Source organism: Janthinobacterium lividum (genome assembly GCF_034424625.1).
In the GTDB taxonomy this organism is placed as follows: Bacteria; Pseudomonadota; Gammaproteobacteria; order Burkholderiales; family Burkholderiaceae_D; genus Janthinobacterium; species Janthinobacterium lividum.
In genome coordinates this window covers 230,687-346,029 of record NZ_CP139977.1, presented here as the reverse complement: position 1 = coordinate 346,029, position 115,343 = coordinate 230,687, and the positions used below count along the sequence as shown (strand labels likewise).

Sequence of the window (115,343 nt, the reverse complement as noted above, 5' to 3'; positions counted from 1 at the left end):
CTATGGGCATCAATTCTGTGCAGGACCTCTAGGAAGCCAGCCCGCGCGACATGCGTGCCAAGTTCGGCGTGGTCATGGAACGCACCTGCAACGAGCTGCGTGGCATTTCCTGCCTAGCCCTGGAAGAGGTGACGCCACCACTCAAAGAAATCGTCAGCTCCAAGTCCTTCGGCGCTATGGTGGCCAGCATCGACGAACTGGGCCAGGCCGTAACCTCCTATGTCACGCGCGCCAGTGAGAAACTTCGGTCGCAGGATTCGGTCTGCGGGGCCGTCCACGTCTTTATACAGACCAACCCTTTCCGCAAAACGGACTTGCAGTACAGCAACGGCCTGACCGTGCCCTTGATTGTGCCGACGGACGATAGCCGCGTGCTGGCCGGCGCCGCCCTGCATGGCTTGGAAAGGAAATTCATCGAAGGCTTCCGCTACAAGAAGGCCGGCGTGATGCTGCTGGACCTGTCGCCCAAGAGTATGCTGCAGGGCGTGTTGTTTGATGAAGCGCGCCCGCGCGAGCCCGCTGTCAAGGTGATGGCGGCGCTCGATGCGCTGAACGAGCGGTTCGGGCGGGACTCGGTGACGCTCGCGTCGGCAGACCTAGCACCACGCTGGGCGATGCGCTCCGGCAATAAGACGCCCTGTTATACAACCAGGTGGGACGAATTACCAATAGCAAATGCAAGATGAAGGGTAGTACCGCGTGGCAATGAAGGCAAGTTATTGGCATCTGGATAGCGCCTTGCCGGCGCCGGCAGAGACACCAATCATGAGTGATGCGGACATGATGCCGACCTGATTGGCACTTATACGGCCGCAAAAGTTCGCGGCAAGACGCGCTGACCTTGGATAAGGTAAGTGCTATTTTTTTGATGGACCAGCGGCTTTACCGGATGCTTTGCGCTCGGCCCTGAGTTTTCGCGGTAGTCGCCCATCAACGTGCGCAATTCACGTAGGCTGAGACCTGTTTCCTCGTGCATGCTGATCAACAAAGCAGGAGCAACTGGTACCCGGCGTTTCCGAATCTTACAAATTTTGGGGGCCTGGACGCCGAGGCGGACGGCCAGTTGCCTGTCGTTCTTCACACACAATAATCGCATGACCGTGTTGAGCAGTGACTCGGGGTCGTAGTGCGGGTTATTAACTTCAACAAGTCTTTTGGGTGACGGCCGGTGCCAGTCCCTGGTTGAACTGATGTGGCCGTATCCAGTTATACCGGTGCATCAGGTAATGGCTAATGTCCCGTTGTGCTTCCTGTGCCGTCATGTAACCAGTTGACGGCTGCCATTCCGTTTTGAAGCTGCGGAATAGCCGTTCCATCGGGGAGTTATCCCAACAATTTCCCCGCCGGCTCATGCTCTGTCGTATCCGATAGCGCCACAAGCGCTGACGGAATTTTCGACTGGCGTACTGGCTACCTTGATCCGAATGAAACAGCAGCCCCTGCGGTCGACCTCGCTGCTCGTAAGCCATTTTCAGCGCTTGCACAACAAGCTCAGCGTCGGGTCGTAGCGAGAATGCCCAGCCCACCGCTCGGCGAGCGAACAAATCCAACCCCACTGCCAAGTAATACCATCGGCCTTGCGCCCAGACATAGGTGATGTCCCCGCACCAGATCTGATTTGGCGCCTCCACTGTGAATTCACGATTGAGGTGGTTCGGAATATCGACCCGCTCCACCGTAACCTACTTATAAGCATGGCTGCCAGGTTGTTTGCAGACCAGCCCCAACTCTTCCATCAAACGACTGACTTTGAAGCTGCCAATTGCCGTGCCTTCCTCGCGCATCATGCCCATGATGCTGCGGCTTTCCGCCGAACTGCGACTCTCGACGAACAGCTCGTGCACGCGGCTACGCAATGCCATGCGCTCAACATCAATGTGCCAGACGCGCTCCCGATGCGCATACAGGCATGACCGCGCTACGTCGAACACCGCGCAGATCAACTCGATTGATTCGTCACCACAAATCTGATCGATTACCTCGTATGTTCTATCGCTTCCGACATCAATAGCGCAGTAGCCTTTTTTAAAATGGACTTCTCCCGCTCGAGACGCTCAATGCGTGCTTCGAGTTCCTGTATTCGCTGCTGATCAGGCGTCATTGCCTTACACTGTGGCGTGATGCCTTGCCGCTCCAACTGAAGCTGCTACACCCAGCGGCGCAGCACTGATTCGCCGACGCCGACCGACCGGCTTGCCTCCACGTGGCTGTATCCTTGATCCAGCACCAAACATGCTGCCTGCTGTTTGAATTCAGGGGAAAACGTACGTCTTTGCTTGCTCATCAAACACCTCTCTGTGGCGAGCATTCTCGCCTAAATCAGTGTCCGGGTACATTAAACCACTACAAGGATGTCATCGCTACCCCAGTTACTAGAATGATTGAAAGCGATGTAGGAGTGCGCTACCTCCGTGAATTTAATGCTGGTAGAGCTATTGGTTTCGATAAATTTAATGACGGTCAGGCCACATCGGTAATGACTGTGATGACAGATAGATTCGGTAATCTGGTCACGGCTTTTCCTGGAGTCTTGAAATGATAAATTCACAAAGAGTTAGCATTCGCGACAATCTATTGAAATCGATGGCTGCGTTATTTTCGGGACAGCTGAATTCTGATTTAACGAATACTCTTCTTTTACGCTTCCCGGCGCTATCATTTGCACTGGTAATAAACTGGATTCCTGAGCAAGGAGAGGATATCTACTTTGTGTTGGTTGATGAAAAAAGAATTGTTGTGATTGAGGTGCCCCGTACTGCTGCAGCACAGGATGCCTTTCCCGTAGTCGATAGTCTCAACGTTGCCGACTATCGGAATCGAAAACTGTCCGTTGACGTGAGGCGTAAATTGGACGAGGCTTTAATTCTGATGCGCGAGAAAGCTGGCACTTCATTTGATTAAACTCGGCAAACAGTGGGGTTACGCAGAATCTGATCAAAGGTACTGAGACTGCACTCACCGGTGGCTATGGGCGCCGGATGACGGATGACGGATGACGGAAGCGTACAATAATGGCGAGTTTGGCGCGGCCGGAGGCAACCTACTAGCTGGCATGGCGTACGGTGCAATGAACCTTGCAACCTTGGGCGAGGGGAGGGCGGTAGATAGTGTTTCGCGAGGTTTGTTTGCAAGGCTTGAACTTGGAGAAACTAACGCAGCAGCACAGCGCGTTTGGGCCTTGCATCCAAGGTCGTGTGCAGCGTGTGGGCCCAGTGGGATCGGTCTTGCACGTCATTACGCTTGAGCCACTTGGCTGCCGTAGCACGGCTGATTTGAAGACCTTGGCGGCTTCGCGGGTCATTCTTGTTTTGTTGTAACTGAAAATAGTTCGCGGCTTCTTTAGCCGTTCGTTTTTCCTTGGCACGTACATAAATGGAGGTGGTAGCCGCACTCACATGTTCCAGCATTCCCGGCACCACATCCTACGGAATGCCACTTGCTACCGCGCGCGTGCCAACGTATGGCGGAATACGTGCGGTGTTGTTATGGCTAACTGCGCAATGTCTTCGGACTAGACACATAGGCACGGCGGTGAAATGCTTTCTAGGGCGGCTTGCTGCTGTCAAACCTGGTTTAATTGATGGGGTCAACCTGGGTAACTGTACAGAATCCCGACACATTTCCGCTGGTGTACACCATCACGCGGCGATTGCCGCTTGCAATGGACATTAAGGTGACGGCGATGAGCGTCTTGTTTGCTTCGGGAATGAACATCCATGTGGCGCCGGCACAATTGTCGGGCGATGCTGAGGTGGCGGGATTAAAGCGTATCAGCAAGCCGCCAGCGACGGCGGCGTGATCCCATATCTCGCCCTCTTGCCATGTTGGGCCGGCATGTGCCGACGTCAGCGACAGGGAACTGCAGAGGAAAACGGTGGAAAGCAAGAATTTGCGTAGCATAGTGTCCTTTAAACCAGTGTTGTTTGAAATGATCTGCATGTATAGCTGCGCGATAAGGAGGCGCAGCATGAGCTCGTGTCGGCATCGCGGCCGGTGCGGCGATGTTATTGAATGATGTAGAGCGAGCAAAGCGTCGTGTCTCCCCCGCGCGGACATCGACTTTCAGTTGGATTTTTTGCCGGCCAGCAAAGCTGACAAGGCAGTAGCGTACATTTGCATTAAGCCAGGGTGCGTATTGTCGATCGAAAAACGTTCGTCGCGCAGAGGGCGTCACTATCTATCGATAGGAAAATCCGTGTTTCGCCGCTGGCGGCATCAGCCATATACGGCTGCGGCGCTGTAACGCCGGGCGGTCTGCTGTCCAGTCCGGCAATGACCAACGGCGCTACCATGCACATTGTCGTGAGGATGAAGGGATATTTGATATTCATTGCCGGGAACGTTGCTTCATGGGAGATATATTTTATAACGATTTTTGAATAATGCAATAGCCATTTACAGCACTATAACGAAGTGCTGATCAATTCGCTTTCTTATTGGGGTTGGCGCGCCAAATGGTGGGACCGGTGAGCCGCTCAGGCCCGCTCTTCGTTCGATTCGACGCAATGCTTCGCGTCTTTCTGCAATCAGGACGGGCTCCCGGATTCGGTAATCGTCAAGCACTTACTGGCCAGCACCCGATTGGAAAAGGCGAACAGCGAAAACAGTTACGCGGTATTCTTGGTCAGGCCGCGATAGCGGATTTTAAGATGAGGGAACAGGCTCTTGACGGCATGGAAGGCATGCTCGACTTTCTCCCGGCACAATGCCCTTCAGATGCTCCGTCATCCGCCCCAGTTTTTTTAGGACAGTGCCTTGTGTGTGGAGCGCTTCATGGCCACGTCCGACGTCACCGATTTGCCGATTTTTCGGGCTACCTTTCCACTCCCTGGTAACCAGCATCGCAGAATGCGACAGTCTTATCGCCATGCAACTGCTTATGCGCATGCGCCTGCGTTACGCCGGCGCTACTGGCCGTGCTGACGACCGTGTGCAGCAGTCCCGACGCGCGGCCTCCACGCCAAAATGGGCCTTCATGCAGAAGTGCTAGTCATTGCCCTTTTTTGTCTGGTGCATTTCGGATCGCGCTTGCATTTCTTGATTTTGTCGATGGTGGCGCGATAATCAAGATGGCATCGACGATGGTGCCTTTGCGCATCATCAAGCCTTCTCGGCTAGGTGAGCGTTGATGGTGTCGCAGATCTGGCCCGTGTGCTAATTGGTTTTAAGCAAGTGCCGGAACTTCAACAAGGTCGTCGCGTCTGTCGCCGATTTACGTCCCAGGTCGATGTCGGCAAAGGCATGGATCGCCTAAGTAGTCAGACAAAATTTATTGTGAATGCGGTTCCGAAACCTTTCATCAAGGATTCCACTTCGCTCAGCAACTCGCTTCCTTTCAGCCCGATGAAACGGCGCCAGAAATACTTGGCCTGTTTCCACAGGATCTCGATGCGATTCAGTTCCGGGCTGTAAGGCGGCAAGTAATACAGAAACAGCCCCTGCGCCATCCATTTTCGCCGGCATTTCTCGATTTGCTGCCCCTTGTGAAAGGACGCGTTGTCCAGCACGACAATGCGCGGCACACGATGTTCTTGTGCCGCGAGTTCATCGAAGAAACTGATCACGTCGTCGCGCACTGTCGGCCGACGTTGCGTTCGCCAGTACAGCTTGTGGTCATGGCGCAGCGCTCCCAGGACATTGACGCGCTCTCCATGCGACAGCGGTTCCACGCCACGCGTCTGTCCAATCAGCGACCAGCCCGACTGAATCGGAGGATTCGGGCTGAAACCGGATTCGTCATAAAACAGCAGCTCGCACTGCCCGGCATGTGCCTGTTGATCCAACGCGCCGATTAGCCGTGCGGCCTTGCCGAAAGCTTCCGGCGGATGCTTTTTTTTAAACTGTAGCGGTAGCGCTTGTAGCTGAACCGCATCTCGTGCCGATATCGCCTTGCCGTTTCCTGGCTGATGGCTGGCAAGCCTTCCGTTTGCGCCAGGGTCCGCAGCAGACTGTTGGCACTGCCCCCATCGGCTTGCGCCAATGCGCGCAGTGCCTCTTGCTGTTCGGTCGTCCACTTGCGTTTGCGCCCGCTATGATGGCCTTCATAAAGACCCATCAGGCCTTGCCTGTTCCAGCGTTGCCGCCATGCTTCAATGCTGTTCAGATGGACATGGAACTCATTGGCAGTTTGCTGCAAAGTCAGTCCCTGGCTCAATCGAACGATCGCTTGGGCACGTATCCGGACACGTGGGTGCGGATGAAAAACACCCATGTCGCGCAATGTTTGCTGTTCAGCCTGTTGTAGTATCAACCGTTTCATCACATCAACCTCTGCGTCGTTGCCTATCAGGCTTTGACAGCAAAAATTGACGAATTACTTAGAAGCCAGGTCGATGCGAAGGAAGGGGATCGTGGTTCCATATTTCAGCCTTCGTGGTCACGGTGATTTTCACGATTGTTGCCGGGCTAGCTGCATGGCTCCAGTCGAAATTGCCCCTTTAAACAAGGGGTTTCGATGTTACAAGGAGAAAGAAGACTGCTAAAGCACGAACGAAATGTTTTAGAATGGCTTTCACTTGGCATGCGTGCTCAAGTCACATACAGGTACCCCCAAATTTGTACTACTTTCAAGGAGTTCGTATGGACATCTCATCATTATCACTGGCCGAGTTAAAAAAGCTCGAAGCGCAAGCAATTCAAGAAATCAAGACCCGACAAAAAGGCGAGCTGGAAAAAGCCCGTGCGGAAATGCTCGCGATTGCACAGCGAGTCGGCGTACCTCTGACACAATTGATTGCCGGCGCGCCAAAAAATATAGTAAAGGGGGGGAAGCAAGCAGTTGCTGCTCAGTATCGCAACCCTGAAAACCAAGAACAGCAGTGGAGCGGTCGAGGCCGCCGGCCGCTGTGGGTCAAGTCTTGGCTGGAGAAGCATCAAACCCTTGATGGGATTCGTATTTAATACTGTGACGGTGGCAGCTATGGAGCCTCCTCAGTGGGCCATAAGAATTGACCAGCAGTTGCAGTCCGCCTGGGTGGCGGTATGGCACGACTGGCCAACTCGACACTGGCGCGTGCCCACTGAATCTGGTCATTTTTCCGCAAGTGCTGCAGCATGACGTCATGGATACATGGCAAAACACGGGCTGTTGTCAAGTGTGTAGACGCCGCCAGCAGCTCATACCGCTGCCGCAGCCCAGTTCACGGGGAAGATATTCCCAACGCAGGCCAGTCTTGAGGACAAACAGGATGCCGGTCGAGGCGGCGCGGTCGTCAATGCGAGGACGCCCGCCTTTGGGAGGAAGGACGATGTACTGGCAGCAAAGGTTGAATCAGCGCCCACATGTCGTCAGAAAGAAGTGCTTTGACCGCCTGATTGGCTCCCGAAAACGATGCCGGGTGGGTTTGACTAGCTTTGCGGCCGTTTGTTTCTCTGGACGACGTTATGTGAGGCTGTCTTAATCGGTGTTTTCATATCTACCCTCGTAGTCATACCGCCCATCTTTGATGAAGGAAGGGGGCTGATAGCATCAGCTTATTCAGCGTTCAGCGTTTATCGATCTGTAGTGAATGTGCTTGGCTTTGTTGTCGAATTTGAAAAACAATGTCAAGTGAATTCGATAGAAACTAGGATTATTTTCTTGAATGAACTAGATTTCATTGGGTACTCCCAGTATGGCCATGACTTCTAGTAGAAATGTGTACTGCCCCAAATTTTTATATTATACAATTTGACATTTTTCCGTGTGGATGTAAAAATATTGACGAATAAATTGTGCTCGCGACAATTGTTCTTCAGACGAAGATGTGTGAAATTATCTGTAGTTGGCTAAACCCCTAATTATTATTGTATTAGATTGTCAGATTTTGTGTGCTGAATATTCAGTTAACTGTAAAAATTATTAGTGATTATAACTATCATGATATTTCGCAAAGAAAATTTTTAACCAGAGAATATTAGGTGGGATTACGTCCTGCCCATATTACTGGAAAAACTGTTCAGCTCAGGGGAGCTGACGCCTGCATAGATCAATCAATGTCTGAGACAGTCAAGTATTTTCAACTTGATTAAATCCATACTGAATCCGTGAGCTTTACCCACCGTTTGATTACTGTAGAGTAGAGAGGCACTGATCAATTTGATTTGAGGCAGTAATACTTACGCTCGCTCTCGGGCTCTATGATGCAAAAATGTGTATCCCTCCTCGATACGTAGCTAAGGAGCCGCCGACTCGACTCGACCAAAATCTGGCCGGGATCGACAGCGTGACGTTGAATGAAAAGTCGCATCAGTTCCACCCCGTCATAGGCCAGTTGGTATAGATGAGGTGCACGTATCGCGATGTGGTGACAACACCGCTGCTTTTGGCGGGGATGTCTGCTCCTGAGGCAGGGAAAGATGGGCTGAAAACAGCGGCAAGCCGGTGGTGGAGGACGGGACCGCGAAGTGCGCTAACCACAAGGCGCTGCCGAAGGACCAACTATGGCGTAGGGCGGAACAACTCGAGCATTTGAAAGCGAACGTGCAGACCAAGCTGGATCAGGCTACCGGTTGAGCAGTTGGTGAATGAACTTCGTCAAGAAAGCGAATTGATCGGCAATATTCTAGGTGCCACGTCATTAAATTTTTCAAGATTCAATGTACCCTTTAAAAAAATTACAGCTATTCCCTTTCTCAGTACGCCGGTACTGGCCATGGCTGGCGGTCGGCTTCTTGCTATGCGGCTCGGTGTGGCTGGGCTCATATGAATTGCCGGCGCAGCGCGCTGAGAATGCAATAGTAGCGACCAACATACGCGTGCTGGAAGCCCAGTCTCGTGCGCAAGCGGCTGATCCTGTTACAGCGCAACAAAACCTGGCAGTACACCTGGCCGGATTCGATAGCCTGTCGCTGGTGACGGCGGACTTGCAGTCGCTGGCTACGCAAAACGGCCTGCTGGTGTCGGATGCGAGCTTCAAGCCAGCCGCCGACAGTCAAGCTGCCGCCGGAATCGGGCGCGTCGAGGTCAATGCACGTATCAAGGGTGCCTATTTACCGCTGAAGAAAACCCTGGCCGCGATACTGGCCACGCACGGCGGACTCGCGCTGGACTCGCTATCGCTGCGTCGCGCGCGTGCCAGCGATATCGTCATGGATATCGATGTGCGTTTCACTTACTTTTACCGGAAGCCGAGTTGATGGCAATATCGATGCCGGCCCTGCCGTCCAGCCGGCAAGGCCTTTGGCTGGCAGCGCTACTCACAGCAGTCTTGTGCGGCTGGACCGCGTGGCGCGAGCAGGAAAGCCTTACTTTGTCCACCCAGGAAGCGGTGCCGGGTCGGCAAGCCGGCACGACCGTTCCGACGGCGCTGGTAATCAGCCCTAGCGAGCCAGGCAGCTTACTGGAACGCGACCCCATGGTCGAATCAAAAACAGACCTGTTCCGTTACATCAGTTTCCAGCTACCCGTACCAAAAGCTTTGGCGCCACCGCCGTCATTACCGCCACCAAAACCGAGCGCGCCAACCTTTCCCTATCAGTACTTCGGGCGCATGGTCGACGTCGATGGCCGGACGGTCACTTATTTAACGCGTGGCGACACACTTATTCCCATCCACGCGCGCCAGTTGTTGGATAATACATACCGCATCGATGCAGTGACCGAGACGCAGATTGTCGTGACGTACGTGCCGCTGGAAGAAAAAATAGTGATCGCTGTGCAGACCGGCAATTAACAGGCTACGACAGCAGGGCGTTCATGCATAACAGGGAGTAGGGCATTGCGTTACAAGGGACATTATTTAGGCTGGGCTGGCGCGGTATGCAGCGCCGTCTTGCTGGCGGGATGCGGCACGCAGTATATACGCGACGATGCACAGCGCCAGATCGGCGCTGGCAAGTATGAGGAAGCGCTGCTGGCCTACGACACGGCCTTGCAGAACGATCCGGAAAGTGTGATTTTGCGCACTGGTCAGCTTGCCGCACGCGACACCATTCTGGCACGCTTGCTGACCGCAGCGAGGGCTGCGCGTTCGCGCGGCAATGAGACACAGGCGAAGGAAATTCTGCAGCGTGCACTGGCAATACATCCCAATGAGGACAGAGCCAGGGCCATGTTGCTGGAAATCGAACGAGACGCCCGACAAAAAGCCGCCGTGGCCAACGCCCGCGAGCTGATTGAAAAAGGCATGCGCGAGCGCGCCATGCTGGTGATCGAGGCGGCGCTAAAAGACACGCCAAGGAATGCTGAACTGCTCGGGTTGCAGCGGCAATTGGAGCTGGCCAGCAAACAGTCCGAGCTGAGTGTCGCACGGCTGGCCGAAACACGCCCCATCTCGCTCGACTTCCGCGATGCCAACCTGCGCATGGTGCTTGAAGCCCTGACGCGCAACAGCGGCATCAATTTTGTGCTCGACAAGGACGTGCGCCAAGATTTGCGCACCACTATTTTCTTGCGCCAGACACGTCTTGATGATGCACTTGAGCTGCTGACGTCGACGAGCCAGTTGACCTTCAAGGTGCTCGATGCGTCCACTGTGCTGATTTATCCGAAGACGCCGGAAAAGGCCAAGGAATACCAGGATCTGGTGATCCGCGCCTTCTATCTGTCCAGCGCGGACGTCAAGCAGACCGCCTTGTTGCTGAAGACCATGTTGAAGATACGCGAGCCTTTCATCGATGAAAAGCTGAATCTCATCATGGTGCGCGAAACGCCGGAAACGATACGTCTGGCCGAACGTCTGATCGCGTTGCACGATTTGTCCGAACCGGAAGTGATGATGGAAGTCGAAGTGTTGGAAATCAAGCGCTCCAGCCTGACCGAATTGGGCATTAAATATCCTGATGGTTTCAACCTGACGCCGCTCGCGCCCGTCGGGTCGGACGGTTTCACGCTGGGTAATCTGAAAAGCCTGAATCGTGATTCCATCGGCATCAATTTGCCCGATGTCCGCATCAATCTGCACCGCGACGTGGGCGACGTGAATATCTTGGCCAATCCCAAGATCCGCGCACGCAATCGCGAAAAGGCCAAGATCCTGATTGGCGACAAGCTGCCCGTGGTCACCACCACCGGGAGCTCCAACAATAACAGCTTCATTTCCGAGTCGGTGCAGTACGTCGATGTCGGTCTGAAGCTGGACGTCGAGCCGAATATCTACCTGGACGATGAGGTGGCCATCAAGGTGGGCCTGGAAGTCAGTTCGCTGGTGCGCGAGATCAAGACAGCCGCCGGTTCGCTGGTGTACCAGATCGGTACGCGCACCGCCAGCACGGTGCTGCGGCTGCGTGATGGAGAAACCCAGCTGCTGGCCGGCTTAATCAGCAACGAAGAGCGCATGAGCGCCAACCGCGTGCCCGGCATCGGAGATTTGCCTTTGGTAGGCCGGTTGTTCTCTTCGCAGCGTGACGATGGCCAGCGCACGGAGATCGTACTGTCGATCACGCCGCGTATCGTGCGCAATATCCGCAGACCGGACCTGAACCAGGCGGAGTTCTGGTCAGGAACCGAAAACGATGTGCGCAGCCGGCCCTTGACCCTGCCAGCGGTGGAAAAGCCAGGCGCGGCCAAAGGTACGCCATCGGTTCCCGGCCTGCCAGGCGTGGTGCCGATGCCCATGACCCCGGGTGCGCCGCAGGGCGTAGCGCCGATGATGCTACTGCCGCAGGATCGAGGGGCACCCGTAACGGCTGCGCCGCAGGTGGCCGTATCGCTGGTGGGGCCACATGAGGTCAAGGCTGGCGACACGTTTATTGTACATGTCAATGTGAAGGCAGCCACCGCTTTACGGGGTATGCCGCTGAAGCTGCAGTTTTCGCCGCAGGCCCTGCAAGTGATCGATGCGGATGAAGGCGCCTTTTTCACGCAAGACGGTGCCACGGCCAGTGCGAGCAAGTCGTTAGAGCAAGCCAAGGGCCAGGCATCGATGGCTATCCTGCGTACCGGCGCAGCCGGCGTAAAAGGAGAGGGCACGATGATGAGCTTCAAGTTCAAGGCGCTTGCTGCGGGTCCCGCCGAGATTCGCGTGCTGTCTGCCAAATCGATTTCCTCGACGCCGATCGACGCCGAAGCATTGCCAGCGCCGCTGCGCGTCCTAGTCAAGTGAGTACGGGCCATGCTTAACCCGTGCAAGTCCGGACATGTTCTTCGCGCCGGCTATACCACTGTCGAGCTTTTGGTGGTGATGGCCGTACTGGGTATTTTGGCGACAGCCGCCATGCCTCTGGTCGAGCTGACGGCGACCCGCAACAAGGAGCGCGAGCTGAAGCAGTCCTTGTGGGAAATCCGCCGTGCCATTGATGGCTACAAACAGGCCTATGATACCGGGCGTATTGGCAAGGTGGGGCAGGGTAGCGGGTATCCACCATCGCTGTCAGTATTGGTGCAGGGCGTGCCAGACCTGGCGGCCGGCGGCCAGACGATGTACTTGCTGCGGCGCATCCCGAAGGACCCGTTCGCGCCTGCCGATGTGAAGGCGGAATTATCCTGGGGCTTGCGTAGCTACCTGTCTTCACCCGAGGAGCCGAAAGAGGGCGCGGACGTGTTTGACGTCTATTCCACCTCGGACAAGGTCGGCATGAATGGCATCGCGTACCGGCTATGGTGACTCGCTCCTCAAGTCGCGGCTTTACGCTGATCGAATTGCTGGTAGTGATGGCGCTGATCGGCATGCTGCTGTCGTTATCGGTGCCGCGCTATTTCGGTAATGTCGACAAGGCCAAGGAATCGGTACTGCGCCAGAACCTCGCGCAGACGCGCGATGCGATCGATAAATATTTTGGCGACAATGGCCGTTATCCCGATTCGCTCGACGAAATCGTCGCGCGCCGCTACCTGCGCAAGCTGCCTGTCGACCCGATTACCGACCGCAGCGACAGCTGGGTCATCGTCGCGCCGGAAAAAAAGGACATGGGCGCCGTGTTCGACGTCAGGAGCGGTGCGGCGGGCCGCGCACGCGATGGGAGCGAGTATGCCTCGTGGTAACGCTGTTACGGCCCAGCATGGCTTTACCTATGTCGCCATGCTATTCGCGCTGGCGATGTTCGGTATTGGCCTGGCCGCCGTCGGCGAAGCGTGGAACACCGCGACACAGCGCGAGCGGGAGGAAGAGTTGATCCAGATCGGACAGGCGTATGTGCGCGCCATCGGCACCTACTACGCGCAGGCACCCGGTACGGCAAAAGGGTATCCGCCTGCGCTGCAGGATCTGGTCGAGGACAGACGCTTTGTCGGCGTACGGCGCCACCTGCGCAAGATTTACCTCGATCCAGTGGGCAAGGGGGCAGAATGGGGGCTGGTGAAGGCGGCCGATGGCGGTATCGCCGGCGTGTACAGCCTGAGCGAAAAAGCTACCTTGCGGCGCCAGCCTTTGCTCCTGCCGGGGGCCGCGCCGGTGATAGGTGGGCGCTACGCCGACTGGAAGTTTGTATATATGGCAGCGCCATGAGGCGCGCCCCGCATACGGCAGTCGCTGCCTGTCAGAACGGATTGGATCTTCATGCAATTTAAGATACGCACATTTCATGCCGCCAGCGGCGCCATTGCTGAACGCATGGTGGATGGCGAGGATATTGCCACCGTCACTCGCATGGTGGAGCAGCAGGGATACACGGTATTGTCGGTCGCGGTGCAGGGCCGGCGCACCCGCACGCGCGGCGTGTCCGGCATACGGGGTTTTAACCTTGTACTGTTTTGCGACGAGCTGCGCACCCTGCTGTCATCCGGCATGTCGCTGGTGGAAGCGATTGACACCCTGTGCACCAAGGACAACGATGACGCCAAACGTACCGTGCTGCTGGAAATCAGGCAATTGCTGTTAGAGGGAAAACCGCTGTCATCGGCACTGGAGTTGAACCGCCTGGGATTTCCCCCTCTGCTGATCGCCTCCATCCGCGCCAGCGAGCGCACCAGTCGGCTCGACGAGGCGCTCGAGGAATATGTGGCGTACGAAAAAGTGGGCCAGGAGCTGGGCCGCAAGGTGGTCAGCGCAGCGATCTATCCCAGCCTGGTTGTTGGCTTTGGGATGCTGGTGTGCCTATTCATGATTTCTTATGTCGTACCCCGCTTTGCCAAAGTATATGACGATTTTTCGCAAAAACTGAGTTTTTCCACGGTGATCCTGATGAAGGTGGGGCAGCTTTCCAGCGATTATCTCGGCCTGATACTGGCGAGCTTAGCTGGACTGGTCGCGCTGGCGGTAATCGGCCACCGCAATGGCAAGCTAAAGATATTTCTACTTCGCGCGCTGGGACGTTTTAAGTTTGTCCAGCATTATCTGCGCCTGTACCAGCTGGCGCGCATCTATCAAACCATGTCGATGCTGCTCAAGGGCGGGTATACGCTGAGTGACGCCATACCGCTGGCGCAAAACCTGGCCTTTGAAAAGAAACTCCAGGACCAGATACTGCGCGCGCGTGGCGTGATCCAGGAGGGTAAGCGCCTGTCGACTGCTTTTGCCGAGAATGGCTTGACGGATACGGTGACCGAGCGGCTACTGCAGGTCGGAGAACGATCTGGCAACCTGGCGCGCATCATGGACATCATCGCGCAGACGTACCGCCAGGAATTTACCGTATTTATCGACCGCGCCACCCGAGTCGCTGAACCGATCCTGCTGATGGCCGTTGGCATCATGATTGGTGCAATTATTATTTTGATGTACATGCCGGTATTCGACCTGGCTGGAGGAATTTGATACATGAGCAGCGACTCCGCTTTATCCTGCATGCCGCCATTGAACACCTTGCTGGCGCAAGCGCGGGCGCGCGCGCGCGACAGTGGCCAGGCGCTAGCGGTTGAGCTGGCGGCACTGGCCGGCTGCGAAGTGGCCGACCTCGCTGCGGCAGCGCCTGCCCACCTGGATATGGCATATTACCCGCAGGCCACCATGTTGGCCTGCGCTCCCGAGTTCTCGCTGCTGAGCTTTACTGACTGCGTCAAACGCGTGATCTATCCGTTGCGGCTGCCGGGCGGCGATAGTTTCGTCGTGACCGATCCATGGGACGACCACGCTTTGCAATGGCTGGCCAACAAAGTGGGCGGGTACCCGGCGCTGGCATGGGGCAACAAGGTCGATATCCTGGCAGCGCTGGACCAGGCGCAGCACCGGATCAAAGCATCGAGCAGCCTGTCGGCCGGTGCTCCGGAGCAGCGTAACAGCGTTGGCGATGGCGCAGGAAATGTGATTTCGATCGAAACCATCGAACGCAGCACCAGTCCCATCGTGCGCTTTGTCGATGCGGCCATTTATGATGCCTGGAAAGCTGGTGCCAGCGACATCCATTTTGAATGCGATCGCAATGGCGTGAAGGTCAAGCTGCGCCTCGATGGCGTGCTAGTGCCGGCGTCCGAGCTGCCGGACCGCGTGCGCGCCGAGGAAGTCATCTCGCGCATCAAAGTGCTGGCACAGCTCGATATCGCGGAGCGTCGCGTACCGCAGGATGGTCGCTTCCGCATCGAGCTAGGGGCGCGCGAACTGGACTTCAGGGTTTCTATCATGCCCAGCATTTTTGGCGAAGATGCCGTAGTGCGACTGCTCGACAAGACGCAGTTACGTGGCGATGCTCATGCCATTTCGCTGGCCAGTCTGGGTCTCGATACCGATGCCATCGAGCGCATCCGCCGCTTGGCGAAAAAGCCACATGGCATGCTGCTGGTCACCGGACCGACGGGCAGCGGCAAGACCACGACCTTGTATGCGGCGCTGACGGAGATCCAGACTGGCCAGGAAAAGATCATCACCATAGAAGACCCTGTGGAGTATGAATTGCCGGGTGTATTGCAGATTCCCGTAAACGAGAAAAAGGGATTGACCTTTTCCCAAGGCCTGCGCTCCATTTTGCGCCATGATCCGGACAAGATATTGGTGGGCGAGATCCGCGATGCGGAAACCGCCGAAATCGCCGTACAGGCTGCATTAACGGGCCATCTGGTGTTTACCACCGTGCATGCCAACAGCGTCTTCGACGTAATCAGCCGGTTTGCCCACATGGACATCGATTTATACAGTCTCATGTCGGCATTGAACGGCGTGGTGGCCCAGCGCCTGATCCGCTCGAACTGCCCTATCTGCAGCGTGCCGGAAGCCGCAAGCCAGGAAGTTATCGAACGGTTGAAAGTGACGAATATGGATCTTAGCGAGCTGACGCTAAAAAGGGGCCGCGGCTGCGAGCATTGTCGCAATACAGGTTATAAAGGCCGGCATGCGCTGGCCGAAGTGCTGCCCTTCGACGATACCCTGCGCACCATGATACTGAACCGTGCAAATGTCACCGAGATCAAGCGCTATGCGTTGGAACTCGGCGTACGACCGCTGAATGTGCGTGCGCTGGACTTGGTGGCCAGCGGTGCCACCACGATGGACGAAATTGACCGGGTGGTGGCACATGATTGACGCATACCATGTTTACCTCAACGCCAGCGAGGTAATGCTGCGGCGCCAAACTGGATGGGGACGGTGGCGCCGCGTCGAAGAGATTGCACGCTGGCAGTGGGATGCAGGTACGCCGGCTAGCTTGAATTTTGATGCGCTAAAACTGCGTAAGCGTCGATATGCCACGCTGTACGTGCATGTCGGTTCAGCGCTGGGCAAGTTCATGATGCTTCGACTGCCGTCCGAGCTGCAGGGTGAGCAAGAGGAGCGCGCTGCCGCGGAAGCGCAGATGCAGCATCAACTGGGCTTGAACGCCGGCCAGTGGGAATTCACATTAGACCACTTGCCAACACGAGGAAAGATCGTAGCCTGTGCATTGCGTGCTGATATTGGTGCACGGCTGCGCCAGCTCGCCAACGAGCACAGCTTGCGCCTGCTGTCTGTCCGGCCCTACGTGGCCGGCGTATGGAATGCGATGCAATTACTGCGTGGGCCGGCGACCTTGAATGGCGGCAGGGCAGTGATGATGGTAGAGCGCGATGCTTTCACGATTGTGATTGAAAAGGAAGGCAAGATGGACGCGATGAGCACGATGATACATCGCTGCGAGACCGAAGTGATCAATCGTGAGATTCGGCGCATGGCATATTCCCTCGGTGAGGATGCGCAGCGTCACGTCTACCTGGCGGTGGCAGGCGAGCTCTTGCCGCTGGCGCAGTTGCATGCTGACAAAGTGGTGCGGCATGAGGACTTTCTGCAACCAAACCTCTATGCGGATTTTCGTGACCTGCTATTCCATCCGCCCGTGCAGGGAATGCCATGAAGCTGCAACTCGAATTCATCCGGCACCGTCCCATTCCGTGGCTGGGGCTATTTTGCATGGCCTGTGGGTTGCTCTGGGGAGTAGTGCTACTGGCCGAATCGATCTCCTTACGGGAAGTAGCCAAACGCGATGCGCAACGTGCTGTGCAACTGGAGATGGCGCTAAAGGAACGACATCTTGCAACATTGAAGCTGCAGGCTAGAAGCGACCCGGAAACACAACAGCGCCAAAAAGAACAGGAAAAAGTTATTGCTAGCCTGCGCTATCCGTGGACGAGGGTATTATCCACAATTGAGCAAGCCGCCTCTAACGAGGTCGCCATGTTATCCCTCTCGCATGATCAAGCAACAGGACAGACCCAGATTACGCTCGAGGCGCTGGATAGCCTAGGTCTGATTCGCTTTGTTGATACGCTCAATGAAGGTAGTGAAAGAGGGGCCGAATGGTATCTGACCACTTATCAAACCCAGCCCCAAAGCAACCCGCAAACAGTAAAGGCAATCGTATTGAATAAATAAGGCAAGCTCGCCTCACGACGACTGCTCGAACATACATTGGTTTGACATCTTGGCGGAAGTCAAGGACCCTGTCGAGGCATGGATGACGTACGACAATGAGAGTCGGTATCATATCCTTGAATGACATGATACCGACAATTCTCGCCCAGAAAATGGGCATCCACAGGGCACAAATGAAGCGGCAAGAATACCAAAGACTAACTTTTCCAGCCAAAGAACCCAAGCCGATCAATTTTTTGACGTGAGGATATTGTCTCGCCCAGTATTTGAATGCCGGGTTCTACTTAGTCAGTTATCGATTGTTACTAATGTGACAGAATCCCGCATTAATTTCTTATGATTCAAATCGTTTTTCCAAACGATACATCGATTTTCGTTCGCAAACGACTGATGATGGAATTCAATCCACTAAAAGACTATTTTCATCTATTCAATTTCCACGATATACGCATGGCATTCGGAATTTGGACCATTGCTTAGCGTATAAGCCAGTCGACTCAATCTTTTGCCCGCCAGTTTTGCAGAAATAATCTGCACGTATAGAGCTTTTCTGTTTGTGGGAATATAAATAAGCGAATAGGCACATTGAGCCACTAGCCCCCCTTCAACCCTGAAATAATAAGTATCCCCTTGTACTCCTACTGAAGCTATCGTTTTGTATTCCGCTTCAAACAACAATTCCTCAGAAATTGCCGGAAAACTGATCGTAAAAAATACTAAAAATATTGCTTTCTTTGAAAGTATAAAATTTTTTATTATTTTAATCGCATTGAATTCAAACATAAAATAACCTTTTCATAAAAATATCAAATATTAATCATATTTGCGCCCATCGGCACACGACGCCCATCTTCCCCAGTGATCACTAGTCGAGCAACTATCGTTTGCGAATTACCCATCACACCGGCGGCGATTAGCATATAGGCGACCGAATAGCCGCGACGAGTATCTTGCTCATTCCATGGACCAGCTTATTTTCCTTATGCGCCGGGTTTCGGCATGGAACCTGAGTTCCATAAAATCAGCCACTTCGAACGACAGTTCTTACATCTAGTGTGGAGCGAGAGAAGGCTTCTCTATAAATGAATATGTTCATGCTTTCTCTCGTTTCCATGGTGTACTGTTAAAGATACGCGAGCAAGGTGAAATTTCTACAATCAATGTTCCAAGCGCGACTTTTGAGTGAGAACCTACTTTCTGCGGTGCGTAGCCTGATGACGCACATTTAGCGCGCCAATCATGCCGCCCTCACCACCTCTTTGTCAAATATTTTCGCAAATAAATTTCCAATTTTGATATATTTTCTATAAATTGGTATAAAATAATTTTTCACTTCACGTTGTGTATCGCGTGGCATGCCGCGTTCCCGTTTCTTTCAATAAATATTTACCACATTCATGTGCATCAGGAGAATCTTTTCGTGCTTCTTGTTAAAAAAATAATCACACCCCTGATGCACCTTTGTCTCTCTCTTTTCCTGTTGTTGGCCATGCCCGCCTTGCATGCTGCTCTCCCGGAGTCCAAGGACGGAGCGCAGTTCATTTCGCAGAGCGTACCTATGTCTATGGTCGGCGGACGAAGCTATCCAGTGTCGATCACGATGCGCAATGCGGGAAATACCAAGTGGACGAATCTTTATCAACTGGTTTCTGCAAACCCCGAAGCAAATACAACCTGGGGTACGCAATCGGTGCAGGTCGATTCCGACGTTGCCCGGCAAGGTCAATACACATTCACTTTTAATGTCGTCGCACCGAAAGTTCCAGGAAATTATAATTTTCAATGGCAAATGCAGGGCGATCTGCCCTTTGGTGGGCCATCGACCAATCTGGTGATCAACGTTACGCAAAATCCAAATCCCGCGACGCCGTCCAGTGCAATCCAAGCGGCTTTACTCCAAGCCATCATCGATCTGTTGCTAAGCGATGACACCCCGGTAACTCCGCCGCCCGAGCCACCGCCCTTGCCGCCGAATCCCGACGGCTCGCCCGTCTGGATCGGCTATCCGGCACAACTCAAGAATGCCGATGCCGGTGCCCTGCCGGGGAGCATGGGCGTTGGGAATGGTGCGGCCACTTACAACCTGCCCATCGCGTTGCCGCCCGGCGTGGCAGGAGTGCAACCGAGCTTGAGCCTCAATTACAGCAGCACCGACACCGGTGGCGTGGCGGGCCTGGGCTGGAGCGTGGTGGGCGTCTCGAGCATCGACCGCTGCGGCCGCAATTTTGCGGTCAACAACACCACCGACGTGGCGCGCTTCCTGCCGGCCGATCGTTTATGCCTGGATGGCCAGCAACTGGTCCTCATTAACGGCAATCATGACAACGATAGCGACTATTGGCGCGACGGGGCCGAGTACCGTACCGAGATCGACACGTTCAGCCGCATCCGCACGACGCTCGCGAACGGCCGCCACAGCTTCACGGTGGAGACCAAGACTGGCCAGACATTGACCTATGGTGATCGCGCCGATACCTATTTGCTGGGCCAAGGCCGTACCGACGGGCTAGCGCACCGCTGGTGGCTGTCGGGCAGCACGGACCGCTCGGGCAACACCATTGGCTATTGGTACAACCTCGATGCGGCAAGCGGCGAAAGCCGGTTGGCCCAGATCCGCTGGGGTGGCAACACACGCGCCGGCCAGGCGATGTTCGTCAAGGTCGAACTGCAGTACGAAGCCCGGCCCGATGCGCAGGTGGCCTATGTGTCCGGCAGCCGTTTCGACGCACGTCTGCGCTTAAAAAGCATTGTGACCAGCACCGATACACAAGCTGACGGTAGCGGCGGCACGCCGGCGTTGCGGTATAACCTGGCGTATGAACTGAGTGCTAGCAGCGGGCGCAGCCTGCTCAAGACGGTACGGACATGCGATGCCAGCGGCATATGCTTGCCGGCGACGACGTTTGACTGGGGCAAGAAAAATCCGAATGCGCCGCGCGCTTTTGTCAGCCTGGGCGGCGTGCGCCAGGGACCGAATTTGATGGCGATGGGCAGCGATGCCGCGTGGTTCAGCAATAGCCCGCAGGGCATGCTGGCATTCGGCGATTTTAACGGCGACGGCAAGACTGACATCTTGGAGCGTTACCGTGTCGCCGCCAATAACTACCAGCAGCGCCTGTTCCTTTCGAATGCCGATGGCAACGGCTGGACGGTCTCGACGCCGATGAACAGTATTTCCGGCCATGTGATGGAAACCGGTGATTTCGATGGTGACGGTCAGCTCGATCTACTCGTTGCTGACCAGCCACTCGGCCAGTACCGTATCAGCAACTGGCGCTTGTGTCATTCGCGCCTGAGTACCGGCGGCGGATTTGTCTGCAGTACCACGCTCAGTTTCCCTGTCGATGCCTTCAACATCTTCTTGCCACCGAAACCATCGCGCATGGTGGGCGACTTCAATGGTGACAATCGTGACGACCTGTTGCTCTCGGCCGGTGATGTGTATGGCGACAAAAAATACAAATGCCTCTCGACGGGAAGCGCGTTCGACTGCAGAGCGGTGAACGGCACCAATGAGGATATGCTGTTAGGTGACAGTCTTAACGAGGGACGCGTGGGCGCACACCCGAATGCCGACATGGATGGCGACGGACGAACCGAACAGGTCATGCTAAACGGCTGCGTCTGGGAATTAGAAGATCCCTTGGCTTCAAAAAGAATATGGACATGCCCAAAAGAGGGAGTCTATGTGTACACACGCAGCAAGATTGGGACGTTCGATTACTCGTCCGGCTGGTTCCCGATCACGGCTGTCAGCCCAACCCGCGTGTTGGAGCCGGCAACATCGGGCGTCTTGACCAGCGACTTGAATGCGGACGGGCTGACCGATATGGTGTTTGCTGCGGCACTGCTGAAAAACAATAGCGAATTTACATCGACCAATGGCTACGTTTGCTACTCGAAAGGTGGCAATGCAGGAGGGGATTGCCGCGCTTTACCCGCTTCCGGGACCGGTTATTCGCATGAGGTCGTGACGCTAGGAGACTTCGATGGCGATGGCGTGGTCGATGTCTTGCGTCCCGCCCATGACACCCGGAACACCGCCAATATCTCCGCTTACCAGTTGTGCCATGTGGGCGCCGATGCGAGCACGCATACCTGCGAAGCCTGGACGGGTTCCACCTTTTACACGCCATCCGGCTTCACGAAGGACACCCCGCCACCAGCGAACACGTATCTTATTAAAGTGGAATCGCAATTCCTGGGCGACTTCAACGGCGACGGCAAGCAGGACATCGTCAGCTATCTGGGCGGTAGCAACTGGGAAATTTCCGGCGCCGCCGACCAGGCCATGCCTGGCCAGGCCATCGATAAGCTGATCAGCGTGACCAATGGTTTGAGATTGGTTGAAAAAGTGGAATATGCCGCTGTCAACGATGCCACCGTCTACCAGGACGTGGCCTACGATATCCGCGGCCAACCGATCATGCCGGCGTATCCGATCAAGCGCGCACCGGTGACGCGGCAGCTGGTAAAGACTTTCAGCCGCAGCAACGGGCAGGGCGGCTGGGTGACGTCGCGTTATCGCTATGCTGGCAACGCCAACGACGGTTCCGGCCGTGGCAACCTCGGTTTTGCACGGCAGGATGTGACCAATGCGCAGAGTGGGCATGTCACGACCACCTGGTACCGTCAGGATTTCCCGTTTATTGGCATGGTCGGAGCCAGCCAGACGACTCAGTATGCGCAGGTTGCACCGGTACCTGCTGCCAATGTCCTCAGCGACATGCGCCAGACGCTGAGCCAGTACACCGTTACGCAGGCGAACAACAAGATCACCCGTCACCCGTTCGTGCAAACCTCGAGCGTGTCGCGCCGCGACCTCGATCAGAGCGACATGGGCAACGTCACCACGACCAACGAAGTCGGGGCCTATGGCAACCTGCTCAGCAGCACCGTCATCGCCACGGTACCCGGCGGCGAGACGTTCAAGTCGCAGATCGTGCACACCTACGCTAGCACTGAAGCCACCTGGCGCCTGGCCGACCTGACGAAGACGACCGATACCCGCACTTCGCCGTCCTTGACGGTCACGCGCACGAAGGCCTATACCTATGATGCACAAGGTTTGCTGCTGACGGAAACGCAGCAAGAGAATGACCCCACACTCAAGCTGATGACGTCCTACAACCGCCTGGGCAATTTGTCTGGACTGGTTAACAAGATCACGCAGAGCTGGTTCGATCCGGCCAGCAACACCGCGCAAACGCGCATTGTTTCCGAAGTGGAGTATGACACTCGGCGCCGCTTCCCGATCTCAAAGAAGAACGCGCTGGGGCAGGTGGAATCGTATCCAGCGTACGATGCCGCCAGCGGCATGCTGAAACAGCGCATCGACATCAACGGCCTGGTGTATAACCAGACGGTAGATGGCTTCGGTCGCAAACGCATTGAAACCGCACCAGACGGCAACGAGACGCGCAGCTACGAAAAGGTGTGCGACGCCAGCTGTCCGGCCGGCGCGGTCGCGATCGCGATCACCGACTACATGAAAAATGGCCAGCGCGTCGCCTTGCCCAAGCTGGTGTACAGCGATAGCGCCGGGCATGTGCTGCGCACGCAAAGCTGGGCTTTTGATGGCAAGCTGGTGGTGACTGACAGCCGTTACGATGCGCGTGGCCGCCTGGCTGAAACCTACTGGCCGCGTATCATGAGCGCGGCTCAGGTGTCGGCCAGCCGGCTCGCTTACGACGACCTGGACCGCGTGACGAGTACCGCGACCCGCAACGATGCGGGCCAAGAATTGACGGCGACTACCGAGTATGCGGGGCTGCGCACCGTCCTGACCAACGCCAAGGGACAGCGCAAGAGCGATACACGCAATATGCAGGACAAGCTGGCCAGCAGTGTTGACGCGCTCGGTGGTACCACCACGTACACATACGACGGCTACGGCAATCTGCTGCAGACCCAGGATCCGGCCGGCAATGTGGTCACGGTCAGCTACGATGCCTTGGGACGCCGGATCGCGCTGAACGACCCGGACCTGGGCAAGATTACGTATGGTGTTGACGCGCTGGGCCAGGTCTGGAAACAGGTCAGCCCGCGGCAATCGGCCGCCGGCAGCGCGACGACGCTGCGCTATGACGCGCTGGGGCGCATGCTGCAACGCAGCGAGCCCGATCTGATCGGCTACTGGAACTATGATCTGCTTCCTGGCCAGAGTAATTGCGCGGCGCTGAAAAGCTGCGGCCAGTTAGTGCAAGCGTACACGACGGATCTCACCGGCAAGGTCGATTATCGGCGCGAGCACAGTTTTGATGCACTGGGCCGGCCTGCCATCACCACGACCCGCCTGGACCAGGTACAGTCCGCGACTTATAAAGCCACGACCGGCTATGATGCCTGGGGCCGATTGCTGACCCAGTCCTACCAGCGCGGCAGTGATACGGCGAAGGTGTTTACGCAGCGGTATAACGAACGCGGTTATTTGGAAAGCATCGGGCGCGGCCCGCTGTTACTGTGGCAGGCGACGGCGCAGGATGCCGCGCACCGCGTGACGGCCGCTACGCTGGGCAACGGCTTGAAGATGGCCCGCGAGTACAACCCGAATACCGGCTACCTGTCGTTTAGCACCTTGAACAATGCGCAGAACCAGGGGCAGCTGACTGAATCGTATAACTACGACGCGCTGGGCAACGTGAAGCAGCGCGCGCAATACTGGCCGGGCGCCGGGCTCGTGGGCTTCACGGAAGAGTTCAGTTACGATGGTCTGAACCGTCTGACCAGCGCCACGGTGGCGGGCCAGCCTGTGCAAAGCTTCCGCTACGATGGTATCGGCAATCTGCTGTCGAAGACCGGTGTCGGCACGGGCGACTACGTATATGCGCCGGCGGGTGGCCGTCTGCCACATGCGGTCAAGTCGATTCCTGGCATCGGCACGCTCGATTACGACATCAATGGCAACCTGCTCTCAGGCGCCGGGCGCGCGCTCAGCTGGACCAGCTTTGACATGCCGCGTTCGATCAGCAAGGGCAGTGAGAACAGCATCTTCATGTATGGGCCAGAACACCAGCGTGCGCGCCAGGAGCGCAACGATGGTACGACGACGTACTACGCGGGCGCCATGGAAGTGGACGTCAAGGGCGGCGCGCCAACTGTCAAAACCTACTGGCCGATGGGGCTGGGGGTGGAGATCGACAAGCCAACGGGCAGTACAGAGCTGAACTGGACGCATCTGGATCGCCTGGGCAGCGTGGTGGCGATCAGCAATGCGGCCGGTGTAGTCAAGGAGCAGCTGGCCTATGACAGCTGGGGCAAGCGCCGCAAGGCTACTGGTTACGGGATTCCGGACTGCCTCGATTGCGTGACGGATAACCGCGGCTATACGGGCCATGAAATGCTCGACAAGCTCGACCTGGTGCACATGAACGGGCGCATCTATGATCCCTTGCTGGCGCGCTTCATGAGCGCCGATCCGTTGATCCAGGATCCGATGCATAGCCAGAGTTACAACCGCTATACTTATGTGTGGAACAACCCGACCAATCTGACGGATCCCAGCGGATTTGCGGCAAAAAGTGAGTCGGGAAATCAAACTGAGAACATTGCAGACAGACTAATGCGTGAGAACGCTGAGCGATGTGAGAAGGTCGGCGGAAATTGTAGGTTAGTTGGGGATCGTGGCAACGCCAAACCATCGAATAGTGCGGATAATGCGAGTAACATGGGCGCTGATAAGGTATCGGCAAACAGTAGGGATGACACCGTTCGCGATGCAATGCTATCGAGTCCAAACCCTGCCGTTGCTCAGGGGGCGGCCTGCGTAGGTCACGAAGGAGCTTGCGCTACCGGGCTCGGCTCCTTGCTCGGTGGTGGCTGGCTAGGTAGCACCAAAGTTGGACAGGTAGTCTTGGGACTCTTTGGATTCGGGTCCCAGGTACAAAACATGGCTGACGGTGTTCCTCCTAGTGTTATTCCATCGGTTATTGTTAGTGGATCAAGAGCGGAGGCTGCTGCTTTACGGGCCGCAGATGCTGCGGCGCAGGGTGAACTGAGTTTTGGGCGAAAGTTAGACTTCCTCTTCAATAGAGGGATTGATCAATCCAATGCCTATAATGCAGCGCGTGCAGCTGGTAACGCGGGACGTATTGGAATTGCTGACAATCCACTCAATCGTGCAGAGGTTGGCCGCTTATTCAACAATGCATATCGAGATTCATCTACCATTGTCCCTAGCTCTGTGCCTGGTCGAACTATGCATGAATTCTTTCTTCCTGGAGTAACTAGCACTGGATCAAAAATTCAGTTTGTCGAAGAAGAAGGTCGGGTAATCACGATTATTGCTAAGTAAAAATATATGGCTATTACAACTATTGAATGGACCGGAGTCGAATCCAAAAGTGCTCTTGCTTCAGTTTTGCTAGATGAGGTTCCCATTGGACATGTCGAGACCGCTGACGCGAATACTTGGGGTTTTTTTTGCTTGCCAAATGGAGAGAAACTCACTGTTGGGTATGCTAATTTGGGTTTGGTGCCAATAGGGATTTTTATAAAAGAAAATATTTTCGTAGGGATATGTGAAATCGTTGCATGTTTTAACTCCAATAATTTTGAGAAGAGGTTTTCATATAGAATGCCTTGTGTTTTCCATGAATTTATATTTTTCTCTGAAGAATTAATTCTTCGAGATGAAATTGGATTTATCAATATTTCATTCAATGGTGATGAAAGATGGAAATATCTGACTAATGGGCCAATTGATAAATTTGAAATAAATGAAAATTTCATTAAAGGAACTACTATTGATGGTGAAGGATTTCATTTTTCTATATAAGTAACATAAAATCCTTTTTCTGGAGAATGACAGTACGATGGAAGATGGCGGCCAACTTGGCACGATGCGGGGAGTCCCCGCTCCCCCAACCATGTCTCACACATGACGCACGCTGACACGAGCCCTCAAAATCTCCCATATGCTGTTGAATCTACGGGGTAAATCGTGTCAGACACTTTGCTGTTTGTGAACGGCCGCTGGTATGGCGGCCGTTGTGCTTTGTCAGCAAAATCAAAGTGCTACGCTGTCAGACAATGTCTGCCGGCTATGTTTGATGCGCAACTCGTTGATGAGCTGGGCATAGGTGATGTCACCAGCGATCATGCGGCCGGCGTCCACGGCGTTGTCATCGACCAGTTCAATGCCTTCTAAGGCCCATGACGCTTTAATCTCCAGCCATGCCGGATGCGCGTTAGCCAGATCGATGTAATGCCGGCGCTGGCGTGCTGCATCGAGCGATACGATATCGGTGGTTGCTGGTGGCTGGATATCTGGCATGATGAAATTTCCTGAAATAGTTTGAAAACCAGTGAAATAAGCTGCAAATATCTGCAAACCGTTGAAATTATTTGCGACTCAATGAAATTCTCTGAAATAGCGTGAAATTCTGCTGTAATTGAGCTAGCCAATGCAAAACCCGCTTGATTGAATACGCTCTTTTGCCCTGTTTGCGATGATCCGATACCGCATCTGGGGGCAAAAATGATGGTCAAAAGGCCGTCCTAAACTACTACACACCATACGCACATCACAGATGTTCCCGCAACCCGCATGAATTCAAGGATCGCCTGTAACACAAAGGGCTGCTTCGTGTTTTACAGCCGCAGGCAAGCCCTTGATTCGTCGATGAAAAATCTTCCAAATCTGTGATACAGACCGATTGGTGTTTGTAGAGCTATCTTTAGTTTTAAAAAAAGCCGTCCCCAACCCGCTGCTGATGGTGCGGGTGATGGGTACGGCTTTATTTTTTAGCTGCTAAGGAAGAAGGCTATGCGTTGGCATTTGCCTGGGCCAGCATGGTCTCCAGCATTTCCACGACAAAGCGCTGCTTCTGCTTCGGCAGCTCGTTGATGCGTTCCATGCTGCGCTCTAACTGTGATGCTGGTCCGCGCTTGGCATGGACCTTCACGGCAGTACCCAGCAGCTCATCGATCTGAACCCGAAGCGCACGCGCCAAGGTTGGCAGCAGCGACACTGGAACGCGCCGACGGCCGACTTCGTAGGACGCCACCATCTGCTGAGAAATGTCGAGCGCCTGGGCAAGCTGAACTTGCGTCAGGCCTTGATCCTTACGCAATTGCGCGATGCGGGCACCCAGTACCTTGAAATATTCCTTCTCGTCTTGGGTCATGACTGAAATCCATTGCTGCTGTATCGACTTCATAACGATAACCCCTGTTTTTGATTGGTAGTTGACTCTACGCCAAAATGGCGTAGACTGCAAACCAGTTATTTTCTTTCAAACCCCCTTGACAGGTTTTTTGCAAAAGGTCGATTTTTATGGCGCGTATCCCGGCAGCGGAAATTGAACGGCTCAAAGCTGAGGTATCGCTGGTCCGGCTGATGGAGACCGCCGGCATCGAGCTGAGTAAGAAGGGCAAGGACTACACCTGCCGCTGCCCGTTTCATTAGGAAGCGACGGCCAGCCTGATCGTGACGCCGACCAAGAACCTGTTCCACTGCTTCGGCTGCGGTGCGGCCGGCGGGCCGGTGGACTGGCTGATGAAGTTCGACAAGCTGTCGTTCCGCGCCGCCGTCGAACGGTTGCGCAGCGAGCTGGGACTGGGCACTACGCCGGCACCGACCAAGCCGCTGGCCACCGGCAAGCTGAAGGCGGCACCGCTGCCACTGGGCGACGACGCGGACGGCCAGACCGCGATGCGCCAGGTGCTGGACTACTACCACGAGACCTTGAAGCAAAGCCCGGAAGCGCTGGACTATCTGAAAATCCGTGGCCTGCATCACCCCGAGCTGATCGAGCGCTTTAAACTTGGTTACGCCAATCGGACGCTGGGCTACCGGCTGCCGAACAAGGCGTGGAAGGAAGGCCAGGAAGTGCGCGGCCGGCTGCAAGCCATCGGCCTGTTGCGCGAGTCCGGCCATGAGCATTTCAATGGCTCGCTGGTCGTGCCGGTGATCGACACCAACGGCGTGGTGCACGAAGTCTACGGCCGCAAGATCCTCAACAACCTGCGCACCGGCACCGCCTACCACCTCTATCTGCCTGGCCCACATGCCGGCGTGTGGAACGAGGAAGGCGTGATCGCCAGCGGCGGCGAGGTGATCCTGTGTGAAGCGCTGATCGACGCCATGACGTTCTGGGTGCATGGCTTTAGCAACGTCACCGCCAGCTACGGCGCGGGCGGTTTTACCGATGACCACCTGGCCGCGTTCCAGCGGCACGGCGTCAAGCGCGTGCTGATCGCCTACGACCGCGACGATGCCGGCAACCAGGCCGCCACCGCGTTGGCGGAAAAGCTGACGGCGCTGGGCATAGCCTGCTACCGCATCCTGTTCCCGAAGGGGATGGATGCCAACGAGTACGCGCTCAAGATGGCCCCGCCGGACAAGGCGCTGGCCCTGCTGATCCGCAAGGCCGAATGGATGGCGGAAGGGCACGGCCCCGCGCCCACGTCCGCGCCGGCTGATGCTCTTGCCGCCGTTGCTGATGTTTCCCCCTTAGCTGCCGACGTGGTGCTTGATCCGCCAGCGCCGGTCGAACCTGCCGCGTCGGTCGTCGCCGAGCCGGCGCTGGCCAGCCCGCTGCCGCCCGCGCCGCAAGTCGATACGCCGATGGAGCAGAGCGACGCCGAACTGGTGCTGACCTATGGCGAACGGCGCTACCGCGTGCGCGGGTGGAAAAAGCCGTTGAACCCCGAGGCGCTGAAAGTGAATCTGCTGGTGTCGCGCGACGAGCGCTTCCACGTCGACACCTTCGACCTGTACCAGGCCAAGGCGCGGGCGGCGTTCATCAAGCAGGCCGGCGTCGAACTGGGCGAACCCGAGGACGTGCTGAAACACGACCTTGGCCGCGTGCTGCTCAAGCTCGAAGAGCTGCAAACGGCCAACCTGCAGGCGGCGCTCAAGAAGGAAGACGAGGGACCGAAGCTGTCCGATGCGGAGCAGGCCGCCGCGCTGGAGCTGCTGAAATCGCCCGAACTGCTGGCGCGCATCCTGGCCGACTTCGACGCCTGCGGCATGGTCGGCGAAGAGACCAATAAACTGGTGGGCTATCTGGCGGCCGTGTCGCGCCAGTTAGACAAGCCGCTGGCCGTGTTGATCCAGTCGTCCAGCGCCGCCGGCAAGTCGTCGCTGATGGACGCGGTGCTAGCCCTGATGCCCGACGAGGCGCAGGTGCGCTACTCGGCCATGACGGGCCAGAGTCTGTTCTACATGGGCGAGACCAGCTTGAAGCACAAGATACTGGCCATCGCCGAAGAAGAAGGCGCGGCGCAGGCCAGCTACGCGTTAAAACTGCTGCAATCGGATGGACAGGTCAGCATGGCATCGACCGGCAAGGACGCCACCACGGGCCTGCTGACGACGCACGAATACAAGGTGGAGGGGCCGGTTATGCTGTTCCTGACCACGACGGCGATCGACATCGACGAGGAACTGCTGAACCGCTGCGTGGTGCTGACGGTCAACGAGAGCCGCGAGCAGACCCGCGACATCCACGCCTTGCAGCGCAAGCGCCAAACGCTGGAGGGCTTGCTGGCCGACGAAGAGCGCGACGCCATATTGACCCTGCACCGCAACGCCCAGCGCCTGCTGCAACCGTTGAAGGTGGTGAACCCCTACGCCGACCGGCTGACCTTCCTGGACGACAAAACACGCACTCGGCGCGACCACATGAAATACCTGTCGCTGATCCGCGCCATCACCTTCCTGCACCAGTACCAGCGCACCATTCACACGGTGCAGCACCGCGGCAAGGCGGTGCGCTACATCGAGGTGACGGCCGATGACATCGCCACCGCCAACCGCCTGGCGCACGACGTGCTGGGCCGCACGCTGGACGAGCTGCCGCCGCAGACCCGCAAGCTGCTGACGACCTTGTACGGCTGGGTCAAGACGGAAGCCGAGCGGCTGGCGATGAAGCCGGCCGACCTGCGCTTCAGCCGCCGGCTGGTGCGCGAGCTGACCGGCTGGGGCGACACCCAGCTCAAGATACACCTGGCCAGGCTGACCGAGCTGGAATACATCCTGGCGCACCGCGTGGCCCGTGGCCAGGGACTGGAATACGAGCTGGTCTATGACGGCGAGGGCGATGCCGGTGGCCGCTTCCTGATGGGGCTGACCGACATGGCGCAGCTCGATGGCAAGGCCACCTTGCCCTACGACGCTCAGCGGTCGGGGGTACATGGCGAGCGGTCGGCCCCCGGTCGGGGTGTGGTCGGGGTGCGGTAGGCCACTGGTCGGCAGGATGAAATTGCCTTGATTGCCAGTGCTGATGCGGCTTGCGACGAAGCGAGCAACGATGATGTGCAAAAATCGCGTCAGGCCATCACGGCGCGCAGCCCGTCGTATCGTAGCGCAACCGCCGTGCTGGCCGCCAGCGCGGCCGGCGACGCCTGAGGACAGCGACCATGGCGCGCAAGGGAACGTCCACCGCCAAGGCCGTCATCGGCGACGTGCGCGACCGCGACAGTCTGTACAACCACCTGTTGCGCTTCAACGCCTGGCAGCATGAGAAGAATTATTCGCTGGCCACCATCGAGGCCCGCGACGTCTACATCCGTTACTTCCTGATCTGGTGCGACGAGCGCGGTCTCGGCCGGCCGCAGGACATCACCAAGCCGATCCTGGAACGCTACCAGCGCTATCTGTTCCTGTACAGGAAGGAGGACGGCCAGCCGCTCACCACGCGCAGCCAGCACACGCGCATCACGCCGCTGCGCGCCTACTTCAAATGGCTGGCGCGGAACAATCACATCCTGTACAACCCGGCCAGCGAGCTGGAGCTGCCTCGACTGGAGCGCCGGCTGCCCAAGCACGTGCTGACGATCCGCGAGGCCGAAACGGTGCTGGCCCAGCCCGATCTCGGCACGCCGACCGGCATCCGCGACCGCGCCATGTTGGAGACCTTGTACAGCACCGGCATGCGCCGCATGGAGCTGTTGGCCCTGCACCTGCACGACATGGACGCCGACCGGGGCACGGTGATGATCCGCCAGGGCAAAGGCAAGAAAGACCGCATGATCCCCATCGGCGAGCGCGCCCTGGAGTGGATCGCCAAGTACCGCGACGACGTGCGCCCGGAGCTGGCCAGCGGTGGCGACGACGGCACGCTGTTCCTGTCGAACCTGGGCGAGGCGTTCACCCCGAACCGGCTCACGCAGCTGGTGCGCGATCACGTCAACGCGGCCGGCATCGGCAAGACCGGCGCTTGCCACCTGTTCCGCCACACGATGGCGACCCTGATGCTGGAGAACGGGGCCGACATCCGGTTTATACAGGCCATGCTCGGCCACGCCGACCTGTCCACCACGCAGATTTACACCCAGGTGAGCATCCGTATGCTCAAGGACATCCACACCGCCACCCATCCGGGCCGCGTGATCGCCGCCGGCCAGGCCGGGCAGGGCGATGCCGGTGACGACATCGAGCGCGCCGCCTTGCTGGCCATGCTTGACGCCGAAGCCAACGAGGAGGATTGAGCATGGAACCGCTGGTAAGCATCACTGCCGATCTGTCGCCCGCCCAGGCGCTGGCCCTGGCGCAGTTCCTCAAGCGGGTCGGCCTGGACGACTACCGCAGCCTGGCCGTCGACGCCGACGAGGCGTGGACCATGCTCGATGCCGGCGAGCGTCTGCGCGCCGCCTTGGCCGCCGCCGGCTACGCGCCGCGCTGACTCGCCTCCACTTCCCATAATCCGCTTGTCTGACGGCCGCCATTCTGGCGGCTTTTTGCCGCTTGCCTCATTGATAACGCCTGATATACTGCGTCGGGTCGTCGGCCGCTGATAGGCCAAAAACCCACATTAGGGGGTCTCGCTCTTTTAACTGGATAACGCACCCCACGCATGGCGCGGGAACCCGCATGGATGCTGGGGTTGAGCCTCTGCGGTACGATAGGATGCAGTGGGCTACACTGATTCGGCAAACAAATCAGTAAGTGGGCTGGATTCTAAAGGTCTTCCGAGTGCGCTCTTGGATTTTGGAAAAGCGGGCTGGAACACAGGTGTCAACCTGTTGGAGGGTGGGTTCAATCTGTTGAGCGGTGCGTTGCCAGGCGGGCCTGACTACTATGCATTCGGCAGCGGCGCCAGGTTAGGCTACGACACCCCCGTGTTTGGTGAAGCCCTCGAACTCCTATTGCCGTTGAAGTTGGCAACGATGGGTGGCTCTGCGGCTGGAAAAGGGGCTTCTGTAGAAGCTGGTTGGTCTGTACCAAAATCGGTCACAGGCAAATTCCCAGATTCTTGGGGTGAGGGTGTACCCAATAACAAAGGGGTTGGCCAGCGTTGGCAAGACCCTAACAATAAGGGTAATGGAGTTCGCGTTGATCAGGGTAATCCCCTGAACACACAGCCAGTGCAGCAAGTAGATCACGTAGTTGTCCGTTACGAAGGTAGGGTCATTGGACGTGATGGAATGCCAATTCAAGGATCGATTAAGCAGAGCCCTGAGTCGGCACATATTCCATTAAGTGAGTATTTGAAATGGGAAAAATGGAACGCGCCGAAATGAAATACCCGCACATGCGTGAGGAATTGATTGGATATTTGCACTCCTTGGCCGACAAAGAGTATCAGTTGGCGGTATGGGTTCGGGATGAGCCATATCCCGATGTCGTGCATGATGAATTGGATTATGCAATTCATTTTATCTACGACGATACCTGTCTGGGGAGTGACCCAGGCGAAGCTATCGGGTGGTTTCTTAAAAATGACTTGGAAGCCCAGTCAATTCGCAATTTAGTACGTTGCCTTGACAGCCTATTTGCAACATACGGGATGAATCTAGAGGATGCTCAATATATAGAAAAACCGGAGTGGGTCGATGTTATGGATGCCGCGAGTTCTTGCGAGGCATTACTTCTGAGCTCGCATTGACTCGGCAAACACCAATACTGAGCAAAAATTTGTTGCAACACACCCGGATCATTTCAAAAATTCCGTCATCGGCTACGATGTTCCGCACCATTTGGATTTGCTAGGGGAGTATTTCTCGACGAAGAAAACTGAGACAGGTAATTTTTTATACGGGAATCTGTCACAGTGGTCGTTTGGGTTGGCCGATAATTTAGAAGCTGGGTTAATGATCGCTGGTACTCTTAGAGGGAATACCGGAAAACTCGGAGTGCCTGGTAGGGAATTGCCAATTGAATTGCGCGGTGGTAAGGTCGACGTGCATGTATATGAGGGCGTCTTGAAATCAGAGCCAGTCTACGTGGGTATTACGAACAATCTTGCGAACAGGCAGGCTGCTCATGGGGAACGATTTGTGCTTAATCCGCTGACTTCAACTCCTGTAACGCGCGGAGAAGCGAGAGCAATCGAGCAGGCTCGAATAGTTGAAAAACCGAATTTCCAAAACATTCGAAATAGTGTTAGTCCGAAGCATTCCTATTATCAACAAGCTGTTGATTGGGGTAAGCAATGGCTAAGATCAAATGGATTTTAAGATGAATCTTGTCTCATTAAAAAAAACAAAAACATCACCAAAGAAAGGCGATGTTTTTGTAATGTTACCTCCTGATGGCCTCTTCCTTTATGGCCGTGTCATCGCTATAGATGCAAAAATCGGTCCGATGGCCGATTGTATTTTAATTTATATATATAGCGAAAGATCAAAGCGAAAAGAAGATGTGCCAACACTAATGCGCGGCCAATTGCTGACTGCTCCGATGTTGACCAACAAGCTTCCTTGGAGTAAGGGTTACTTCGAAACGATTGAGCATCGTGAACTTGGCCCCATGGATCGACTTCCAAAGCATTGTTTTATGGATTCGCGTGGATGGTACTTTGATGAATACGATCATCGTCTCTCCATGCCTAAAGAGCCAGTTGGGGAGCGAGGACTACAAAGCTTTAGGACTATAGATGATCAGATTTCATCGGCCCTTGGCATCGCATTAGCGCCGGATTAATAACTCGGAGTAACCACGGTTTCGGCAAACACCAACGGAATTCAAGTTACGAATTTGACTCAGGGCGATATTCTGCAATCATTGGCAGCTGGGGCCGGGAACGCGGTTGCCCATGGATTGATTCAAGCAGGGAATTTCTTTACTGCTATTGGTGACATTAACGGCACTATTGAGCCGATGCCGTTGTGGGATCCCTTTACACCAACGAGCAAATATTTTGGTCAGCAAGGAAAGGATACAGCTGATGGCTTGATGTTGGTCAATGGTGCGCGCGCAGTGGGTGGTGGTCTGGCCGGCTTGGCGGAGGGCGCCGCCTCTCGTTTATCCGCTGCGGACTTCCCTGAGGTCGCTGAGAAAATTAGCCAAAAGCAGCTCCGGCATATTGCAGGTCGACAGGAATATCGGGGCGGTGGAATGCTCGATAGCGTGTCAGATGCGCAAAAGGTGCTTGATGCATACCGTGCCGGTGCAGCTCAGGTTCTCGGAAAATCTCAAGCTGGCTTCCCAGTAGTACGCTTCGAGGGAGTGACGGGTATAAACGTAAATCTCCCTCGTTACCCTAGTCAGCCGACAAATGTGTTTATGATCAAAGGGACATCAGCGCCTAGTGTCGTCCCAATGAATCCAACTTGGACTCCGTGATGAATACTGAAATTGCAAACGATATTTGGTGCATCCAAACGTTACGCTTGGTGCAGGCACTCCTTGGTGCCATTTCTTCTAACTTTCGAACGGTTGGACTTTCGCATGATGGAAGCTCTTGGTTGCTTATTTTTGTGTTGGCCGAAGATAACGCCATTGATCGAGAAGAGATCGAGGACATAGCTTGTGAGTTCGAAGCGTTACAGGAGGCATCAATTACCTATGTTATCGATGTGGTAGTTACTAAAGCCCCCATTGACTGGCCAAGCGAATCAGTTCGAGTTGTGTATCGGCGACGAGAAGATTAGTCTCGGCAAACACGGGAGACGGGATTCTGAAGAGAGCTTCCGACTTCTTCTCTGGTGCTAATCGGGAAACTAGGTGCGACTCACTGGGTTGTATTCACCAGGGTACATTGGAAGCGACACCCGTTAAATCCTATACGGGCGATCCAGTCCAGGACTACATTAATGACCTAAATTCTGAAATTGCTACGACGGTTATGAATGCTGGGATGCGAGTGGCAAGCTGGTGGAAGACCGCGACGCTATTTGGACTTGGTGGGGCCGGCGAAGCCGGTCCGGCCTTGGCTTCAGAGGTTCAATATCTCTATCGAGGAGTTAGCGCGGGTCATCCTGCCTTACAAGCGGCCCTTCGGGGACGTGTGGTACCAGGTAACGTCCTGGGAAATGTAACCGAAGAGGCACACAATCTCGGTGGAGTGGCTGCACAAAGTCAATTTACATCTTGGTCTAGATCGTTGGAAATTGCGCAGAAGCATGCATCAAAAAACGGTGTTGGGGGAGTGATATTGAAGGTGCCTGTTGGTGCGCCGCCGAAAGGTGCCTCATGGTCATGGTCTTGGTCACCTGATGTGTATTATGAAAGCGAAGTCCTAATGCGAGGCGTTAGAGATGGCGCAATGAGGGTAAGGTAATGAATCAAATGAAATTCATTTTGTCGCTCGAACCAGTTCACGGGCTTGAGTCCGACTGGTGGAAAAAGACAAAGGAAATATTAGAATCGCCAGATGCAAGGGCAGTGTATGAAGCCCCTGGCTTGATGCCAGTGAAGGACGTGCTTGCAAGTGCACGTGTGCATTTGATGACTCTAGGGAAAGCGGGTGTTTTCGCTTTGGGCCTTGATGAATTGATTGCTGCAATGGGCTCCATTGAAGGGAGTGAAAATGTTACTTGTTATGGTTTCGCATCGGATGATGGGGGGGTAATTGGAAATTGTTATGTGGATGAAAATTTCAGAGTAGTTGGGTGTTACTGGCTGCCACTTCGAAAGTAGCACGAACGGCACGGGGTCGGTGCTACCAAACGGACACGAGCTCAGCTGTAGAGTGAATTCGAACGACCTGGTCAGCCGCTGCGCGGTACTGCCAGCCGCGCTTGCGGAAGGCAACAGCCACGCTTGATGCAGAAGTGGGCTACCAGGCGCGCGGTGCCGCGCACCGCTTGCCGCCGCGCTTCGCCGTCAGCCAGCTACCTGCCACGCAAAAGCACAGCCCCTCCGGGGTAAATCGGCCGCTGCGCGGCCGCTTTAACATAAGGCGACATTCTGTTGCAAATCGCCCCAGTCGTTGCGCTGCGCTTCACTTGGTGGGGCGACCCCGCGCTACGCCGGGCCCTTCGGGTTGACAGAATAGGCCTTATGTCTTGCGCCCCTGCGGGCCTGCTAAGCCAGTGCGTGCGCTGTACGCATGGTTTCGGTCAGGCGCTGCGCGCGTCCACCACACGGGGTGCTGCCAGTCAGTGCTACAGGGCGCGCTTGTTCCTCGCTTGCCGCCGCGCTTCGCCGTCAGTCAGGCCAAGTGCACGCAACCGCAACTTCAAAATCAACCGCGTCTACAAGCGGTGCAAGGCAAGAACCCGCCTCGCACCGCATGTGTGAGCGTGCTCTTGATCGCGGCCGTCAAGGCCAAGCCCTGCGGGCGCTGCGCGGCCTTGACTGAATTGGCGGCGCCGCTGTGCTTAAAACATTCAATATCATTTATACCGTTTAGCACAGCGCCGGCCGCGCCGGCGCGGGTTCCTGCACCAGTACCAGCGGCCCACGCACACGGTGCAGCACCGGGGCAAGGCGGTGCGCTACATCGAGGTGCTGCCGTCTGACATTGCCATCGCCAACCGACTCGCGCACGACGTGCTGGGCCGCACGCTCGACGAGCTGCCGCCGCAAACGCGCAAGCTGTTGAATGCCTTGCATGGCTGGGTCAAGCTGGAAGCCGAGCGGCTGGGCATGAAGCAGGCCGACTTCCGCTTTAGCCGCCGCCACGTGCGCGAGCTGACCGGCTGGGGCGACACGCAGCTCAAGATCCATCTGGCGCGCTTGGCGAGAAATCACGTCTTTACTCAGCAGTTGAAGGACCGCTTCGGGGAGATAGCGGCAATACCTGAGCTGTGACAGCTGCATGACCCGTTGGCATCGGCTTCGCGAATGGATGCGAGCATGTGTTTTGCAAAGCGTCCGTGAAGCGATCTTGAGTCGGCTCCGTAAGCGCGATCAAATCATGTGCGACCGGCTTAGCGCCGACGTTGCGAACGTGCCAGCACCGGCTGGTTACGGGCACACAACCGGAAACCTGGCTGATTATGGCAAATTCGGCTACAAGCACGATTGGCTTGTGGAGATGCGTGGATTGTCACCAGTCGCCAAGATCACAGGCGCACAAGTGCATCATTATTATTAACTGCTCATCCGGCGTGAGCGACGCGCGGACAACTACGCTTGCGCATCCTATTCGATACCGCGTCGATAAGCGTGTTTGCAGGAGAGGGGGAGGCTGTGCTGACCAGCCAGATATTCCCTGATCCTGCCACACCAACCCGATCCATATCGGCGTATGCCAATCAACAGAGCGGATAGTATGAGCGCACGCTCTAATGCAACGCGACCAAAACAATGCGTTGCAGTACCGATTGACGTTCAAACGTATAGACCGGCGGTGGCGGCGAGCCCCAGAACGCTGACACGGCGAGGTGCTAAGTCAAAGTCGGCGCCCCGCAAAACCTCTGCTACAACGTCGCAAGGCGTTTAGCCATGGGAGAATTCCTACCGGAATCAGCCGGAGCTCAAGCCGCATTTGCTTGAGCGCGGTAGTAGCCGCTGCAGGACAGGGCGATTGGTACGTCAGACCCGATCTCGTCGTTGGATCCGGTAGCGACGAGATCGCAGCCCTAGTGCCTGGCTGGACACCCAGGTCCCTAACAGGATCCATCGGTTTTCCATCTTTCAAAACTATGGATCAGGAGAGTCTAAGCTACGAGTGGCGATTTATCCTAGCAAGAGAATGCTTCGCAAGAAACCAACATCCCACAGCTATCCACACCAGGGCCCAACCAATGGCAAAGTAGGTGATGAGAGCATAGAAAAAGATAGGCCAAATCCATGCAGGGCCACCGCAAATGGAGAGGAGCATCAAAAAGGCAGAAACCAGAGCAACAACGACTATCGGCAGCCCCAGGCCTTGCGCAATATAGCGTAGAACGCATCCTGCCGCTCCATGCGCCCCCACGCGAATTATTTTTATCCGCGCGACAAGAATTCCGCAGGCCAATGGTGACAGGTAAAGACAAAAAAATTAATGCCAGCACCACTATGCTCAAAGTTTCTATCAGGTCTAACTTAAATGAATTTGAAAGGCAGCTTGCGGCTGCGGACTCAATCGGTGGCTGCGACACTCTAATCTAAATATATTGTTGCAGAGCAAAAATAATGTAAAGTGGACTCGAATCGAATGTGCCGCACCCCGCAAAAACTCAACTACAAAATCACAAAGTGCTTGGTCACGGAAAGCTCATACAGAAACCGTCCGAAGCTCAAGCCGTATGTGATGGAGCGCGACAGGATCCTCTGCAGGGTAGGGGGATTGACAGGCCAGACCCGATCTCGTCGTTGGATCAGGCAGCTATGAGATCGCAAACCAGGTGCTTCGCAGGACGCCCAGGCCCCTGACACAATCCATTGGTTTTTCATCTTTCAAGAACTATGAATCAGACGAGTCTGAGCTACTGGTGGCGATTCACAACGTTATGCCATCCTCTTCCGGTTTGCTTCGATCGCGTTTTTGATGGAGGTCCGAGTGGCTGACTTAATGCCGCTCCCTTTTGCATCAGTGGAGAACTGGCCCGCCACGGTCGTGATGCGCTCAATCGTTTGGCGAGCCCATGTCTCAGGCAGGTCGACCGCAGCCGCCAGCTTGAGCAGGTGTTGTAGCCCCGGGTGACGACCTTCACCGCTGACCGTCATCTGGTGCTCACCGCCAACGCCGACGTTGTACGTCAGGTCGTAACATGGCGCCAGCTCCCACTGCATCGATTCGTTCATCACGTAGGCGAAATTCTTGGTGTGGTCGTCACGGTTGTGGAAGACGACGTTGAATGCACATCGCTCGAAAGCCTTCTTTACCTGCCGCTCGTCCTTGGTCAGGGTCCTGGTCGCTTTTAAGAACACCGTATAGTCCCGTGTCGGCAAACGGAAATTGTCGTCGAGCAAACCAGCCAGGCTCAGGGTCGGCACCCGCATGCCGCCTTGACGATCAAAGCGCTCGATTCCGAAGCCGGCCAATTTCGGGGACAAGTCGAAGTATTTCGTGGCGGGCATGTCCAGGTCGCATTTCTCCGCCATGGTAGCGTACAGCTTCTCGATAGCACATACTTCCTTGGTTTCACCCTGAGCCTGGAATTTCACCAGCCATGCCGCGCCAGGCGCAGCGCGGTCGGTACTGACCTGTCCCGTAGCGCCGTTGTACTGAACCAAAACCTTTGGTCGCGCGCCGTGGGGCGAGCCGCCAGTCAGTGCCAGCTGTTCGAGGGTCGCGGTATCTTTGCCTGCCAGCACCGCCTGCGCGCCTTCGGCCAGTACGCGCAATTCCTGATATTCCGGATCATGGCTCAACGCATCGGGCGGCGTAAACACCATCGCACCCATCGCGCGATCATTGATGAACGCCAGTCGATCCAATGGTGAAATGCCAGTCGGGTCGCGCCCATCCTTTTGGAAGCAGCGGTCCATCAGAAGCCGGCCCCAGCCGTCAGGCAACGAATCGGCAATCAACCCCGGCAGGTTCTCTTGGCTGTTCGGAAAATCCGAATAGGCCACTTTGCGCAGTTTCAAGTAAATTGGAGAGAGTTCGATACCCCGCTGCAGTGCCTCATCAGAGTATTCGAACAGGAGAGCACGCCCTTCGTGTGCAAGCGTGCCGAGATGCCATTGTTGACCCCATCCGCAAAAATTGACGTTGAGCTTTTTCATGACGCCCTTTTATTTTTCCGGGGAACACGTTGGCGAACTGGCCTGCTGGCCTCTTCCAGTTCTTTGATTGACGTCGGCTTTTGCAAAAAGAGCGATTCAAGTTCTTTTGTCAGGCCCAAGGCAACGACAAGGCGCAACGACGTTTCGAGTGTGGCCTTCCCCGTCTTTTCAAAACCAGACACCGTGCCCAATGCGACGCCCGCGCGCTGTGCGAGTTCAGGCTGAGAGAGTTCCAGGCGCATGCGTTGTGCTTTGAGACGCCGCGCTATCTCCATGCACAGTTCGGTGGGTGTAGCGAATGTAAAATCCAACATGTTGAAGTTAGCGCGCTATATGGAAAGTAATTTCACTATTTTAGCATTTAAGGAACTTAGAACGAAGTACATATCCTACTAAATTCATATAAGTGAAGTTATTCTCTTATTTGAGGATTTAACTTCAAGTTATTGATCTAAGTAGCTGGTAGTAAGTCAAGGAAGCACATCACGCCGGGGGGGGCCTTTCTGATCGTCACGGAGATCACCCTCAGCTGACATCCAAACGGCGAGTTGACGTGGCGGGCAGGCTCAATAGACCGGCTGGCGTCAGTGCCTTCGTGTCGGGCAATCCCCCATTTTTAGAGCGCCTAACGAAACGTCGTCCAGAGAAACAAACGGTCCCGAAGCTGCTCAAACCCACCTGACATTGTTTTCGGGAGCCGCGCCATGGCTAAAGCCCTTCTTCCTGACGACCTGTGGGCGCTGATTCAGCCATTGCTACCAGCATATCGTCCTTCCCCCAAAGGTGGGCGCCCTCGCATTGACGACCGCGCCGCTTTGACCGGCATCCTGTTCGTCCTCAAGACAGGCTTGCCTTGGGAATATCTGCCCCGTGAACTGGGCTGCGGCAGCGGCATGAGTTGCTGGCGGCGCCTGCATGCATGGCAACAGGCAGGTAGCTGGCAACGCATCCATGACGCCATGCTGCAGCACTTGCGGGAATACGATCAGATTCAATGGGAACGCGCCAGTGTCGACTCGGCCAGCGTGCCATCCCCCCCTCGGCGGACAGCATACCGGCCCCAATCCCACCGACCGCGGCAAGCTCGGTTGCAAGCACCATCTGCTCGTCGATCAACGCGGTCTGCCTCTGGTGGCGAGCATATCAGGGGCTCAGGTACATGATTCCCGCATGCTGGTTCCCTTGCTTGAAGCCGTCCCTTCAGTAGCAGGTCTTACTGGCCGTCCACGCAAACGTCCTGCCAAACTGCATGCCGACAAGGCCTATGCTTCGCGCGCCCATCGGGCCTGGTTGCGCAGCCGTGGCATCGTTCCACGCATAGCCCGCTATGGCATCGAGCCGCGCGAACGCCTGGGTAAATGGCGCTGGGTGGTCGAACGCACACTGGGTTGGCTGCACCGCTTCCGCCGATTACGCATCCGCCACGAGCGCCGTGCCGATATCCATCAGGCATTCCTCTCGCTTGCCTGCATACTCATCTGCTGGAGATACATTCAGCGGTTTTGTTAGGCGTTCTAAGCCACAATTGTAGGTAAAGGAGTAGTTTGTCGAATGCTGCCGACATGCACCGCTTCGGCATCTCATTCCGGGGACACAAATGCACCCCTGATTCAGTCTTGAATAGCTTCGTCGTTTGCGTCAATCTCATTTTCTGGAATCAGAGCAAACCATGCGGGTTCGGTGATCTCAAATCGAACCTTGTCGAGCCCGACTTCTTCCGGTGCCTGTTCCGAGTAGAAGAAAGACCAGGCCATACGCTTAGATGTGGCCAGATCGTGCAAGAGCTCCTCTAACGCTCGATCATTTTCATCAAGCCACCGCTTTAGAAATTTAATTTCTGTGTGGTCGGTCCTGTGCCCTTTATCCCCAGTACGGCTAAGCCTGCTCCGGAATTGAACAAGAAAAACATTCGTAAGCTCCGTCACGTTGACTCGGCCGAAGTAGATCCTCTCGGCCTGATAATGTGGATGAAAGCCATTGAGTGGCATGCACACGCTATAGAACGTGCCAGGATTCTTTCCTTCGATTGACAGCGGGGTGTTTTTACGACGTTCTTCCGAGTACAACAAGTAGCGACCGGCGACCGTCGCCATGAATTTACTGGTTTCGGGGCGATCCATTCTCTTTCGAGATTCTTTGTCCCCATCATTTGCGTCATCATCATCCGCGCGGCCACATCCGCGAGTCCCTCCCTCGCTAGCTCTGGGCGAAGTTAGCTTGAACAACAGCCCGAGCGAGGCATTTGCGTGAGCTTCTTCAGGCGTGGGGTCGTCAGTTTGCTCACGTGTTGCACTGGCCTCCTCAGGCGCCCAAGTACAATTTGTGATGTGAGGATATTGCGAAATCCTCCTAAAATACGGCGACCGTTTCTTCACGCCGGGCGCATCCTCTCGATCGTAAAGTGCCGCTGAAACCAACGGCATCAGTATTGCCCGGCACTTCGGATCACCACATTTGAATGTAAAACGCTTTCGCGCTTTCGCTGGCTGCGCAAAATACAGCTCCCTCGCTTGTTCCAACGTCAGATTCTTGTCGTGCTCTTCGCAATACGCAGTAGCCTGTACCATTCAATTTATCCTAAAAATTTTCAAACAAGAGGTAACTGCACCAAGAGCTATATCTCTTGGAGTGAATATGAATCCGTAATATTGCCACAAAGCAGCAAATCCTGCTTTTAGAGCAACTGCTTTTCGCTGATGACATCGTAGTCCCCACTTTTATTGACATCGAATTTTCAGAATTCTTAGATGCTGTCTGATTGTCCAGTCCCGTTTGATCATAACCGCGCTTCACGAATAGATCCGGCTTCTTTTGCTGCCATTCTTTGAGCGCCAGGATGGGTGTTCTTGCACCGATAGCCCGTTGTGGAATGTGGTGGTTGTAAAGCTTTAAGTAGGTAAGCAAGGTTGCCTCCAGACCGGCCCGGCTGTCGAATCGGGTCTGCTGCAATAGCTCGCTGATACGGCCGTTGAGTCGTTCGACCATGTCATTCGTTTGCGGATGCCGGGGCGGTGCAAGGCGGTGTTCGATGCCCATACTGGCGCAGACTGAAGGCGTATTGGCCGCTGCGCTTCATGCCTGTTGTAGCGAAGCGGTCGGTGAATTGCGACCGTTGTCGGTCAGCAGTTTGATGATCTTGATCGGCGAGGCCAGCTAGAGCCGGCGCATGAATCTGCCGAAGCTAAAGTACCTTTTACCGGCGCGCTGTAGCAGCCGCTGCAGGGTAGGGGGGGGGGAATCCAGGTCAGACTCGTCCTCTTCGTTGGATCAGCCAGATACGAGATCGCGCGCCAGGAGCCTCGCAGTCTGTAGTGGTCAACCCATCCCGGACACTACGTTAAGTTTTTCTTCGGCGACGGCCGGTGCCAGTCCCTGGTTGAACTGATGTGGCCGTATCCAGTTATACCGATGCATCAGGTAGTGGCTAATGTCCCGTTGTGCTTCTTGTGCCGTCACGTAACCGGTTGACGGCAGCCATTCCGTTTTGACGCTACGGAATAGCCGTTCCATCGGGGAGTTATCCCAACAATTTCCCCGCCGTCTCATGCTCTGTCGTACCCGATAGCGCCACAAGCGCCGACGGAATTTTTGACTGGCGTACTGGCTACCTTGATCCGAATGAAAAAGTAGTCCCTGAGGTCGCCCTCGCTGCTCGTAAGCGATTTCCAGCGCTTGCACAACAAGGTCAGCGTCGGGCCGTAGCGAGAATGCCCAGCCCACCGCGCGGCGCGCGAACAAGTCCAACACCACGGCCAAGTAATACCATCGGCCTTGCGCCCAGACATAGGTGATGTCCCCGCACCAGACCTGATTTGGCGCCTCCACTGTAAATTCACGATTGAGGTGGTTCGGAATATCGACCCGCTCCACAGAGGTCTGCTTATAGGCATGGCTGCCAGGCTGCTTGCAGACCAGGCTCAATTCCTCCATCAAACGACTGACTTTGAAGCGGCCAATTGCAGTGCCTTCCTCGCGCATCATGCCCATGATGCTGCGACTTCCCGCCGAACTACGACTCTCGACGAACAGCGCGTGCACACGGCTACGCAATGCCATGCGCTCAACATCAATGTGGCGGGCGCGCTCCCGATATGCATACAGGCATGACCGTGCTACGTCGAACACCGCGCAGATCAACTCGATTGATTCGTCACCACAAATCTGATCGATTACCTCGTACGTTCGATCCCTTCCGACATCAAGAGCGCGGTAGCCTTTTTTAAAATGGACTTCTCCCGCTCGAGACGCTCAATGCGCGCTTCGAGTTCCTGTATTCGCTGCTGATCAGGCGTCATTGCCTTACTCTGTGGCGTGATGCCTTGCCGCTCTAACTGAAGCTGCTACACCCAGCGGCGCAGCACTGATTCGCCGATGCCGACCGACCGGCTTGCCTCCGTATGGCTATATCCTTGATCCAGTACCAGGCATGCCGCCTGCTGTTTGAACTCAGGGGAAAACGTACGTCTTTGCTTGCTCATCAAACACCTCTCCATGGCGAGCATTCTCGCCTAAATCAGTGTCCGGGTACATTAAACCACTACACGTTGTTGTTTTACATATTTGAGGACGTCTTTTAAGATCAATCCTATTTTTTACCAATACATCCTTGCTATATTAAAAAAGGAGTACTGCAATGACTGCTGCAGCCGTAAAAATCAGAAATTGGTCGAGAATAAGCAAGACTGCACCGTTTCAAGTAAGAGGCATGGTCATAGCTTAAACTCAGGCAAGAATTATCTTGAAGGTTGGGTCTACTTTGAACCATGCAGGCAGCCATGTGTAAATTCCAAAACAAGATGAATCAGAAAATGACAGCTAGGTTCATGTAAAGGTTAAGTGACGTGTCACGATCATATGACTTACTAGGGGAGGAGAAATGTCCGGCGCAGCTTCCGTGACAGTTACATTTGCGTGCGGACGTGACCAACTTCATTGATGACGGCATGAGTTTAGCTCAAGGTTGTGTATTCCACGCGGTTGCCCAACGATCTGGCAATCATATGAATTACCATAAACACAATATAAATACGAGATTTAGCTATGACAGTTTTTCGTTTCACCACAATCTTCCGTGTGGTTGTCTTTGCGCAGTGTGCAACGAGTTTCAACATCGCCCATGCCGATGCCTCTGGACCAGATTTCTTTAAGGTTCGGAGTGTGCCGTATGGCGCAACGGTGCCGTTGCGGGACAGGCCAGTCGCATCGACGATTATTGCAACCATACCGGCTGACGCCACCTGCATTCGCAATGAGGGTTGCCAAGGTGGTTTGATGGAGGGCATGTCGCTCTCTGAGAGTGAACAGGCCAAGCAGCTCGTCGCGAATCCGCGGTGGTGCAAGGTAGAGTATCGGGGGCTCAAGGGTTGGGTCGAAGGTAAGCTGCTGGCCGAGGGGTCCTGTGTCAGCAGTTCCACCAGAGACCTAGCGCCAGGCTCCAAACCTGTGACGGTCAGAGGAACGATCAATGGCACCGAGAGCACGGACTATCGAATCAAGGCGTTGGCCGGTCAGACTTTGACGGTATTGCTGAAGGCAAGACACCCACAGACTTACTTCAATCTGATTCAGTCTGGCGGTCAGGAAGCCATGTTCATCGGCAGCATCGCCGGCAACAAGGCCGAGGTGATCATTCCAACGGATGGGGACTACACCCTACAAGTCTATTCGATGCGCACGGCCGCACGAGGTGGCAGTTCCAGCAACTTCACAATTTCAGCACGGCTTCACGGACAGTCGTTGCTTGCCATTTCGGGCAACAAGGACGCGCTTGTGCAGGACACACCGTTCCATGCAACAGCAGTCATTAAATGCCCGCCGCTCTTCCATACCGGCTTCATCTGTGATGCAGGAGTAATCCGGCGCGGCTTGGATGGCACTGGCACTGTGCAGATTCGTTGGCCTCAGGGCAAGCGGCATATCCTCTTCATCGGCGGGAAAGCTCGTGCATCAGACACTGCATACCCAATGACAAGCTCAAGGAAGAAAGGGATTAGCATAGTAACTATCGGTAAAGACGAGATTTTCGAAATCCCTGACGCTTTGCTAAAGGGCGGTTAAAATCGAGCTGTGGGTGTAGTAAGGCTTTGTTGCACAAGTAAACAGAGCCCCCCCCCCCCTCGCCCCGAGCGGATTTAAGGCATGACAACCGTCGTCGGGGTGCCCAGTGCAGTGAAATGATTGAGGATCGTTGCGCCCACTTGTAACTCGGCGACCTCGCGGTCGAACTCGCACGCCATCCCCACCGTTCGTCTAGCAGCTCGAAGCAGGGCATTCTGGTTTCGACCAGGCTGCGCCGATAGTAGCGGGTCCACTTCTTCCATGTCTGGACATATCTATATTGCGCTGTCGACAAACTGGGAAAGACTGTCGGCTTTCTACGACAAAACGCGATCTGGCTGCTGTAAAGCGCTTTCCTACCAAGGCCCTAGGTGCGAATGGCTATCCAGAAAAGGTTGGAATGGACAAGACCGGAGACAACAAGGCCACCATTGACGCGGTCAATGCCGGCCGGAACGTGCCAATCCTCGTGCGCCAAGTCAAATATCTCAACAATATCGTGGAGCGCGACCACCGCGCTATCAACAGAGTGACCAAGACGATGATCAACTTCAAATCATTCCGCTCCGCCGGCTCCGTGATTGCCGGCATCGAGCTCATGCACATGATCCGCAAGGGCCAGTTCGCAATGGATCACACAGTGATGATGCCGTTCGCCGATCAATTCTAAGTGCTGGCAGCACAGGTCCGTCCAATTTGAGGACAGAAGTACCATTCCGGGATAACTTCGCCCTCTGATCAACAAGGCGACAGAACCTGCGCCACTCGCATCCGGACCTAACGTAGCGCATTGATCACCGTGCGCAAATCCGTCTTACGAGGTACTTGGCAGTAGCGGCGCGATCAGACATCACTATTCATCTTTCACATCTGTGGGATAGCCAAGTTTGAGTGCCGTCCTCACCTGCTGATGCCGGCTTCGATTCTCTTGAGTCCACATCGTGAATCCCCCCAAAAAAACATCAAAGATGCTTTGACCTGAAAGTTGCCATGAAGTTTAAACCGTCGCTAAGTTCGATGGATTCTATATACAGTCCGTTACTTGGTCGGGATCCATATTTCATGAAATAAAGCATTTTTGGATAAATTTAGGACTAGTCCTATTTGCAGGATGAGAAATATAGGCAAAGATAAAACTGCGGGCAGGTGTCATTTGCAATGCCGTTTCTTAGTGGAAAATTGTGGCTTTCGGCTAAAATTTTTTTAGCTGAATTTAGTTAATGGTAAATGCAGAAAAAATTAATTAGCTTTCTATAAGAATGTACTATAGCCATTCAAGAAATAACTCTGGATGAAATTGATGAGGTAAGTGGTGGTGTAGCCAGTGCAACCCGTGGACAAGTTCTAAGGAAGCGCTGATCAATCCACTTTTTCGCTGGCGCGCCGCGTGAATTCTCGGACGAGCAAGATCATCAGCAAATAGCTGCATTTTTGAGAGCCGATACACGCTCTTTTTGGAGGAATTGGTGCTGTGTTCCTCGCCTTTCGGCGATCAGGACGGTTTTCGGGTTTCGGTGACGGTAAAACGCCTGCCGACCAGCACCAGATTGGCGAACGCGAACAGCGTGAACAGTTGCGCGGTGTTCTTTGCCAATCCACGGTAGCGTGTTTTTTTATGACGGAACAGGTTTTTGATGATATGGAACGGGTGCTCGACTTTCGCCCGAACACTGGCCTTCAGATGCTCCAGCTTTTCTGTCAGGCGCCCCAATTTGTTGTTGGGCAGCGCCTTGCGTTTGGAGCGTTTCATGGCCACGTGCCAAGTGACGGCTTTACCGACATTTTCCGGCCGTTTCTCGACGCCTTGGTAGCCGGCGTCGCCGAGCGCTGCGGTTTCGTCGCCGTGCAACAGCGCATGCGCCTGAGTCACATCCGACACATTGCCCGCTGTGCCACGTACCGTGACTTCTGGGCAGGATCATATTTTTAGTGACAAAGGAAAAAACGTGTTCATAATACTCCTATTAACAGTTATATTTAATTCTAAAATTGGTATATGAGCCCATTCTCAACAGTATTTCGGGAATTGCGCATATTTTGCGAGCTACGGCAGACTGAATTCGCCTCCCAGCTAGGCTACGAGCAAAGCTATATCTCAGCTATTGAGCTGGGCACCAAGGGGCCGCCATCCATCGATTTCATCGAGCGCCTGGTGCAGCGTTTGCAGCTTGAGGAGCATTGGAAGAAGCGCTTGCTTGAAGCGCTGGAAGAGTCTCAGCGAAAAATTATGTTGCCCAATGAGGCGCCCGATGAGCTGTACAGGATGTTCAATGAACTTCGGCGCCAGATCGGTGCATTGCACCCGGCACAAGTGGAACTGATACGAATGGCATTGCGCATGCCTGTCATGTTGTCGCACCCACCTTTCAAACCTTTGCGCCCCCTCAAGCGCAAAGGAGAGCCAGACAGAACCGATGTGGTCGAAATAATACTGTAATGCTAAGCTGGCAGCTTGGCATCAGATCAGGACGAGACGGTTGGCCACTGTGCCGCGCGCTATTAATCCTGCTCTGCCAAAGCATCACGTAAATAGTCGCACTCGATAGTCGTGCATTGATCGACGTCCATAATGTGAGCTATTTACCTCCAAAATTTGAGCTTTTCCGTTTGCAAGACGACATGAATGCTTCAGTGCGTCATTGCGTGCGGAAAAACATATTCTGGAGATGGAGCGGTCCATGTCGGGAACTACGCAACAATTGACCAGTTCGGGGCGTTTCGATGCCCCATCAGACTTGATTGCCGTGCCGGCCGAGCCGACACCCAAGCCTCGACTACAAAAAGGCATGACGCACAAGAAGTTGTGCCAGCGCATCAGGTTGGGCCATGGCATGGGGCACGGCAGCGGCTATTTGCCTTGGTTGATCCTGCGGCGCAACAACCCTTCGCCCTATTCGAATCAGGTGGCCACCTCCATGCCGCCTTTGCGCCGTGGCGCCTATTATTACTCACGTGGCGAATACCACACCGCATTGCTGCTGTTATGGCTGGGTGTGCGGGATCTGCGCGAACAATTTCCGCTATGGCCCCCATCCGCTAGATGGAACGCCGGACACGGCTCCCATCCAAAGACCGTGGTCTCGGGGCTTGCTCGATATCGCCCGTGAAGCCGGTATCGATCATGGCTACGAAATCGGTACCGGCGTTCCCTATGTCGCGAGCCTTGACCTGCTGGCCACAGCACCGCTGCCAGGGGGAGATAGGCTGGCAGGTTTCTCGTCGAAACCGATCGTTGACCCCACTAAGGAGGTCGACTGGCGCACGCTTGAACGGCTGGAGTTGGAAAGGCGCTATACCGCCGCTATCGATTGTCCCTATTTCGTTTCCAGTTCCGCCCTGATACCGAAACTCATGGCCGGACAGCTTGAAGTCTGGTTGGACGCGTCGACATTGTATTGCGCACCACATCTCATTACCTGGGCCGGCAAGTTCGCGCACTACCTCAACGCCAGCCTTGATCTGCCAATCAACGAAGCAGTGCTCCATGCGGCCCGTACGCTACGCCTCACGACCGCCGAGGCCTGGCTATTATTCCAGCACTGCGCATGGACACAGAGCATCGACATCGACCCATCGCGACGTATTCTGACCTCCTACCCAGTCCGGCCAGGTGGGCGGCCATGCGAGACGACTTGCGCCGGCGCTTTTTCGGAGATACATGGCCATGACGGAAACGACCATCGAGCCGGGACTGGTGCTTGCCGGGACTTCGGACAATTCGCCTCTTCCTGGTCTGTATCGTGTGCTGGAAGTGGCTTCGTACCTGGATCAAGTCACACTCATCCCGATTCCGAGTATCGGCCGGGACATGCCGGGCAAGAAGCAAAAAAGCTATTACGCCAAGGGATTTTTTTTAAGAAAGCTATCCCAGTTGAAATTCTGGCTTGAAACGGATGCCATCAAACCGACGACGTTGGCCTTGCCGAACCACTGGCACCTTGGCGATGAAGATTTTCGCCGCCTGTGGCCACCTTGCGACGACCCGGCTGTCGCGCCGAAAGACCGACACCGATCAACGCTCGAACTTCGGCGGGACCGCAAATGGACTTTGATCGCACCACTCATTCCCACCGGCGCCGGCATACGGCCACCGAACCTGGCCTGCCTCGATTATCTGGTGCGCGCGCGGGCAAGGGAGGCTGGCGTCAGTGCGGGACAGGTATTTGTTGCATTGCATCGTTATTATGCTTTTGGATGCATCAAAAATGCCTTGATACCCAATAATGTTGGTCGATCCGGCGCACCTGCGGTTCCGCGTCGGGGAAAAAATCAGGTCAAGTTGGGTCGCAAAAACACGGCCGTCAAAGCCGGCGACACGGAGAAAGCTGGACTCATCCTGACCGATCAGGACGTGCTGAACATTCAGGATGGCTATATTTCGTTCGTCCTTCCCGGCACAACCGTGAGGCAAGCCTTCCTGTCCATGACCGGGACGTATTACAGCACCGGCCATGTTCTTCAACAAGGCCTGCTGACACCAGTACTGTTGGATGCCCACTTACGACCGACTGAAGACAATTTTCGCTATCACGGACCTAAAGCGCCGGACGCCACCGGCGCCGCGCGCAGGTTAATGGGTGAGAGGAAATGGGCCCGTGATTATCGTCACTTGGCCGGAACGGTGCGCGACGGCATCGTCTCGATCGGGCAGGTCGGATCGCTTGATGCGTCCCCGGTCGACGTCAATGTCGTCGCATGTGGTGACCCGCGACAACCGATCGGCGTAGGCCGGGGCCTGTTCGTGCGCGATGCGTGGCTCGGACTGTATCTTGGCTGGCATATCGGCATGGGAGGATTGGGCACGGACGACGCCAAGATGGCGATTTTGAGGGCCGCGACCGACAAAACTTCCATGCTTGAACGCTACGACCTCGATCTGCCGCCTGAAGATTTTCCCGCGCTGTTTTTCACCAAATACCTCAGCGATAACGGGGAATTGCGCAGCAAGGGCGGCATCACGACCATGGTAGACGACCTGGCATCGCGCATCGAATTTATTGCCAGGGGCAGAGCGGACCGCAACAGTCCATCGGAGTCGGGACACCATTCGCAACACAGCAATTTCGACCATCACATCACTGGCACTACAAAAGGGCGCCCATCGAAGCGCGGCGAGCGGCCAGCGATTACCAAAGCCTTGATCTCACGCTTTTCCTATACGCGCCTGCTCTTGCTCTGGATACACTGGGCCAATACCAAACAGGACCTTCCCTTGCACATGGTGCCGAGCGAAATGCGCAGGGAATATGCAGCACAAGGAGAAATCGTTCCACGTATCCGCATCGCTATCTATCGATGGGCAAAATTGAATGGTTATATTGCCGGAAAACCGGTTGACCCAACCTATTAAAGCTTTACAACCACCACATTCCACAACGGGCCATCGGTGCCAAAACACCCATCCAGGCGCTCAAAGAATGGCAGCAAAAGAAACCGGAGCTATTCGTAAAGCGCGTTTATGATCAAACGGGACTGGACATGTAGATAGCTTGTGACACTATCCGTTTTGTCGATGCAATTTAAGAATAGTCCTATTGAATCGCTACGATTGCTGTAGGCACTTTGTTGCCATAATTTATTGCGAAAGGACACTCGTTAGTGAAAGTTCCTGCTCCTCGTATCAAGCTGACCGAGCAGATGCGAGCAATCCACCAGCCGCTTGGCGATCAAGTTGCGCACGCGACTCTTTGATTGCCAGATGCCGTACACCCCCAAGAGGGAGGCATTCATCAGTTCGGCGCGTTGCTTTTCCACCAGCGTGGGCCAGACAATGATGTTGATGGTGCCAAATTCATCTTCAAGGGTCAGGAAGATCACCCCTTTGGCCGTCTCCGGCCGTTGCCTTACAGTGACTATGCCGCAGCCCCTGGCCAGCTGGCCATCGCTGAAGGTGTTCAAGATGTCCGACGGCACAAAGCGCATTTTGTTGAGGCGCTGGCGCAAGAGAGCGAGCGGATGGCGGCCCAGTGTCAGGCCGACATACCGGTAGTCCGCCACGATGTCATCGGCTTCCGTGGGCGGAGCCAGCTCCAGCACGGGTTCGGCAATGGTCGTTGCGCGCATCAAATCCCGCTCCGGTACGCTCGCTGCGGCATCCCACATGGCCATGCGGCGGTTGCCCGTCAGCGTTACCAGGGCATTGGCCGACGCCAGCGCCTTCATCTCCCCCGCATCGAGTTGCGCGCGCATGGCAACATCGCGTGTGTTTTTGAAGGGGGCTGCAGCGCGGGCTTCCTCAATGCGCCAGGCCGCCTCTTTCACCATCCCCTTGATATTGTTTAAACCAAGGCGTACCGCCAGTCTGCCGTCCGCCATCGGTTCCAGGGATGCTTCCCAGCTATGTGAGGCCTTGGCCACCTTGTCGACCACCGATAAATCCACCCCCAGCGCGCGCCCTACATCGCGCAGGACACTGCGCGGGCGGTAGGAAATGACGACGGCAGTCAGGGCGGCCCGCATGCGGCCGTACTTGCAATAGATGTATTGAATCACCTCCTCGCGCCGCTGGTGTTCGAAATCCACGTCGATGTCGGGCGGTTCATCGCGCTCGCGTGAGATAAATCGCTCGAAGAGGAGGGGGCCGCGCGAGGGATTGACTTCGGTGATGCCGAGGCAGTAGCACACGGCCGAATTCGCCGCCGATCCGCGCCCCTGGCAGAGGATTTTTTGCGAGCGGGCAAAGCGCACGATGTCAAATACCGTCAAAAAATACGGTTCGTACTGCATGTCGCCGATCAAATCTAGCTCATACTCGAGCTGTGCCTGCACGTTGTCTGGAATGGTGTGCGGGTAGCGCCAGTGCGCTCCAATATAGGCTTGTTCGCGCAGGTAGTTGGCCGGGGTCTGCCCCTCGGGCACGATCTCGCCTGGATATTCATAGCGCAGTTCATCAAGCGAGAAGGTGCAGCGCTGGGCCACGCGCAGGGTTTCATCAAGGGCGTCGCGCGGATACAGGTTACCCAGCCGCAAACGCGAACGCAGATGCGCTTCGGCATTCGAGGCCACCATTCGTTCTCGCCAGGTCTCTTCCAGCCACCGTCATGACTTTGGGAACTTGTATCGCAGGCGAAGCACCGTGTGGCAGACGACTGTGAATCCGCCAGTTGCGGCACTTGGGTGCACTGCATGTCGGCAACCTGGCCATATCGTGCCAAGCGGAATGTCAAGACTGAAATAGCCCCTTGATTCACCAGACACAGCCTATGCGCTATTCTTACGGATAGGAATAGGACTGTGCATATGACTAGGAACAAGCAAACAATCGAGGTGGTGACGGTGAGCCAGGAGCGCCGCAGGCGCTGGTCTGCCGAGGAAAAAGCAGCCTTGGTACGCGAGACTTACGAGCCAGGCATGAACGTATCGCTGGTCGCACGCAAGCACGGCGTCGGTGCAAGCCAGTTGTTCAACTGGCGTAAGCTCGAACGGGAAGGCGCGCTAACGGCGGTCACTGCTGGCGAATCGGTGGTACCGGCGAGCGAACTGGCCGCTGCGCGCGCAGTTAGCCCAGTTACAGCGCATGCTCGGCAAGAAGACGATGGAGGCGGAAATTCTGAAGGAGGCCGTCGAGTTCGCTCGCGAAAAAAAGTGGATTGCGCGCTCGCCCTTGTCGGGCAAGGACGACCAGTGAAGCCGGTCTGCTCTGCCCTTGGCGTAGCGCGCTCACACGTCACCCAGCTGCTGGTTCGTCCCGCAGACTGGATCGACGGCCGTACCATTCAGACGTTCTACCAACCTGCCGACGCCATCCTGGTCGACGCCGTGCGCGCCGAGATTACAGTGCTGCCGACCTATGGCTACCGCCGGGCTGGCGCTCTGGTTAACCGCACGCGCGCCTTGATGGGCCTGCCAGCAATCAATCACAAGCGGTTTTATCGCGTGATGAAAGCGAACAGTTTGCTGTTACCCAAGGCGCCCAAACGCCCAGTAAGCAGCCGCGTGCACAATGGCGTGGTGGCGGTGGAGGAACCCAATCAGCGGTGGTGCTCGGACGGCTTCGAGATCGCTTGCGACAACGGCGAAGTGGTGACCGGTGTGTTCATGAAGGATTGCTGTGACCGCGAAATCATTGCCTGGCGCGCCTGGGTGGAACGTGACCTGCCTGGCGAGCCCGTGCGCGACATGCTGGTGGAACCGGTCGAGGCAAGATTCGGCCAGGCCAGCGTCGGATCAACCAGGCTGGAATTCTTGAGCGACAACGGTGGCGCCTACCGTGCCCATGAAACGCACGCCCTGGTGCGCGCACTTGGGATTGAACCGGTGCACACGCCGGTATGCAGCCCGCAGTCGAACGGCATTGCTGAAAGCTTCGTGAACACGTTTAAACGAGACTATGTGAACTTGCTGGACCGCAGCAGCGCAGAAATTGTTCTGGCTCAGCTGCCAGATGCGTTTATGCACTTCAACGAGGTCCATCCGCATTCGGTGCTGAAATGGAAATCGCCGCGCATGTTCAGGAGGGAGCTGGCGCGCCGGGCTCAGGAAAGCGGCGCTAACTAAACGATTGGCTGTGCCTAGCTATGCGGGGGCAAGATCAAAAGAGCGCCCCAAAATTCATGTCAAATTTTGGGGCGCATAAGCGAACTAAGGATGCCTTGCTCGAACAATTTTATTGAATTGGCGAGTACTACTTGATAGCGGCATCGGACGAACTAGTATCCTTGGTTACCCTTGCGAAATCACCCGCCATAACGATGGAGATGGCTTCCGGTTTCAGGTAATCGCGCAAGCCTTGATTGACTTGTGCCACGGTCAAGGCGGACACTTTCGCCTCCAAGTCCTTCTCATAGGACATAGTCCGGTCCTGCGCCAGATAGCCGGCCAACCCCTGCGCCAACGTATCGTCCTGCGTTCGGCCCACTTCTCCCGATTGTAGCCAGCCTTTCTTAGCCTCGGCCAGTTCCGCTTCCGTGAAGCCGTCGGCCAGTACCTTGGCGATTTCCTCACGCAGGGCCGCTTCCACCTTCACGGTGTTTTCCGGCGCACTGATGGCATAGGCTATCCAGTAGCCCGCCAGCTCGCGCGCTGGCGTGATCAATTGCGAGCCGACGCTATACGAAAGGCCTTCTTTCTGGCGGATGCGGTCGGCCAGACGGCTGCGCAAGGCACCGCCACCGAGCATGTGATTGGCGATCACCAGTGCCGGATAGACCGCAGCATCATCCGTGAGCAACAACGGCTGGATAGCAAACAACACGCTGTTGGCCTTATCTGGGGTTTCCAGCTTAACACTTTTATTTTTAATAATATTAATAGCGTCGGGAATGCGCACGTAGGGTTGCTCTGCCTTCCAGTGACCATACAGGGTGCGCACTTGCGCTTTCAGCGCGGCCGGGTCGAAGTCGCCGACGGCAGCGAAGGTAGCGTTCGACGCACCATAATAGGCGCTATGGAAGGCCTTCACATCGGCAAACTTGATGGCTTTCCACTGCGCCAGTTCGGCCGGCAAGGTGGCCACGTGGCGCACGTGACCTTCCGGCCTGGGATCGAGCAGGCGTTGGTAGGCATTCACGGCTAGCGGTTGAGGTTCAGGCAAGTCCTGCTCTGCATTGCTGACGCGTTCACGCTGCAGTTCCAGAAATTCCGTTTCACTCAGGGCCGGTTTTTGCAGCACTTGCGCCAACAGGTCCATGGCGGCTGGCAAGTTTTCGCGCTTGCCCACCAACATCGCCGTCACGCCCTCGGCATCACCCGAGATGGTCACTTGCATACCCGGCTGGTGGAACTTGTCCTGCACTTCCTGGCGCGACAGTTTATCCGTGCCGCTCGACAACAGATTGGCCGTGTAGCTGCCCACCTGCGCCTTGCCGCGCAAGCTCTCTTCGCTGCCGATCTGCAGTTTCAATACGACGCTGACGGTATTGCCCTTGGTTTTCTTCGGCAGCAAGGCACCCTTCAAGCCATTCGGCAAGGTGAAGCGCGTGGTGCGTGCTTCGATATTGTCGGGGCTGGGGTCGAACGCTTCGCCCTGCGCCACCACGGCGCGGCCCGTGTAGCCGGCCAGCTGCGGCGCCACGTCGGCGTAAGCCGGCACGACGGTGCGGTCCGGCGCATCGGTAGGAATGAAGCGGCCCAGGGTGCGGTTTGATCTCTTCAGGTATTTCTCGGCCGCCGCCTGCACTTGCGCCGTCGTCAACTTGTCGAGCCGGTCGCGCTGCAGAAAGAACAGGCGCCAGTCGCCTGCCGCCAGCGACTCCGTCAGGGCGATCGTCAGGAGCGCCGTGTTCGAGGTGGCCATTTCGATCTGTTTGTTCAATTGCTGTTTCACGCGCGCCACTTCCGCGTCCGTGATGGGCTGCGATTTCAGGTCTTCCAGCACTTTCAGCATGACCGCTTGCGCCGCGTCAAGATTACCATCGACGGGCACCAGCGCGCCGAACAGGTTGTAGCTCGGCTCCCGGTTGTTCTCGGAGTTGTATTCGATCCTGCTGGCCAGCTTGGTTTCCACCAACGCCTTGTGCAAACGGCCAGCGGGCGCGTCCGTCAGCACTTGGCCCAGCACCGCGAGGGCGACGGCGTCCGGGTTGCCGGACGGCGCCACGTGGTAGCCGGCGCCGACGAACTGCGTACCGCCGCTGCGGCGCACCGTCACGGAGCGCTCGCCATCCTGTACGGGTTCGGCCGTGTAGGTCGGTTCGATCACGCGCGTGGGTTTCGGAATCTTGGCGAACAGCTCATGAATCTGCTGCAAGACCTTCGCCTCATCGAAGCGGCCCGCCACCATCAGCACGGCGTTATCCGGTTGATAATGTTTGTGATAAAACGCCCGCAAACGGCGGATGTTGACATGCTCGATGTCCGAACGGGTGCCCATGGGAAACTTGCCATAGTTGTGCCAGTCGTAGGCGATTGCCTGGATACGTTGGCTGATCACACCGATCGGGTCGCTCTCGCCGATCTCGAATTCATTGCGCACGACGGTCATTTCGCCCTTTTGCGTCTTCGGGTTCCACAGGTCGTTCTGGTCGATGGCTGCGTTGACCATGCGGTCCGCTTCCATGGCCAGCATCTGGCGCAGGTTGTCGCCGTTGGCGGGGAAAGTGGCGTAGTAATTGGTGCGGTCATAACTGGTGGTGCCGTTAAACTGCGCGCCGGTCGAGTTCAGGATTTCGACGGGGGTTTTCGTCCCCTTCTTAATGCCGAAGTTGGCGCTGGGCTTGAACAGCAAGTGCTCGAGCAAGTGGGCCATGCCCGTTTCGCCATAGTTTTCATGGCGCGAACCGACCAGGTAGACGATGTTGGTGGTCAAGGTGGGCTTGCTGGCATCGGGAAACAGCAGCACGCGCAAGCCATTGGCCAGACGGTATTCAGTGATGCCTTCGATGGCGGTCACTTTGATGATGCCATTCTCTGCAGCGCCTTTTACGCTGCCGTTTGGAAGTACTTGCGTAACTGCAAATACCGGAGGTGGGGCAGCGACGCAAACAGCCAGGGCGAGGGTAATGATTTTCTTCAAAATTTTTCCTTTAATAGTCTTCAGTGTATTTCGAAAGATAACTATCCTGCTTCATCCAAAATGCCCGATTTATATAGAATAGTTGAACGAGTATAGGAATGGAGTCTTAGGAAGCCAATCAGATTAGGCCCAAAAGAGACTCTTTCATTCCCTAGCGATGGTGTGACGTATTCAGACTAACCGAAATGAGATAATTCCCAAGGTTATTTTTCCGTCAATTATCCCTGTGGAATTACGCTTGACCATAAGACACCAACGTTTCACAACGATACCGCCCGTGTCACTCCGTTAGCAGGCTGAGACTCGAATGGGGAGGAGCAACATTGTCCTGCAACTTGGCATCGCCAAGCCGACCTTGTATTGCTCGGAGAAATCGCCCAGCGACATCCAACCTGGCCGCATGCGAAAGCTTAAGGGCGCCTAACAAGAGCGCTGAATGTATCTCCAGTCGATGAGTATGCGGGCAAACGAGAGCAGTGTCTGGTGGATAGGGGAGTACGCCTTACTCGGCATGTCAGTTGGTTCCCAACTCAGCCCGACGGTTCGGCTCCAGACAAGCAAATAATTGAAAGCGTGATTTTTCCAGCATAGGAGACGACGGGGTCGGCACCACCTTTACCGACTGCAACGATGTGTACACCGAGAGCTGCGCGCTGTATCAGATACGCGCACACCGAAGCGGCACGCGGCCTACGCACACAAAAAATTGAGGGTAACAAAATTATAAAATTAAGAAAAAATAAGCATTAAGTGAAAAATATTGCAATATTCAAAATGTCACATGTAGATATCTCAACAATTAACACGACAGCGACACATTGTAAAAGCATAGGAATATTTTAAAATATATAGATTTCGACCGCCAATACAAAACAGTCTAGTAATATAATATTTTTGTTTATTTTTTAAAATATAATCATTAATATATATCAAACAAATTCCATATAACTACATTTCCATGTAAAAAACATCCACTATCAAAATTTTCAATTTCCACAGGCCAATTGATACTTTTGCAGAAAAATTCAATGTGAAGACTACATTGGCTAGTCAAGATTTCGCCTCTTCATATCAAACTGCTCTAACAGATATGATTAATTTAGCAATGTTGCCAATCAGTTTGCGCACGCCACTCTTCCAGTGCCAACCTCCACTCCCCAAAATGAGGTATTCCTCAGTTCGACGCGCGGTTATTCCACTAGCGTGGACCAGATCCCGACCGTTGGCGCAGACATCGGCAAGTCTTACCTCGACATCGTGCTGGCGCGCCTCCTACACCAGAGAAGAACGGCTATAAGACCCCATGGGGTGACTGTTAAGCAGGACGGCCAGAAATTCAGCAGGAGGATGGCATTTGAGCCAGGAGGGCAAAGCTGTGGGCATACGATTCCGGAAAACCATATGCGGCAAACCCGCGTATCTGGCCAACGACGGAGGTGGCAAACTCGATGCATTAACGGTGTTTGCCGTGCCGCTCATGAACCGGTCGCGGGTGTCTAGCAAACTGATGCCGATTTAGATTGAGCAGCGCGTCCCGTCAATGCACGCCAAATTGCGGTGCAGACACCATGCCAATGGGTGATTCAACATGCATTTATTACCTGATAATTGTTATTATCAGGCAAGCGTTTATGGTAAAATTTGTATAAAATCGACATCAAACTGCGGATTTGATTGATCAATTCAAGTACATTGGTTTGCCTCACTCCGTGCCAATCTATCACCCCAGCCACGATGCCCAGCAATCAGTTGCAGCACCGCATGAGCCATCCCAAACAGGCAGAGGTGCCTGATAACGCCTCAGCTTACCTCGATCGAACGGAACTACCTTAATGGCACAGAACATGCACGTCCTCACGCAAGCTGTCGGCTATACCCGGACTGACTACACCGCATTACGCGCACGTATGCTGAACATGCCGCTGGCCCGGATTGCTGAACTTTACTACAGCGGCGACAGCCCGCAGGTACGACATGGCCTCGAGCGATTCCTCGACGCCATGCGCGACGACCTGGCCGACCGCGCCTTGGTTACAGATCCTGAACTGGCCCAGCTACTGACAGGAGCCTTGAAATGCGATGCGCCACCCGTATCATTGAACCGCCTGATGTCAGCGGCAGCGTTGGCTCCAGCGGTGCCGCAGGCTGGACAACCGGTTTCTCAATGGCTGCGGCCAAAAACTGCCGCGGCATTACACGATGAAGGCATTGTCCTGGTTGCCGACCTCATTAGCCTGATCCGGCTCAGGGGCTCCGGCTGGTGGAGATCAATTCCTCGTATCGGCATCAAACGTGCTGGCGCCATCCTGGCGTGGCTGCAGAACAATAAGGAGACGCTAGGTGAACTCCCTGGTCCCGCGCCTATCGGCCAATCCCCGGCCCCCTCCTTTCTGCTCGACCCCTTGCAGGCATCCCGCTTAGCGCCGTTGGGGCACTTCACCCTTCCGAACGCATTCGACGGCTCTGCCGGCATCAATCGCAACCACAAGTTCTGCTTCATCCAAGCAGATGATGACTTGTGTGCCATCGAGTCCTATCTCGCACGGTTCGAAGGTAAGCCGCACACCTTGCGTGCCTATCGCAAGGAACTAGAACGCTTCTTGCTGTGGGCAATCATGATCAGACGCAAGCCGATGTCGTCTTTGCTGGTCGATGACTGCAACGCCTACAAGGATTTCTTGATTGCTCCCTCCCCGGCCTTTATCGGCAGGAAAGCGGCACGCTTTACGGAGCAATGGCGCCCGTTTACCCCAGAGCCGATGACCGCCAAGACACAAAAGCAGGCAGTAATTATTCTGCGCGCCGCGTTCGACTATCTCGTCCGCGTACGCTATTTGGGAGGCAATCCCTGGGTGGCCGTCGTCGATCCAGCGGTCACGGAAGAAGTCCACGCCATCCAGGTCGAAAAAGCCCTCGATGACGACCTTTGGGACTTGCTCATCGATCAATTATCGCAACGCGCCAGCATCGCCGGTAACGCACAAGACCGGGCAGCGCTTGCCGCCATTCTGCTGTGCGGCGACTCAGGGCTACGACGCGAAGAAGCAGCTGGGTGCCGGCGAGCAGATCTTAAACCGAGCCAGTGGGCACAAAACGTCTCCACGTTACGCGTACTTGGCAAGCGCCACAAAAAAAGAGACGTGCCCGTAAGTGAGCGTACGCTCCACGCTCTGCGCGCCCACTGGCAGGACCGCGAGCTTGACTTTGACCATCCGTTCAATGACCCGGCATGCAAAGACAGGGCGCTGCTGGCGCCCTTGGTGATTCCTCGCCATGCAGCAGCGATCGCACGACACGAGGAACAGGTTGGCAATGGCTATACCAGCGATGGGCTGTACCGGTTAATCAAGTCTTGCATTGATCGTATTCAACACATACTTCTTGGCATGGGCATCAAGCCCGAAGACATTGCCCAATTGGCGACGACCACGCCACACGCATTCCGCCATACGTTTGGCACATTGGCAGTAGCAAGTGGCATGCCCCAGGATGTGGTGCAAGGAGTACTGGGACACGTGAGCGCGACGACAACATCCATTTACGTCCGAGCCAAGGAAAAACGGACGACAGAAGAAGCGGCAAAGTACTTCCAGATGCAGAGCGAGAAGACCAACCTGCGGAAGAGCTAAAGGATGGCCAAGTTGATTCTCAACGTTCAGAGCGCCCAATAAAACCGCTGAATATATCTCCCGCAGATGAGTATGCAGGCAAGCGAGAGAAACGCCTGGTGGATATCGGCACGGCGTGGTTCTAATGGAATGGACGCTCCTTTCGGTCAAGGGGAGATCACCCCTATTTTGGCACCTCGATGCCGTTTGAAAGAGGGCGTCCATTCCATTAGAACCACGCCACGTGTCGATCTTGGTGCACCAAGGCCACATATCTCAACAACATCCTGAGGCCGGAGCACTGCACTATCAACCGGGCCGCCACGACGATGTGCAACTTCAAAACATTCCTCGGTTTCAGTAGCGTACGCACCAGCACCGAATTCTTGCACATAATTCGCAAGGACTTGTTTGTAATGATGGCACCAATGGACTATCGCTTGACGACCAATTTCATATGCCGGCTAGACAGAACTATCTAGAGTGATACACCGCGCTTCTTTCCCGGAAAATTCCGCCTTTAGATCAACAACGCAACCGAACCACAACCATACCCCTCAAGGATAATTTCTGTTTTTGATCAACAGCGCGACAAAACAATTCTTTTTTGTTGTATTATCATAAAGAGTGATGCAAAAAACAACTTGACATGCCAACTACAATCCTCACCAAATGAACGACAAGTAGGAGGCTTCGCTGACACGGGATTTGCTTTGTACCTTTAATCGAATTACGCGAGTTGAGGAATCGGCTTATTTTGCAAGCCATCCAGCGAGCACGAACATTCCGGTCTAAGTACGCGCGGGCATATGACGCACGCGCCGCACGCCACATTGCACCCGACGGTATTTTTGGGCAAGGTCGGGGGCAAGCAACGGCGCTTGATTGATTTCGGACTGCCATCACAGGGCATGAGCTTGTCGCGATGGCAATCCGCGAATTTTTCGTGGAAATGTTCGAGCTCCAACAAAGCATGGAGGATATGCGATCAAACTATTCGCGTAGCTGGGCGCGCGATGGCACATTTGAAAATGGACTTGCCCAGAATTTCGGGCTCGCCGGTTTGCTGCATGCCGACGGCGCCCCTTGTGAAGAAGCGGAGATGCCATTCTGCCTGTGAGTTTTCGGAATCCGCTACACCGGCTCGTTCTCAATGCGCTTGCATGGCTTCTAAATCACGTCGCATGTCTTGACGGGCAATTTCGAAGCTAATTTGATGAGTGATGGCTGCCCGTCGTCAACGTGAGCACTCGCAGCAAAGCGAACGTCTTTGCATCTTTGGCCCGCGTAATTGCTGGCCATAAACGGCAAAGTAGCGCCGTGAAACTAGTTTCAGAACATTCCAAGCCGACACATAATTGATAAAAGAAATGTCCCCTCCAGATATGCTGCGAAGGGCCGACTTACTGACCTTGTGCTGGCTGAATAGATTTTGCATTTCGGCGAATCATTTTCTAATTAATGCGAGGGAAGATAATGCATTTATTGCATGATAAAATTTATTCATCACTCAGCAGCGCAACCAATATCGATGAATTTTTTGGTGTTTTGTGCTGTTACACATTGGCGATGGGATTTGAGTATTGTTGTTATGGATTGAGAATGCCACTTCCCGTTTCAAATCGTCCGGTGCATATATCCAACTCCTATCCTGTTGGCTGGATGGAACATTATAAAAATAATGGCTATATCAACATAGATCCACTAGTAAAGCGTGGAGCGCGCACTCTCGTCCCCTTGATATGGAGCCCCGACTTATTTTGTGATGCAAAAGATATGTGGGATTGCGCTCAATCATTTGGTCTGCGACATGGCGTTTCTCATTCAACATGGTCGGAGCATGGTAGCTATGGCTTATTATCAATGGCCAGAAGCAAAGACCCGATTTCTGCCATGGAACTGGCTGCGTGTTCGGAACGATTCTCCTGGCTATCATCAGTAACCCACGTTTTGATTGGTCGTTTTCTTGATGATAATGCTGAGAAAAATGAAGATATTCGCTTAACCGCACGTGAAATCGAAATACTATGCTGGACCTGCGATGGAAAAACCTCTTATGAAATAAGCCGCATCGTTAATATATCAGCACCCACCGTGAATTTCCACATTAACAATGTTTTAAATAAACTAAATGTAAGCAATAAAGTGCAGGCAGCCGTAAAAGCACTCAGACTGGGACTTATTAACTGATCTCCACCACTGACTACCCTCTTTCATTCGACTCTATCATATTAGCGAACAGGTAAACTGCGATGCCCGAACACAGCACAAATCGACATGCCCAACTTCGAAGAAGGCATTTCACGATCAATATAATTCTGCTCTGCACATCTTGGCATGCAGCACATCCGCAGAGCTACCCGCATCTCGATAAGATGATGTAGGAATAAAGCGTGTCGATCGACCATTCATCGCTCAACTGGTGGGTTAGTCGTCTTCTGCAACTCATCGAAAAATGGCCTGCCAACACGAACGTCAAGTTGGTGGCAACTCGTATACATACGCGAAATGAGGTCGCTCGTGAGAGCTGCTTCCGTTTCGATAGAAGATACTCCACCAAGTGAGCCCTCCCCCAAGATCAAGTGTATCTGGAGATCTCTCTATCGCGCCGCTGCTAAGCGAGAAAAGAGCCTATCGACTGACAGCAAAGCGCACATTCGACAAGGTCATGGTAAGAAATAAGGATCGGAACAAGGTCGCAATGCACAAGAGCAATAACACTAGGGCGGCCGAAAATGCGCTCAACGCCGATCGGGATGTAGCGCATGCAGCGCGTCAAGTCAAAATAATTCTCAGCCACATTTTCGAACGGGCCATTGTGCTATCAACCGGATGACTGGTCTGATATTCAACGTCGAAATCTTGCTCTGCGCAGGTGCTCGCAAACATCGAACTGATATGCAAGATCCACATGAGCGAGTTCGCGCTCGACAGCGTCGTTGGAATATCCGTCGCCAACCATTTTTTGTGCATCCAGGGAAAAGCTGTTCCGCTTGAGGGCGCAGTTATCTTCGATGGGATTTTCGACTTTTTAGTCCACAACGAGACAGAGCCATTCACCCCACCTTACTCATTCTTCCCTTCATGAAAAAACACATCTATAACGGAAAGTCTATCCCGCCGGATTTGCGTAAATCTATGTTGCGCTATCGGCACGAAACATTTATCCAGAAATTAGGGTGGGAGATTCCAGGGGCATCGCAAGAATTAGAGTCGGATGAATTTGATCGTGACGATACTGTTTATATTCTGCTTACCAATGCTCATCGCCAAGTCCGAGGATGCGCGCGCTTACTGCCTACAACTGCTCCTTACCTTTTACAGCGTCATTTTTCCAGCCTCTGCAACAACACTCTCCCAGTCAACCGGACTACCTGGGAATTGTCGCGCTTTGCGGCAAGCTGCAACGAGCAAACAGTCGGTGCAGCCTTACTGACGGCTACGCTTGTTTGCGCCCGCGAGCTGGGCGCAGAACAATTGATTGGAGTGACCTTTGCCAGTATAGAGCGATTGTTTCGCCAGTATGGTGCCAGCGTAACCAGAGAGGGCTCTTCTCGGCGAATAGAGGGGCGCCTCGTGGTAGCTTGCCGCATGGATGTCGAACAATCACTCGCTACGCTTGATGGGATAGCCTAAATTGGGTGCCGCTCCACCACAAGCCCGAAACACTGTAGAGCTTTGTCGCAGCGTTCAGTTTCAGAAAAAAAACAATCACCTCAGTTCATATTGCTATTTTAAACATCAGGTAAAAAAACATATAAAAACTTCCTAAGCCAGATGGACATGCACCAAGCGAACCCGATGCGATGTACACCAACCATGGCATGCCATCGCAATGCGCCAGGACCAATCACTCAACGGCAGCGTCGCTTCATATGACGCGAATCTGCCCCTCAAACCGAGGAGACAATTACCGCAACACTCACCAACTGATTCCATTCAGCATGCCTTACCTATCATTTTTAATAGGGCTTAAAATCCTATTTTTATGTTAATCTTCCGCAACTTCGACATCGCAATGTCCCTCGGAAAGAGCCATACGCAAAAAAACATCCTGACCATGGCAAACAATTCATACTTGGAAATTAAGACCATCCGCTGATAAATTTCCACTATTCCATAAATCAGCCCAATTTCCGATAGTGAAGTTTTTTATTTTCGCCAATCAATTTATGCAGATATATCAGCAACATATCGAATAAGTATTTATCAATATCAACCAACTTTTTAATCTCGGCGCAAATATCTGTGTCACAACAAAAAAACTCGTGGCATACATGTTTCGCCAGCACTTGGCAGTGGATGGAGAAACTCGAAAACCACTCTTGCTGGAAATAGAGATGGCCCATACGTGACGGAATACAAGTCCACCGGGATCGTGTCGTGATCAAAACTTTATAAGGATATTCAAGATGCCAGTGGAAGGAGTTTTAGATCATACGATGAGAAAACCCAAGGGCCGCCTGCGGGAGGCGCTAGCGATCTCACTACCGATCATGGCATCGCAATTCATGATAATGGTCGGTGGATTCTTGCAATCCCTGATGCTCTCACGCGTCGACCAGGCCTCGTTCGCCGCGGGTCTTCTGATCAGCTCCATGCAACTGTCACTGGTGATCGTGGTTTTTGGCATGCTGTATTCGATTAGCAGCCTCGTTGGACGGATCATGGGTGAAGGTAGCCAGCCGGAACGGGTGGGGCAACTGTTTGTCGCTGGCTGTGCCGTCGCCTTGCTGGTCTGCTTGCCAACGATCGCGCTACTGTACTTTATCGGCCCGATTCTCCTTGCGTTGGGTCAGTCGCCCGCACTCGTGGAACTGTGTACGCGGTTTTTCCGTATATATATATGGGCGGTACCCGCGCTCGGTCTAGTCGCGGTGTGCGTACAACTATTTCTCGGCACACTGAAACAGGGCTTGGTCTTCCTATATAGCATCGCTAACCTCCTAGCATCCATCGGTCTAGGTTACTTGCTAATCTTTGGAAAACTGGGTCTGCCGGCGATGGGGTTAGATGGCCTGGCCTGGGCAACCTTGATTACCTCATGGCTAGCTGCCTTGATCATGATTGGATTCGTCTTACGGCATGCCGGCTACAAAAGATACGCACTACTAGCCTTCCAATGGAAGAGCCTTAAACAGAATATGGGAAGCATCACGCGTATCGGCGCGCCGATCTCAGTACAGATGGGCAACGAACTGTTTTCGTTCGCGCTGACCACGATCATGGTGGGTTGGCTTGGCGTCGAGGAACTTAACATGCAGCAAGTGATCAGCCGCTACTTATTAATGCTGGTCATTCCTGCTGTCGGCCTATCACAGGCGGCTACGGTAGTCATCAGCCGGCAGTTTGGCGCTGGCGACTTCGGGGAAATTAAGCGTACCGGGCGCGTTTATGCCGCAATGGGAGTGGCATATGCGTTTGTGGTACTCCTGATGTTCACGGCGGCCCCAAATATTTTCATTCGGCTTTTCATTGAAGACTTGCCAGAAAACGCCGAGATGTATCGCAAGCTCGCCATTATCCTGGTGCTGGTGGCAGTGGGCCAGCTATTCGATGTCGTGAGGAACATCGTGACGGGAGCGCTGCGCGGCTTGCAGGACACTAAATTTCCGATGCAGGTCAGCATTGTTACGATCTGGCTGGTCGGTGCGCCCCTTGCCTACGTCATGGGCTTCATTCTGCATTGGGGCCTGATTGGTATCGCACTCGCCAACATTGTAGGAATGACTCTCGGCTGCATCATTTTGTGTTGGCGTTGGAGCCACAGGTTGAAAGACACGGCGCGTCAAGCTAGCAGTATCGGGTGACTATCTCCTACATGTGACAGAGCATTAGATAACAGGGTTATACAAAATAGAATGAGAATTATTAATAGCATCGACAAATATCGCCTCCAGGCAAACCGTTTGCACAAATCGACCACGCGATCCTTAACTGAACACTCGACAATCGAGTCGGTCAAGGAAGTTGTTCGGCGTTTCAGAGAGACGGGAGAACTGCAAATTGAAAACGAAGTGGCCGTTCTCAGCCGCCTTGGCGCTTTCCCTCTCAACAAGTATCTGGATCTCATCGCCCGCGAGGAAGGCCATGGCGACTGGATGACGTTGAGCAAACTGCTACATGAACAGGACAAGGGCCTGACCGACAGCGAGGACACTGAACTTTACATACTCAATGCCAGTGAGTTCAATCTGAACGTGTGGTGCCGGAACTATGAGGAGGCCAAGGAATACCTCGATTCCCATCGTGGCTTCTACCTTCTGCAATATAAAGGGCAATGCTTCCTGGCTCAGGCACCTTATATTATCGATCTGGGCCTGACACCTGGGGATCCCGACTGGGAAAAAATTGGTAAAGACTGGGTCAAGCCACTGGATCCGGAGGCAAAGGCACGCTTGCGACAGAAGCTGCTGCAAGCGCGCGAAGAGGCAAGAAACTAACCCCGCTCTCCAGCCACTGCGATTACAACTGATACAGGTACCTAGACCATGAACTGTTCGTCTTCCCCGGATTTGGCTCTTGCGCATCTCACCGTCTTGGAAGTTCCCCCTTTGCAGCTGGTAAGCCTCGCCGCGAAAATCGGCTACAAGGCGATCGGCTTGCGTCTGTATCCAGCCTTTCCCGGCTCAGTGTTTTACGAACTGCCGGCCGGCACCACCGCGTCGCGAGAAATGCAGCAAAGGCTGCAGGACGAAGGTATCGAGGTCAACGACATCGAGTTCATTGGCATTGGTGAGCACTTCAATGCGCGCCAACTCACCGGTTTGCTTGACGCGGCCAGTGCTTTGGGGGCACGTCATCTGAGCGTCTGCGGCGACGACACTGATCACTCCCGGCTCACGGCAAATTTCGCTAGCCTTTGCGATCTTGCAGCACCCTATGGAATGCGCGTTGAGCTCGAGTACATGGCTTGGCGACAAGTCAAGGATTTCGACGACGCTCTGGGCATCGTTTTGGCGGCGGACAAACAAAATGGCGGTGTACTGATCGATGCCCTCCATCTATGGCGAACCGGTGGTTCACCCCGCGATATACGTCGTGCGCCAGCCGGCACCATTTCTTTCATACAGCTTTGCGATGCCCAGGCCGAACCGCCAACAACACCGGAAACCCTACTCCAGGAAGCACGTTCCGGACGACTAGCACCTGGCTGCGGCGCACTACCTTTATGGGAGCTCCTGACCGAAGTTCCCGATGGGACGGTCGTTTCACTCGAGGTACCAAGCGCCCGCTCGGTTGACCCAGAACAACACGCCCGCAACGTCTTCCGATCGACGCAGGACATGCTTGCCGCCCATAAACTCACTTAACGGTAAGCAAATGATTTCCGACCTCAGTCAACAGACATTCTTGAGCCAAACGGTAGACAATGGACGCATCTGCCGGCTTGGCCTCGTCGGCGCAGGTATCGCACAGTCCAAGTCACCGGCACTGCATGAGGCCGAAGCAAAAGCGCAGGGCATCCATTGCCGCTACGAACTGATAGACCTCGATCAGCTCGGCATCGGTGTCAACCACTTGTCCGATCTGCTGAACGAAGTAGAAAGCTTGGGGTTTTCGGGTCTGAACATCACGGTTCCTTGCAAGCAGGCCGTGATCCCCTTGCTGCATGAACTGAGCCCCGAGGCGCAGGCCATCGGTGCGGTCAACACCGTGCGCTTCCATGCAGGCCGCCGCATTGGCTACAACACGGACGCCAAGGGTTTCGGCGAAAGCTTTCGGCGTGGCCTGCAGGGTGTGCCTCTGGACAGGGTACTCCAATACGGAGCGGGCGGAGCGGGCGCCGCCACTGCGTTTACCCTGCTCGAGCTCGGCGTACGCCACCTCACCATTACCGACATCATTCATGAACGCGCCCAGTTCCTTGCCGATAGCCTTGCACTGCGCTTTACGCACCGGGATATTCGCGCCAGCGAAACGCCCGAAGCAGCGATCATCACCTCCAATGGCGTCGTTAATGCAAGCCCTACCGGTACGAGCAAATATCCCGGTTCGGCCATGCCGCTCAGCCAGCTCCGCCCAGATATGTGGATCGCCGAAGTCGTTTACGCCCCTCTCGAAACGGAACTATTACGTTCCGCACGGGCAATGGGTTGCCGGACGCTGGATGGCGCCAGTATGCTCGTGTTCCAGGCGGCTAGGGCTTTTGAGCTGTTCACCGGCCATACGGCCGACATCGAGCGCATGCTGCGGCATTTCAGCCGACTTTCTGTCAACTGAAATGCCGGCCCGGCACCTGAAGCCGCGCTACCTCATGGTAATGACAACTTTCCCCATGGCGTGGCGATCAGCGAGCCGTGCCATGGCCTCGCCTCCACGCTCCAGCGGGAACCGCTCGGAAATGAATGGCTTGATCTTTCCGTTGCGGTAGAGCGCCAAAAGTACATGGACGTTTTGACGATGGGCCTCCGGCTCCTGGCTTGCGAAAGATCCCAATAAGACACCGATCAACTGGCACGCCTTGAGCAGGACCAGATTGAGCGGGAGTTTCGGAATGCCTGCCACAAACCCGATCACTAGGTAACGGCCGCCGTGTGCAATCACACGCAGTGCGGCCTCGGCATAATCCCCGCCAACTGGGTCGCAGATCACGTTGGCTCCCTTGCTCCCGCATACGGTTCTTAGTTGATCCTTGAAGGCTCGTGCCGCATCGCGGTCAAGCGGGCCGCGCGGGCAAACCAGCCCGACGTCGGCACCATGGCGCTGCGCCAGATCCACCTTCTCCTGCGAGGAAGCCACGGCGACTACCCGCGCCCCAATGGCCTTGCCCAACTCCACTGCCGCGAGGCCAACCCCTCCAGCCGCGCCCAAGACCAACAAAGTTTCGCCGGGCTGCAGACGCGCCAAATTCTTTAAGCCATACAAGCTGGTCCCATAGGTCAGCAACAAGGTCGATGCCTCTTCGAAGGGAAATCCAGGCGGCAGGGCGAAGCAGTCGCAAGCCGCGAGATTGACCTTCTGCGCCATGCCGCCCCGGTTTCCGGTGGTTCCGAAGACATGGTCGCCGATTTTGATGCCGACGACGTCGGCACCAACGGCATCGACGATGCCGGCGACTTCCGATCCAGGCGAAAATGGCCTCTGGGGCTTGTCCTGATAGCGGTCGTCGATGATGAGCACGTCCGGGTAATTGAGCGCACAGGAAACCACCTGTACCCGCACCTCACCCGGCCCCGGGACAGGTTCCGGCACTTCGTGCAACATGAGGGTTTCTGGGCCGCCCGGGGCCGTATTCATTATGGCTTTCATAAGATATCATTCCACATGAGAGTATTTTCTCGCTTAAAGGTTAGTGAAGCAGAAACTCCGCGACGACCGCGAAGAAGGTGTCGAGCAACGCCGTTTGCTCTTCGGATTCCAGTAACGCATCATTGAGTTCCAGCGAACCTTGAAGAACATCACCGAAGTCCAGCAGACGCAAGTAGATCGACGGTAGCAGGATGGGCCAAGGCTCTCCTGGTATCCGCGTCACTTGCGGTGGCCATGTACCATCACCTTCGACCTCTTGTGCACGATGGGAACTGGTTTCGCTTGCCGGGAGACGGATCGAGAACATATTGATCGTGGCAGCGATATGTCGTGGATCTTCGATTCCCATGCCGCCAGCGTGTACCGGATGGCGCAGCAATGTCGGCACCCTGAGCATGAGCGCGCTGTGGTACTCGATTTCATTCGCCTTCAGCATCGCGACGAAATCGCCACCAGGCGGAGCGGTAATCTCTACCGCGTCGCTGCACACCATATATCCGACGATCTTGGCCAGCTCCGGCGAGGTCCGCAAGTCGCCAACGCAGCGGATCGCAAACCTTTCCGTGCCGGACCATCGCACCAGAGCCATGCCGAAAGCAGTCAGAAATACGTTGAAGAGCGAGGTGCGCTGACTCAGGGCGTACGCGTTCACCTTATGCAGTACCGCAGCATTGAAGGAAAATTTATAGTCAACCTTCAGGCCCGGACGCCACTCGAGCGTTGTACGGCTACGCGGTGCCACCAGGGGAGATTGTCTACGCAGCCAGGCTGCCCAGTAATCGATCAAAGGCTGACGCTCGGCACTATTCACCCAGGCGCATTCCCATGCGGCATAGTCGGTGAACTGCACGTGCGGCGCCAATGCGGACGAACTAGTAGGCGATAGCAATGCCTCCAGCTCGGCGAGGATCAACAACAAGGAAGCGGCATCGACAATAATATGGTGGAAAGTAAAAACGAGCATATAGTCGGTCGGTGAGATGCCAACTACTTTGGCGCGAATGAGCCAATCGCCGTCCAGCGGCAACTGCCTGTCGGAAAATTCCGCCATGCGCGCTCTTAATGTGCTTTCCACTTCGGTGTGCGGACAAGCCGCGTCCAGCGCCTCGAACTCCAGCGCAAAGTCCTCGGGAGCATTCAATATGATGCGCAAGTCACCATCTTGCTGGCGAAACGAGGAACGCAACGTTTCATGCCGCGTGATTATCTGCTGTATGCCTTCAGTGATACGTTCCAGACTGGTGTCATGAAAAACTTTCACCAGTGGCAACCTTTCCTGATTGAGTTGTCTGGGCGGTCTGCCATACCAGTTCCACCAAAGCGCCTGCAGCAAGGAGGGCATCATGGAGGGAGACCGTTGCAGCTTGATCGGCCCACGCAGGCGTGCTGACATGGCAGCCAGGTAAGCGATGATCTCTTCTCGCCGCAGGGACAGGTTGTCCCGGTCTACCGAAGTCAGCAGGCCTTTGGGGGCGCGATAGGCCAGTTCGCCGTCAGACAGCGACAACGTTATGCCTTTTGCTTGAAGATCCGCAAGCAATCTAGGAATGGTCATCATGAGCTCGGCGATCCTAGGCTTTCACCGAGGTGTCGGCCTCGTACGGTTCCGAGTACAACACGCCGTCGCGCTGCATCGCGCTGATCTCAGTATCTGAATAACCCAGATCGAAGGCGATCTCGGAGTTATGCTGCCCCAACAGGGGTGCCACGTCCATCGCGTGCGGCTCTACGTCCGAGAAATTGAAGGGGACATTGAGCATGGTGATAGGACCAAGCTGAGAATGGTGTTGCTCAAGAAGCATACCCCGCGATTTGATGTGCGGATCAGCCAGTGCCTGGGCGATGCTCTGAACCCGGGCGCAGGGCACGCCCGCCTGGTCGAGTGCGGCCAAGCAGTCTTCAAGGTTGCGTACTTCGGTCCAGGACTTGACGAGAGCGATCGCCTCGCTACCGTGGGCATTGCGGCTGGCCGCGTGACTAAAGCGCCGATCCTCGGCTAGTGCTTCGCCGCCGATCAGACGAGCCAATCGCTTCCAGCTGTCGTCGACTTGCGCCGCGATCACCAGACAGCCGTCTTTTGCCGGAAATACCCCGTATACCGTCGATTGTGGAAGATAATGCCCACTGCGCTTGACGACTTCCTTGCCACCGCTAAGGGTGTGAAACTGCGCGGCAAAGTCGTGCATGGATAGCATGCAGTCATACAGCGCGATGTCAATGTGTTGACCCCGCCCTGTGCCATGCCGACCGAGCAACGCCGCGCAGACTGCGGCTACGCCATGCGCGCCCGCGTACATATCAGCAACCGGCATCCTGAAAAGCGGCGGCATTTCCCCTGGATGTCCGATCAAATCCATCGCCCCACTCTTGGCTTCCGCGATGAGACCAAATCCAGCCCGATCCGAGTCCACGCCGGTCTGACCGAACGCCGAGACGGAGCAATAGACCAATCCTGGATTCTCCGCCGAAAGCTCCTCGTAACCGAGACCCAATTTTTTCAAGGTTCCTGGCCGGTAGTTCTCGACCAGCACGTCCGATTCGCGCACGAGCTTTTTCATCAGTTCAAGGCCACGCGGATCCTTGACGTCAACGCATAGGCCCTTCTTTCCCATATTCTGTTGCAAGAAGTAGCCGCTCTGTCCTTCGATAAAGTAAGGGTGGGATCGCCCTGCATCCCCTACTTTAGGCCTCTCAACCTTGATCACCTCGGCACCCAGCGCCGCCAGGCAGCGAGAAACATATGGCCCCGCCAGAAAATGACTATAGTCGACCACACGAATACCTTTAAGTAACTGCGCCTGCTTTGACATTATCCATTCCTTTATTTGTAAAAAAATACGCTAACGAACTCTAAATAATGATTTACCGGATGATTCCTTCTTCGTAATCATGGTCGACTTCAGCGCCTGCAATGGCGAGCGGCATGGCTGAAAGCGCTGCCATGTGGGCGATTTTTTCGCTCATTGTTGCGATGGTGGGAGTTTCGTACAAATAACTCAGTGGCAAATCGACTTGCATTGAATCACGCACCCGTGAAATGATGTGCATGCCGAGCTGCGAATCTCCGCCGAGCTCAAAGAAATTCTGATCTCTGCCGATCCGTTCCAATCCGAACAATTCTTTCCAAATCGTAATCAACGCGATTTCCACCGCATTTAAAGATGCTGAACGAATGCCGTGAGATGCGCCCCCCGATTCGAAAAGACCAAAAGATGGCATACCTTCATGCAACAACTGACGCTCCAGTGTCGAAATAGAAAAAGGATATGCAGACAACGCCACTTTGCGCGGAGATTTACCGTCTTGCAGTAGCTTCCAGTCTACTTTTGCACCTTGAATCCAGCATAAGGCGAGGTTGCCGAGATCACCCTCCAACAACAAGGCCTGCACCATCACCTCTCCGGCGCTGCCCGATAGCAAACTCATGACTTGGGTACTGCTATCAAGGTCGCCGCGATACACCATAATTGGCAGGCCAGCCTGCGTATGACCCAAGAGTTTCTGGACGACGGTGACTGCCCCGTCTTTGCTCAGAAGATACTCTTCGAGACCGCACACAACCTCCTCGAATCCCCCTGCAACCATTGCCAGGCGACAGTTCATCTGTTCCCGACAGGACTGCAGTGTGTAAGCAACATCGGCCAGCGAAACTCCGCTCTTGTTCTGCACTACCGATCCAAGGAAGCCAGACTTGATATGATTCAGCAGCCGCCACGCCAAGACACGCAAGGCATCAGGCGTGTGGGCAGAGAGCACAATCATCTCAGTCGAGCGTGTTGGAGTCAGATCGATTGGCGCTCCGCGCGACTCTCCCGTCATTTGCGTTGGTGAATTAAGCTCTAGAGCGTGCGGAAATCTGGGGCATTGAACATATCGTCCTAGCGACGGTTTGATCACCGCCAAGATCGTATTGCCATCCGCGATAGCCTGTGGCAACGATTGCAACAGCACGGCTCCGACACCTTCACCCGGCAACAAAACTGCACGGTCTTCGCCCCTTTCGCCTCGCCTCGAGGATGGCGCATCATCCTGACGCATGGGAAGATGAATGCCACCCGCGATAGCCAGCTTGCATTTGCCACTCGTTAAGCTTCGGCAAGCCATCTCGACCATGTCCTGTGTACCGGAGGCAACCGTATCGACCATCACAAGCGGCCCCTGTAGGTCGAAGTAACGGGACACGCCATGGGCAATCTCCTCCCGTTGCGACCAATCAGCTGCACAATGGCGATCCGTATTTGTGGAAATGCGTTGCGCTGCGCCCACGAATACGCCGACGCTGGCGGCATAATCCTGTTTTAAGCTTTCACGCGTGAGACCCGCCCGCTCCAGGAGGTGCCATACCGTTTCGAGAAACAGTCTGGTATCTGGACGTACGCTCACTCCAGAGGAAACACCGAGAAATAATGGATCGAACGGTTCGAGCCCATCGATGCAACTATCCGATTTAAAGTCGGCGAGGATCTTCTCAAAGAAATTAACGCCGCCAGTTAGATTTCTCCATAAACCATCCATTGTTTCAACGTCAAAATAACATCCCGCGATACCAATAACCGCGATGTTATCATTTGAAATTTCGACACAATATTCTTCTAAATCTGACATAAATTAACTCTATAAAATTATCCATTGAAGTCGCCCAGAAAAATAAATTTTCGCAGCCACTCATTAATTTTTATCGTCACTTACGAACACGATCACAGTCACATATATAATTTAGTATATTAATATTTCATCCAATATGCTTTTCAATATAACACCTGCATATACCACGGCATAAATGCAGGTATAACCAAGCAATATGCATATACACAGCACCAATTGTTCCCGTTACCGGTGCAGGCTTCGTGGCAATTGCATTCGCACATATCATTTCCTTCCACACTATTCAATTAAACGATTTGCACCGCCGCTGCGTAGCCGCTGACCGCATGCCGGCTATGCCTATCACCACGCGCGAAGATATTGCCCAGGAGCATCAAATTTGACACCAAGTTCAGCTGCGGCGCGGCGCGGGAAATACGGATCGCGCAACGCTTCACGCGCAACCAGCACGATGTCCGCATCGCCGCGCCCGATGATGTCGTCGGCCTGTCGCCCTGTGACGATCAAGCCGACCGCGCCAGTGGCAATACCAACTTCGCGCCGGATGCGTGCGGCAAACGGCACTTGATACTCGGAAGCAACGGGAATTTTTGCATTGGCGATATTTCCTCCTGACGATGTGTCGATCATGTCCACGCCATCCTCTTTCAACCAACACACCAGTTGAACGCATTCATCGATATCCCATCCTCCGGTCGTCCAATCAGTCGCGGACAGGCGAACCATGAGTGGCCGGGGAAGTGGCCATTGCTTGCGTATCGCGATAACCACGGCACGCAGTAGGCGGGCACGGTTCTCCAACGAACCGCCATAGGCATCGTCACGTCGGTTGGACAGGGGTGATAAGAATTCGTGGAACAGATAGCCGTGCGCAGCATGGATTTCAATCACGCTGAATCCCGCCTCAAGGGCACGCCGGGCCGCCCTAGAAAAATCGTTGATGACTTTCGCGATACCTTGTTCATCAAGCGCATCAGGCACGGTGTAGCCTGTATCGAACGGCAATGCGCTTGGCGCTAAAGGTACCCATCCCCCGGCATTCACAGGAACAGGACGACCGCCCTGCCAAGGCAGATCGGTGCTAGCCTTTCGCCCCGCATGTGCCAATTGCACGCCAGGCACCGCACCATTTGCACGCAAAAACGTGGCGATGCGAGCCCATGACGCCTGCTGCTGCTCGTTCCACAAACCTGTGTCACCGAGCGTGATCCGCCCTTCAGGCGATACTGCCGTTGCCTCAGTGAGGACCAGACCAGCCCCACCAATGGCACGGCTACCAAGATGCACGAGATGCCAGTCATCCGGCACACCATCCACTGCGGAATACACGCAGATCGGCGAGATCGCAATGCGATTTCGGAAAGTGACATTCCCAACCTGAAATTGCGAGAAAAGCGACATCAATAATTTCTCCAAAAAAAAGCACACTAACCAATCAAAAAAGACCATGCCAAGCGTTACTCGGTCAATGCCGATCACGACGAAGAGAGTTCAACCCCACCCGAAAGCCAGTATCGCGAACGAGCAAACGGGTAAGTTGGCAATGTCACGTATTGGACAGGTTGTCCACGACGCAAGGCCTCCCACGGCACCTTGCCACCCTGAACCCAGTGCAGCATCAGCTTTTGCAGTTGCCCGTCGGCCGCGAGCGCCTGCGCCATCGCCTCACCCGCCTTGCTCGACAACAGGTTCCTTAACTCGAGTTGGTCTTGCACGTTACCGCTGTACATGCACACCTGTTCGCCCTCACCCGCGACCTTCAAATACTGCCCCAGGCCTCGCCGCAGCTCGTCGAGATCGCCGACCAGCAGCGCCAGGCGGCAGTCCATTTCTTCCCTGCCTGTCTGGAGCGTGTAGGCAATATTGGACAAGGTGATCGGACGTTCACCTTGCTCGAGGACGATGTCACACACATCGCTGTTCAAGTACATCAACAGACGTTGCGCCACGTGCGCCAACTGCTCCGTGGTACGCGCCGAAAGCACGATCCCTTCGAGAGATGGCGCAGCCAACGTCGAGACCTGCGTCGGAGCCTGGACGGTTGTCCCGATGTATTCCTCGATGATCAGGTGAGCATTCGCACCACCTGCACCGAACGAACTGATGGTGGCGCGTCGCGGTTTCCCGATCTCCGTCACCCATGGCTCCGGTTGATCCAACAAGTGAAACTGCGTTGTCGCGAAGTCAATATTCGGATTGCGCGGCTCGGTCTTGATGGACGGTACCAACATCCGATGCTTCAGCTGCAAAACGACCTTAGCCAGCTGGGCCATCCCAGACGCCGCTTCCGCATGGCCGATGTTTGATTTCACGGTACCGATCGGGCACAGCGGTCCATTCACGCCAGCGTTAGCAAACACCGTGCGCAATGCCCTCAGTTCGGTCGAGTCGCCCAGGGTCGCGCCATTGGCCGCCGCCTCGACGTACCCAATACTCGCCGGATCAATACCAGCCTTACTGAAGTTCGCTTCAATCAACTGCACCTGTGCTTCGGCGTTCGGCGCAAAGTAGCCAGTGGATCGCCCTCCATGATTGATCGACGATGCCTTGATTACCGCCAGAACGCGGTCGCCATCCCGGCGCGCCTTGGCCAGTGGCTTGAGCAAAACCGCACCAACCGCCTCCGCCGGCAAGTAGCCGTCGCCATCGCTGAAGCTGCGGCTGCCCGCATGGCTGCCGATGATCTGTGCCTGGCTTAGCGCAACAAATTTGCGTGGATGGATCGAGAGATTGACGCCACCAGCAATGGCCAGTTCGCAGTCACCATCCAGCAGGCTTTGGCATGCCAGATGGATCGCAGTAAGCGACGATGAGCACATCGTATCGACCGCGAGGCTGGGACCGCGCAAGTCGAAAAAGTAGGAAATACGGTTAGCGATCGCGTTATACGACGACAATGCGGTGGCGGCGCGTTCATTGTCATTGGCGGCGAAGGCACCATACAACTGGTACATCGCGCCGACAAAAACACCGACCTTGGATCCGTAGGCTTGGCGCAGGTGCCCGCGCGTGTACGCCGCGTCCTCCAACATGTTCCAGACGGTCTCCAGGAACAGCCGCTCCTTGGGATCCAGAAAGGCGGCCATGCGGGGCGAGATGTTGAAGAACTCTGGATCGAACTGATCCACGTCATTGATGAAGCCTCCCCAGCCACTATAGCTCTTGCCAGGAATATTCTTGCGCTTGTCGAAATAGTCGGCGTGATTCCAGCGATCGGCCGGAATTTCGGTGACGCTATCGCAACCGTTTCGCAAATTTTCCCAGAATGTTTCCAGATCAGGCGCACCAGGAAAACGGCCCGATATGCCAATGATCGCGATGTCGGGCTCCTCCTCGGCGGCGGTGGCAGGCAGCATGCTGTTCACCGTGGCGGCATCGGTTGCCTGCTGTTTGATCGCCGTTTCACTCGCCCTTGGTGGCACCACCGGTGCCACCTCCTGCGGCGACGATACGCCATGCCCGATGACGTTATCGAGCAAGAAATTCGTCAGCGTATCGATGGTCGGGTAATCGTGCAACAAGGTCGACGAGAGACTGCAATCCAGATTTTTTTCCAGATGCAGACGCAAATCGATACTCAACAAGGAGTCCAGCCCTAGATCAAACAGGCTGGCGCGATCATCCAAGGTGGAAGATGCGTTCAGCAGTACGGCGATCACTCTGCTCACATACTGCTTCACCAGTGCATGCCGCGCCATGCCTCCGACACGGCCGAAGCTGGCGAGCACGCCACTGTCGTCGGCCAAGCCATGCGAGGCACTGGCTAGCGAATCAGGCATGGACACCTCCTGGTGCCCGTCCTGCAACACGTCGCCCAGCAACTGGGTGAGATAGGGCATATTGCTCTCAACCATGGACGTATTCCGACGCAGTGGGAGCACGGCAAACTGCGTATGCGTGCTGGCGAACTGGTGCGCGATCACCTGCGCGCCCTGCTCCGGAGGAATAAATCCGAGCAATCCATCCTTGCTAACCGCCGTCCTATGCGTATAGCCGGCCGCGATGCCGATCTGCGACCATCCACCCCAGTTGATCGACATACCGGGCAGACCATTCCCCCGCAAGTACCAGGCGAAGCTATCCATGAAGGCATTGGCAGCCGCATAATTGGCCTGCCCGGGGTTACCCAGGATTGCCGCTGCCGAGGAATACAGGATAAAGAAATCCAGCGGCTGTCCGCGAGTTCCCAGATGGAGGTGCAATGTGCCGCCGACCTTCGGTCCGAAAACACTCTGATAGCGCTCCCAGTTCTGCTGGCCGACGACGCCATCATCCAGCACGCCTGCCGAATGGATCACACCCTTCAGAGGCGGCAGCTCTCGTAACAGCGCTGCGAGCTTCGGCACAAAGTCGGCCCTGTCGCCGATATCGGCTTGCAAAGGATAGGTGCGCGCACCGGCGGCATGAATTTCCTGCAATAGGGGATCGCTGTCACCCTTGCCGGTACTGCGTCCAACCAGCACGAGATGACGAGCCCCCTGGCGCACCAATTCCCTGGCGGTTTCCATGCCGAGAGCGCCAAAACCACCAGTAATAAGATAACTGGCCGCAGGGTCGATGGTCACCGCCCGTGTCAGCTCCAGCGTGCCAGGGCGCAGACGTGCCAGCAAACGACGGCCGCGCCGCAACGCGACCTGGCATTCATCTTCAACGTTCAGCGTGCGCACCAGCAACGCAACATCGGCGGACTCGTCGAGCGCATCGGGATCGAGATCCACAAGGCGCGCGAACAAGCGATTTTCGTTGACGAAGGCGGCGACATGCCCCCATAACAACGCAGCGAGCGGTTGGGTGACGCATGCCTCACCAGCCGGCTGACTGCCGCGTGTCAGGAAACTCAAGCCAATGCTGCGGCGGCCCAGTCCTAGTATTGCCTGGCTCAGCCACAGCGGATACTTTGCACAGACATCGAGTGCCTCCGTATAGCCGTCGCTACCAAGGGGGCCGAAGTCAGTCAGCGACCATCCGTAGATGACGCCATTAACCTGCGCGCCCCCGGCCTCGACGATGTCGAACACGCCGCCAACATCATCCTGCGACTGAGGCGCAAACCGCAGCCTCCCGTGCTTAGCGGGCTCGCCCAGGCAAAGCACGGAAACATGATCGCCTTGAGCGGTCAGTTTCGCTTCCAGCGCGTCGCATGCTGCTCCCTGGTCAGAGAACAGCAGCCAGTGGCTCGGTGCGCGCGCGGCACCCACCGATTCAGCGATGTCTACCGTTGCCGTATCGAACGCCTCATCGACTACCCAGTGTTTTTCGTAAAGCCAGTCAGTATAGTTCTCGTCATTCTGGCTGGGGGCATTCCCGATAGAGCGCACGGGTTGCGTTGCGTAGCGTTGGGTTTCGAAACGATCGATACGCATCACGCATGCGCCATTCGTATCCAGCATGGTCAGCGAAGCGTGGCTCCTGCCGCTGGCGCCATCGGCCGGCGTCTCCACCGGAGCGACTTCGACCAGGCACCACAGTATCTCGGGCAAGGGCCGGTAAAGGTGCACGCCTTTGATCTGAGACGGGACGAACACACCGTCGGCCGCATTCGGTTGCGACGCGGCCGCGATCGCCTGCAGGCAGGCATCCAGCAAAATCGGATGCGCGAGATAGCCATCTAAGGACTGGTCGACGCTGGGCGGCAGAGCGATCTTCGCCAAGGCGCGCCGTTCGCCGCGCGACAGCTCAAAAATACCTTGGAAGTCGGCACCGTAGTTCAAGCCGATCTGAGCGATGTTTTGGTAGTAACGCCGCACGGATAGCGGTTCCTCGCACAGCAATCGGTACGCCTCCAGGGGCGCGTCCGGCAGCGATGCCGGTGCGGCGGTACTCACCTTTGCCCGCACATGCTGTTGCCAGGCGTGGGCCGAACGGGGCTTGCTATAGATCTCCACCAGGCCTGCCGCCGGACGCACATGACAATACACGTCGATCGGCTCCGCTGTGAATACACATTTGTGCAACAACTGCATTTCATCGATCTGCAGCGCCTGCCCAGGCCAGCAGCGGCGGACCGCCACCAGCACCAGATCGAGATACAAACTGGCCGGTACCAAGGCCTCCCCCAACATACGGTGCGCTGCGAGGAAGGGCATGCTCGCCAGGGACAACTCACCAGAAAAGTTCCATGCGCCCGAAGGACAGCTGAACACTGAATGCAGGATGGGGTGTTCGACGCGCTCGCCACCCCATTCCTTCGTCCGCGCCTCGATCCGCCCCACGCGTGCCAGATCAGGCTGGCCGACGGTAGATGGCAACGTCGCATCGAACATATATGCCCAGTCGGTCCAGATCCGCTCGCGCTGGAATGGATAGGTCGGTAGACTGAGTCTCAATGCTGGCTGATCCCCGAAAATGTGCTCCCAATCGAGCGCCAGGCCTGCCATATAACAATGCGCCAGGAAATTCTCCAAAGGAAGCGCCTGGTTACGATTGGTATTGCCATGCACCCAGCGGAAGATGCGCTCATCCAGCTCGCCCGTCAATCGCAGCGACAAGCCGCTGGTCAATGCGATGCGTGCACAACTATCACTGCTGGCGCCCCCCCCAGAGACCAAGGCGTGCTCCTGATTCGCGTTCGCCATCGCCTCCCCGACCTGCCAAGCCTCTGGCAAGGAAGCCGCCTTGCCGAAGGTGCTGACAAAATCACACCGACTCCGCCCCAGCGCCAGATCTGGGCGGACGATGCCCGAGAACAAGATATCGAGCATGTCCTGCCAATCCAACAGGCCGGCGACAGCGGCAGCAATGTATTCGCCGAAACCGCTGCCCGTTATCCGGCATGGAAAGAGGCCAAAATGCGCCAGCAGCTTTGCCAATGCCCATCTATGAACGGCATGGGGGAGCGCTTCCGTCGTCTGTTCGCCTCCCTCGAGCAAGCACCTGAAATGTGCCAGTCCTTCCGAGTGGCGGGGCTGCAGGTAGGCATATGCCTGTTCCACCGTGGCACGGTAAACAGTGTGGCTGTCGTAGAGGCGGCCTGCCAGTGTCCAATCCACATCTTTCTGTCCACCAATGACCCACGCGCAGGCAATGGAATCGAGCGCTGGTACCACGTGGTCACCGCCGGTCACATCGAGATACTCCTGCAGGCAGGCCCGCAGATCTTCTCGGCTACCGACGGTAAAGGCGAGGCGAAAACCGCCTTCGCTGCGCCCTATGGCGGCAGTGCGGCATAAGGCAGGTATGGGCAGCGGCTGTTCGCGCTCCAGCAGCGCCAGGTAGCGGCCGGCATAATCTCCGAGCGCGGCGTGCGAACGCGCGGCCAACCGGAACAAACCAACGTATTCCGCCTGCTGAGCGGGCGCCTGCTCCTCCACATAAGATTCGAGGATGATATGAGCGTTAGTGCCGCTGAATCCGAACGAACTCACGCCCGCTAGAACGACTCCCTCGACCTGTAGCGCAACCGGCTGGGCGGCAATGTGCAGCGTGCGCAGGTCAACCTGGATTTGTGGATTGATCGTCTGGAAATGCAAGTTTTTCGGTACGTGCCGGTGACGTACCACCTGGATCGCCTTGTGCAACCCGCCGATCCCGGCGGCAGCCTCCATGTGGCCGAGATTCGACTTCAACGCGCCGATCAGCAACGGCTTGCGGGCCTCGCAGCCGTGCACGTAGCTCGCCTCAATGGCGCGCACTTCGATCGGATCACCCAGGGCGGTACCGGTCCCGTGGCACTCCACGAAATCCACGTCACCCGGTGCCACGCCGGCGTCGGCCAATGCCGCCGCGATCACGCGCCGCTGCGCCTGTCCACTCGGCGCAGTCAAGCCTTGGGTGCGGCCATCGTGGTTAACCGCCGAACCACGCACCAACGCATAAATCCGGTCGCCGTCACGCTGGGCATCGCTCAGGCGCTTCAACAACACCAGTCCGCAACCTTCCGACCGTACGTAACCATCGGCGCCTGCGTCGAATGTTTGGCAACGGCCGCTGCGCGACAGCATCTGCGAGCGGCATGCCACCACGGTACCTTGGGGCGACAAGATCAGATTGACACCGCCCGCCAGCGCCGCATCGCATTCGCCGCGCCGCAACGCCTGCACCGCCAGGTGCACACCGACCAGCGATGACGAGCAAGCCGTGTCGAGCGCCAGTGCCGGGCCTTCCAGGCCGAACGTGAACGCCAACCGACCAGCCGCGCAACTCCTGGCCATGCCGGCGCCGATGTAATAATTGGCAGCCTCCAACGGCCCCTGCAGCTGGCCGTAGTCATCACTCATGATGCCTACGTAGACGCCAGTGCGACTGCCGGCGAAGCGTTCGATGGCATATCCGGCATCCTCGAACGTCTCCCAGGCCAATTCCATCAACAGCCGATGTTGCGGATCGAGATGCCTGGCCTCTTCGGTCTTCAAGCCGAAATGTGCCGGATCGAAGCGATCGATGTCGGAAAGCATGCCCATCGCGTCGGTGTAGATGCTGCCCGCCTGATGCGCATCGTCGTTCAAGAAGCGGTGCATCGGCCAGCGCTGGTCTGTCATCCGGCCAATGCAGTCCTTGCCCTCACTTAGCGCTTCCCACAACTGCTCCAAAGAATTGATGTCGCCGGGATAGCGACAGGCCGTGCCGACGATGGCGATAGGTTCGCTAAGCTCCTGCTCCAGTTTTCGGTTAACCGCCTTCAAGCGCTTGATCTCGTTCACGCTCTTGCTAAGCAACTGCTTGATATCATCCATCTGTCAGCATCCTAAAATAAAATTGGTATCCGTCTCATTCAGTTCGAGATCAAGCATCATGGACAGATCGTCGATCGACATTGACACTTCCGGCGGCGGCACCTGCTGTTCAGCCACATTGACTGGCCGCCTATCGGCAAGCAACAAACGCAACACGTGGCCAGCAAGGCTGGATACGCTGGGATGATCGAAAATCGTGTCCACATGCAACTTCAGTGCGAATGTCTCACTGAGATGGCTAGTGAAACTGACCGCAGTGACCGAATCGAGGCCGAGATCGAAGAATGGACGATCGTCCGACACATGGTTCGACGCAATTTTCAGAAAGCCGATCAAGCGCTCCCGAATGACGTCGGTGACCAACGTGGCCTGTTCGGCATCGGGCAGTGTGAAGAAATTCCCTCCCAGCACGTTTGCCTGCGGCACAGTCAAGTCGGGCGGCGCAGCGAGTGCATCTGGTTCGTCGTCGACACGACAGACCGCGACTTGCACCATCGGATAACGCAGCAAACCGACCAACTCAGCCAGCGCCTCCTCGGATGACAGAGGATCGCGGAATTGAACGCCCGCGGCCTGTGCCTTGCGCGCCATTCCTGTATCCGCCCAAGCTCCCCAGTTGATGCTCATCGCCGGCACACCTTGGGCGGCCCAACGCTGCGCAAGAGAGTCAAGCAGACCGTTGGCGACCGCGTAGTTGGCCTGGCCCGCTGAGCCGACCACCGAGACGATCGAGGAAAACAAGACAAAGAAGTCCAGCTCCATTGACGTGCTCGCCTCGAACAGATTCAGCGCACCTTGCACCTTGGCCGAAAACACCTGGCGCCACTGCGCTATGTTCTGGTACTTGAGCATGGCATCCGACAAGGTGCCGGCGGCATGCAGGATGCCGGCCACGGGCGGCATGTCGCGGACGATCTGCTGCATGCACGTGCGGACGCTGTCCGGGTCGCCGATATCATCGATGAATACCTGCACTTTGCAACCACGCTGCCGTAGCTGTTCCACGCGCTGCTCCGTTTCCGGGCGCACCGAACGGGCCAGCAAGGCAATGGCCTCGGCACCCTGGTCCACCAACAGTTCCGCCGTTAACAAGCCGATACCGCCCAGGCCACCCGAGATCACATAGGTGCGGCTGGGGCGAACGGCCGGAACCGTGCTGACAGGCGGGCGCATCGGTGCCGGCTTTAGTGCCGGCAGATAACGCATGCCTTGGCGGTACGCAACCACTGCTCCGGGTTGGCTGCCCGCTACCTCGGCCAACCAATCCAAGGCGTCATGCTGATCCAGGTCGACCAGCGTCACGCGCAGTGATGGAAACTCCAAGGCGGCGGTACGCACGAGCGCGGTGGCGGCATGGCCAACCGACGACAACGGTATTCCCCCAGCCTCGATGCTTTGCGAAGCCCGGGTCAGCACGATCACGGGCAGCGCCGCCTCGCTAGCCGCAACCAACCATTGCGCAAGATACCAAAGCGAGTCTTGCACCCGCTCGGTCCATGCTGCCGGGGACAAGTCCTGATCGGTCTCATCCAGCAGATCGGCGTAGATCAGTGCCTGCGCACCGCCTGCTTCATCAAGGGCGACGCGAAGGGTACGCTTGATCGCAGTTGGCTCCTGCGCGGCTGCTTTCGGCCAGACCCGATACACGCACGGCCCCAGGAGAGCCTGCAAATCTGACAGCAGAGGCCGCTCGCGACCGATCAACAACAGCGCACCATCCAGGCCAGACGGTACATTCGCGGGTAACGATGACACGTCCCACGTGAGCTGATGCAGCAGCCCGCTGTTTGCTGCCGGCGCCGCCAACGTCGCCACCTTCCTGAAACTGGCTTGCTGAAAGCGCGCGCACAGCCGCCCGTGCTCGTCGATGACGATGATGTCATACACCAGTTCGCGCGATCCACTGGCCTGTGGGAGGTAGCACGTCAGGCACCAGAAACTCTCGCCCTCCGGCCAGCCAAACAATTCCGCACGGCCGATGGTATAAGGTAAGAAAAGACCGTCCGGTTTGACCTCCAGTGCATCCGCAAATACATTCACCGTTTGCAGACAGGCATCGAGCGCACGCGGATCGACCAGGAAATCAGCATCGAGCGTGCGGATCTTGGCCACCGCGCACTGACCGTCACGCCAAATTCGCTCGATACGCTGGTAGGAGGCACCTAACCGAAGGGTCAACGGCAAATAGGTCGCGTAAAAAGCGGCACCATCGACAGAAGATGGCGCGTTGTCGCGTATTGCGCGCAGGTCATCGAATACTGTCCCGGCACCGGCAGGTAGGCCATTCGCATGTCCGCACTTCGCGACCGAGGCGAACGACTGCCATGCGCTTGCGTCGGAGGAGCGGAAGTGCAATGCGCTGCGGCCCTCCGCGCCGATGGCCAGCTGTACGTTGAGACGCTGTTCAAAGCGCAACGGACGCAGGAAGGTCAGTCCCTCCAGCAACACGCCGGCGGCAAGGGCGTCGCGGCCCAGTGCATGCAGCACGAACGCCAAGGTAGCGGCGGCAGGGAGCACGTTCGTGGCGCCAATCGCATGCTCGTCCAGGTACGGCTGGCGTGCGCTGTCCAGCGCGAAGTCGACGTAACGCTGACCGTCACGTGCCGAGGTCAGGTCGGCCACAATAAGCGCGGATGGGGCCGTCGCGATCGACGCATGGCCAGGCACCCAATAGCGGCGTGCCGGGAAATGGCTGGTCGGCAGGTTGACTATACGGGCTCGCGCGGGCGCAAAATAAGAGTGCCAGTCAATGGCCCGGCCCTGTTTGGCAAGAGAGACAACCAGCGTGGACAGTTCGGGATCTTGGTCGGAACCGACAAGGCCCGCAAACAAGTCGAGGGCACTTGCTTGTACGACACAGGTGTCGTAGGGGAACGCCGTTGCACAGGACACGGCGCAGACCTGGTTCAGTTCGTCGGACCAATCTGCTCCAGGCCCGAACACAAATGGCACGTCGCCGGAGGAAAGCCGCAATGCTGCCATTGCCATACGTACACCCGCCTCGTCGTCGGCGATTAGCCCTGCGAGCATCGTTTCGATGCTCGCCGCACCGCTCAGCGCCGCCGCGCAGAACAGCATCGCCCCTTGCGCATGCAAACCTTCGGGACGAACATTTAACGCCTGCAGCAAGCGACCGTAGGCCAACCCCAGGACGCCCGCCCGCAGGCGCGACGACAAAGGCGCCGCCTCGTCCGTGCAGAGCGCACGCGGCGGCTCAATACGGTACCCATGGACACGCAAGGCATCGGCACAGGCGTCGATCGTATCGCGGAATGCGGCATACTGATCATAATAGAGTGCTGCAAAACGCGCCCAGCGTGGTTCGACGTCGAGCGGGAGATGCCACGTTAAGGGATGCTGTTCGGTACCAGGTTTCTCGAACGCCGCCGTAGCGTCGCCGGCCAAGGCCCGCAGCCCCTCCAGCAACTGCGCGATCGAAGCCGCCGGCAGTACCGCCTTGATCGGCTGCCCCGCCCGTGACATGCTCATCGTATAGGCCACATCAACGGCCGCCAACGAACTGCTGGCCAACGCCTGGGCATAACGTGCTGCATCACCTGCCAGCTGTTCGCAGCTGACATGTGATAACACTGCCAACGGCACGAAGCCGGCCGGCGGCCCACCACAATCGGCAGGCTTGGCATACTCCTCCAACACGACGTGCGCATTCGTTCCGCTCAGACCAAACGAACTGACACCCGCTATACGCGGTGAATCCCATGGCTGCAGCTGGTCGGCGACCACCAAGGCGCTATTCTCCCATTCGAAGTTCGGATTCGGCTTCTGGAAATGCAGGTGCGGCGCAAGCATGCGATGACGCATGCACAACAGTACCTTGATCAACCCGGCGACACCGGCTGCGGCCTCGGCATGACCGATATTGGTCTTCACGGAAGCAATGTGCAGGGGCGTCGCACGGGGCGTCCTACCAAATACCGCTTGCAGTGCGTTGAGTTCTATCGGGTCGCCGAGCAGGGTACCAGTGCCGTGCGCTTCGATGTAGCTCACCTCGGACGGGTCAACAGCCGCGTCCTCCAATGCCCTTTCCAGCACCCGCTGCTGCGATAAGCCGCTAGGAACCGTCAGCCCACCAGCATGGCCGTTGTGGGTCACGGCGCCGCCACGGATGACTCCGAGGATGTTGTCATTTTCCGAGATCGCATCGGCTAGCCGCTTGAGCACGACTACCCCGCACCCTTCGCCGCGCACGAACCCGTCGGCCGCCGCATCAAAGGTGCTACAACGTCCGCTCGGCGACAGCATGCCGCCGGCACACTCCAGTATCAAGGGCTCCGGCGACAACTGCAGGCTGACGCCACCGGCCAGCGCCATGTCGCATGCACCTGAACGTAGGTTCGCACATGCCATCTGCACTGTGACAAGCGAGGACGAGCAGGCGGTGTCGATCGTCATGCTCGGCCCCATCAAACCGAATGCATGCGAAATCCGCCCGGCCACGACACTGTTGGCACTGCCAGTACCGACATAGAATGCGTTCTCGCGCACATGCTGGCTCAGGTGCAGGTAATCCTGGGTCATCACACCCATGAAGACGCCGGTCTCAGAGCCGTCCAGCGCAGTCGGGTCGACACCCGCGCTTTCGAACGCCTCGTAGCTGACATCGAGGAGCATGCGCTGCTGCGGATCCATCAGTTCAGCCTCGATACCCGCGATGCCGAAGCGTTCGGGATAAAATTGATCAACCTGGTCGACAAAGCAGCCTTCGGCCACATAAGCTTTGCCTGGCTTACCTCTCTCGCGGTCGAAGTACCGGGAGTGATCCCAACGCTCGACGGGAATACCACTCACAGTGTCCACGCCATTTTTGAGCAATTCCCAAAACTGCTCCGGCGTATTGGCCCCGCCTGGGAAGCGACAAGCCATGCCGACCACGGCAATCGCACCATCGGCCTGCGCCGCGGCCGCTGGTGCCAATATCGCACTCGGTTCCACGGGCGTGTCAGCGCCGCGCGAGGGTAAGCTTTTGATGAGGAACTCCGCCAGCGTTGCAATGCTCGGATAGTCGAACAACAAGGTCGAGTCGAACTTTTTCACGAAATCTTTTTCGAGGATTCCGCGCAAGTCAATCGCCAGCAACGAATCCAAACCGTGGTCGAACAAGCTGGCTTGTGCTTCGATCGTGTCCGTGTGCTTCAACAAGCCAGCCACGATCCGCTGCAAGTGGGTTTCGAGGTGGCGCCGGCGTTGCGGCACGCTCATCTCGTACAGTTGCGCCAAGAAATCCTTGGTTTGTGCGGCGATCCGCCCGGACGCCTGCGGCCCGCCATCCTGCAGTAAATCCGCCAGCAGGCGTTGCACTTGGGGCTGGCGTTGTGCGTCGAGTCGTTTACGCAGATTCAGCGGCAATACGGCGAACTGCACATTGGTGCATTGGAATTGTTGCGCAATCACGGCCAGTCCCTGCTCAGGCGTGATGGTTCCCGCGATGGAATCACTCTCGCTCAAACGCGCACCGATATTGCGGGCCGCCGCGGCGCCGATGCCCGACCAGGCGCCCCATCCAATCGCCAGTCCCGGGTGGCCCGCGCCGCGCCGATACGAAGCGAACGCGTCCAGGAAGGCGTTGGCGGCGGCATGATTTGCCTGTCCGGGGTTGCCCATGAGTGCCGCCGCGGAGGAATAAATCACGAAGAAGTCAAGCTCGCACGCCGCGACCGCACGGTGTAGATGGATCGCGCCGAACACTTTCGGGCGTAACACCCGCAAGTAGCGCTCCCAATTTTGCTGCTCGATCACGCCATCATCCAGCACGCCCACGGAATGGACGACACCGCGCAGCGCAGGTAGTCCGGGCAGCAAGCCGTCCAGCGCCGATTGCAGCGCCGCCTCATCGCCCACATCGACATGCAGCGCATGGATTTGCACCCCCTGGGCACGTAAGGTGTCCAGCACCAACTCGGATTCCGCGCGAACCGAGCGGCCAAGCAGGATTAAATGTCGCGCGCCCTGTGCAGCAAGCAGCTTCGCCGTCTGCAACCCGAGATCGCCGAAGCCACCCGTGATCAGGTAGCTCGCCTGCGCAGATATCGTTCGAGCGGGCGGCACCGCCAGCGGCGCCGCCCGCAAGCGCGCCACCATGGCCCGGCCATCGCGTAGGGCAAGCTGGCACTCTTCGGTCTGTTCGAGCACATCAAGCATGGATGCGTCGAACGCATCAGTCGCATCGATGTCGATCAACCGTGCGAAGGTGGCATTCTCGTTCACGAAAGCAAACACATGCCCCCACAGCAGAGCCTGCAGTGGCTGGGTCACCGCGGCCGCCACCGCTTGCGCGCCAGCCGTCAAGAAATTCGGACTCAGGTGACGCCAACGCGGTTGCAACAAAGCTTGACACAGCAGCAGCGGATATTTTAGATACCGCTCGGCGGCACTGGCCAGTTCCCCTTCATCCAGCGCACAGGAATGCAATGACCATGCATAAACGATGCCGGTGATCGGTCCGTGCGCCTGCTCCAGGTCATCCAGCATGGCGATAAAACCGTCCCGGCTCTGCAACTGCCAGCCATGGCTGTCCGGAGCCGATCCAACCTGCGACACCTGCATTCCGCGCAAGGCCAGCGTATTGCCCAGCTGTTCGGACCAAGCGTCGCCGTCGGCAAACACCACCCAATGGCCAGTCGCCCGCCGCGCCTGCTTGCGCGCCACGAAAATACTTTCGGTGCGCCCCGGCTCGTCAGTTGCCAGAACTGGTTCAAAACCACGCTCACTCAACAAGCTGACCCAACCGGCAGGGTCGAGCAGAGGTCCCTCTTGGCGCAGCTCCCCATCGCTGAAATTCCACCAGCCTGGCGTCAGGCCGAAGGTCAGGTCGAGCCATGCCTGCGGCCGCGTCACTTCGCGCAACAACAACATGCAGCCATCAGCCAGGCACTGGGAGAGATGATCCAGCGCACGTGCAAGATCGGCAGTCACGTGGACCACATTCACGGCGATGATGAGATCGAACTGACCAGGCTCGAAGCCCTGTCCGCGCGGATCGGCTTCCAAGTCGAATACACGGTACTGGAACGACCCGGCATCGCGGAATTTCTCCTCCGCGCGTCGCAGGAAGTGAGCAGACAAGTCGGTGAACACATAGTCGACATCGCGCCCGCCGAGCAGGGACAACACCCTACTGGTCGTTGCACCGGTTCCGGCGCCGACCTCGAGGATACGCAGCTTGCGATCTGGCGGCATGCTGGCAGCAGCCTGAGCGGCCAGAGCCGCCACCCGGTCGTTCAACGCCAGGCTGCCGGCACTGTCCTGGTAGAGCGCTTCGGTGTCATCGGCATGTGCAGACTCGAACAAGAGATCCAGTGCGTTAACGCGTCCACGCAAGACGTCCGCCAACACGCCACCACAGCGCACCAGCAGATCCAGCTCGCGCGTCTCGCTCCCAAGCGACCGCCGCAATGCAGCCTCGACGTCCTGTGCGGTGCGTCCTGATGTCGGCAGATGTCCCTGCAGGGCAAGCAGCCGCCGCACCAGGCGCAGATAGGCTGGCAAGACGGCGTGACCTTGCACCAGATCCTCGGCCGAGGGTGCCGACGTGGCGACCACTCCGAGCTCCCTGAAAGCTTGCGAAATATACAATCCAGCCAGCTCGTCGAAGTCCTGGAACAGCGCCTCGTCCGCCACGTAGTGCGCTGGACCGAAATGCGGCTGGGCCAGCTCCAGCAAGGCGTCGGCCGCGATCGAAAGCCCGGCGCCCCGGCCCTTCATCGGCACCCAGTGCTTTTCCCACAGCCAGTCGCGCCATGCTTCCTGCGGTGTTGGGACCTGGTAGCGCGCCGCCTCGAAACGTTCGATGGCCATGACTTCATGCCCTTGCTCATCGTAGACCAGCAACGCAACTGACAGATTCTCGCGCTGACGCAGATAGTCGCTCACTTGCGACTCACTCTCCCAAGCCGCTTCAGGACCGAGTATCCGTACCAGGCACCAGAGCGTGTCGGGGCGCAGTCCCGAATCTCGCAGTCCATGGATCTCCACAGGCACGAACAGCTTTGCTGGTGCTTCGACGTCCTGGGTCTCACCGATCGCCGCACCGATGGCCTGGAAACAGGCATCCAGCATGACAGGGTGCAGACCGCGACCAGCCCATTCGCGTGGCAAGGAGACGGGCCAGTCGACCTTTGCCAGCGCAACACCTACCCCGCGTGATAAGCTGGTGATCGCTTGAAAGGCTGGGCCGTAGTCGATGCCAGCACGCCGCGCCTGGGCGCGGTAAGGGCCGAGCGCCACCGGAACCGGGCATTTCTTGCGATCGACGTCCAGCGCATGGTGCCGTGGTGACTGCTCGACAGGCTCATTTACACTGGCGCTGACGTGGTGCCTCCATTCGCCGTCGCCAGCGCCCTTGGTGAAAATATCCACAGCAGCTGTCACGCCGTCGGCCGCGCCAAGGCGGCAATACACACCCAGCGGGTGCGAGCCCAATACGCAAGGCTGCATTATGCGCAGGTGTTCCACCCGTACCGGCGAGCCGCCCGCCCCGGAACAGGCTTCGGCGATCATGTCCAGATAAGCACTGGCCGGCAGTACGATGGCGCCGGCCACCACGTGATCACGCAAGAAGGGAAGGCGCGCCAACGACAGCTCGCCGGCAAACAGGCTTCCCCCATCCGGCTCGGCCAGCACGGTGGTGAAAACGCCATGCCGCATGCTACCGAACAACAGCGGAAGTGAAGCGACGCGAGAGGTCACGTAGTCCGGTACCCAGCAGCGGCGCCGGTCGAAAGGATAGTCGGGCAGCGGCAATACAGCCGTGGTGCCGGCGGGGCGCCAACGGGGTGACAAACCGCAGCTAAACAGCGCCACAATCAGGCTCGCCAAGCTCCCCGTATCATTCCCGCGTCCCGCACCGGATACCGGCGCCAGGCGCAAGATATCAATCTCGAGAGCGCCGGACTCCGGCTGCCACGGCGTATCCGCCAAGTCGGAAGTGCTCGCAAGCACTTCGGCAAGAAGGCGCTTGATCTCGTCCGGGCGGCCATGCGGCAGTTCGTGCCAGGTGTGGCCGATGTTCAGGCACACCGCAAGCCTTGCCTCGGCCAGCTCGAGGTCCGCGAGCAAGCTTTGGCACAGTGCCGTCGGCAACGCCGCGTCCAGCGCCTTGGCCAAGGCAACCGCTTGCTCGATCGTCAAGGCGTGCGCGCATACCAACGCGGCCAGTGCACCTGAACCGGCCCCCCGCACTGATTGCGGTTGCAGTCCGCATGCCGCCAAGGCTTCAGTATGCAGCCACTGCGCAACCAGCCTGTTCAGTGCCGGCCGGTCGTCGCACTGGTTGAGACGCTCCAAAGTGATGCCGGCCGCCGCCTCGATTCGGAAGCGAAGTTGTTGGTCATCGGTTGCGCAATGGAAGGAACCTGCCCCATCGAACAGCAACACCAGGGACGGCTTCGCCGGCGGTACAGCGAACTCGGTGCCGGCACCAGCATCCAGGCTGTCCAGCAGTTCCTGGCTTGTCCCTGCCAAAAACCCGAAACGATAGGGAAGATCACTGCGGATCCGATTGACTGCCGCGGCAAGCTCCTGCAACGATGCCTGCGGCTCGGAGCGCGCGCGTTGCGCCAGTTGTACCAGCTGTCGGCGTAGCGCAGCGCCGGTGTGTGCGGAAAAACAGAACGCGTGACGTACACCAGAAGACGGCGGGGCCGGCACGGGCGCGGCCACGTACTCGCTCAACAGCAAGTGCGCATTGGTTCCGGTATAGCCGAATGAACTCAAGGCGGCGATACGTGGGCGCTCACTATTCCACATGCGCGCGATGCCCTTGGGAAATAGCAGTTGCCCGTTCAAGTCCTCGAAATGCGGATTCATCGCGCCGAGATGCGCGATCGGCGGCAAGCGACCACGTTGCAGCAACAACACTAGTTTGATCAGGCCAGCAACGCCGGCAGCCGACTCGCAATGACCGATGTTGGCCTTAACCGCACCCAGGACCAACGGCGTCCGACGCCCGCTCGCACAACCATATACCGTGTCCACTGCCTGCACCTCCACCGGATCGCCGAGCGGCGTGCCGGTACCGTGTGCCTCCAGGTAGCCGACCTCGGCTGGGTCAACCTGCGCGTTCGCTAGCGCACGGCGTATCACATCGATTTGCGCCGGCCCGTTCGGTGCGCTCAGTCCATGGCTGCGGCCGTCCTGGTTTACGGCCGAGCCGCGAATCACCGCCAGGATCGTGTCGCCATCGGCTTGTGCCCGCGACAAGGTCTTCAGTAGAACCAGGCCACAGCCCTCCGAGCGCACGTAACCATCGGCCCCGTTGCCGAAGGTGTTGCAGCGCCCTTGTGCCGACAGCATGTGTGCGACGGAGGCGCCGATCGCCGCCTCGGGACTAAGCAGTAGATTCACGCCGCCCGCCAGCGCCATCGTACATTCGCCCATGCGCAGGCTCTGGCACGCCAGGTGCACCGCCACCATCGATGATGAACAGGCGGTATCGAGCGCCATGCTCGGCCCCTTCAGCCCGAACACATAGGCCAGCCGTCCGGCCGCGGCGCTGAGCGCATTGCCGATCCCGACATAGGGATTGATGTCCCCCGCGCTCTTGATCAAGCGCTCGTAGTCACTGTTCATTTGGCCGATGTAGACACCGATGTTGGCGCCTTTGACCGAACTGACGTCGATACCGGCACGTTCGAAGCAAAACCATGCCTGCTCCAGCAAGATGCGGTGCTGCGGATCGATATACGCGGCCTCGGCCTCAGAAATGCCGAAGGCGGCGGGATCAAATTGGTCGACTTCCTCGAGCAGGCCGAATCGCCGCGTGTATATCTTGCCGGGCTCGCCCGCATTCGGGGAATAGTAGTCGTCCATGTGCCAGCGCTGGTCCGTCATGGTCGTGACCGCATCCTTACCGTCCTCAATCAACTTCCAGAATGCCTCCGGATCGGCTGCGCCGGGAAAGCGGCAAGATAAGCCGATGATCGCCACCGGTTCGTCACGCTCCGCCTCCAGTTCGCGAATGCGGCGATCTTTCTCCTGAATCTTCAGGATGGAGCTCTTCAGTAGATCCTTGTGGCCCTTCATGTCGTTACTCTTCTCCAAAACGATCTCCCTTACAATAACTTTTCCAAAATCTCGGACAGTTGGTCTTCGTCGAGGTCATCCAGCGCATCCGCTTGTTGTTCCATAGCGGCAGGCTGCGGCGCCGGCCGCGTCTCATCCAGATCGATTACCCGCATGATGTAGGCAACTAGACTTTCGACATTGGGATAGTCGAACACCACGGTTGCGGGCACCCTGATACCGAAGTTCTCTTGCAATTTGGATTTCAGCTCGATCGACATGAGCGAATCGAAGCCCAGTTCCTGAAACGGTTTGTCATCCGCAAATGGACGGCTGTCGTCCAGCGCCATGATGTGCCGCGCGATCGCGCGCACGCGCTGTCTGACCGCCTCTGGCCTAGCCAGCAGGGGTAATTCCTGCAACGCGCGCACTACGACAGAGGCGACCGTCACGGACTGCTCTCCCTTGGCGGGCAGACGCAACGCCAGCCAATCCTCCACCAGTGCCGGTGGCTTGCCGTGCCACTGGTTGGCAAACACCGGCCAATCCACGTCAACCACGCCGAGTTGAGCACGCTCGGTGGCCATGGCACGCTCCAGGTCGACGATGGCCTGGGCCGGCGCAAGGCGGCGCAGGCCATTTTTGCTGCCACGTGTTTCCTGCTTCGAGGCCATGCCGATACCGTCCCAGCCACTCCAGTTGATTGAGAGTGCGGGCAAGCCTTGGCGGCGCCGGAACTGCGCCAGCTGATCCATGAAGCCGTTGGCGGCGGCGTAGTTGCTTTGCCCCGCAGCCCCGAACAAGGAAGCCAGCGAGGAATACATGACAAAACAATCCAGCTCCAGTTCCAGCGACAAGCGATGCAAATGCCAGCTACCGAGCAGCTTGGCTTGCATCACCTGCCCGAAATCATCGTTGTCCAGAAACTCGAAGGTTCCATCCGCCAGCACGCCGGCGCAATGGAAGATGCCGCGCACCGCGCCGCTCCGTCCCACCTCGGCGAACAGACCGGCTAGCGCCTCGCCATCGGCGACATCGCACGGTCGGTAGTCGATGCGCGCGCCGGTGATCACGTGCAGTTCTGCGAGCTGTTGCGCGATACGCGCATCGGCCGTACGCCGGCCCACCAGCAAAAGGTGCCGGGCTCCCTTCCCGCTCAGCCAGCGACAGGTTTCGACGGCCAGATCGCCCAGTCCGCCCGTCACCAGATAGATACCATCATCGTGGCAACGGAAGCTCGGCAACGGAATCGGTGACGGCAAGGGCAGTTCCGCGATGCGCAGTACATGGCGGTGGCCGCCGCGGTAAGCGACCCAGTCGCCGCCTGCCGCGGACAACTCGGCGAGCAAGGCAGGTGCGTGATGCTCGAGCGTGGCACCGTCTGCGTCCAGCATGCTGACCACGCGCTCCGGCCACTCCAGGCTCAGCGATTTGCAGAGGCCTTGGGCGAAGCCATACAACGGTGAACCGGCACCCTCACCGGCGACTAGCGGATGGTGTTCCGATATCACGCAGAAGCCGATCGCCTTGCCAGCCGAGGAAAGCGCCTTGCTCAGACGGGACACCCTGCGGGCCGCCATCACGAGGGAAAATGCATGATCAGCCCAGCAAGGCGTAGCGCCACCCAGATCGGCTACCGGCGGAAGGCGGAACAACAAGCAAGCTGCGCGTTCACCGACCGCTTGCAGTACCGCTGCATCGTCGCAGGTCGAGGCGTCAAGCCCCCCATCCGCCGCACCGAACGAATGCCAGCGTTGGCCAATGGCATCTTGAGCGCTATTCAGGAACACCAGGATCGGCTCAGACGAGATGGAGCGATCATCCTGCAACGGGCGCGCCACCCACTCTTCGACCAAATAGCTGGAACCGGCTTTGGTCTGTCCAATCTGCTGCTCACTGATGCGCCGCGTGACCAGCCCCTCGATACTCAGGAACGGCAAATGGCCAGGTTCAGCTACGGCCAGATCGTGCACGAAGCTGCCACCGTCGTCGTCCTCGTTCACCAGTCGCGTCACACAAACGACCGGCTCGCGCGCCGACACCTCCGGGCGTACTCGTGGCCTCACCGTCAGCCGATCGATCGCCAGCGGAATGGTGGCTCCCCCCATGTGGCTGCGCTCGGGCTGGTCGGCTAGCGTGGCCAGCGCAATCGTCTGGAGCAGGGAATCGAGTTCACCTGGCACCAGCAAGCCGTTCAGGGGTGTCGTCCACGCGACCTCTGCCACGGAATGGCCAACATATTGCTCGATCGACGTGATGCTGCGGAAAGTATGTGCGAGCCGAATTTCCGGCGAATACAGGCGGTCGTAGAAGGCCTCGCCATCAATACGCGCCACGGCCGAACCCGATGCCGGCCCTTGCACCGTCTTCGGGGCCACAGTGGCAGCGTGGGCGTGCGCACGTAAGTGACGGCGCGTACGCCCCGATGCATCCGACAGCACTTCCACGCTGTAACCAGCATCGCCCTCTGGCAGCCGGCTGAACTGATAGCGCACCACGCCATTATCGTCATCCACGACCAGCGGCTCCTCGCAGAGCACGTCGACTAGTTGCCAGGCTTGCTTGCCGCGGAGGTCGTCGAGCATGCCGACAATGAGGGCCAGATGCGCGGCGGCGGGCACCACCGGCTTACCATGCACCAGATGGTCTTCCAGGCGGAACGGCGGCTGCTGCGCGTAGTCCAGCGCATACACGACCTGGTGCGCGTCCCTTGCTCCCAGGCGCAAGCCGAGGGGCGCCGCACGGCGCTTGTTTGCGGGTGGATTCAACCAGAAACGTTGGCGCTCGAACGGATAGGTCGGAACCCGGCCGACGCTGCTCGGGTAAGCATCCCGGGCGCCACCAGAGGCTGCCCCGAGCTCCAACAGGAGACGGTTGAGGGACTCTACCGCCACCGCTGGCGTAGCCGCCTCGATGACCTGCGTATGCCGTAGCTCGACGCGACGCCAGGCTTGCGCGCGGAACTCCGCGTAGTGCTCCGGCGGTAAGTCGGCAAGGACATCGCGGAACACACGCATCAACTCCACAAGTGCCATGTGGCTTGCTGCCGAAATGCGCAAGCCCGCCGGCGGTAGCCCCCGTGAAGCCGGCTGGGTAGGCACCGGTGCGGACTGCAACACGACGTGCACGTTGGTGCCGCTGAATCCGAATGAACTAACAGAGGCATACTTGATGCCGTTGCCCGGCCAGGCCTGCACGTTGGTCGGTATGTGCACCAATGCTGGGTCGAGCTTCACTTCCGGGTTGATTTGCGTGAAATGTAGGTGCGGCACGATCGTCCCGTGCTGCAGACATAGCACAGCCTTGATCAGCCCGGCGATGCCGGCCGCCGCCTCCGCGTGCCCGATGTTAGTCTTGACCGAAGATATCCACAGCGGCGCTTGGCGCGCGACACCATCGACATACACGGCCTGCGCCGCAGCCATCTCGATCGGGTCGCCCAAGGGCGTGCCGGTACCATGCGCTTCCAGCAGTTCCACCTGCGCTGGATCGACCGAGGCATCGGCCAGTGCCTGACGCAGCACGCGTTGCTGTGCTTGTCCATTCGGTGCGGTCAGCCCCTGACTGTGGCCATCGTGGTTCGCCGCAGTGCCCCGTACCACCGCCAACACTTGATCGCCGTCGGCCAGCGCATCGCCCAACCGCTTGAGCACAACCATGCCGCAGCCTTCGCTGCGCACATAGCCGTCCGCGCGCGCGTCGAAAGTCTTGCAGCGGCCATCCGAGGCCAACATATTTCCTTTGGACAACAACACTGACGTTTCCGGCGACAGCAGCAGATTCACGCCACCGGCAAGTGCGATGTCGCACTCGCCGGTGCGCAGCGACTGCACCGCCAGATGCACGGCCATCAGTGAGGACGAGCAGGCAGTGTCCACAGCCAGCGCCGGTCCCTGCCAGTCCAGCATGAAGGCCAGGCGACCGGCGGTCACGCTCAATGCGTTACCAGTGCTGTGATGGTGTGACAACGCCTGCGCTTCGGTATCGAAGCGGCGCGCGTAGTCGTTCGGGCCAGGGCCGACAAAAATGCCACCAACCACGTCTTGCGCTGCGAAATCGTAGCCCGAGCGCTCGAGCGCCTCCCAGCCAAGTTCCAGCAGTAATCGCTGTTGCGGATCCATGCATTGCGCCTCACGCGGCGTAATGCCAAAGAATTCGCAATCGAAAGCATCGACGTCGTCGATGATCCCGGCGCGCGCCGTGACCAATGCGCCTTCGCGCACCAGTTGCGAGGCATCCCAACGCAATGCATCGACTTGGCCTACCAGGTCACGGCCCTCCAGCAGCGCGGACCAAAATGCCTCGGGTGAATTGACTCCTCCCGGAAAGCGGCATCCTATGCCCACGATGGCAATATCCTGTTCGCTGGCCGCAGCCACGCTGCGCAGTGGCATCGACGCCGATGTACTGTCCTCATTCAACAGCGCATGCAGGTGGCGCGCCAGCTTGCCAACCTGTGGAAAATCGAACAGCAGATGCGTCGGCAACTCGCAACCGAGTTGCCGCGCCAGCTTGCCACGCAGTTCCACCAATGTCACCGAATCCATACCGAGTGCATTCAGGGTTTCGTCGTCGCCGATCGCCTGCGGATCAGGCATCGCGAGCGTCGAGGCGATGGTTTCCCTGAGCAGCGTTCCGACCGCGTCTAAATCCCGCCGCACATCAGCCGCTGGCGTCACTGCTACCGGCGGCAACAGCGGGCTTGCCGCGGCGGCGCCGGGCACGAAGGCCTCCAGCAGCGGACGCACCAACCGTCCCTGGCGCGCGTGGATCGTGCTCCAATCGAAGCTGGCGACCATTGCCAATGGTTCCAACTGCGCGAACCACTGCGCGCTACGGATCCGCAACTGCACAGGATCAACCGGCACCACACCGGCACGCAGCAGCTGGCGGGCCGCGATCTCGCCACCGGCCATGCCAGCGCCGGCCATTGCCCCCAGGCGCAGGCTCACGGCTGGTCGTCCCGCCGCGCGCCGCTGCTGTGCCAAGGCGTCCAGATACCCATTTGCGGCTGCGTAGTTGGTCTGGCCGGGCGCCCCCAGCACGGCGGCGATCGAGGAAGTCATCAGGAAGAAATCGAGTGCCAGGTCGCGGCTCAGGTGATCTAGCAACCAGGCGCCGCCGGCCTTGGCGCCGAAGGCGCGGTCGAACGCCTGCGCATCCATTTGCCTAAATCCGGCATCCGCCAGTTGCCCCGCTGCGTGAATGATACCGGCGAGCGGCGCGTGCGCCTGCGACAACCGCTCGAACAGAGCGTGCACCGTATCGGGGGCGCACAGGTCGACCTTGTAGACGGTCAGTCGCGCCCCGGCTGCCTCGGCCGATGCCCGCAATGGCGCCAAACCCGCATCGCTGCAGCTGCGCGAGGCCAGCACGACATCGCGGGCGCCTAGCCCGATCAACGCATCGGCAAACACCAGGCCCAGCGCGCCGGTGCCACCTGTGATGAGGTAACTACGATCAGCACGCAAAGGTACTGCCGCCTGCTGCTTGGCTGGCCGCACTTCGGCCAGGCGTGGCACCAGTGCGTGCCCGTCCACCACCCGGCGCTCCCAATCGGCACCGCGATCGATACCAAGCTCGCTCAACAAAACCTGGGCGCGTGCGCCGCTTCCCAGGTCGGCGTCCAGGCCAGCCAGCGTCAGCGTCAGGCCAGTTTCCTCCTCGCGCAAGCAGCGGCATGCGCTCGCCAAGCTGGAACCCATCGGCAGATAGCCTGCTGCGCCGTTGTCGACGACACAAATCAGGCGCGGGCCTGGCGCGCCGGGTGTCGGGGAAACCAGCCCCGCCAGCCGGATCAGTGCATGCACGGCTGCGGCTGCGGGTGCCTGCGCCCGCTCGTTCACGCTGTGGATCACGGCATCGAATCCGGCCAGGTCCAGATCGACCGGCAGTTTGGCCGCGGCGAAAGACAGCGTCACGACCGACGCCCCGGCTTGTGTCAACTGCCGGGACAAGCTGCGTGCGAACGCTTCATCCTCGACCAATAGCAGCCAATGGCCGCGCACCGGAACCACCGATCCCGACAGCGGTGCTGCGATCCATTCGACCGCGTAATCCTGCGCCGAGGGGATGATGGCGGCGCCGCTGACGTCGGGTAGCCAATAACGCTGGCGCGCAAACGGATAGCTGGGCAACGGCAGCAAAGGATCGCCCTGCGGCGGTTTGCGCGGCCAGTGCAGAGGCATTCCTGACATGTACATGCTACGCAATGCCTCTGCAAAGGACGTTAGGTCGTCATTGCGTTGAAGCAAATTGCGCCACTGCGCCATGGTCGCGATGGGCAGCATACGCGCCATGCCGATGATCTGTTCATGCGGACCGATCTCAAGACACAAGCGAGTCAGCGCGGCCGTCCAGTCGTCCTCCACAGCCAATGCTGCCATGGCTTGTTCGAACAGCACCGGATCGCGCACATGCTTAACCCAGTAGGCCGGGTCGGTCAGCTCGCTGTCGGCGACGCGCCCCAGTGCAGACGATATGAAGCCGATCCGCGGCCTCGAGAACTCAGTTTGCCGCACCACTTGCTCGAATTCATCCAGCATCGGGTCCATCAGCGGCGAGTGGAAGGCGTGCGAAACAGGTAGCGGCACGCACCGCAGCCCCTGTTCCTGCGCCAGACGCGCTAGACGCTCGATGACAGCCGGCTCGCCCGAAAGCACGTGGTTATTGGGACCGTTGATCACCGCGATCACCACCCCGGCGCCGCCTTCGCGCACCAGCGCGTCGGCCCGCTCGCGGTCGGCGAGCAAGGCCAACATTCCCCCGGCGGTACAACGCTGTGCCATGAGGCGGCCGCGGTAGACGATCATGCGTGCTGCATCGCGCAACCCGAACACTCCAGCCACCACCGCCGCAGCGTACTCACCTATGCTGTGACCCAGCACAAAACGCGGCTGCACGCCGAGCGATAGCAAGAAGTGCGAAAGAGCATATTGCAAGCAGAAGATTGCCGGCTGGGTGTACTCAGTGGCATTCACCCCGGCGACCTCGCCCCATATCACTGGCAGTATCGAACGGCCAAGGTGCGCTGACAACTCGCGGTCGCAGCTCTCCAGCAGTGCACGGAACGCTGGCTCGGTATCAAACAACGCCCGCCCCATCTGTACGTATTGCGACCCCTGCCCCGTGAACAGCCACGCCAGCGCCGGCGCATGCGACACGGGCGTGGCAGGTTCGCCACGACAGGCTGCCTCCAGCTGCTCGATCAGCGCCTCTCGGTCCTTGGCCACGAACCCGGCGCGCCAGGGATAGTGCGTGCGCCCGGCATTCAGTGCTTCACATGCCTCGCCCCAGGCACGCTCGCCGGCAAAAAAATCCCTGTTGCTGGCCAACAGCGTCTTAAGCGCTACGGGGTCTTTCGCCGAGATGCCGAGAAAGTGCGTCAGTGGCGCCGTAGCGGCCGGGTGCGTGCTGCCATCGCCCGGCACGGCACTGCAGGCATCCTGCAGGATCAAGTGGGCATTTGTGCCGCTGAAGCCAAAACTGCTAACGCCTGCGTAGAACGGCGTATCCGGACCAAACACCAGCGGGACTGCCTCGCGCACCACATCCAAACCGGCATTCCAGTCAACGTGCGGCGTGCGCTCGTCCAAGTTAATCTGGGCCGGAAGCAGACGGTGCTGCAAAGCCAATACGACCTTGATGACACTAGCGATGCCGCTGGCCGCCTCCAGATGGCCGATATGCGCCTTGAGCGAACCGATCAGCAGCGGTTCGCTCCGTTCCTGGCCGGCGCACAGTGCCTGTTGCAAGGCCCTGGCCTCGATCGGGTCGCCCAATGCGGTACCAGTACCGTGTGCTTCGACATAGCGGATGGCGGCCGGTTCGAGCTTGGCTTTCTTCAAGGCCTGCATGATCAGGGACTGCTGCGCATAGCCATTCGGTACGGTCAGGCCGCTGCTGGCACCGTCCTGGTTCACATGGCCGCCGCGAATCACCGCCAGCACCGGGCAATTTTCTGCCAGGGCATCGGACAGCCGCTTGAGCACGAGCACGCCACAGCCTTCGCTGCGTACCATGCCGTCGGCCTTGGCGCTGAAGGGACTGCAGTGGCCGCTCGCGCTTAGTACCTTATTTTGCGCCAGGGCAATGTTCGGCTCAGGCAGCAGCAAGCAGTTCACACCGCCGGCCAGTGCCGTATGGCATTCATCGTTCACCAAGCTGCGGCAGGCCTGATAGATCGCCACCAGCGAAGAAGAACACGCGGTGTCGATAGCCAAGGCTGGACCATTGAAGCCGTAGAAATACGCTAACCGGCCCGCCGCCGAATTCGTTGAGGTTCCGGTCACGGAATAGGCATCCTGGCTCGACTGGCGCTCCTTGCCGAAGGTTAGCACCGCATATTCACTGGAACTGATGCCCACGAACACGCCAACAGCCTGGTCGCGCAGCGTGCTGGGCGGCAAACGCGCATGTTCCAGCGCTTGATAGCTCACTTCCAGCAGCAGGCGTTGTTGCGGATCCATCTGTTGCGCTTCGCGCGGCGAAATGCCAAAGAACTTTGTGTCGAACAGATCCAGGTCGCGCAGGTAGCCGGCACGCCGGGCGTAGGTCTTGCCAGGCGTGCCAGGTTCCTGCGCGTAATAGTCCTCGATATCCCAACGCTCTCTAGGAACTTCGGACACCGTCTCGCGTCCCTCCGCCAGCAATTGCCATAAGGCTTGCGGGCTGTCGGCGCCAGGCACCCGGCAGTCCATACCGATGATTGCAATTGGCTGATCGAGGCGGGCGGACAACGCCTCGATCTGCTGCCGGCTCTGCCTGATGATATCGTGTTGCTTGGCCAGCAGATCCGTGTTCGCCTGTTCCATTAAATATCCTCCAATAATGCTTGCATGGCCCGCAATTCGGCCTCGATGTCTTTTGGATTGACCTCGCCGCTACATTGTGGTGGCTGCGCCGCAGGCACTGCCTTCTCATTGGTAGCCGGTTCGCCCCCCCCCTGCCGCAAGCGACTCGCCAACCATCCACGCAAGCGAGCGAGGTTGGCATTGTCAAAGATGTCAACCGAGGAGACGGTCTGCCCTGTGTGTGCGGACAGCTTTTCGGCGAACGACATCGTCAGCAAGGAATCCATCCCGAGATCGTGAAAGCCGGTGTGCAAATAGGAGGCGATATCGCCGCCGATGCCGAGGAGCCCGCCCAGTAGCTCGAACAACTGGCGTTCGAGGAAGGCTTCGCGCTGCGCGGGTGGCAAGGCGGCGTACTCGCCGAGAAAGTCGGTGGCAACATGCTGGTCACGCACCGGGCGGGCGCTAGCGCCGGTACCGACCTGGTCGAAAAACCCCTCCAACCAGCTGGACCGGTAGATCGTTTTCAAGCGTGCCCAGTCGATGTCGAGCAGCGCGGACTCGGCCAGCGGCAAGGGCTCGCTCAGCAACGTGGCGAGCTGGTTTACGTCAAAGCTGCGTACGCCCACGCGCAATGCGGCATTCTTGCCCTCCGCCTCCAACATGCCGCTATCGACCGGCCCGAGTTGCACTAACGAGGCCGCTAGCCCCTGCGCGCGCCGCAGCTGTACCACCCGGTCGGCGAAGTGATTGGCCAACACGTAGTGCGCCTTCTGCTTGGCTCCCCACAAACCGACCATCGTGGTGAGCACCAAGAAAGATTTGAGCTCGCGTGGCGCCTGTATGTGCAGGTACCAAGTCGCGGCCAGCTTGGCGTCGACGACCTCGCACAGGTCGCCGCGCTCGCTGTCGCTCAGCAAGCGATCGCCACCGACGCCGGCCGCGTGAACTAAGTGATCGATCGGCAGGTTTCCGGCGTGCAAGCGCGCGAACAGGGCCGCCACTTGTACGGGGTCGGCAACATCGGCCTGCACCGCCTCCACCCGCGCGCCCAGTCCGCGCAATGCCTGCAGGCGCGCTTGCTGCGCTTCGCCGCCGATGCGCCGTCCGACCAAGATCAGTGCGTCCACCCTCGGCGCCAGCGCCCGAGCCAGGGCATAGCCGATGCCGCCCAGGCCACCGGTGATCAGCACCGTACCGTCCGCCAGCGAGACCGGCATGACGTCGGCTGGGGAAAGCGTCTGCTGGTACCGCGTCATCGGCAGCAACTTGGGCACATATGGCAGCCCGCCGCGCACCGCGAGGTAGCGCAGCGACCCAGGTTGTCGGATGTGCGCGAGCACCCTGGCGATGTCGCCCGCTTCGCCTTGTAGGTCCACGGCACCGCCGATGCGCCCCGGGTACTCGAGTGCGGCGCATTTGAGCACCCCGGTCATGACCGACTGCGCCAAGCCAGCCAACCGATCGCTGTCGTCCACCCGCTCGGCGTGCGTGGTCACACACCACATCCGGGCTTGGCGCGTCGCCTCGCTGCCCAGCCACTGGCGGCAAAATGCGATCATCGATTCATAGATCTCCTGCGCAGCCGGCACGAGGTCGGCATTAGCAGCGCCTGCTGTACCAGGGAAGCACACCAGGTAATCGAAGGACACGTCAAGGGGCACGCTGTCCGGCGCGAGTGCAGCATGCCAGGATAGATCGATGCAAGCCATGCCTTGGTGCTCGAGCAGCTCCACACACTCCCTTCCCTGACCGTCGTGGATGACCAACCAGCGCTCGGCGCGCGCACTACGGCCGGCTTGTGCCACGATCAAGGACTCGGCGCTGAGCGCATCGGGCAGCAGGCTGCACACTGCATCGAAGCCCTGCGCGCTAAGCTGCTGCTCCCATTGATCGTGCCTTAGGACGGGATAATCCGGCCGCAACAAGGAATCCTCGAAGCGCCACCAGCCTTCGGTCATACCGAAACTGAGATCCGCACTCAGCTGTGCTTGTGTACACTCACGCAGCAGAAGGTAGCCTCCGGGCGCCAGCAAGTCGCGAACATTGCGCAGAGTCTGGCCGATCAGGCGCGTGGCATGTAGAACGTTGGCGGCAATGACGATGTCGAAAGTCCCCGGATCGACATGCTGCCCAGCGACCGGCTGCTCGATGTCCAGCAGGCGATATTCGATAAAAGCATGCTTGCCGAACATCCCGCGTGCCCGCTCCAGGAACAAAGGCGATATGTCGGTATAGCAATAGGTCTCCACGCGTGTGTCGCGCAAGGCATCGAGCACGCAGCGCGAGGTGCCGCCGGTACCCGCGCCGATTTCCAGGATGCGCAAGGGCCGGTCTTTTCCGAGCGTCGCGGTAACTTGGGCAAGCTGTCCGTTGAGTGCCAACGAAATCGGTGACTCGATGTAGACCGCCTCGCTGCCCGTCATCGACGCGCCACCAAACAGCACATCAAGCGGATCGCGCTTGCCCGTCAGGACCTCGGCCAGTGCCGTTGTGCAGCGCTGCAGAAATTGGGTTTCGGACCTGTAACGCGGATAATTCTCCAACAGCGCGACGAACTGCGCCTCCGGCGCCGCGTCACCCGAACGGTCAACACGCGCCAGCGTGCCACTCAGATGTTCGAACAGCCTGCGCTGGGCGGGAACAATTCCGCAGCGCTCCATCGCCACTTGCGGCGACGCATCCTCGGCGCGCCACCCGAGCGCGCCCAGCACTTCGGAGATGACCGCCTCGCAGGCTTGCTCGACCCGTTGCCGGTAGGCGTTGTAGTCGGCCAGCCCGTAACGCTGGCCCCAAGTCGCGGACGGCTCGCAACGCCCGAGCAGTTCAGGTAGCGTCACGAAGTCGGGGCGCCTCACCAGCACTGGAGGCAGCGGCCAAGACGTCAACTGCCATCGCTGCGCGTAGAAGCAGCTCGGCGCGATCGGGCCATTCGTCAGCGACGTGCCAGGCAAACGCTTGAAGAAAACGTCTGTGAGGCTTCCCAAGGGGCGCTCCATCACATCGGCGACGACGATGTCGAATCGATATCCGTCCGCGCTTTCCTTGCGGAGCAGGCGCACCCGGAGCGCAGACGGCAGCCGCTCTGCCAGGCTCACCTCGCCGATGGCGGCCAGCAGATAGATGCCTTCGGCCCCGCTGCCAACCGCACTAGATTGGAAGCAGCCGTCGAGCAGGATGGCCATGCGTGCCAACGGATCGAACGATGACGCCTCGTCCAGCGCAAGCTGGCCTTCCAGCTGATCGTCCGCCATCCGCAGCTCTTTTACGCAGCGAAAATCCTTGCCCAGCTCGACGCCACTGGCCTGCAGACGGGTATACAGGACCGTCAGATCCAGCTTGCGCAAGCCGTCGGCAGGGACCACATCGGCCGGTGCCGCCCGATCTATTTCCGGCAGGCAAGTTGCACTAGCGTGCCGGATCCATGACAATTCGGGCGTATCCAGCTCGCGGCTCCACATCACCGCCTCGACGCCCTCCTTGCCCGGTTGCACCACCAGCAGATAGTCACGCCGCGGAAGATCGATATCAACCGGATGGTGAAAGCCGACCGCCGCCAGGGTTGGCACGATACCACCGAGCACATCACCAGCCAGGCGCCGTATCAGGTCAATCAATAGGGATCCTGGCAACAGGCGACGGCCCTGCACTTTGTGCTGATCGATGAAGTCGAGCCAAGGCACGCTTAGATCCAACGCATAAGCCACTTTACCGTCTGGCTGCAGGATCTTGCTGCGCACCAGCGGATGAATGCGCTCCTCGTGGCAACCATTGCTGTTAAGCAACATAGCGATACTCTGAGACTTGAACGTCTTGCGCTCGAAGCGGCGGCGGGGGAAATCCACCGCGACGGCCTGCCCTTGCTGCTGCAATGCCGACCAGGCGATGTCTGCGCCGCAGGTGAAAAGCACCGCTAGTGCGCGCCGCAGTTGTGCAGGGCTGCCAAGCACCTGTAGTTCCGCCGATGGGGGCAGCGCGAGCGGTGGCGTGCATTGTCCCAGCACGACCGCATCCACCATCACCTGCTGGCAGGCCGTTATCGGATCAGTGGATCGATCCTTGGCGGGATCGGGCGACAGGCCAACGTCAGCGTCGACCAGGACCAGCCCTTCGTCACCCGTAAAATAGGGCAGCCCGGCGGGTGCCGGCACGCCTGTCAGCCAGGCGCGTACATGCGCGGCCTCGATTCCCTGCAAGATGACCTGTCCGGGGAACACGCCGAATGAAGAAAGCAATGCCAGCAAGCCACGATGCGCCTCGGCGCAACTGGACAGCGGGCGCGTGCCGGATCCTGCCATGAGTGTCTGTCCGGCCAACCCTTCCAGGCAGCCAGGGTCATCGTGGCACGACAAAAACAAGACGATGCGGCTGCGACGCCGCGCGGAATCGCGCGCGGCCATCCCCGATCGCAAGGCATGTGCCAGTCCATCGGCGCTGCGCCCGGTTACGGCGATGCGCTCCCCTAGCGGTACCCGCCGCTGCGTCGAAGTATGGCTGATCGCCGCCAGTGCCGTCGCCGGTTGTGTACGTAAGTAAGAGATTGTGTCTTCGACATGCAGCTGCAAGGCCCGTGGCGATTTAGCACTGAGCGCCAATACGAATTCATTATCCGGCATGCCTGCATCGATGGGTGGCGCGGGCTGCATGGGTGGCGCCGCCACGATGGCATGCGCATTGGTGCCGCTAAAACCGAAGCTGCTGACGCCCGCGCACAAGGGACCGTCGCTCCTGCCTGCCAAGGGAGTGTGCTGGCGGGCAATACGAAACACCTCGTGGTTCCAGTCGATCTTGGGGTTGAGTTGCTCGAAGCCGGGCTGCGGCGGTGCTTCGCCATGTCCAACCACCAGTGCCGCCTTGATCAGGCCAGCTATGCCGGCGGCGGCTTCGAGATGACCGAGATTGGCCTTGACGGCGCCGACCTGCAAGGGATGACCGACATCGTGCCCCTCACCGAACACTGCCGCCAACGCACGCGCCTCTATCGGGTCTCCCAGTCTAGTACCGGTACCATGCGCCTCCACATAACTGATGTCGCCCGGCGCCAGCCCCGCCTGGCGCAATGCAGCGCGGATCACCGCTTCCTGGGCCGAGCCGTTGGGCACAGTCAGGCCGCTGCTGTGGCCGTCGTGGTTAATCGCCACGCTCTTGATAAGCGCATGAATTCGATCGCCATCGGCAAGCGCGTCGTGCAGTCGCTTGAGTACCAGCACGGCACAGCCTTCGCTGCGCACATAGCCGTCGGCACGCGCGTCGAACACATGGCAATCGCGTTGGGTGGTCAGCATGCGCGCGCGCGACAAATTCATCCCCGTGTGCGGTGTCAGCAGCGCGTTCACGCCAGCGGCAAGCGCCATCCCGCAGTCGCCTTGTCGCAACTTGCGGCAGGCTTCGTGCACCGCCACCAGCGAGGACGAGCAAGCGGTGTCGATAGACATGGAAGGGCCGGTGAAGTCGTAGAAATACGACAAACGGCCGGCAGCCATGCTGGGCGAGTTACCGGAGGCCACATAGGCATTCGCATGCTGTGCGTCCGCCAGCAAGGCCATGCCGTAATCCTGACTGCCGATACCAACAAAGACGCCGGTATCGCTGCCGCGCAAACGTCCGATCTCGATGCCTGCATCTTCTAGCGCCAACCAGCTTTGCTCGAGCAGCAAGCGCTGCTGTGGATCAAGGTTCTCCGCCTCGATCGCCGACATGCCGAAGAACTCGGCGTCGAAATCGTAGATCTTCTCCAACATGCCCGCATAGGGCGTGACCAGTTTGCCTGTTGCGGCGTAGTCCGGATCGACGAATTGCCGATTGCTCCAGCGCTCCTGGCCAACTTCGGCGACACCGCTGCGGCCAGCACTAAGCAAATCCCAGTAGGAATGCACGCCATCGACGCCGCCTGGAAAACGACAAGCGATGCCAATAATTGCGATGTCGCACTGCTCTCGCTGCTCGTAGGCGGCCAACTTATCACTCAACTGCCGGATCGTCTTGATCGACTGTAGTAACAGGTCCTTGTTCGCTTCGGTCATGATGTCGCCCCCAATTGATTCAAGCGTTTGATGTCCTCTGCCAGGATGCCCGCCAATTCTTCTTCGGCCAAGCCATCCATTCGCTCATCCTCCGTGTCGGCTAACACCACCTCGGCCTGAAACAGCTGCCTGAGGGGACCGGCGGCGAGGAAGGCGGCCAGCGCGGCGGTCGTCGGGTGATCGAAGACCGTGGTAGGAGGCAACGCACTGCGTAATTCGTTCTCAAGCCGTTTTTGCAGAAACGTCGAATGCAGGGAATCGATACCCAGCTCGGCGAATCCATCCTGATCGGAAATCACACTGACGCTGGCAAGGTTCAGGCAGTCGGCGACCATCTGCTTGAGCAAGTCACGCAGCAGGCGCAAGCGGCGTTCCTGTGCTACGCCCGCCAGCCGATGCGCCAACGAGGGCTTATCTTCGCCCCCTGCTTTTTCTTCCACCGATAAATGCAGTCCGGTGCACAGCGGTGTGCGCGGCGCAATCGAAAAATAGCGCTCCCAGTTCATCTGGAATACGCCAACCTGGGCCGGCACGGTGACGTCTTTCGTACCCATCGCCAGCAGTCTCGCCAACACAGGAAGGTAGGTGCCAGCGCCAAACGACGCCAGGCCGAGGTTGCGGTAGCTCGATGCCAGACCGGCACGACTCGCCATGCCGGTACCGGACCACGGTCCCCATTGGATCGCCAGGCCCGGAAGGCCGAGTGCGCGGCGGTGCACGACAAGGCGCTCGGCAAGCGCGTTGGCCAACGCATAACTGGCCTGGCCCGCCTGCCCCAACAGCACCGTCAGCGAAGAAAACACCACGAAATACTCCAGCGGTTGATGCAGCGTCGTCAGGTGCAGGTTCCAGGCCCCGACAAACTTCGACCGTAATACGGCCTGCGCCCGCTGCCAAGATTGCTGTTCGATCAAGTCCTCGTCGAGCGTGCCGGCGCAATGAAATACACCGGCCAGCGACGGCATTCCGGGAAGTACCGCCCCCAGCACCCTGCGCATGCCTTCCAGATCCGACAGATCGACGGTCAACGCCTCGATACGCGCACCGTGGCGGTGCGCCAGCAGTTGGAGTGCCTGTGCCTGTTCCGCGTTCGGTGTACGGCGATTGAGATTGATGATATGGCGTGCGCCGCGTTCTAGGAGCCAGTCAATCAGGCTCGCCCCGAGACCGCCCAGGCCGCCGCTCACTAGGTAGCTACGGTCCGCCGCCAGCACAAGTGCGTCATCCGGCGCCAACGCCACACGCTCCAGGCGTGGCACTTCCACGCCATCGCGCGACAGTACGCACACCGGCTCGGTGGTCGCGAACAGCCAGTCCAGATGGTGCTGCAGCCGGGATACAGCGTCACCTTCGCACTGCACCAGGGTCGCACTGAATCCCGGGCGCTCCTTGGTGCCGCAAGCGAGCACCGCCGACCACTGCGAGACCGAGTCGCCGACGAAGCCGCCCGATGCGTCGAACACCAGCAGGTGCCCCATCGCAACCGGCGCAGTCAGCAGCGACGCCATTGCCGACCACGTACCGGCCATGCCGTCCAGCCAGCCGGTGGCTCTGTCGACCAGAGGCTGGAGCGCTTCCAGGCAAAGCACAACTCTGTCGAACGAACCGCGCAGGTCGGCCATCTCGTCGTGGCCCGCCTCGACAATGCGTACGCCACGGACCAGCAGGGCTTCACGTACGCGGTGGTAGAGTTCTCCGGCGCCGTGCGGGCGTATCAGTAATACATTACTGACCAGCTCGCCGGGTTCAACCTCTGGTGCCTGCCAGCGCCGGACGTAACAGTCGGGCACATTCTCCAATAGCGCAGGCAATCCGAATACCTGGGCCAGACCTGTGCTGTCGGGTAAGCTGCGTTCGCTATACCAGCATCGCACGCGTGCGAACGGCCGCGCAGGAATGCGGCGCGAGATGCCATCGTCTCCGCGCTCGACGATCACATGCGCATTGGTACCGCTAAATCCGAACGAGCTGATCGCGCCCAACAGCCTGCCGCCGGCCTCCAGCGGGCGCGCCACGCTGGGAATCTCAATGCGATCGCTGGCTTCGATGAACGGGTTAAGCGTGGCATAGTGCAGCTGCGCCGGCATGACGCGCTTACGCAAGCTGAGCACCAGCTTCAGCAGACCGGCCAGGCCGGACGCCGATTCGGTGTGACCGATGAATGACTTCAGCGTACCCAGTTGCAGCGGCGTGGTGCGGGGTATCGGGTCGGCATACACGGCGCGCAGCGCGTGATACTCGATCGGGTCCCCGAGGCGAGTGCCCGTGCCGTGCGCTTCCACCAGCGCCACTTGCTCTGCCGTGACGCCGGCATCGCGCAGCGCGGCACCCATGACTTGCTCCTGCGCCCGGCCACTCGGCGCCGTCAAGCCGCCGCTCCTGCCATCGCTGTTGACCGCGCTGCCACGGATAATCGCATGCACCATATCGCCATCCGCGCGCGCTTCAGCAAGGCGCTTCAATACCAACACAACACAGCCCTCAGCGCGGACGTATCCGTCGGCCCGCATGTCAAACGCCGCGCCGCGTCCGTGCTTCGACAATGCCCCCGCCTTCGCGAGCAACACAAACGATTCGGGCGCGACCAGAGCATTGACGCCGCCCACCACAGCCAAGGCATTGCGGCCTTCACGCAGATGGCGCACCGCCGCATCCAAGGCGACCAGCGAAGATGAACAAGCAGTGTCGTATGCGATGGCCGGGCCCTGCAGGCCGAACACGTGCGCGATCCTGCCAGCGATGATGTTCATCGATTGACCAGTGGGCATCAGGCCGGTGTGCTCGCCGTCCATCACGGACCGGCATAACGGTCCATATTCGTTCTGGCCAATGCCAAAGAAGACCCCGGCGTCGTTGGTACCATTCGCGTCACCGCTCAACAGGTCAGCGGGATCGATGCCCGCATCCTCGAACGCGCGCCAAGAAGTCTCCAGGGCCAGCCGCTGCTGGGGATCCATGAACTGCGCCTCGCGACGCGACAGATGGAACAAGGCATGATCGAATCCAGCGATATCGTCCAGGTAGCCGCCAGCCATGTTGCACGCCTTGCCAGGCGCGTCTTCGGCCGCGCTGTAGCGTGCCAGGTCAAAACGGTGAGCGGGTGCCCTATCGATGGCATCCTCACCGGTATGGTAGGCCTGTTCCAAGCGTTCCCACAGTTGCTCGGGCGAATCGGCGCCCGGCAAAACGCAGGCCATGCCAATGATAGCAATGGCACGTTCATCGACACCTTGTTCGGCGACGGGGTGCTGAACCACCAGCGTCGGTGCAGGGTTAGCCTGCGACCACTTTTCCGACAGTTCCTTGGCCAGGGCATCCAGGGACGGATAATCAAACACCACGGTCGCTCGGCAGTCGATACCCAGGCGGTGGCGAATTTTCTGGCTCAACTCGACACTAAGCAGCGAGGTCAACCCCAATTCACGCATCGGACGCAGCTCGGCACCGTCGCGCAAGGGCTCACCCAGCAACTGGGCCACCATGTCGCGCAGCAGATCCAGCGTCTGATTGTCGCCGGAAAAATCCTCATTCTGTGGCGCCGTTGTGGCGCCGCCAGACGGCAGCGGTGTCGTGCCGATCTGTTGGTGGAACCAGCGCAGATGCTTGTCCAGGCCCAGACTTTGCGCATAGCGTGGCCAGTCCACATCGACGGCTTGTACTTGTGCGCGCTCGACACCAATCAAACGGTCGAGCAAGTGCAGCGCGCGTGCGGGTTCGATTAACCTCAGGCCCAGGCTTGCGTATGCCTCCTGGTTCTGCTTGACAATCATACCCACGCTCGCCCACGGCCCCCATGCGATGCTGCGCGTCAGCCGCCCGTGACGATTACGGTGGGCGCTCAAGACATCGAGAAAGCGATTCGCCATTGCGTATGGCGCCATCGACGCGGTCCCCCAACTACCCGCAATCGAGGAAAAATAAACTTGAAAATCAAGCGCATCCTGACGCGTCAGGGTGTCCAGGTACAGGGCACCGAGCGCCTTGGCACAGACGACGCGTTCGATGCCGGCGCGATCGAGTTGCATTAATGGCACCTGCGCACCGCTCCCGGCGGCGTGAAAAATGCCGCGCAACACGGGCTCTCCGCGGCGCAATACCGACAACCCCTGTGAAACAGAATCGACATCGGCGAGATCGACTTCTATCAGGTCAATTCGCGAACGCGGGTATGCCGCCCGCCAGCCCGTCAACAACGGTTCCGATGCCGCCATGGAGTGGCCGCCACGGGCGAACACGACAACGCGCGCCACCCCCCGTGCCAGCAGATGGTCGACTAGCGCGCTGCCAACCCCGCCCAGGCCACCAGTTACCAAATAACTTCCATCCGGGCGCAACGGCGCTGGCGGCGGCAACGCTTCATCTAGGCGTTCCAGCAGCGGCACGTAACGCACGCCGGCGCGGTAGGCGACTTCGTCGTCCGCACCATCGGCTATTTCCGCAAATGCCAGTGCCAGTGCCCCCGGCTCACCATCAATATCGACGCAACCACCCCATGCGGCCGGATGCTCCAGCGACAGCGACTTGCCTAGACCGACCAGCGGAGCTTGTCCTAGATCGACCGTCCAGGTATCGTCCGGCAGGCATTGGCCCCGACGGGTAATCAACCACAGGCGCGGCGCGTTTACCAGGCCGGTCACGGCCGTGGCCAGCGCCAGTGCCGTACACCAGTGATTGAGCAAGATTGGTGCTGGTTGCGAGGCGTCGGTCTCGACGGCGGAATAATAGGCCACCACATCGAACTGGCCGGCCTGGCCGCGCAAGCGCTCGGCAAGCAGTTCTGGCGTCCATCCCAGGCTAGCATCGATCTCCATGCAGCTCAATTGCATGTGCGGTGCGAAAGGGATAGTCAGCGGTGCCGCCGCACTGTCGGTAATCAGCAACATCCGGCTGTGCTTGGGAGCGGTCGATACCAATGGCATGGCGCACCAACGTGTCTCGTAGACAAGGCTGTCGCCGGATGTCGCGTCGACTGACTCATCAGGCCTCAGCTGCAGGATCTCCTCGCGCAGCGCAGCGGCAAGCGCAATTAGCTGAGGCTTGGAAAGATGTTCGATCTGGTCTAAAAAAGGTGGCATAGATTCTCTCTGTGGCTATGTGGCAGCACTGGTTTATTCCGTAAGCAGTTCATCGATCAGCCTCTGGATCGAGCGCTCGCCACCGACCAATCCCTGCGGTCGCGAACAGTCACGGTGCTCGAAGGGATAGGTCGGCAAGACATGCCGCCTGTATCCCTCTTGCTTGAAATACACTGCCCAATCGACCGCTCGTCCACCGGCCCACAAGGTGCCGAGTGCACGCTGCCACGCCTGCTCGTCCAGGCCGACTGCCGCATCCAGAAAGTTACTGGATACACCGGCGCTGTCGCGCACGCAGAGCAACGCACCATAGTCGGCGACCCGCTCCAGTGGCAGCCCTCCCAGTTGCAGCGGCGCCGGCGGCGCACCGCGCAACAGGCTGCC

Annotated in this window: 65 protein-coding genes and 13 pseudogenes (2 of these 78 running past the window's edge); 47 read left to right on the top strand and 31 right to left on the bottom strand. The window is 57.6% G+C overall.

Going from position 1 to position 115,343, the window contains the following annotated elements; all coding sequences use genetic code 11:
* Positions 1-32, top strand: the end of a protein-coding gene (locus U0004_RS29780; RefSeq protein WP_070257930.1) for a Y-family DNA polymerase. 541 nt of this gene lie to the left of the window's left edge; only the last 32 of its 573 coding nucleotides appear in the window; its start codon lies off the left edge, out of view; the stop codon is at positions 30-32.
* Positions 33-50: 18 nt separating this feature from the next.
* Complete coding sequence (locus U0004_RS29775; RefSeq protein WP_070257931.1) at positions 51-686, top strand: DUF4113 domain-containing protein; 636 nt, start codon at positions 51-53, stop codon at positions 684-686.
* Positions 687-1,142: 456 nt separating this feature from the next.
* On the opposite strand, the pseudogene U0004_RS29770 reads toward U0004_RS29775, so the two are convergent.
* Positions 1,143-2,284 (bottom strand): annotated as a pseudogene (locus U0004_RS29770) (IS3 family transposase).
* Between U0004_RS29770 and U0004_RS29765 the strand changes: the two are divergent.
* The gene (locus U0004_RS29765; RefSeq protein WP_175494853.1) at positions 2,216-2,539 is read left to right on the top strand and encodes a hypothetical protein; all 324 of its coding nucleotides are present in this window, start codon (positions 2,216-2,218) and stop codon (positions 2,537-2,539) included. The pseudogene U0004_RS29770 and the gene U0004_RS29765 sit on opposite strands and share 69 nt — an antisense overlap.
* Positions 2,536-2,901 (top strand): hypothetical protein, encoded by a 366-nt coding sequence (locus U0004_RS29760; RefSeq protein ID WP_070257932.1) that lies wholly within the window; start codon positions 2,536-2,538, stop codon positions 2,899-2,901. Before U0004_RS29765 ends, U0004_RS29760 begins: the two co-directional genes overlap by 4 nt.
* A 257-nt stretch (positions 2,902-3,158) precedes the next feature.
* Here the strand turns inward: U0004_RS29760 and U0004_RS30175 are convergent.
* The 5 genes and pseudogenes from U0004_RS30175 to U0004_RS29735 form a co-directional block, all read right to left on the bottom strand.
* Positions 3,159-3,295, bottom strand: a pseudogene (locus tag U0004_RS30175) (IS481 family transposase); the annotation flags it as partial.
* Positions 3,296-3,573: 278 nt separating this feature from the next.
* Complete coding sequence (locus U0004_RS29750) at positions 3,574-3,969, bottom strand: hypothetical protein (RefSeq protein ID WP_070257933.1); 396 nt, start codon at positions 3,967-3,969, stop codon at positions 3,574-3,576.
* Positions 3,970-4,526: 557 nt separating this feature from the next.
* Positions 4,527-5,250 (bottom strand): annotated as a pseudogene (locus U0004_RS30160) (IS5 family transposase); the annotation flags it as partial.
* 8 nt (positions 5,251-5,258) lie between these two features.
* Positions 5,259-5,783, bottom strand: a complete 525-nt coding sequence (locus U0004_RS29740; RefSeq protein WP_167468727.1) for an IS630 family transposase — start codon at positions 5,781-5,783, stop codon at positions 5,259-5,261.
* A gap of 8 nt (positions 5,784-5,791) precedes the next feature.
* Entirely contained in the window at positions 5,792-6,259 is a 468-nt protein-coding gene (locus U0004_RS29735) for a helix-turn-helix domain-containing protein (protein WP_071653709.1), read from the bottom strand.
* 320 nt (positions 6,260-6,579) lie between these two features.
* Between U0004_RS29735 and U0004_RS29730 the strand changes: the two genes are divergently transcribed.
* A complete protein-coding gene (locus U0004_RS29730; RefSeq protein WP_071653710.1) occupies positions 6,580-6,900 on the top strand; it encodes an H-NS histone family protein in 321 nt (106 codons plus the stop codon).
* Positions 6,901-7,095: 195 nt separating this feature from the next.
* Here the strand turns inward: U0004_RS29730 and U0004_RS29725 are convergent.
* A pseudogene (locus U0004_RS29725) lies at positions 7,096-7,283 on the bottom strand (transposase); the annotation flags it as partial.
* A gap of 1,294 nt (positions 7,284-8,577) precedes the next feature.
* On the opposite strand from U0004_RS29725, the gene U0004_RS29720 reads away from it, so the two are divergent.
* Genes U0004_RS29720 through U0004_RS29675 form a run of 10 tightly spaced genes read left to right on the top strand, consistent with a single transcriptional unit; the run spans position 8,578 to position 17,630 of the window.
* Positions 8,578-9,117 (top strand): hypothetical protein, encoded by a 540-nt coding sequence (locus U0004_RS29720; RefSeq protein WP_139144212.1) that lies wholly within the window; start codon positions 8,578-8,580, stop codon positions 9,115-9,117.
* Positions 9,117-9,653: a hypothetical protein gene (locus U0004_RS29715; RefSeq protein WP_139144213.1), complete on the top strand. Its 537-nt coding sequence runs from the start codon at positions 9,117-9,119 to the stop codon at positions 9,651-9,653. Before U0004_RS29720 ends, U0004_RS29715 begins: the two co-directional genes overlap by 1 nt.
* 45 nt (positions 9,654-9,698) lie before the next feature.
* Positions 9,699-12,023, top strand: a complete 2,325-nt coding sequence (locus U0004_RS29710; protein WP_070257939.1) for a cohesin domain-containing protein — start codon at positions 9,699-9,701, stop codon at positions 12,021-12,023.
* 9 nt (positions 12,024-12,032) lie between these two features.
* Entirely contained in the window at positions 12,033-12,524 is a 492-nt protein-coding gene (locus U0004_RS29705; protein WP_070257940.1) for a type II secretion system protein, read from the top strand.
* Entirely contained in the window at positions 12,518-12,901 is a 384-nt protein-coding gene (locus tag U0004_RS29700; RefSeq protein ID WP_070257941.1) for a type II secretion system protein, read from the top strand. The genes U0004_RS29705 and U0004_RS29700 overlap by 7 nt, the downstream gene beginning before the upstream one ends.
* Positions 12,888-13,364, top strand: coding sequence for a type II secretion system protein (locus U0004_RS29695; protein ID WP_070257962.1), 477 nt, complete (start codon positions 12,888-12,890; stop codon positions 13,362-13,364). The genes U0004_RS29700 and U0004_RS29695 overlap by 14 nt, the downstream gene beginning before the upstream one ends.
* Before the next feature lie 51 nt (positions 13,365-13,415).
* Positions 13,416-14,612 carry a type II secretion system F family protein gene (locus U0004_RS29690; protein WP_070257942.1) on the top strand — a complete coding sequence of 399 codons (1,197 nt, stop codon included), beginning with the start codon at positions 13,416-13,418 and terminating at the stop codon, positions 14,610-14,612.
* Between the two features lie 39 nt (positions 14,613-14,651).
* The gene (locus U0004_RS29685) at positions 14,652-16,310 is read left to right on the top strand and encodes a GspE/PulE family protein (protein ID WP_370452842.1); all 1,659 of its coding nucleotides are present in this window, start codon (positions 14,652-14,654) and stop codon (positions 16,308-16,310) included.
* Entirely contained in the window at positions 16,303-17,112 is an 810-nt protein-coding gene (locus U0004_RS29680; protein ID WP_070257944.1) for a hypothetical protein, read from the top strand. Before U0004_RS29685 ends, U0004_RS29680 begins: the two co-directional genes overlap by 8 nt.
* Positions 17,109-17,630: a hypothetical protein gene (locus tag U0004_RS29675; protein ID WP_070257945.1), complete on the top strand. Its 522-nt coding sequence runs from the start codon at positions 17,109-17,111 to the stop codon at positions 17,628-17,630. The genes U0004_RS29680 and U0004_RS29675 overlap by 4 nt, the downstream gene beginning before the upstream one ends.
* A 426-nt stretch (positions 17,631-18,056) precedes the next feature.
* On the opposite strand, the gene U0004_RS29670 is transcribed toward U0004_RS29675, so the two are convergent.
* Positions 18,057-18,413, bottom strand: a complete 357-nt coding sequence (locus tag U0004_RS29670; RefSeq protein WP_139144214.1) for a hypothetical protein — start codon at positions 18,411-18,413, stop codon at positions 18,057-18,059.
* A 637-nt stretch (positions 18,414-19,050) separates the two neighbouring features.
* Between U0004_RS29670 and U0004_RS29665 the strand changes: the two genes are divergently transcribed.
* A complete protein-coding gene (locus U0004_RS29665) occupies positions 19,051-25,923 on the top strand; it encodes an FG-GAP-like repeat-containing protein (RefSeq protein ID WP_139144215.1) in 6,873 nt (2,290 codons plus the stop codon).
* Positions 25,924-25,929: 6 nt separating this feature from the next.
* Positions 25,930-26,406: a hypothetical protein gene (locus tag U0004_RS29660; protein ID WP_139144216.1), complete on the top strand. Its 477-nt coding sequence runs from the start codon at positions 25,930-25,932 to the stop codon at positions 26,404-26,406.
* Between the two features lie 231 nt (positions 26,407-26,637).
* Here the strand turns inward: U0004_RS29660 and U0004_RS29655 are convergent, their stop codons facing one another.
* Positions 26,638-26,904: an antitoxin VbhA family protein gene (locus U0004_RS29655; RefSeq protein WP_070257947.1), complete on the bottom strand. Its 267-nt coding sequence runs from the start codon at positions 26,902-26,904 to the stop codon at positions 26,638-26,640.
* 490 nt (positions 26,905-27,394) lie between these two features.
* Entirely contained in the window at positions 27,395-27,757 is a 363-nt protein-coding gene (locus tag U0004_RS29650) for a helix-turn-helix domain-containing protein (protein ID WP_217495257.1), read from the bottom strand.
* A 149-nt stretch (positions 27,758-27,906) separates the two neighbouring features.
* On the opposite strand from U0004_RS29650, the pseudogene U0004_RS29640 reads away from it, so the two are divergent.
* The 14 genes and pseudogenes from U0004_RS29640 to U0004_RS29575 all read left to right on the top strand — a co-directional run bounded on the left by U0004_RS29640 (position 27,907) and on the right by U0004_RS29575 (position 38,841).
* A pseudogene (locus U0004_RS29640) lies at positions 27,907-30,816 on the top strand (CHC2 zinc finger domain-containing protein).
* Positions 30,817-30,843: 27 nt separating this feature from the next.
* Positions 30,844-30,984, top strand: a complete 141-nt coding sequence (locus tag U0004_RS29635; protein ID WP_167468734.1) for a hypothetical protein — start codon at positions 30,844-30,846, stop codon at positions 30,982-30,984.
* A gap of 11 nt (positions 30,985-30,995) precedes the next feature.
* Positions 30,996-32,066: a site-specific tyrosine recombinase XerC gene (gene xerC / locus U0004_RS29630; RefSeq protein ID WP_070257949.1), complete on the top strand. Its 1,071-nt coding sequence runs from the start codon at positions 30,996-30,998 to the stop codon at positions 32,064-32,066.
* A gap of 2 nt (positions 32,067-32,068) precedes the next feature.
* Positions 32,069-32,260 carry a DUF7706 family protein gene (locus U0004_RS29625; RefSeq protein ID WP_070257950.1) on the top strand — a complete coding sequence of 64 codons (192 nt, stop codon included), beginning with the start codon at positions 32,069-32,071 and terminating at the stop codon, positions 32,258-32,260.
* A 229-nt stretch (positions 32,261-32,489) separates the two neighbouring features.
* Complete coding sequence (locus U0004_RS29620) at positions 32,490-33,098, top strand: hypothetical protein (protein WP_217495260.1); 609 nt, start codon at positions 32,490-32,492, stop codon at positions 33,096-33,098.
* A complete protein-coding gene (locus U0004_RS29615) occupies positions 33,080-33,463 on the top strand; it encodes an SCO4402 family protein (protein ID WP_139144217.1) in 384 nt (127 codons plus the stop codon). The genes U0004_RS29620 and U0004_RS29615 overlap by 19 nt, the downstream gene beginning before the upstream one ends.
* A gap of 205 nt (positions 33,464-33,668) precedes the next feature.
* Positions 33,669-34,034 (top strand): hypothetical protein, encoded by a 366-nt coding sequence (locus U0004_RS29610; protein ID WP_231958599.1) that lies wholly within the window; start codon positions 33,669-33,671, stop codon positions 34,032-34,034.
* A 1-nt stretch (position 34,035) separates the two neighbouring features.
* On the top strand, positions 34,036-34,500 hold the full coding sequence (locus tag U0004_RS29605; protein ID WP_167468733.1) for an Imm26 family immunity protein: 465 nt from the start codon (positions 34,036-34,038) through the stop codon (positions 34,498-34,500).
* Positions 34,501-34,554: 54 nt separating this feature from the next.
* Positions 34,555-35,142, top strand: coding sequence for a hypothetical protein (locus U0004_RS29600; RefSeq protein WP_139144218.1), 588 nt, complete (start codon positions 34,555-34,557; stop codon positions 35,140-35,142).
* Positions 35,142-35,450 (top strand): hypothetical protein, encoded by a 309-nt coding sequence (locus U0004_RS29595; protein WP_071653715.1) that lies wholly within the window; start codon positions 35,142-35,144, stop codon positions 35,448-35,450. The genes U0004_RS29600 and U0004_RS29595 overlap by 1 nt, the downstream gene beginning before the upstream one ends.
* A gap of 628 nt (positions 35,451-36,078) precedes the next feature.
* Positions 36,079-36,438 (top strand): hypothetical protein, encoded by a 360-nt coding sequence (locus U0004_RS29590; RefSeq protein ID WP_139144219.1) that lies wholly within the window; start codon positions 36,079-36,081, stop codon positions 36,436-36,438.
* Between the two features lie 795 nt (positions 36,439-37,233).
* Positions 37,234-37,554 (top strand): hypothetical protein, encoded by a 321-nt coding sequence (locus U0004_RS29585; RefSeq protein ID WP_139144220.1) that lies wholly within the window; start codon positions 37,234-37,236, stop codon positions 37,552-37,554.
* 321 nt (positions 37,555-37,875) lie between these two features.
* Positions 37,876-38,016 (top strand): annotated as a pseudogene (locus tag U0004_RS29580) (GH32 C-terminal domain-containing protein); the annotation flags it as partial.
* A gap of 522 nt (positions 38,017-38,538) precedes the next feature.
* The gene (locus tag U0004_RS29575) at positions 38,539-38,841 is read left to right on the top strand and encodes a hypothetical protein (protein WP_139144221.1); all 303 of its coding nucleotides are present in this window, start codon (positions 38,539-38,541) and stop codon (positions 38,839-38,841) included.
* Between the two features lie 339 nt (positions 38,842-39,180).
* Here U0004_RS29575 and U0004_RS29570 read toward each other — a convergent pair whose 3' ends face one another.
* Both U0004_RS29570 and U0004_RS29565 read right to left on the bottom strand, forming a co-directional pair.
* Positions 39,181-40,404: a type II toxin-antitoxin system HipA family toxin gene (locus tag U0004_RS29570; protein ID WP_070257955.1), complete on the bottom strand. Its 1,224-nt coding sequence runs from the start codon at positions 40,402-40,404 to the stop codon at positions 39,181-39,183.
* A complete protein-coding gene (locus U0004_RS29565) occupies positions 40,401-40,679 on the bottom strand; it encodes a helix-turn-helix transcriptional regulator (protein ID WP_256608859.1) in 279 nt (92 codons plus the stop codon). The genes U0004_RS29570 and U0004_RS29565 overlap by 4 nt, the downstream gene beginning before the upstream one ends.
* A gap of 429 nt (positions 40,680-41,108) precedes the next feature.
* On the opposite strand from U0004_RS29565, the gene U0004_RS29560 reads away from it, so the two are divergent.
* A protein-coding gene (locus U0004_RS29560) for an IS5 family transposase (RefSeq protein WP_115057662.1) occupies positions 41,109-41,913 on the top strand; the annotation gives its coding sequence in 2 pieces (ribosomal slippage) (positions 41,109-41,447 and positions 41,449-41,913; 804 coding nt in all).
* 101 nt (positions 41,914-42,014) lie between these two features.
* Here the strand turns inward: U0004_RS29560 and U0004_RS29555 are convergent.
* The 3 genes and pseudogenes from U0004_RS29555 to U0004_RS29545 form a co-directional block, all read right to left on the bottom strand.
* On the bottom strand, positions 42,015-42,971 hold the full coding sequence (locus U0004_RS29555; RefSeq protein WP_115057661.1) for a hypothetical protein: 957 nt from the start codon (positions 42,969-42,971) through the stop codon (positions 42,015-42,017).
* A 190-nt stretch (positions 42,972-43,161) separates the two neighbouring features.
* A pseudogene (locus tag U0004_RS30155) lies at positions 43,162-43,554 on the bottom strand (integrase core domain-containing protein); the annotation flags it as partial.
* A 165-nt stretch (positions 43,555-43,719) separates the two neighbouring features.
* Positions 43,720-44,882 (bottom strand): annotated as a pseudogene (locus U0004_RS29545) (IS3 family transposase).
* A 562-nt stretch (positions 44,883-45,444) separates the two neighbouring features.
* Here U0004_RS29545 and U0004_RS29540 point away from each other — a divergent pair.
* The gene (locus U0004_RS29540) at positions 45,445-46,461 is read left to right on the top strand and encodes an SH3 domain-containing protein (RefSeq protein ID WP_139144222.1); all 1,017 of its coding nucleotides are present in this window, start codon (positions 45,445-45,447) and stop codon (positions 46,459-46,461) included.
* Between the two features lie 74 nt (positions 46,462-46,535).
* On the opposite strand, the pseudogene U0004_RS29535 reads toward U0004_RS29540, so the two are convergent.
* Positions 46,536-46,723 (bottom strand): annotated as a pseudogene (locus U0004_RS29535) (IS5/IS1182 family transposase); the annotation flags it as partial.
* Between the two features lie 4 nt (positions 46,724-46,727).
* Between U0004_RS29535 and U0004_RS29530 the strand changes: the two are divergent.
* Positions 46,728-47,131, top strand: a pseudogene (locus U0004_RS29530) (DDE-type integrase/transposase/recombinase); the annotation flags it as partial.
* An 822-nt stretch (positions 47,132-47,953) separates the two neighbouring features.
* Here the strand turns inward: U0004_RS29530 and U0004_RS29525 are convergent.
* A pseudogene (locus U0004_RS29525) lies at positions 47,954-48,364 on the bottom strand (transposase); the annotation flags it as partial.
* Between the two features lie 93 nt (positions 48,365-48,457).
* On the opposite strand from U0004_RS29525, the gene U0004_RS29520 reads away from it, so the two are divergent.
* The 4 genes and pseudogenes from U0004_RS29520 to U0004_RS29505 all read left to right on the top strand — a co-directional run.
* Positions 48,458-48,898, top strand: coding sequence for a helix-turn-helix domain-containing protein (locus U0004_RS29520; RefSeq protein ID WP_070259660.1), 441 nt, complete (start codon positions 48,458-48,460; stop codon positions 48,896-48,898).
* 241 nt (positions 48,899-49,139) lie between these two features.
* Positions 49,140-49,568 (top strand): PDDEXK family nuclease, encoded by a 429-nt coding sequence (locus tag U0004_RS29515; protein WP_139144271.1) that lies wholly within the window; start codon positions 49,140-49,142, stop codon positions 49,566-49,568.
* Between the two features lie 551 nt (positions 49,569-50,119).
* Complete coding sequence (locus tag U0004_RS29510; RefSeq protein ID WP_070259655.1) at positions 50,120-51,811, top strand: hypothetical protein; 1,692 nt, start codon at positions 50,120-50,122, stop codon at positions 51,809-51,811.
* Positions 51,802-51,945: pseudogene (locus tag U0004_RS29505) on the top strand (IS481 family transposase); the annotation flags it as partial. The gene U0004_RS29510 and the pseudogene U0004_RS29505, both read left to right, overlap by 10 nt.
* Before the next feature lie 111 nt (positions 51,946-52,056).
* Here U0004_RS29505 and U0004_RS30150 read toward each other — a convergent pair.
* Positions 52,057-52,563, bottom strand: coding sequence for an OB-fold nucleic acid binding domain-containing protein (locus U0004_RS30150; RefSeq protein ID WP_412101875.1), 507 nt, complete (start codon positions 52,561-52,563; stop codon positions 52,057-52,059).
* Positions 52,564-52,629: 66 nt separating this feature from the next.
* Positions 52,630-53,466: pseudogene (locus U0004_RS30145) on the bottom strand (helix-hairpin-helix domain-containing protein); the annotation flags it as partial.
* A gap of 234 nt (positions 53,467-53,700) precedes the next feature.
* Here U0004_RS30145 and U0004_RS29495 point away from each other — a divergent pair.
* Entirely contained in the window at positions 53,701-54,957 is a 1,257-nt protein-coding gene (locus U0004_RS29495; protein WP_231958597.1) for an IS3 family transposase, read from the top strand.
* Positions 54,958-55,084: 127 nt separating this feature from the next.
* On the opposite strand, the gene U0004_RS29490 is transcribed toward U0004_RS29495, so the two are convergent.
* On the bottom strand, positions 55,085-57,790 hold the full coding sequence (locus U0004_RS29490; protein WP_231958596.1) for a M16 family metallopeptidase: 2,706 nt from the start codon (positions 57,788-57,790) through the stop codon (positions 55,085-55,087).
* 1,955 nt (positions 57,791-59,745) lie between these two features.
* Here U0004_RS29490 and U0004_RS29485 point away from each other — a divergent pair.
* From U0004_RS29485 to U0004_RS29450, 8 genes are all read left to right on the top strand, one after another.
* A complete protein-coding gene (locus U0004_RS29485; RefSeq protein ID WP_070259646.1) occupies positions 59,746-61,542 on the top strand; it encodes a phage integrase family protein in 1,797 nt (598 codons plus the stop codon).
* Positions 61,543-62,446: 904 nt separating this feature from the next.
* The gene (locus U0004_RS29480) at positions 62,447-62,641 is read left to right on the top strand and encodes a hypothetical protein (protein ID WP_070259644.1); all 195 of its coding nucleotides are present in this window, start codon (positions 62,447-62,449) and stop codon (positions 62,639-62,641) included.
* Positions 62,642-62,997: 356 nt separating this feature from the next.
* Complete coding sequence (locus tag U0004_RS29475; protein ID WP_071653743.1) at positions 62,998-63,711, top strand: autoinducer binding domain-containing protein; 714 nt, start codon at positions 62,998-63,000, stop codon at positions 63,709-63,711.
* Positions 63,712-64,605: 894 nt separating this feature from the next.
* Positions 64,606-65,157, top strand: coding sequence for an acyl-homoserine-lactone synthase (locus U0004_RS29470; RefSeq protein ID WP_071653741.1), 552 nt, complete (start codon positions 64,606-64,608; stop codon positions 65,155-65,157).
* Between the two features lie 776 nt (positions 65,158-65,933).
* Positions 65,934-67,331 carry an MATE family efflux transporter gene (locus tag U0004_RS29465; RefSeq protein ID WP_231958594.1) on the top strand — a complete coding sequence of 466 codons (1,398 nt, stop codon included), beginning with the start codon at positions 65,934-65,936 and terminating at the stop codon, positions 67,329-67,331.
* Between the two features lie 51 nt (positions 67,332-67,382).
* On the top strand, positions 67,383-67,964 hold the full coding sequence (locus U0004_RS29460) for a hypothetical protein (RefSeq protein ID WP_139144270.1): 582 nt from the start codon (positions 67,383-67,385) through the stop codon (positions 67,962-67,964).
* A gap of 48 nt (positions 67,965-68,012) precedes the next feature.
* On the top strand, positions 68,013-68,834 hold the full coding sequence (locus U0004_RS29455) for a sugar phosphate isomerase/epimerase family protein (protein ID WP_070259635.1): 822 nt from the start codon (positions 68,013-68,015) through the stop codon (positions 68,832-68,834).
* 10 nt (positions 68,835-68,844) lie between these two features.
* Positions 68,845-69,744 carry a shikimate dehydrogenase gene (locus U0004_RS29450; RefSeq protein ID WP_081345867.1) on the top strand — a complete coding sequence of 300 codons (900 nt, stop codon included), beginning with the start codon at positions 68,845-68,847 and terminating at the stop codon, positions 69,742-69,744.
* A 27-nt stretch (positions 69,745-69,771) separates the two neighbouring features.
* On the opposite strand, the gene U0004_RS29445 is transcribed toward U0004_RS29450, so the two are convergent.
* From U0004_RS29445 to U0004_RS29395, 11 genes are all read right to left on the bottom strand, one after another.
* The gene (locus U0004_RS29445) at positions 69,772-70,773 is read right to left on the bottom strand and encodes an NADPH:quinone oxidoreductase family protein (protein WP_070259633.1); all 1,002 of its coding nucleotides are present in this window, start codon (positions 70,771-70,773) and stop codon (positions 69,772-69,774) included.
* A gap of 40 nt (positions 70,774-70,813) precedes the next feature.
* Positions 70,814-72,331, bottom strand: a complete 1,518-nt coding sequence (locus U0004_RS29440; RefSeq protein WP_070259631.1) for a condensation domain-containing protein — start codon at positions 72,329-72,331, stop codon at positions 70,814-70,816.
* Positions 72,332-72,344: 13 nt separating this feature from the next.
* Positions 72,345-73,583, bottom strand: coding sequence for a CaiB/BaiF CoA transferase family protein (locus tag U0004_RS29435; protein WP_070259629.1), 1,239 nt, complete (start codon positions 73,581-73,583; stop codon positions 72,345-72,347).
* Positions 73,584-73,635: 52 nt separating this feature from the next.
* A complete protein-coding gene (locus U0004_RS29430) occupies positions 73,636-75,378 on the bottom strand; it encodes a beta-ketoacyl synthase N-terminal-like domain-containing protein (protein WP_070259627.1) in 1,743 nt (580 codons plus the stop codon).
* A gap of 342 nt (positions 75,379-75,720) precedes the next feature.
* Positions 75,721-76,779 (bottom strand): NADH:flavin oxidoreductase/NADH oxidase, encoded by a 1,059-nt coding sequence (locus U0004_RS29425; RefSeq protein ID WP_070259666.1) that lies wholly within the window; start codon positions 76,777-76,779, stop codon positions 75,721-75,723.
* Between the two features lie 74 nt (positions 76,780-76,853).
* Complete coding sequence (locus tag U0004_RS29420; protein ID WP_070259625.1) at positions 76,854-84,050, bottom strand: SDR family NAD(P)-dependent oxidoreductase; 7,197 nt, start codon at positions 84,048-84,050, stop codon at positions 76,854-76,856.
* Between the two features lie 3 nt (positions 84,051-84,053).
* On the bottom strand, positions 84,054-95,090 hold the full coding sequence (locus tag U0004_RS29415) for a type I polyketide synthase (protein ID WP_139144269.1): 11,037 nt from the start codon (positions 95,088-95,090) through the stop codon (positions 84,054-84,056).
* A gap of 29 nt (positions 95,091-95,119) precedes the next feature.
* Entirely contained in the window at positions 95,120-103,882 is an 8,763-nt protein-coding gene (locus U0004_RS29410) for a type I polyketide synthase (RefSeq protein WP_070259622.1), read from the bottom strand.
* Positions 103,882-109,884 carry a type I polyketide synthase gene (locus U0004_RS29405; RefSeq protein ID WP_070259620.1) on the bottom strand — a complete coding sequence of 2,001 codons (6,003 nt, stop codon included), beginning with the start codon at positions 109,882-109,884 and terminating at the stop codon, positions 103,882-103,884. Before U0004_RS29405 ends, U0004_RS29410 begins: the two co-directional genes overlap by 1 nt.
* A complete protein-coding gene (locus tag U0004_RS29400; RefSeq protein WP_081345866.1) occupies positions 109,881-114,959 on the bottom strand; it encodes an SDR family NAD(P)-dependent oxidoreductase in 5,079 nt (1,692 codons plus the stop codon). The genes U0004_RS29405 and U0004_RS29400 overlap by 4 nt, the downstream gene beginning before the upstream one ends.
* 33 nt (positions 114,960-114,992) lie before the next feature.
* Positions 114,993-115,343, bottom strand: the end of a protein-coding gene (locus U0004_RS29395) for a type I polyketide synthase (protein ID WP_147284987.1). It continues 2,484 nt past the right edge of the window; only the last 351 of its 2,835 coding nucleotides appear in the window; its start codon lies beyond the right edge, outside the window; the stop codon is at positions 114,993-114,995.

Excerpts from the sequence above, each read along its gene's own strand:
- U0004_RS29775 (WP_070257931.1), top strand. The coding sequence starts at position 51 with ATGCGTGCCAAGTTCGGCGTGGTCATGGAACGCACCTGCAACGAGCTG.
- U0004_RS29760 (WP_070257932.1), top strand. The coding sequence starts at position 2,536 with ATGATAAATTCACAAAGAGTTAGCATTCGCGACAATCTATTGAAATCG.
- U0004_RS29750 (WP_070257933.1), bottom strand. The coding sequence starts at position 3,969 with ATGCTGCGCCTCCTTATCGCGCAGCTATACATGCAGATCATTTCAAAC.
- U0004_RS29735 (WP_071653709.1), bottom strand. The coding sequence starts at position 6,259 with ATGAAACGGTTGATACTACAACAGGCTGAACAGCAAACATTGCGCGAC.
- U0004_RS29730 (WP_071653710.1), top strand. The coding sequence starts at position 6,580 with ATGGACATCTCATCATTATCACTGGCCGAGTTAAAAAAGCTCGAAGCG.
- U0004_RS29720 (WP_139144212.1), top strand. The coding sequence starts at position 8,578 with ATGTACCCTTTAAAAAAATTACAGCTATTCCCTTTCTCAGTACGCCGG.
- U0004_RS29715 (WP_139144213.1), top strand. The coding sequence starts at position 9,117 with ATGGCAATATCGATGCCGGCCCTGCCGTCCAGCCGGCAAGGCCTTTGG.
- U0004_RS29705 (WP_070257940.1), top strand. The coding sequence starts at position 12,033 with ATGCTTAACCCGTGCAAGTCCGGACATGTTCTTCGCGCCGGCTATACC.
- U0004_RS29700 (WP_070257941.1), top strand. The coding sequence starts at position 12,518 with ATGGTGACTCGCTCCTCAAGTCGCGGCTTTACGCTGATCGAATTGCTG.
- U0004_RS29695 (WP_070257962.1), top strand. The coding sequence starts at position 12,888 with ATGCCTCGTGGTAACGCTGTTACGGCCCAGCATGGCTTTACCTATGTC.
- U0004_RS29690 (WP_070257942.1), top strand. The coding sequence starts at position 13,416 with ATGCAATTTAAGATACGCACATTTCATGCCGCCAGCGGCGCCATTGCT.
- U0004_RS29680 (WP_070257944.1), top strand. The coding sequence starts at position 16,303 with ATGATTGACGCATACCATGTTTACCTCAACGCCAGCGAGGTAATGCTG.
- U0004_RS29675 (WP_070257945.1), top strand. The coding sequence starts at position 17,109 with ATGAAGCTGCAACTCGAATTCATCCGGCACCGTCCCATTCCGTGGCTG.
- U0004_RS29670 (WP_139144214.1), bottom strand. The coding sequence starts at position 18,413 with ATGTTTGAATTCAATGCGATTAAAATAATAAAAAATTTTATACTTTCA.
- U0004_RS29660 (WP_139144216.1), top strand. The coding sequence starts at position 25,930 with ATGGCTATTACAACTATTGAATGGACCGGAGTCGAATCCAAAAGTGCT.
- U0004_RS29655 (WP_070257947.1), bottom strand. The coding sequence starts at position 26,904 with ATGCCAGATATCCAGCCACCAGCAACCACCGATATCGTATCGCTCGAT.
- U0004_RS29650 (WP_217495257.1), bottom strand. The coding sequence starts at position 27,757 with ATGACCCAAGACGAGAAGGAATATTTCAAGGTACTGGGTGCCCGCATC.
- xerC (WP_070257949.1), top strand. The coding sequence starts at position 30,996 with ATGGCGCGCAAGGGAACGTCCACCGCCAAGGCCGTCATCGGCGACGTG.
- U0004_RS29625 (WP_070257950.1), top strand. The coding sequence starts at position 32,069 with ATGGAACCGCTGGTAAGCATCACTGCCGATCTGTCGCCCGCCCAGGCG.
- U0004_RS29615 (WP_139144217.1), top strand. The coding sequence starts at position 33,080 with ATGGAACGCGCCGAAATGAAATACCCGCACATGCGTGAGGAATTGATT.
- U0004_RS29610 (WP_231958599.1), top strand. The coding sequence starts at position 33,669 with ATGATCGCTGGTACTCTTAGAGGGAATACCGGAAAACTCGGAGTGCCT.
- U0004_RS29605 (WP_167468733.1), top strand. The coding sequence starts at position 34,036 with ATGAATCTTGTCTCATTAAAAAAAACAAAAACATCACCAAAGAAAGGC.
- U0004_RS29595 (WP_071653715.1), top strand. The coding sequence starts at position 35,142 with ATGAATACTGAAATTGCAAACGATATTTGGTGCATCCAAACGTTACGC.
- U0004_RS29590 (WP_139144219.1), top strand. The coding sequence starts at position 36,079 with ATGAATCAAATGAAATTCATTTTGTCGCTCGAACCAGTTCACGGGCTT.
- U0004_RS29575 (WP_139144221.1), top strand. The coding sequence starts at position 38,539 with ATGCAGGGCCACCGCAAATGGAGAGGAGCATCAAAAAGGCAGAAACCA.
- U0004_RS29570 (WP_070257955.1), bottom strand. The coding sequence starts at position 40,404 with ATGAAAAAGCTCAACGTCAATTTTTGCGGATGGGGTCAACAATGGCAT.
- U0004_RS29565 (WP_256608859.1), bottom strand. The coding sequence starts at position 40,679 with ATGGAGATAGCGCGGCGTCTCAAAGCACAACGCATGCGCCTGGAACTC.
- U0004_RS29555 (WP_115057661.1), bottom strand. The coding sequence starts at position 42,971 with ATGGTACAGGCTACTGCGTATTGCGAAGAGCACGACAAGAATCTGACG.
- U0004_RS29540 (WP_139144222.1), top strand. The coding sequence starts at position 45,445 with ATGACAGTTTTTCGTTTCACCACAATCTTCCGTGTGGTTGTCTTTGCG.
- U0004_RS29520 (WP_070259660.1), top strand. The coding sequence starts at position 48,458 with ATGAGCCCATTCTCAACAGTATTTCGGGAATTGCGCATATTTTGCGAG.
- U0004_RS29515 (WP_139144271.1), top strand. The coding sequence starts at position 49,140 with ATGTCGGGAACTACGCAACAATTGACCAGTTCGGGGCGTTTCGATGCC.
- U0004_RS29510 (WP_070259655.1), top strand. The coding sequence starts at position 50,120 with ATGGCCATGACGGAAACGACCATCGAGCCGGGACTGGTGCTTGCCGGG.
- U0004_RS30150 (WP_412101875.1), bottom strand. The coding sequence starts at position 52,563 with ATGTGGGATGCCGCAGCGAGCGTACCGGAGCGGGATTTGATGCGCGCA.
- U0004_RS29495 (WP_231958597.1), top strand. The coding sequence starts at position 53,701 with ATGACTAGGAACAAGCAAACAATCGAGGTGGTGACGGTGAGCCAGGAG.
- U0004_RS29485 (WP_070259646.1), top strand. The coding sequence starts at position 59,746 with ATGGCACAGAACATGCACGTCCTCACGCAAGCTGTCGGCTATACCCGG.
- U0004_RS29480 (WP_070259644.1), top strand. The coding sequence starts at position 62,447 with ATGGCAATCCGCGAATTTTTCGTGGAAATGTTCGAGCTCCAACAAAGC.
- U0004_RS29475 (WP_071653743.1), top strand. The coding sequence starts at position 62,998 with ATGCATTTATTGCATGATAAAATTTATTCATCACTCAGCAGCGCAACC.
- U0004_RS29470 (WP_071653741.1), top strand. The coding sequence starts at position 64,606 with ATGAAAAAACACATCTATAACGGAAAGTCTATCCCGCCGGATTTGCGT.
- U0004_RS29465 (WP_231958594.1), top strand. The coding sequence starts at position 65,934 with ATGCCAGTGGAAGGAGTTTTAGATCATACGATGAGAAAACCCAAGGGC.
- U0004_RS29460 (WP_139144270.1), top strand. The coding sequence starts at position 67,383 with ATGAGAATTATTAATAGCATCGACAAATATCGCCTCCAGGCAAACCGT.
- U0004_RS29455 (WP_070259635.1), top strand. The coding sequence starts at position 68,013 with ATGAACTGTTCGTCTTCCCCGGATTTGGCTCTTGCGCATCTCACCGTC.
- U0004_RS29450 (WP_081345867.1), top strand. The coding sequence starts at position 68,845 with ATGATTTCCGACCTCAGTCAACAGACATTCTTGAGCCAAACGGTAGAC.
- U0004_RS29445 (WP_070259633.1), bottom strand. The coding sequence starts at position 70,773 with ATGAAAGCCATAATGAATACGGCCCCGGGCGGCCCAGAAACCCTCATG.
- U0004_RS29440 (WP_070259631.1), bottom strand. The coding sequence starts at position 72,331 with ATGATGACCATTCCTAGATTGCTTGCGGATCTTCAAGCAAAAGGCATA.
- U0004_RS29435 (WP_070259629.1), bottom strand. The coding sequence starts at position 73,583 with ATGTCAAAGCAGGCGCAGTTACTTAAAGGTATTCGTGTGGTCGACTAT.
- U0004_RS29430 (WP_070259627.1), bottom strand. The coding sequence starts at position 75,378 with ATGTCAGATTTAGAAGAATATTGTGTCGAAATTTCAAATGATAACATC.
- U0004_RS29425 (WP_070259666.1), bottom strand. The coding sequence starts at position 76,779 with ATGTCGCTTTTCTCGCAATTTCAGGTTGGGAATGTCACTTTCCGAAAT.
- U0004_RS29420 (WP_070259625.1), bottom strand. The coding sequence starts at position 84,050 with ATGGATGATATCAAGCAGTTGCTTAGCAAGAGCGTGAACGAGATCAAG.
- U0004_RS29415 (WP_139144269.1), bottom strand. The coding sequence starts at position 95,090 with ATGAAGGGCCACAAGGATCTACTGAAGAGCTCCATCCTGAAGATTCAG.
- U0004_RS29410 (WP_070259622.1), bottom strand. The coding sequence starts at position 103,882 with ATGGAACAGGCGAACACGGATCTGCTGGCCAAGCAACACGATATCATC.
- U0004_RS29405 (WP_070259620.1), bottom strand. The coding sequence starts at position 109,884 with ATGACCGAAGCGAACAAGGACCTGTTACTACAGTCGATCAAGACGATC.
- U0004_RS29400 (WP_081345866.1), bottom strand. The coding sequence starts at position 114,959 with ATGCCACCTTTTTTAGACCAGATCGAACATCTTTCCAAGCCTCAGCTA.